Origin of the sequence: Mycobacterium appelbergii (genome assembly GCF_032883035.1) — a bacterium.
In the GTDB taxonomy this organism is placed as follows: Bacteria; Actinomycetota; Actinomycetes; order Mycobacteriales; family Mycobacteriaceae; genus Mycobacterium; species Mycobacterium appelbergii.
Window position 1 is genome coordinate 1 of sequence record NZ_JAMQTH010000011.1, and the last position, 115343, is coordinate 115343.

105 protein-coding genes, 2 tRNA genes and 1 pseudogene (1 of these 108 running past the window's edge) are annotated in these 115343 nt (G+C 65.6%); 60 read left to right on the top strand and 48 right to left on the bottom strand.

The features are described from left to right. Positions 1 to 73: 73 nt before the first annotated feature. A pseudogene (locus M1247_RS23820) lies at positions 74 to 526 on the bottom strand (IS21 family transposase); the annotation flags it as partial. Between the two features lie 501 nt (positions 527 to 1027). Here M1247_RS23820 and M1247_RS23825 point away from each other — a divergent pair. The 3 genes from M1247_RS23825 to M1247_RS23835 all read left to right on the top strand — a co-directional run bounded on the left by M1247_RS23825 (position 1028) and on the right by M1247_RS23835 (position 3812). After that, positions 1028 to 1612, top strand: a complete 585-nt coding sequence (locus M1247_RS23825; protein ID WP_317158874.1) for a TetR/AcrR family transcriptional regulator — start codon at positions 1028 to 1030, stop codon at positions 1610 to 1612. A 60-nt stretch (positions 1613 to 1672) separates the two neighbouring features. Further along, a complete protein-coding gene (locus tag M1247_RS23830; RefSeq protein WP_317158875.1) occupies positions 1673 to 2812 on the top strand; it encodes an acyl-CoA dehydrogenase family protein in 1140 nt (379 codons plus the stop codon). A gap of 229 nt (positions 2813 to 3041) precedes the next feature. Next, a complete protein-coding gene (locus tag M1247_RS23835) occupies positions 3042 to 3812 on the top strand; it encodes a cutinase family protein (protein WP_317158876.1) in 771 nt (256 codons plus the stop codon). 35 nt (positions 3813 to 3847) lie between these two features. On the opposite strand, the gene M1247_RS23840 is transcribed toward M1247_RS23835, so the two are convergent. Beyond that, entirely contained in the window at positions 3848 to 5515 is a 1668-nt protein-coding gene (locus tag M1247_RS23840) for a sulfatase-like hydrolase/transferase (RefSeq protein WP_317158877.1), read from the bottom strand. A gap of 49 nt (positions 5516 to 5564) precedes the next feature. Here M1247_RS23840 and M1247_RS23845 point away from each other — a divergent pair, with 49 nt between their 5' ends. Continuing rightward, positions 5565 to 7082 carry a TldD/PmbA family protein gene (locus M1247_RS23845; RefSeq protein ID WP_317158878.1) on the top strand — a complete coding sequence of 506 codons (1518 nt, stop codon included), beginning with the start codon at positions 5565 to 5567 and terminating at the stop codon, positions 7080 to 7082. Beyond that, positions 7079 to 8440 (top strand): metallopeptidase TldD-related protein, encoded by a 1362-nt coding sequence (locus M1247_RS23850; protein WP_317158879.1) that lies wholly within the window; start codon positions 7079 to 7081, stop codon positions 8438 to 8440. The genes M1247_RS23845 and M1247_RS23850 overlap by 4 nt, the downstream gene beginning before the upstream one ends. Positions 8441 to 8463: 23 nt before the next feature. Here M1247_RS23850 and M1247_RS23855 read toward each other — a convergent pair whose 3' ends face one another. Beyond that, entirely contained in the window at positions 8464 to 9801 is a 1338-nt protein-coding gene (locus M1247_RS23855) for an MFS transporter (protein ID WP_317158880.1), read from the bottom strand. Continuing rightward, positions 9794 to 11083 carry a lyase family protein gene (locus M1247_RS23860; RefSeq protein WP_317158881.1) on the bottom strand — a complete coding sequence of 430 codons (1290 nt, stop codon included), beginning with the start codon at positions 11081 to 11083 and terminating at the stop codon, positions 9794 to 9796. The genes M1247_RS23855 and M1247_RS23860 overlap by 8 nt, the downstream gene beginning before the upstream one ends. Before the next feature lie 167 nt (positions 11084 to 11250). Here M1247_RS23860 and M1247_RS23865 point away from each other — a divergent pair, with 167 nt between their 5' ends. Next, positions 11251 to 12057, top strand: a complete 807-nt coding sequence (locus M1247_RS23865; protein ID WP_317158882.1) for an IclR family transcriptional regulator — start codon at positions 11251 to 11253, stop codon at positions 12055 to 12057. A gap of 3 nt (positions 12058 to 12060) precedes the next feature. Here the strand turns inward: M1247_RS23865 and M1247_RS23870 are convergent, their stop codons facing one another. From M1247_RS23870 to M1247_RS23885, 4 genes are read right to left on the bottom strand one after another with little or no spacing between them, the layout of a single operon-like run. After that, entirely contained in the window at positions 12061 to 13527 is a 1467-nt protein-coding gene (locus M1247_RS23870; RefSeq protein ID WP_317158883.1) for a sodium:solute symporter family protein, read from the bottom strand. Positions 13528 to 13531: 4 nt separating this feature from the next. Beyond that, the gene (locus tag M1247_RS23875) at positions 13532 to 15145 is read right to left on the bottom strand and encodes a thiamine pyrophosphate-binding protein (RefSeq protein ID WP_317158884.1); all 1614 of its coding nucleotides are present in this window, start codon (positions 15143 to 15145) and stop codon (positions 13532 to 13534) included. Beyond that, positions 15138 to 16097, bottom strand: coding sequence for an agmatinase (gene speB / locus M1247_RS23880; protein WP_317158885.1), 960 nt, complete (start codon positions 16095 to 16097; stop codon positions 15138 to 15140). The genes M1247_RS23875 and speB (M1247_RS23880) overlap by 8 nt, the downstream gene beginning before the upstream one ends. Then, positions 16094 to 17650: a purine-cytosine permease family protein gene (locus M1247_RS23885; RefSeq protein ID WP_317158886.1), complete on the bottom strand. Its 1557-nt coding sequence runs from the start codon at positions 17648 to 17650 to the stop codon at positions 16094 to 16096. The genes speB (M1247_RS23880) and M1247_RS23885 overlap by 4 nt, the downstream gene beginning before the upstream one ends. Positions 17651 to 17872: 222 nt before the next feature. Between M1247_RS23885 and M1247_RS23890 the strand changes: the two genes are divergently transcribed. Further along, positions 17873 to 18781 carry an Lrp/AsnC family transcriptional regulator gene (locus M1247_RS23890; protein WP_317159109.1) on the top strand — a complete coding sequence of 303 codons (909 nt, stop codon included), beginning with the start codon at positions 17873 to 17875 and terminating at the stop codon, positions 18779 to 18781. 24 nt (positions 18782 to 18805) lie between these two features. Continuing rightward, the gene (locus M1247_RS23895; protein WP_317158887.1) at positions 18806 to 19621 is read left to right on the top strand and encodes a carboxymuconolactone decarboxylase family protein; all 816 of its coding nucleotides are present in this window, start codon (positions 18806 to 18808) and stop codon (positions 19619 to 19621) included. 1 nt (position 19622) lies between these two features. On the opposite strand, the gene M1247_RS23900 is transcribed toward M1247_RS23895, so the two are convergent. Then, positions 19623 to 19997: a phage holin family protein gene (locus M1247_RS23900; RefSeq protein WP_317158888.1), complete on the bottom strand. Its 375-nt coding sequence runs from the start codon at positions 19995 to 19997 to the stop codon at positions 19623 to 19625. 110 nt (positions 19998 to 20107) lie between these two features. On the opposite strand from M1247_RS23900, the gene M1247_RS23905 reads away from it, so the two are divergent. Continuing rightward, positions 20108 to 20181 (top strand) — tRNA-Ile (locus M1247_RS23905). A gap of 345 nt (positions 20182 to 20526) precedes the next feature. After that, on the top strand, positions 20527 to 21516 hold the full coding sequence (speB, locus tag M1247_RS23910; protein ID WP_317158889.1) for an agmatinase: 990 nt from the start codon (positions 20527 to 20529) through the stop codon (positions 21514 to 21516). Positions 21517 to 21573: 57 nt separating this feature from the next. On the opposite strand, the gene M1247_RS23915 is transcribed toward speB (M1247_RS23910), so the two are convergent. Further along, positions 21574 to 22353 (bottom strand): nitrilase-related carbon-nitrogen hydrolase, encoded by a 780-nt coding sequence (locus M1247_RS23915; RefSeq protein WP_317158890.1) that lies wholly within the window; start codon positions 22351 to 22353, stop codon positions 21574 to 21576. A 158-nt stretch (positions 22354 to 22511) separates the two neighbouring features. On the opposite strand from M1247_RS23915, the gene M1247_RS23920 reads away from it, so the two are divergent. Further along, positions 22512 to 24029, top strand: a complete 1518-nt coding sequence (locus tag M1247_RS23920) for an APC family permease (protein WP_317158891.1) — start codon at positions 22512 to 22514, stop codon at positions 24027 to 24029. Here M1247_RS23920 and M1247_RS23925 read toward each other — a convergent pair. Beyond that, positions 23998 to 25014, bottom strand: coding sequence for a LacI family DNA-binding transcriptional regulator (locus M1247_RS23925; RefSeq protein ID WP_317158892.1), 1017 nt, complete (start codon positions 25012 to 25014; stop codon positions 23998 to 24000). The genes M1247_RS23920 and M1247_RS23925 overlap by 32 nt on opposite strands. Next, positions 25011 to 26033, bottom strand: a complete 1023-nt coding sequence (locus M1247_RS23930) for a polyprenyl synthetase family protein (RefSeq protein WP_317158893.1) — start codon at positions 26031 to 26033, stop codon at positions 25011 to 25013. The genes M1247_RS23925 and M1247_RS23930 overlap by 4 nt, the downstream gene beginning before the upstream one ends. Positions 26034 to 26274: 241 nt before the next feature. Here M1247_RS23930 and M1247_RS23935 point away from each other — a divergent pair, with 241 nt between their 5' ends. Next, the gene (locus M1247_RS23935) at positions 26275 to 27174 is read left to right on the top strand and encodes a LysR family transcriptional regulator (RefSeq protein ID WP_317158894.1); all 900 of its coding nucleotides are present in this window, start codon (positions 26275 to 26277) and stop codon (positions 27172 to 27174) included. 64 nt (positions 27175 to 27238) lie between these two features. On the opposite strand, the gene M1247_RS23940 is transcribed toward M1247_RS23935, so the two are convergent. Then, positions 27239 to 27703, bottom strand: a complete 465-nt coding sequence (locus tag M1247_RS23940) for a hypothetical protein (protein WP_317158895.1) — start codon at positions 27701 to 27703, stop codon at positions 27239 to 27241. A gap of 308 nt (positions 27704 to 28011) precedes the next feature. On the opposite strand from M1247_RS23940, the gene M1247_RS23945 reads away from it, so the two are divergent. Continuing rightward, positions 28012 to 28728 carry a sensor domain-containing protein gene (locus M1247_RS23945; protein WP_317158896.1) on the top strand — a complete coding sequence of 239 codons (717 nt, stop codon included), beginning with the start codon at positions 28012 to 28014 and terminating at the stop codon, positions 28726 to 28728. Between the two features lie 9 nt (positions 28729 to 28737). Here M1247_RS23945 and M1247_RS23950 read toward each other — a convergent pair whose 3' ends face one another. The 8 genes from M1247_RS23950 to M1247_RS23985 all read right to left on the bottom strand — a co-directional run bounded on the left by M1247_RS23950 (position 28738) and on the right by M1247_RS23985 (position 41217). Continuing rightward, on the bottom strand, positions 28738 to 29652 hold the full coding sequence (locus M1247_RS23950) for a lytic transglycosylase domain-containing protein (RefSeq protein ID WP_317158897.1): 915 nt from the start codon (positions 29650 to 29652) through the stop codon (positions 28738 to 28740). An 8-nt stretch (positions 29653 to 29660) separates the two neighbouring features. Next, entirely contained in the window at positions 29661 to 32141 is a 2481-nt protein-coding gene (gene ponA2 / locus M1247_RS23955; RefSeq protein ID WP_317158898.1) for a transglycosylase/D,D-transpeptidase PonA2, read from the bottom strand. 215 nt (positions 32142 to 32356) lie between these two features. Next, positions 32357 to 33184 (bottom strand): MOSC domain-containing protein, encoded by an 828-nt coding sequence (locus M1247_RS23960; RefSeq protein WP_317158899.1) that lies wholly within the window; start codon positions 33182 to 33184, stop codon positions 32357 to 32359. 58 nt (positions 33185 to 33242) lie between these two features. Next, on the bottom strand, positions 33243 to 34427 hold the full coding sequence (locus tag M1247_RS23965) for a N(5)-(carboxyethyl)ornithine synthase (RefSeq protein ID WP_317158900.1): 1185 nt from the start codon (positions 34425 to 34427) through the stop codon (positions 33243 to 33245). A gap of 72 nt (positions 34428 to 34499) precedes the next feature. Continuing rightward, the gene (locus tag M1247_RS23970) at positions 34500 to 37367 is read right to left on the bottom strand and encodes an MMPL/RND family transporter (RefSeq protein ID WP_317158901.1); all 2868 of its coding nucleotides are present in this window, start codon (positions 37365 to 37367) and stop codon (positions 34500 to 34502) included. A gap of 121 nt (positions 37368 to 37488) precedes the next feature. Further along, a complete protein-coding gene (locus M1247_RS23975) occupies positions 37489 to 38250 on the bottom strand; it encodes an SDR family NAD(P)-dependent oxidoreductase (RefSeq protein ID WP_317158902.1) in 762 nt (253 codons plus the stop codon). A 15-nt stretch (positions 38251 to 38265) separates the two neighbouring features. Continuing rightward, positions 38266 to 39279, bottom strand: a complete 1014-nt coding sequence (locus M1247_RS23980; RefSeq protein ID WP_317158903.1) for an acetamidase/formamidase family protein — start codon at positions 39277 to 39279, stop codon at positions 38266 to 38268. 15 nt (positions 39280 to 39294) lie between these two features. Beyond that, entirely contained in the window at positions 39295 to 41217 is a 1923-nt protein-coding gene (locus tag M1247_RS23985) for an ABC transporter ATP-binding protein/permease (protein WP_317158904.1), read from the bottom strand. Positions 41218 to 41427: 210 nt separating this feature from the next. Here M1247_RS23985 and M1247_RS23990 point away from each other — a divergent pair, with 210 nt between their 5' ends. From M1247_RS23990 to M1247_RS24040, 11 genes are all read left to right on the top strand, one after another. Continuing rightward, positions 41428 to 42885 (top strand): APC family permease, encoded by a 1458-nt coding sequence (locus M1247_RS23990; protein ID WP_317158905.1) that lies wholly within the window; start codon positions 41428 to 41430, stop codon positions 42883 to 42885. Continuing rightward, complete coding sequence (locus M1247_RS23995; RefSeq protein ID WP_317158906.1) at positions 42882 to 43583, top strand: SDR family NAD(P)-dependent oxidoreductase; 702 nt, start codon at positions 42882 to 42884, stop codon at positions 43581 to 43583. The genes M1247_RS23990 and M1247_RS23995 overlap by 4 nt, the downstream gene beginning before the upstream one ends. A 1-nt stretch (position 43584) precedes the next feature. Then, positions 43585 to 44283 carry an SDR family NAD(P)-dependent oxidoreductase gene (locus M1247_RS24000; protein WP_317158907.1) on the top strand — a complete coding sequence of 233 codons (699 nt, stop codon included), beginning with the start codon at positions 43585 to 43587 and terminating at the stop codon, positions 44281 to 44283. Positions 44284 to 44295: 12 nt separating this feature from the next. Further along, positions 44296 to 45258, top strand: coding sequence for an agmatinase (speB, locus tag M1247_RS24005; RefSeq protein ID WP_317158908.1), 963 nt, complete (start codon positions 44296 to 44298; stop codon positions 45256 to 45258). Further along, complete coding sequence (locus M1247_RS24010; protein WP_317158909.1) at positions 45255 to 46142, top strand: polysaccharide deacetylase family protein; 888 nt, start codon at positions 45255 to 45257, stop codon at positions 46140 to 46142. The genes speB (M1247_RS24005) and M1247_RS24010 overlap by 4 nt, the downstream gene beginning before the upstream one ends. A 13-nt stretch (positions 46143 to 46155) precedes the next feature. Beyond that, a complete protein-coding gene (locus tag M1247_RS24015; RefSeq protein ID WP_317158910.1) occupies positions 46156 to 47202 on the top strand; it encodes a Rieske 2Fe-2S domain-containing protein in 1047 nt (348 codons plus the stop codon). A 4-nt stretch (positions 47203 to 47206) separates the two neighbouring features. Then, positions 47207 to 48148 carry a PDR/VanB family oxidoreductase gene (locus tag M1247_RS24020; protein WP_317158911.1) on the top strand — a complete coding sequence of 314 codons (942 nt, stop codon included), beginning with the start codon at positions 47207 to 47209 and terminating at the stop codon, positions 48146 to 48148. Positions 48149 to 48205: 57 nt separating this feature from the next. Then, positions 48206 to 49408, top strand: coding sequence for a PucR family transcriptional regulator (locus tag M1247_RS24025; protein WP_317158912.1), 1203 nt, complete (start codon positions 48206 to 48208; stop codon positions 49406 to 49408). Between the two features lie 218 nt (positions 49409 to 49626). Then, positions 49627 to 49860, top strand: coding sequence for a zinc ribbon domain-containing protein (locus M1247_RS24030; protein WP_317158913.1), 234 nt, complete (start codon positions 49627 to 49629; stop codon positions 49858 to 49860). A gap of 12 nt (positions 49861 to 49872) precedes the next feature. Continuing rightward, entirely contained in the window at positions 49873 to 51129 is a 1257-nt protein-coding gene (gene fmdA / locus M1247_RS24035) for a formamidase (protein WP_317158914.1), read from the top strand. 93 nt (positions 51130 to 51222) lie between these two features. Then, complete coding sequence (locus M1247_RS24040; RefSeq protein WP_317158915.1) at positions 51223 to 52758, top strand: serine/threonine-protein kinase; 1536 nt, start codon at positions 51223 to 51225, stop codon at positions 52756 to 52758. 33 nt (positions 52759 to 52791) lie between these two features. Here M1247_RS24040 and M1247_RS24045 read toward each other — a convergent pair whose 3' ends face one another. Both M1247_RS24045 and M1247_RS24050 read right to left on the bottom strand, forming a co-directional pair. Then, positions 52792 to 53493 (bottom strand): IclR family transcriptional regulator, encoded by a 702-nt coding sequence (locus M1247_RS24045; RefSeq protein ID WP_317158916.1) that lies wholly within the window; start codon positions 53491 to 53493, stop codon positions 52792 to 52794. Next, positions 53484 to 54602 carry a substrate-binding domain-containing protein gene (locus M1247_RS24050; RefSeq protein ID WP_317158917.1) on the bottom strand — a complete coding sequence of 373 codons (1119 nt, stop codon included), beginning with the start codon at positions 54600 to 54602 and terminating at the stop codon, positions 53484 to 53486. The genes M1247_RS24045 and M1247_RS24050 overlap by 10 nt, the downstream gene beginning before the upstream one ends. Before the next feature lie 223 nt (positions 54603 to 54825). On the opposite strand from M1247_RS24050, the gene M1247_RS24055 reads away from it, so the two are divergent. From M1247_RS24055 to M1247_RS24080, 6 genes are all read left to right on the top strand, one after another. Continuing rightward, on the top strand, positions 54826 to 55884 hold the full coding sequence (locus M1247_RS24055) for an autoinducer 2 ABC transporter substrate-binding protein (RefSeq protein ID WP_317158918.1): 1059 nt from the start codon (positions 54826 to 54828) through the stop codon (positions 55882 to 55884). 3 nt (positions 55885 to 55887) lie between these two features. Next, positions 55888 to 57399, top strand: coding sequence for a sugar ABC transporter ATP-binding protein (locus tag M1247_RS24060; RefSeq protein WP_317158919.1), 1512 nt, complete (start codon positions 55888 to 55890; stop codon positions 57397 to 57399). After that, complete coding sequence (locus M1247_RS24065; RefSeq protein WP_317158920.1) at positions 57396 to 58418, top strand: ABC transporter permease; 1023 nt, start codon at positions 57396 to 57398, stop codon at positions 58416 to 58418. Before M1247_RS24060 ends, M1247_RS24065 begins: the two co-directional genes overlap by 4 nt. Continuing rightward, positions 58415 to 59497: an ABC transporter permease gene (locus M1247_RS24070; RefSeq protein WP_317158921.1), complete on the top strand. Its 1083-nt coding sequence runs from the start codon at positions 58415 to 58417 to the stop codon at positions 59495 to 59497. Before M1247_RS24065 ends, M1247_RS24070 begins: the two co-directional genes overlap by 4 nt. Positions 59498 to 59512: 15 nt before the next feature. Beyond that, positions 59513 to 60280 carry an SDR family NAD(P)-dependent oxidoreductase gene (locus M1247_RS24075; RefSeq protein WP_317158922.1) on the top strand — a complete coding sequence of 256 codons (768 nt, stop codon included), beginning with the start codon at positions 59513 to 59515 and terminating at the stop codon, positions 60278 to 60280. Positions 60281 to 60396: 116 nt separating this feature from the next. Continuing rightward, positions 60397 to 61215: a universal stress protein gene (locus M1247_RS24080; protein WP_317158923.1), complete on the top strand. Its 819-nt coding sequence runs from the start codon at positions 60397 to 60399 to the stop codon at positions 61213 to 61215. Here M1247_RS24080 and M1247_RS24085 read toward each other — a convergent pair whose 3' ends face one another. The 8 genes from M1247_RS24085 to M1247_RS24120 form a co-directional block, all read right to left on the bottom strand. Beyond that, the gene (locus M1247_RS24085) at positions 61216 to 61902 is read right to left on the bottom strand and encodes a flavodoxin family protein (RefSeq protein WP_317158924.1); all 687 of its coding nucleotides are present in this window, start codon (positions 61900 to 61902) and stop codon (positions 61216 to 61218) included. 123 nt (positions 61903 to 62025) lie between these two features. Continuing rightward, positions 62026 to 62274, bottom strand: coding sequence for a DUF1918 domain-containing protein (locus M1247_RS24090; RefSeq protein WP_317158925.1), 249 nt, complete (start codon positions 62272 to 62274; stop codon positions 62026 to 62028). Between the two features lie 68 nt (positions 62275 to 62342). After that, a complete protein-coding gene (locus tag M1247_RS24095; protein WP_317158926.1) occupies positions 62343 to 63083 on the bottom strand; it encodes an SDR family NAD(P)-dependent oxidoreductase in 741 nt (246 codons plus the stop codon). A 3-nt stretch (positions 63084 to 63086) separates the two neighbouring features. Beyond that, positions 63087 to 64649: a dipeptide ABC transporter ATP-binding protein gene (locus tag M1247_RS24100; protein WP_317158927.1), complete on the bottom strand. Its 1563-nt coding sequence runs from the start codon at positions 64647 to 64649 to the stop codon at positions 63087 to 63089. Continuing rightward, complete coding sequence (locus tag M1247_RS24105) at positions 64646 to 65518, bottom strand: ABC transporter permease (RefSeq protein ID WP_317158928.1); 873 nt, start codon at positions 65516 to 65518, stop codon at positions 64646 to 64648. Before M1247_RS24105 ends, M1247_RS24100 begins: the two co-directional genes overlap by 4 nt. Further along, a complete protein-coding gene (locus M1247_RS24110) occupies positions 65515 to 66480 on the bottom strand; it encodes an ABC transporter permease (RefSeq protein ID WP_317158929.1) in 966 nt (321 codons plus the stop codon). The genes M1247_RS24105 and M1247_RS24110 overlap by 4 nt, the downstream gene beginning before the upstream one ends. Next, positions 66477 to 68015, bottom strand: coding sequence for an ABC transporter substrate-binding protein (locus M1247_RS24115; protein WP_317158930.1), 1539 nt, complete (start codon positions 68013 to 68015; stop codon positions 66477 to 66479). The genes M1247_RS24110 and M1247_RS24115 overlap by 4 nt, the downstream gene beginning before the upstream one ends. Continuing rightward, positions 68012 to 68140 (bottom strand): hypothetical protein, encoded by a 129-nt coding sequence (locus M1247_RS24120; protein WP_317158931.1) that lies wholly within the window; start codon positions 68138 to 68140, stop codon positions 68012 to 68014. Before M1247_RS24120 ends, M1247_RS24115 begins: the two co-directional genes overlap by 4 nt. A gap of 20 nt (positions 68141 to 68160) precedes the next feature. On the opposite strand from M1247_RS24120, the gene M1247_RS24125 reads away from it, so the two are divergent. Then, positions 68161 to 68679 (top strand): hypothetical protein, encoded by a 519-nt coding sequence (locus M1247_RS24125; RefSeq protein ID WP_317158932.1) that lies wholly within the window; start codon positions 68161 to 68163, stop codon positions 68677 to 68679. After that, positions 68670 to 69755: a glycoside hydrolase family 183 protein gene (locus M1247_RS24130; RefSeq protein WP_317158933.1), complete on the top strand. Its 1086-nt coding sequence runs from the start codon at positions 68670 to 68672 to the stop codon at positions 69753 to 69755. Before M1247_RS24125 ends, M1247_RS24130 begins: the two co-directional genes overlap by 10 nt. A 3-nt stretch (positions 69756 to 69758) precedes the next feature. On the opposite strand, the gene M1247_RS24135 is transcribed toward M1247_RS24130, so the two are convergent. Continuing rightward, positions 69759 to 70505, bottom strand: a complete 747-nt coding sequence (locus tag M1247_RS24135; protein WP_317158934.1) for a 3-oxoacyl-ACP reductase family protein — start codon at positions 70503 to 70505, stop codon at positions 69759 to 69761. A 112-nt stretch (positions 70506 to 70617) separates the two neighbouring features. Here M1247_RS24135 and M1247_RS24140 point away from each other — a divergent pair, with 112 nt between their 5' ends. From M1247_RS24140 to M1247_RS24150, 3 genes are all read left to right on the top strand, one after another. Continuing rightward, positions 70618 to 71166: a TetR/AcrR family transcriptional regulator gene (locus tag M1247_RS24140; protein WP_317158935.1), complete on the top strand. Its 549-nt coding sequence runs from the start codon at positions 70618 to 70620 to the stop codon at positions 71164 to 71166. A 55-nt stretch (positions 71167 to 71221) separates the two neighbouring features. Further along, positions 71222 to 72250, top strand: coding sequence for an NAD(P)H-dependent amine dehydrogenase family protein (locus M1247_RS24145; protein WP_410506933.1), 1029 nt, complete (start codon positions 71222 to 71224; stop codon positions 72248 to 72250). Between the two features lie 64 nt (positions 72251 to 72314). After that, on the top strand, positions 72315 to 74063 hold the full coding sequence (locus tag M1247_RS24150) for an Hsp70 family protein (RefSeq protein WP_317158937.1): 1749 nt from the start codon (positions 72315 to 72317) through the stop codon (positions 74061 to 74063). Between the two features lie 34 nt (positions 74064 to 74097). Here the strand turns inward: M1247_RS24150 and M1247_RS24155 are convergent, their stop codons facing one another. Then, positions 74098 to 74913: an alpha/beta fold hydrolase gene (locus M1247_RS24155; RefSeq protein ID WP_317158938.1), complete on the bottom strand. Its 816-nt coding sequence runs from the start codon at positions 74911 to 74913 to the stop codon at positions 74098 to 74100. Positions 74914 to 74942: 29 nt separating this feature from the next. On the opposite strand from M1247_RS24155, the gene M1247_RS24160 reads away from it, so the two are divergent. Together M1247_RS24160 and M1247_RS24165 are read left to right on the top strand one after the other, a co-directional pair. Beyond that, positions 74943 to 75566: a TetR/AcrR family transcriptional regulator gene (locus M1247_RS24160; protein ID WP_317158939.1), complete on the top strand. Its 624-nt coding sequence runs from the start codon at positions 74943 to 74945 to the stop codon at positions 75564 to 75566. Between the two features lie 178 nt (positions 75567 to 75744). Continuing rightward, positions 75745 to 77301, top strand: coding sequence for an acetolactate synthase large subunit (locus tag M1247_RS24165; RefSeq protein ID WP_317158940.1), 1557 nt, complete (start codon positions 75745 to 75747; stop codon positions 77299 to 77301). Positions 77302 to 77305: 4 nt separating this feature from the next. Here the strand turns inward: M1247_RS24165 and M1247_RS24170 are convergent, their stop codons facing one another. Together M1247_RS24170 and M1247_RS24175 are read right to left on the bottom strand one after the other, a co-directional pair. Then, positions 77306 to 78379: a class I SAM-dependent methyltransferase gene (locus tag M1247_RS24170; protein WP_317158941.1), complete on the bottom strand. Its 1074-nt coding sequence runs from the start codon at positions 78377 to 78379 to the stop codon at positions 77306 to 77308. 2 nt (positions 78380 to 78381) lie between these two features. After that, a complete protein-coding gene (locus tag M1247_RS24175; RefSeq protein ID WP_317158942.1) occupies positions 78382 to 78600 on the bottom strand; it encodes a DUF1049 domain-containing protein in 219 nt (72 codons plus the stop codon). Between the two features lie 15 nt (positions 78601 to 78615). Between M1247_RS24175 and M1247_RS24180 the strand changes: the two genes are divergently transcribed. Continuing rightward, a complete protein-coding gene (locus M1247_RS24180; protein ID WP_317158943.1) occupies positions 78616 to 79344 on the top strand; it encodes an SHOCT domain-containing protein in 729 nt (242 codons plus the stop codon). On the opposite strand, the gene M1247_RS24185 is transcribed toward M1247_RS24180, so the two are convergent. Continuing rightward, entirely contained in the window at positions 79341 to 79973 is a 633-nt protein-coding gene (locus tag M1247_RS24185; protein WP_410506930.1) for an MBL fold metallo-hydrolase, read from the bottom strand. The genes M1247_RS24180 and M1247_RS24185 overlap by 4 nt on opposite strands. After that, the gene (locus tag M1247_RS24190; RefSeq protein WP_317158944.1) at positions 79970 to 81055 is read right to left on the bottom strand and encodes an S-(hydroxymethyl)mycothiol dehydrogenase; all 1086 of its coding nucleotides are present in this window, start codon (positions 81053 to 81055) and stop codon (positions 79970 to 79972) included. Before M1247_RS24190 ends, M1247_RS24185 begins: the two co-directional genes overlap by 4 nt. Positions 81056 to 81149: 94 nt before the next feature. On the opposite strand from M1247_RS24190, the gene M1247_RS24195 reads away from it, so the two are divergent. The 3 genes from M1247_RS24195 to M1247_RS24205 all read left to right on the top strand — a co-directional run bounded on the left by M1247_RS24195 (position 81150) and on the right by M1247_RS24205 (position 83503). Continuing rightward, positions 81150 to 82031, top strand: coding sequence for a chemotaxis protein CheY (locus M1247_RS24195; protein ID WP_317158945.1), 882 nt, complete (start codon positions 81150 to 81152; stop codon positions 82029 to 82031). Between the two features lie 11 nt (positions 82032 to 82042). Next, positions 82043 to 82876: a serine hydrolase domain-containing protein gene (locus M1247_RS24200; RefSeq protein ID WP_317158946.1), complete on the top strand. Its 834-nt coding sequence runs from the start codon at positions 82043 to 82045 to the stop codon at positions 82874 to 82876. A gap of 114 nt (positions 82877 to 82990) precedes the next feature. Beyond that, on the top strand, positions 82991 to 83503 hold the full coding sequence (locus tag M1247_RS24205) for a DUF3145 domain-containing protein (RefSeq protein WP_317158947.1): 513 nt from the start codon (positions 82991 to 82993) through the stop codon (positions 83501 to 83503). A 62-nt stretch (positions 83504 to 83565) separates the two neighbouring features. Here the strand turns inward: M1247_RS24205 and M1247_RS24210 are convergent, their stop codons facing one another. Together M1247_RS24210 and M1247_RS24215 are read right to left on the bottom strand one after the other, a co-directional pair. Then, entirely contained in the window at positions 83566 to 84459 is an 894-nt protein-coding gene (locus tag M1247_RS24210) for a diacylglycerol kinase (RefSeq protein WP_317159111.1), read from the bottom strand. A 2-nt stretch (positions 84460 to 84461) separates the two neighbouring features. Beyond that, positions 84462 to 86042 carry an FAD-binding oxidoreductase gene (locus M1247_RS24215; protein WP_317159112.1) on the bottom strand — a complete coding sequence of 527 codons (1581 nt, stop codon included), beginning with the start codon at positions 86040 to 86042 and terminating at the stop codon, positions 84462 to 84464. 50 nt (positions 86043 to 86092) lie between these two features. Between M1247_RS24215 and M1247_RS24220 the strand changes: the two genes are divergently transcribed. Together M1247_RS24220 and M1247_RS24225 are read left to right on the top strand one after the other, a co-directional pair. After that, entirely contained in the window at positions 86093 to 86668 is a 576-nt protein-coding gene (locus M1247_RS24220; RefSeq protein ID WP_317158948.1) for a TetR/AcrR family transcriptional regulator, read from the top strand. Continuing rightward, the gene (locus tag M1247_RS24225) at positions 86665 to 88230 is read left to right on the top strand and encodes a glycerol-3-phosphate dehydrogenase/oxidase (protein WP_317158949.1); all 1566 of its coding nucleotides are present in this window, start codon (positions 86665 to 86667) and stop codon (positions 88228 to 88230) included. The genes M1247_RS24220 and M1247_RS24225 overlap by 4 nt, the downstream gene beginning before the upstream one ends. Here M1247_RS24225 and M1247_RS24230 read toward each other — a convergent pair. After that, the gene (locus tag M1247_RS24230) at positions 88227 to 89105 is read right to left on the bottom strand and encodes a LysR family transcriptional regulator (protein WP_317158950.1); all 879 of its coding nucleotides are present in this window, start codon (positions 89103 to 89105) and stop codon (positions 88227 to 88229) included. The genes M1247_RS24225 and M1247_RS24230 overlap by 4 nt on opposite strands. Before the next feature lie 87 nt (positions 89106 to 89192). Here M1247_RS24230 and M1247_RS24235 point away from each other — a divergent pair, with 87 nt between their 5' ends. Next, the gene (locus M1247_RS24235) at positions 89193 to 89942 is read left to right on the top strand and encodes an SDR family oxidoreductase (protein WP_317158951.1); all 750 of its coding nucleotides are present in this window, start codon (positions 89193 to 89195) and stop codon (positions 89940 to 89942) included. Positions 89943 to 90049: 107 nt separating this feature from the next. On the opposite strand, the gene M1247_RS24240 is transcribed toward M1247_RS24235, so the two are convergent. The 7 genes from M1247_RS24240 to aceE all read right to left on the bottom strand — a co-directional run bounded on the left by M1247_RS24240 (position 90050) and on the right by aceE (position 99680). Beyond that, positions 90050 to 91474: an acyl-CoA carboxylase subunit beta gene (locus tag M1247_RS24240; RefSeq protein ID WP_317158952.1), complete on the bottom strand. Its 1425-nt coding sequence runs from the start codon at positions 91472 to 91474 to the stop codon at positions 90050 to 90052. Positions 91475 to 91531: 57 nt separating this feature from the next. Beyond that, positions 91532 to 92785 carry a 3-oxoacyl-ACP synthase KasB gene (kasB, locus tag M1247_RS24245; RefSeq protein WP_317158953.1) on the bottom strand — a complete coding sequence of 418 codons (1254 nt, stop codon included), beginning with the start codon at positions 92783 to 92785 and terminating at the stop codon, positions 91532 to 91534. A 27-nt stretch (positions 92786 to 92812) separates the two neighbouring features. Next, the gene (gene kasA / locus M1247_RS24250; RefSeq protein ID WP_317158954.1) at positions 92813 to 94063 is read right to left on the bottom strand and encodes a 3-oxoacyl-ACP synthase KasA; all 1251 of its coding nucleotides are present in this window, start codon (positions 94061 to 94063) and stop codon (positions 92813 to 92815) included. Continuing rightward, positions 94060 to 94359 carry a meromycolate extension acyl carrier protein AcpM gene (gene acpM, locus M1247_RS24255; protein ID WP_317158955.1) on the bottom strand — a complete coding sequence of 100 codons (300 nt, stop codon included), beginning with the start codon at positions 94357 to 94359 and terminating at the stop codon, positions 94060 to 94062. Before acpM ends, kasA begins: the two co-directional genes overlap by 4 nt. A gap of 87 nt (positions 94360 to 94446) precedes the next feature. Next, positions 94447 to 95367 carry an ACP S-malonyltransferase gene (locus M1247_RS24260; protein WP_317159113.1) on the bottom strand — a complete coding sequence of 307 codons (921 nt, stop codon included), beginning with the start codon at positions 95365 to 95367 and terminating at the stop codon, positions 94447 to 94449. Positions 95368 to 95530: 163 nt separating this feature from the next. Then, positions 95531 to 96817, bottom strand: a complete 1287-nt coding sequence (locus M1247_RS24265) for a PucR family transcriptional regulator (RefSeq protein WP_317158956.1) — start codon at positions 96815 to 96817, stop codon at positions 95531 to 95533. Between the two features lie 73 nt (positions 96818 to 96890). Then, complete coding sequence (gene aceE / locus M1247_RS24270) at positions 96891 to 99680, bottom strand: pyruvate dehydrogenase (acetyl-transferring), homodimeric type (protein WP_317158957.1); 2790 nt, start codon at positions 99678 to 99680, stop codon at positions 96891 to 96893. A 145-nt stretch (positions 99681 to 99825) separates the two neighbouring features. On the opposite strand from aceE, the gene M1247_RS24275 reads away from it, so the two are divergent. The 9 genes from M1247_RS24275 to M1247_RS24315 all read left to right on the top strand — a co-directional run bounded on the left by M1247_RS24275 (position 99826) and on the right by M1247_RS24315 (position 107007). Next, positions 99826 to 100401 carry an Rv2240c family protein gene (locus M1247_RS24275; RefSeq protein ID WP_410506931.1) on the top strand — a complete coding sequence of 192 codons (576 nt, stop codon included), beginning with the start codon at positions 99826 to 99828 and terminating at the stop codon, positions 100399 to 100401. 126 nt (positions 100402 to 100527) lie between these two features. Beyond that, the gene (locus tag M1247_RS24280) at positions 100528 to 100962 is read left to right on the top strand and encodes a DUF3052 domain-containing protein (protein WP_317158958.1); all 435 of its coding nucleotides are present in this window, start codon (positions 100528 to 100530) and stop codon (positions 100960 to 100962) included. Between the two features lie 3 nt (positions 100963 to 100965). Next, positions 100966 to 101427 carry a peroxiredoxin gene (locus M1247_RS24285; protein WP_317159115.1) on the top strand — a complete coding sequence of 154 codons (462 nt, stop codon included), beginning with the start codon at positions 100966 to 100968 and terminating at the stop codon, positions 101425 to 101427. 59 nt (positions 101428 to 101486) lie between these two features. Further along, positions 101487 to 101561 (top strand) — tRNA-Val (locus M1247_RS24290). A gap of 824 nt (positions 101562 to 102385) precedes the next feature. After that, the gene (locus M1247_RS24295; protein ID WP_317158959.1) at positions 102386 to 103108 is read left to right on the top strand and encodes a FadR/GntR family transcriptional regulator; all 723 of its coding nucleotides are present in this window, start codon (positions 102386 to 102388) and stop codon (positions 103106 to 103108) included. Between the two features lies 1 nt (position 103109). Beyond that, on the top strand, positions 103110 to 104324 hold the full coding sequence (uxuA, locus tag M1247_RS24300; RefSeq protein ID WP_317158960.1) for a mannonate dehydratase: 1215 nt from the start codon (positions 103110 to 103112) through the stop codon (positions 104322 to 104324). After that, positions 104324 to 105301, top strand: coding sequence for a DUF6772 family protein (locus M1247_RS24305; protein WP_317159116.1), 978 nt, complete (start codon positions 104324 to 104326; stop codon positions 105299 to 105301). Before uxuA ends, M1247_RS24305 begins: the two co-directional genes overlap by 1 nt. After that, positions 105298 to 105639 carry a hypothetical protein gene (locus tag M1247_RS24310; RefSeq protein WP_317158961.1) on the top strand — a complete coding sequence of 114 codons (342 nt, stop codon included), beginning with the start codon at positions 105298 to 105300 and terminating at the stop codon, positions 105637 to 105639. The genes M1247_RS24305 and M1247_RS24310 overlap by 4 nt, the downstream gene beginning before the upstream one ends. A 48-nt stretch (positions 105640 to 105687) precedes the next feature. Next, positions 105688 to 107007 (top strand): MFS transporter, encoded by a 1320-nt coding sequence (locus tag M1247_RS24315; protein WP_317158962.1) that lies wholly within the window; start codon positions 105688 to 105690, stop codon positions 107005 to 107007. Positions 107008 to 107121: 114 nt separating this feature from the next. On the opposite strand, the gene M1247_RS24320 is transcribed toward M1247_RS24315, so the two are convergent. After that, entirely contained in the window at positions 107122 to 108018 is an 897-nt protein-coding gene (locus M1247_RS24320; protein ID WP_317158963.1) for an AraC family transcriptional regulator, read from the bottom strand. Positions 108019 to 108121: 103 nt separating this feature from the next. Between M1247_RS24320 and M1247_RS24325 the strand changes: the two genes are divergently transcribed. From M1247_RS24325 to M1247_RS24355, 7 genes are all read left to right on the top strand, one after another. Beyond that, entirely contained in the window at positions 108122 to 109111 is a 990-nt protein-coding gene (locus tag M1247_RS24325; protein ID WP_317158964.1) for a substrate-binding domain-containing protein, read from the top strand. 62 nt (positions 109112 to 109173) lie between these two features. After that, positions 109174 to 110682 (top strand): sugar ABC transporter ATP-binding protein, encoded by a 1509-nt coding sequence (locus M1247_RS24330; protein WP_317158965.1) that lies wholly within the window; start codon positions 109174 to 109176, stop codon positions 110680 to 110682. A 22-nt stretch (positions 110683 to 110704) separates the two neighbouring features. Further along, positions 110705 to 111709, top strand: coding sequence for an ABC transporter permease (locus M1247_RS24335; RefSeq protein WP_317158966.1), 1005 nt, complete (start codon positions 110705 to 110707; stop codon positions 111707 to 111709). Between the two features lie 48 nt (positions 111710 to 111757). Beyond that, positions 111758 to 112840, top strand: coding sequence for a zinc-dependent alcohol dehydrogenase family protein (locus M1247_RS24340; RefSeq protein WP_317158967.1), 1083 nt, complete (start codon positions 111758 to 111760; stop codon positions 112838 to 112840). Beyond that, positions 112837 to 113799 carry a DUF4380 domain-containing protein gene (locus M1247_RS24345; RefSeq protein ID WP_317158968.1) on the top strand — a complete coding sequence of 321 codons (963 nt, stop codon included), beginning with the start codon at positions 112837 to 112839 and terminating at the stop codon, positions 113797 to 113799. The genes M1247_RS24340 and M1247_RS24345 overlap by 4 nt, the downstream gene beginning before the upstream one ends. Then, on the top strand, positions 113799 to 114572 hold the full coding sequence (locus M1247_RS24350) for an SDR family NAD(P)-dependent oxidoreductase (protein ID WP_317158969.1): 774 nt from the start codon (positions 113799 to 113801) through the stop codon (positions 114570 to 114572). The genes M1247_RS24345 and M1247_RS24350 overlap by 1 nt, the downstream gene beginning before the upstream one ends. A gap of 28 nt (positions 114573 to 114600) precedes the next feature. Continuing rightward, on the top strand, positions 114601 to 115343 hold the 5' portion of the coding sequence (locus tag M1247_RS24355; protein WP_317158970.1) for an SMP-30/gluconolactonase/LRE family protein. The gene runs 133 nt beyond the window's last position; the window shows 743 of its 876 coding nt (coding positions 1-743); its start codon is at positions 114601 to 114603; its stop codon lies off the right edge, out of view.

Sequence of the window (115343 nt, forward strand, 5' to 3'; positions counted from 1 at the left end):
GGACCAAGACTGCCGACCAAATCTTCACCAGCATCGGCAACTACTGCATCAGAATTAATGACTCAGGACACTAGCCCAGCACCATCGTCAGCACCGGCAACTGCGTCGGCGTGCGGGTCTGGCCATAGCCCACGGGGATCGTCGTGGGTGGAAACCACAGATCACACTGGGCGATATCACCAGCGTCATAGCTGGTGCGCCCAGACGGGTCCGGCGGCAGATACGCCGGGCGCAACTCGCGGACCCGTTCACTGAACACCGTCATCCCGTGCGTCCAGCCGACCCGCTCGGCGATCACCGTCGCCGGCATCGTCGGGGTCTTCTTCAGCTCGGCACGGATCGCGTCCTCGAACGCGTCCACCGCCGACCCAGCCGGCTTGCGCTCACACGTCGGCGGCGCGTCAGAGGCTAGCGCCGCCCGCACCGTGTTCCTCGAGATCCCCAACGTCCTGGCGATCATCTTGATCGGCAAACCCTGCGCTCGATGCAATCTGCGGATCTCAGCCCAATCCTCCACAGCTAACAACTCCCTTCTCTTCTCGGCTCGTAAGCCGAGAATTGGACGAAGGGGGTCAAAATTCGGGCGTTGACACAGGGTCAGTTTCAGACGACGCCGACAATCGACCGGATCCCCGAAAGCAGACTGGCTCGTAGGGCAACCCGCCTTGAGGTTGGTCTGCCGCGATGCCCATGCGTGTGAGCGAGATGCTCATCGGCGTGCGCTTGGTGCGAAGAACCGGTCGCCGACTCTCAATCTGAGGACACAACCGCTGTGAGTCGATGAGGTGCACGGCTGCGAGCTGTCCGTGCAGCGGATTGGCAAGTGCTGAGCAGCTCACAGGCCCGGTGGCACTGCTCTTTTCGCATTGGTGGGTGCGTGTTCGTTCAGCGCATTGTCAGGTCTTGTGGGGCTGGCCGCGATTCACATATAGCGTTAGGCTGCGGGGGATCGCAGAGGCTGCGCGCACGGTTGCGAGTGCCGCCGGCAAAGTTGTCAATCTACCTACCGGAAGGTAGGGTTGCTGGCATGGTCACTGCCCCCTCGACTGCTGAGGCGATTCTCCAATGTGCACGGTCTGCGATCGTGGCTGGGGGTTACAACGGTTTCAGTTATGCCGATATCGCTGCGGTGGTGGGCATTCGTAAGGCCAGTATTCATCATCATTTCCCGACCAAGGTTGATCTGGTGCGGACGTTGGTGAAGCAGTACCGGGCCGAGGCTGAGGCGGGGATCGCTGCAATCGAGCGTCATGTTGCGGATCCGGTCGAGCAATTGCGCAGTTATACCGCGTATTGGGAGTCGTGCATCGGTAATCCCGAAACCAGTTATTGCGTGTGCGCGTTGCTGGCAACGCAGATCCCCGTTCTTCCTGACGAGGTCGTGCTGGAAGTGCGGGCGTATTTTCGGTCGTTGTCGGCGTGGCTGGCATCGGTGTTGGAACGTGGCGCGCGCGGAGGTGCCATCACGTTGGCTGGTGATGCCCATAGCGAGGCGGAGGCATTGATGGCCGCGGTGCACGGTGCGATGTTGTCGGCGCGGGCCTATGGCGATCCGCAGGCGTTTGCCGCGATCACCCGCCCGGTGATCGACAGGCTTCGATCGGAATCTTGACCGCAGAAGCATTCGGGAGCGCGGCGCGTTTCGTACGGTATGACAATCGATGCTCAACTGATGAATGTTATGGATCTGCCGGAGATGCTGCGCGCTCCGATTGAGGCCGGCGCAGCGGACGCAGATCGACTCGGCGACATTCCCGCCAGCCTGCACGAGGCTTTACGTGAGGCCGGCGCCTTTCGGCTCCTAACCCCGCGTGAATACGGGGGAACCGAGACCCCCCTTCCGACGACGCTGTCGGTCTACGAACGCTTCGGTCGCATCGACGGCTCGGTGGGACTCCTGGTGTGGAACGCCAACTTCGGATTCATCGGCGCGATGCTCGCGGAGACAGGCGCGGACCGCATCTGGAAGTCGGGGGCCGAGCCGGTCTTCGCCAATTCGGGTGTCCCCAGCACCGCAGTGCGCGTCGACGGCGGCTACCACGTAACCGGGCATTGGAAGATTGTCACCGGGGTACAGAGAGCCGATTGGCTCATTGCTCTCGGGGCGGTCAGTGCCGACGGACACCCCCAGTTGACGTCATCTGGAGCGCCGGACGTTCGCCTCTTCGCGATCCCGACGTCAGAGATCGACATTCACGACACATGGGACGTTACGGGCATGCGAGCGACCGGAAGTCGAGATGCCGTCGGTGATGCCATCTTCGTGCCAGCCGAACTCACCGCGTCACTGGAAGCTCCCGCTCGCATCGACCGCTCGCTCTATCGCGGTTTTATCCCGGGTTTGGTCTTCGCGGGTTGCAGCGCTGTCACATTGGGCGTGGCGGCTCATGTCATCGAGGAGACAGCCACGTTGGTGCAGAGTAAATCAGCGGTCGTCGGAGGTGTCGTGGCCGATGCGGCGCGGACGCAATACCTGATTGCAAAAGCCCAAGCCAGCGTCGAGGCCGCACGGCTGTTGCTCCTGTCGGCCGCCGGCGATTTAGAGGAGGCAGGGGAGCGCGGTGCGAATGTCACCATGGAGCAGCGAGCGGCGTTCCGCGCGGCGATGACTCACGCCGCGGACGTGAGCCGCGAATCACTGGTGAACATGTATCAACTTGCCGGGTCCGCGGCGCTCTACCGGACCAACACGATTGATCGGCTGTTCCGTGACGGTATGACGGCCGCGCAGCATGCCAACCAATCGGCGGTATTCATGGAGGCGGCCGGACGTGTCCGGCTTGGCATGGATCCAGGCACGCCCATCTTCTGAATCCTCGCCGCCCCGCATCAGCAGCTTGGAGTTCAGGGCGTCGTCGGTTCCGGCCATTCTCCAACGCTGTGAACGCCCCCAGCCATCCCGGCGATCGGCATTTGCTCGCGTGGGGTACATCACTTGACCGGACGGAATCGTTCCGCCCTTCGTTCCACTTGTTGCAAGCAGTTGCCACAACCACATCGAGGCGATGGCAGACGGGAACGAAAGACGGGGAACGGCAGCCATGAGTACATCGCAGATAGCCCGGATGGGCACCGTGATCACCAAGGTCGCACGGTCCACGGTTTTCACGGCCCTTGCCTCGGCCGCGATCGTCGGCGGTTCGCTGGCGGGCCCGATCGCATCGGCCGGTGCGGCCGCCGACAGCTGCGCCGATGTCGAGGTCGTGTTCGCCCGCGGCACCAATGAGGCGCCGGGTGTCGGTGCCACCGGCCAGGCGTTCGTCGACGCGCTCACCGCGCAACTGCCGGGAAAGTCGGTCGACGTGTACGCGGTGAACTACCCGGCATCGCTGAACTTCGGTCAAGCTGTCGATGGAATCACCGACGCGAGCAACAGGATCCAGTCGATCGCGACGAGTTGCCCGGCCACGAAGATCGTGCTGGGTGGTTACTCGCAGGGTGCCGCAGTTGCCGGCTACACCACCTCCAGCTCTGTGCCCGCCGGATACGTCCTGCCCGCGGGCCTTTCCGGTCCGATGCCGGCGTCGGTCGCGTCCCACGTCGCGGCGGTGGCCCTGTTCGGCACACCCGACAGTTGGTTTCTGAACCTGGTGGACCGTGACGCGCCGCCCATTGCCATCGGCATGCCGTACACGGCCAAGACCATTCAGCTGTGTGCCGCGGGTGACCCGGTGTGTTTCCCCGGCGGCCTGAATCGTGCAGCCCACAGCTCATACAAGGACAACGGGATGGCCGTCCAGGCAGCTGATTTTGCGGCCCGCCAGTTGGGCGTCAGTGCTCCGGCAGCGCCAGTGGTGCAGACCGCAGGGTAGGCCCGCGGCTCAGCCTCCGTGCCTGATTGGTCGGCTCAGCCTCCGCGCAACGTCGCGAGCTCGGCCATATCGGCCAGGCCCTGCTCCTGCGCCTCGTCGAGAAACCCCGGCAGGGGAGCCCGCAGTTCGGGCAGCACCTCGTGATCGAGAAGCGCCTGCAGCTCAGCCTGTTTGGCGCTGCGACCCGCCTGGTTGTCGAGCTCGGTGACCCCGGACGAGGTCGCATAGTCGTACAACTCGAATTCCATCGGCCGCGTGGTGTCGGTGTCCATGCTGCCGGGCTTCCAGTACGAGTACCTGCCGAACTTGGCGTTGGGGGTGCGCACGGCGACGATGTGCCCCGGGGCGGAGGTGGGAATGTTGGTGGGTGGGCCGGTGAGGCCGAATACGCGTTGCGCGACCGGAGAATTCAGGAGCGTCGCGATGTCTTCCACCGACATGTCGTCGGTGGCGTGGGCAACCCAGGGCCGACCGGACGCCCGAGGGTCGGCGGCGATGCCCGCGATGTCGGCGCGGGTGGCCAGGTAGGAGTACCGCGAATCCGACCGCCAGTCTCGGCCGCCGTGGGCAATGGTGAGCAGCAGCGGTGCCAGGTCGGCGCTGGAGGTGAGCTGGGTTCGGGAGCTGCCGGGCGACGGCGTCAGGTGACCGGACGGATCCCTGATATAGAGCGGCACCCGGATGCTCTCCTCGTAGATCGCGGCGCCCTTACCGCGCAGTCCGTGCGAGCCGGCGTACTCGCCGTGGTCGGAGGTGAAGACGATGACCGTATTGCGATCGATCTCGGGCCGGGCGGCCAATGTATCGAGCACCCGGCCGATCTGGACGTCCACCTGCTGTTGCAGCCACAGGTACATGTCGAGGCACCGCGCCCACTGCGCGGAGGCGTCGGGCCCGGTGTAGGCCATCGGGCCGGTCATGAACGGGGACATGAAATCCATGTAGTCGATCTGCAGCTGCGGTTTGCCGCGTCGCCGCAGATCGTCGGCCGTCTCGAAATTGGCCGGCTTTCCGCTGAACCGGTGCGGGACGTCGTCGGGCAGCGGATTCTTCGGCCACCAGCAGATGTCGTGCGGGTTGACCAGCGATACCGTCGTGCACCACGGACCAGTCCCGGCGTGGGCGTCGAACCATCCGGCGAACTGATCGACGATGGACGGATCCTGCTGCAGTCCCTGATTGGGCGCCCCGTTCGGGGACGGGTAGGTGCCACCGGAGAACCCGTGGGCTTCCAGCCCGTCCGGGGTGTTGTCGGCCTCGTGGCCCAGATGCCACTTGCCCCACCACCAGGTGCGGTAGCCGGCGTCGCGCAGCATGGTGCCCCAGGTGGGGAACCGGGGCGCCAGCGTCGACTCGGTGGGGCCCTCGCCGGTGAACAGGCATCCCGTCTGGTGCGAGTACAGGCCGGTGGTCAGCACGCCGCGGGACGGCGTGCACATGTTCGACGCACTGTAGTGCGACGTGAACGAGACGCTGCGCTGCTCGAGTCCGCTCAGCCGCGGAAGCAGCCCGCCGAGTTGCTGCGCGTCCGGAAACCACTGCGGGGCACGCATCTGATCGACGACGATGACCAGGATGTTGGGCTTGGCCCCGCTGTCCTGCCCGGGCCTGCGCAACAGTTCGTAGCCACCAAAACCCACTGCTGCAGCCCCTGCGACCGCCGCTGCACTGCCCAGAACCGCCCGCCGACTGACCGCTGCCATGGCGTCAGCCTATGAGGTCATCCTGAGGAACCCTTTAGTGTGGGAAACCGTGACAGCTCAGCGACATGTGGACGCCGACTTTCTGCAGCTGCCCCGGTTGGCATTGGCCGAGGCGGCGTTGTCCGCGGCGGTGGCGGCCGGCGCCAGCTACGCCGATCTGCGGATTCACCGCATCACCACCGAGATCATCCAGCTGCGGGACGGTGAGTTGGAGACCTCGGTGATCGACCGGGAGGTCGGGCTCGCGGTGCGCGTGATCGTCGACGGCACCTGGGGGTTCGCGTCGAACGCCGAACTGGCTCCCGCGGTGGCCGCCCAGACCGCGCGGCGTGCCGTGCAGGTGGCGACGACGCTGGCGCCGCTGAACGCCGAACGGATCGAGCTGGCCCCCGAACCTGTCTACACCGATGTCACCTGGGTGTCCGACTACGGCATAGATCCGTTCGAGGTGACCGCGGCCGACAAGATCGCGGTCCTCGACGAATACTCCGGACGGCTGCTGGCGGCCGACGGTGTGGACCACGTGTCGGCGGGAATGCACGCGGTCAAGGAGCAGACGTTCTACGCCGACACCTTCGGGTCGTCGATCACCCAGCAGCGGGTGCGGGTGCTGCCGACGTTGGAGGCCGTCGCCGTCGATTCGGCCGCAGGCACCTTCGAGGCCATGCGTAGCCTGGCGCCGCCGACGGCAAGGGGCTGGGAGGCGGTGGCCGGCGACGACGTGTGGGACTGGACCGCAGAACTGGCCGAACTGCCGACGCTGCTGGCCGAGAAGCTCAAGGCACCATCGGTGGTGGCAGGCCCGACCGATCTGGTGATCGATCCATCGAATCTGTGGTTGACCATCCATGAATCGATCGGGCACGCCACCGAGTACGACCGGGCGATCGGTTACGAGGCGGCCTATGCCGGGACCTCGTTCGCGACTCCCGACAAGCTCGGCGCCATGCGGTACGGCACCGAGGTGATGAACGTGACCGCCGACCGCACCGTCGACTTCGGTTTGGCCACTGTCGGATTCGATGACGAAGGGGTGCACGCGCAGAGCTGGGACCTGGTGCGTGACGGCATTTTCGTCGGCTACCAGCTGGACCGCGTGTTCGCGCCCCGGCTGGGGGAGGCCCGCTCGAACGGCTGCTCGTATGCCGACTCGCCCCACCACGTGCCGATTCAACGCATGGCCAACGTTTCCCTGCAACCCGCGCGCGAGGATCTGTCCACCGACGACCTCATTTCGCGGGTGTCCGACGGTCTCTACGTCGTCGGAGACAAATCCTGGTCAATCGATATGCAGCGCTACAACTTCCAGTTCACCGGCCAGCGGTTCTACCGGATCCGCGATGGCCGAGTGGACGGGCAGGTGCGCGATGTCGCCTACCAGGCCACCACCACCGACTTCTGGGGTTCGATGGAAGCGGTCGGTGGCCGGTCAACGTGGCGTCTCGGTGGGGCGTTCAACTGCGGTAAGGCGCAACCCGGTCAGGTGGCCCCGGTCAGCCACGGCTGCCCGAGTGCCCTGTTCCGCGGCATCAACGTGCTCAACACCCGAACGGAGGGAGGCCGATGATCGGCGCACAACAGGTCGTCGACATCGCGTTGGACGCGGCGGGGCCCGGCAGCGAAACCACCGTGCTGGTCACCGACCGGGCCGATGCATCGCTGCGCTGGGCAGGCGACTCGATGACCACCAACGGCGAGACGGTGAGCCGCACGACCACCGTGATTTCCATTGTGCGGCATGGCGACAAGGCGCACGTCGGATCGGTGCGGTCCAGCGAGGTCGATGCCGCGGTGATCCCGGAACTGGTCGCGGCCGCCCAGCGGGCCGCCCTCGGCGCTCCGGAAGCGCGTGACGCGGCACCGCCGTTGCCGCCCACGGGGGCGCCGGCGGACTGGGATGCCCCGGTCCCGGGCACCGGCGCGCAGGTGTTCTCCGGAATCGCCGACGACCTGGCCAAAGGGTTCCGCGGCTCCGATCAGCTGTACGGCTATGCCCGGCACGTGCTGGAGACGACGTTCGTGGCGACCTCGGGTGGGCTGCGGCGCCGCTACACCCAGCCGACCGGGTCGGTCGAGGTCAACGCCAAACGCGACGAGGCCAGCGCCTGGGTTGGTGTCAGCACACCGGATTTCCGTGATGTGCAGGTGGATTCGTTGCTCGACGATTTGTCGTTGCGGCTCGGCTGGGCCCAGCGGTCAGTTGAGCTGCCTGCCGGACGGTACGAGACCATCATGCCGCCCTCGACCGTCGCGGACATGATGATCTACCTGACCTGGACCATGGACGGCCGGGGGGCGCAGGAGGGCCGGACGGCGTTGTCGGCACCGGGCGGGACGCGGGTGGGGGAGAAGCTCACCGATCTCGGGCTGACCCTGTACTCGGACCCGTTCGCGGAAGCGTTGGCTTGCCAACCGTTTGTGGCGGTGCCGAGTTCCTCGGAACGGGAGTCGATATTCGACAACGGTATGAACATCGACCGCGTGGACTGGATCCGCGACGGTGCGGTCAACGCATTGGCGTATCCGCGCGCGGTGGCCGCCGAGTACGGCACGCCGGTCACCGCGGCCGCGGACAACCTGTTGATGACGGGCGGATCGGTCGAGTTGGCAGACATGATCGCCGGCACCGAGCGCGGACTGCTGTTGTCCACGTTGTGGTACATCCGGGAGGTTGACCCGACGGTGCTGCTGTTGACCGGGCTGACCCGCGATGGTGTGTACCTGATCGAGGACGGTGAAGTGACCGCGGCCGTCAACAACTTCCGGTTCAACGAGAGCCCGCTCGACCTGCTGCGCCGCGCCACCGAAGCCGGCCTCAGCGAGGTCACGTTGCCGCGCGAATGGGGCGACTGGGCGACGCGGGCTTCGATGCCGACGCTTCGGATTCCCGACTTCCACATGTCCTCGGTGAGCCAGGCGCAATGATCTGAGGCGGGACGGCACGGGCATCAACCGCGTTGGACGTCTTCGGCGATGTCGACCAGGGATTCGGTACCGGTCTCGGGTGCCCATGCCCAGCAGATCAATCCGCCCGCGGTCAGCACGGCGACACAGGCGAGGAGCGCAGTGTTGACGCCGAAGCCGGCCACCACCAGCGGCAGCAGAAAGGTGCTGATTGCCGAACCGAGACGGCTTGCCGCGGTCGCGATCCCGACACCGGATGCGCGTAGGTCCGTCGGGAAGAGCTCTGGTGGGTACGCAAATTCAAGGTTCACCGCGGCAGCGAGGACCAGGGCGAAGAGGGCGAACAGGGCGATGGCGACGATCGGTCCTGCGCCGGCGAAGACCACCAGTGCCGCCAGCAGCGCCGCTCCGAGGAAGAACGACCCGATGAGAAAGCTCCTGCGCGAGATGCGGTCGATCAGGAGCAGGCCGACGACGGCACCGACGAGCAGGAACGCGTTGTAGGTAGCGCCCGCGCCGAGCTTGCTGGTGACACCGAGCGATTCCATGATCTGTGGGGAGAACGTCCCGAGCGCGAAGAACGGGATGACCTGGCAGACGTAGAAGAGGGCGCCAACCGCGGTGCGCTTGCGGAACTTCGGGGTGAACAGGACACGCACACCGCGGCGCGCGATCCGCGGCTCTGCCGGAGGGGGCAGCACATTGGGTCCGAGGTGCGTACGCACCACCATTGCCGCCTCTTCATACCGCCCGTGCTGGGTCAGCCACAGCGGTGATTCGGGCACGCCGAGCCGGAACGCGAAGATCAAGAGTGCCGGAATTGCACTGGCCACCAACATGTAGCGCCAAGACTCGCCGCCCATGTGGGTCAGCAGGTAACCGACCAGATAAGCCGCGACATAACCGCCGGCCCAGGCGACGGCCAGCAGACTCATGAGACGACCCCGAAAACTCCGCGGAGCGTGCTCGGTGACCAGAGACTTGCTGACCACATAGTCGGCACCGAGAACGATGCCGATGAGCAACCGCAGGATCAGCAGATGCCATGGTGATTCCACGAAAAACTGCAGAGCGGACAGGATGGCGAAAACCAGCATGTCCCACGCGAAGATGCCGCGCCGGCCGATGCGATCGGCGATCGGGCCGGTGATGATGGCACCCAGAAAGAGGCCTGCGAGCGTGGCGGCGCCGAGCAGGCCGATCCAGAGCGGAGTCAGTCCAAGGGCGCTCGTCGATGCCGTGATGACAATGCCGATGATGCCAAGGATGAACCCGTCACTGAACTGACCACCAGTGCCGGCGATGGTCACCCGGATCTGGAACCTGGTGAGTGGGGCGTCCTCGTATGCCACGGGTGTGTTGTGCTGGATGACACTAGACATTGGCCGAACCGTTCGAGGTAGCGGTGCTCTCGGTCTGGGCGCGGTATCTGGTGGTGGTGGCTTCATAGCCGCTTGTGGCTGACAGGGTGACCCAGGAGTCCAAGGCGCCGCGCAGATTCTCCTCGCGGCGAGGGCCGTCCCAGGTGATGCCGGCCACGCAAAGACGGCCGAAAGTGGTTGCTGCGGCTTCGATGTCGGTGAGGATCGTGACAATCGAGTCGACGATCACCGGCTCCATGACGTTGAGTTCGAGGTCTCCGGCAGCGACTGCGCATTCGACGGTGTGCGCACACCCACGGACTCGGTAACTGAGCTGCATCACGTATTCGGGGATGGCAGGGTTGACCTTGGCGGGCATGATCGACGAGCCGGCTTGCACCGCGGGGATGGTGAGATCCCCGACGCCGCCGGCGGGGCCGGAGGAGAGCAGTCGGATGTCTGCGGCCACCTTCGCCATTGTCATCGCCACCCGCGCCCCGGCGTGTGCGACGTTGGCGTACGGGTCGAGGTTGGCCAGCGCGTCGAACAGGTCTGCGGCAGGACGGATGTCGCGACCCGCCAGTGCGGCGAGTTCGCGGACCGCGATCTCACGGTAGCCCTCTGGTGCGCCGAGCCCGGTGCCCAGCACTGTGGCACCAAGCGCGACGGCGGTCATCGCGGCCACCGCGGAATTCAGGTCCTCCGCAGTGCGACGGATCGCGACGGCCTGCGACCGGTGCGTCTGGCCCGCTGTGACCGAGACGGCATCGCGTAGGCAGGTGCGACCGAGGTGCTCGGTGCCGTCGTACTCATCGGCCTTCGCAGCCAACGCGCAGGCGAGCTCCTCGAGCGCCGTGAGCGGTCCCTCGGCGAGGTCCAGCACTGTCACCGCCATCGCCGTCGGATAGGTGTCGTTCGTCGACTGAGAGGCGTTGACGTGGTCGTTGGGGTGCACCTCGATCCCCAGCAGTTCCGTGGCACGAGCGGCCACGACCTCGTTGATGTTCATGTTGGTGGTCGTCCCGCCACCGCCCACGAGCAGTGCAGACGGGAACTGCGAGGAATGCTCGCCTGCGGCGATCTCCCCGCACGCCGCGATGATGGCGTTCGCACGCTGCTCGTCGAGCACGCCGAGCTGGGCGTTCGCGCGCGCCGCGGCCAACTTGACCAACGCATAGTTGCGCACGAACGTCGAAACATCGCCGAACGTCCGCCCCGGACCCGGGAAGTTGCCGAGAGCCAGCATCGTCTGTTTTCCGTACAGCGCGGCGGGCTGCCCGGCTTCTGTCTGCGTGGTGACCATGGATGGTCCTTTCATGTGATGCGGAGCACTAGTTCGAGAACTCTAGGGAGACCGCACCCCACGCCAAACAGATGTTGTGTTCCCGACAACATATTTTTGGGTTTACTGGGATGATCTGCAGAGTTATCGTGAGATATGTTGTTGACATAGCAACAGAGGAGCGCTACGTGACTGATACGTCCGCCGAAAGGGTTGCCGCGCTGGTCCTGGCATTTGCCCACGGAGGCAACTCCGCGGGCGAGCATTCCGTCAGTGACCTCGCTCGCGCAGTCGGCCGCGAGCGCAGCCAGGTGTCTCGGATGCTGAAGGCGCTGGAGCGAGGCGGGCTCGTCGAACAGAACCGCGGAACAAAGCTCTACCGGTTGGGCTGGCCCCTACTCGTCCTCGCCTCGGGCGCAGGCAACACACCACTTCTGCGGGCGGCCCGCCCCGCACTGCAGAGCCTTGTATCACGGTTGGGCGAGGTGGCCCTGTTGTCAGTGCAACAGGGAAACCGATCGTTGACGGTGCTGAGGGAGGAGTCCCATCAATCGTTACGCGCAGGCGGATGGGTGGGCCGTAGCTCGCCGATGCATTGCTCGGCGTCGGGTCGGGCGTTGCTGTTCGACAGCGATGACGAGCTCGTCGAGGCGCTGACTTCAGAGGCTTTACTGGCCCCGATATCCACGCTTGCCGCACCTGCCACCTTTAATGAGCTCCTCACGCGTCTCAATGCTGAACGTGCCCAGGGTTATTCGGTGGCGAGCGAGGAAATCGAGATCGGACTGACCTCGGTGAGTGCCCCGGTACGCGACAGAAACAACGAAATCGTCGCGGTGATCAACGTCTCGGGGCCGACGTCGCGGCTCATCTCGCGCGTCAACGACATCGCCAAACTCGTGCTGTCGGCGGCGGCGGCCGTCCAGCAGAACTTATCCAGCCCGACGCAGAGCCCTATCGCCAGGCAACGGAACAGCCGGGCGCAGTTGCGCTAGGACCTACGTGCGGGCCACTTCCGCGGTGTCGCGTCCGGCCAGCCGGTTGTCCCACACCTTCAGCACAGCCGCCGGCGTACGGGCCGTCGCGAGGCTGACCGCGACGTAGGCGATCAAGCTGGTGGCCAGCCCGTAGTAGATCGGCTCATTGGCCAGCACATCGCCGACGATCGCCATGGTGCCCAGCGTCACCACGGTGCCGACAGCCATCGCGACGAGCGCACCGGCACCGGTCGCGCGCTTCCACAGGAATCCGCCGAGGATCGGCACCAGCAGCCCGCCGACGAGAATGTCGTAGGCGATGGTCAGCGCGCCGACCACATCGTTGAGCAGTGCGGCGATGACGATCACGAGGATGCCGAGCACCGCGACGTAGCGGCGGTCGGAATGCACTTCCACCTCAGCGTTTTCGACCTTCTCAGCTTTGCGCCCGACCAGGCGCAACAGCAGTGGTTTGATGTCGGTGCGGGCCACGGTGGCGGTGGCGATCAGAGCTCCCGAGGCGGTCGACATCATCGCGGCCACGGCGGCGGCCAGCACCAGACCGCTGATGCCAACGGGCAGAATCGCTTCGGCGATCTGGGCGTACACGTCGTCCTTGGCTTCGACATCGGTCAGGAAGGTCGATGCGGCCATGCCGATCAAGGCCCCGGCGATGCCGTACAGCACGCAGTACAGTGCGGCCGTGGTGCCACCCCACTTGGCGACCTGTGGGGAGCGGGCGGTGAATACCCGCTGCCAGATGTCCTGTCCGATCAGCATTCCGAAGCTGTAGACCACAAAGAACGTGATGATGGTGTCGGTGCCGATCGCGCTGAAACTGAACACCGCGTCACCGGCACGCTCACGGATGCCGTCCAAACCGCCGGCCCTGTTCCAGGTGAACGGCAGCAGCAGGAAGAACACACCGATGGTCTTGAGGACGAACTGCACCATGTCGGTCAGAGTGATGGACCACATGCCGCCGATCGACGAGTACAACATCACCACGGCCCCACCGATGACCACCGAAACCGTTCGGCCGGTACCGAACAGGACGTTGAACACCGTCGCGTAGGCGATTGTCGAGGTGACCGACAGCATCAGTGTGTAGGCGGCCATCACCACACCGGAGGCCGAGGTCGCATCGACGCCGTAACGCAGGCTCAGCATCTGGGCGACGGTGTAAACCCGAAGGCGCTGAATGGGTCCGGCGAACAGCAGGCTCAGCGCCAGCAGGCCGACGGCGATCGCGACCACCAGCCACATGCCGGAGATGCCCCACTTGTAACCCAGGCCGACGCCGCCGACCGTGGAGGCGCCACCGAGCACCACGGCCGCCATCGTGCCGGTGTAGAGCGCCGGGCCGAGCCGACGGCCTGCGACCAGGAAATCGGCGGAGTCCTTGGTGCGCGTCTTGCCCCAGAATCCGAAGGCGAGCATGGCGACGAGATAGATGACGACGATCGCGATATCGAGTGGTTTACCCACGGATTCAATCCTTCGTTAGGTGGGTTGGCGCAAACATCTGCAGGACTGCGGGCAGCACGACGACGGCAGGTCCGTCGGTGGCCAAGGTGGCGGCTACGACGTCACCGATGTTCTCGACAGTGGCGGGGTGCGCAGGGATCCCGAAACTGGTGGCCAGCGCGGCGAAGTCGGGTCGGGCCAGTTCGGTGGCAGTGGCGGTGCCGAACTCGGCGGTCATGTACTCCCGCAGAATCCCGTATCCGCCGTCATCGACGATCAGCCACGTGACATTCGCGTCGTGTTGACGGGCGGTGGCGAGTTCGGCGATCGAGTACATGGCACCACCGTCGCCGGACACCGCGAAGGTGCGCTCGCCGGTGGCGATCGCCGCGGCCAGCGCCGCCGGGAAGGCGAACCCCAAACCCCCAGCGCCCTGGGCGGAATGGAAACCGCCGTCCTGTGGGTCCCATACCGACCAGGCCCAGTACCCGGCGATCGTCATGTCCCAGAAGGTGTGTGCGCTCGACGGTACGGCGGCGCGCAGATCGGCCATGAGCGTCAGCTCGGTGGCAACATCCTGTGCGGCCAGCCGGTCTTCCACGGCTTTGCGTAAGTCGGCAGCCTGCGTGACGCCCGCACGGTCGTCACGGGCGTGCACCTGGTGTGTCAATGCACTCATCGCCTGCGCGGCGTCGGCGTGGATGGCCAGCGCGGGATGGTTGGCCTCCAGCACCCGGGCTTCGGCGTCGATGTGGATCAGCCGGCCGCGCGGTGCGAATGTGAAGTAGTTGCTGGTGACCTCACCCATGGCGGTCCCGACGGCCAGCAGTACGTCGGCGTCTTCGAGCAGCTCGGTGGTGTAACGGTCCTCGATCCACGAGGCGGCTGACAGCGGATGGTCGAACGGAAAAGCACCTTTACCGCCCACGGTCGATACCACCGGCGCACCGAGTCGTTCGGCCAGGGCGACGAGTGCGGCCGGACCGCCTGCGGAGCGGCGTATCCCGCCGCCGGCCAGAATGACCGGTCGGGCAGCGGAATTCAGCAGCGCTGTGGCGGCCTCGACGAGTTCGGGACGTGGCGCGCGCCGGACAATATCGACCGGCAGAGACGGTACCGGTGGCACCGATACCGGTTCCAGCAGCACATCTTGCGGAATTTCGACCCACGTCGGGCCGGCCGGCGCGGACAACGCCAGCGCGTAGGCATCGGCGATCAGGCTCGGAATCTCGGCGGCCTGTCGCACGGTGGCAGCACTCTTGGTGACGTTGACCGCACTGGCCTTCTGGTCGTCGAGCTGATGCAGCATCCCGCGCCGCAGGCCCATACCGGACCGCGGTACCTGGCTGGCGATCACCAGCACGGGCACCCCGGTGGCATAGGCCTCTTGCAACGCGCCGAGCGCGGTCAGCGCGCCCGGACCGGTCGACAGGAACAACACTCCGACCTCGCCGGTCACGCGGCTGTAGCCGTCGGCGCCGAACGCGGAGTTGTTCTCCACCCGCGAGCTGATGAACCTCAGGTCGCTGCGCCGGATGGCGTCGAACAGGCCCAGCGCGTTCTGGCCCGGGATGCCGAAGACATGCGAGACACCCAGTGCGGTCAGGGTTTCGACGACGAGGTCGCCGCCGTTACGCATCAGGACCCAGTGCCAGTAGCGAGACGAGGTCGTAGGCGACGTGGGCGGCGGCCACCCCGGTCATCTCAGCGTGGTCGTAGGCCGGGGCGACCTCGACGACGTCGGCGCCCACCAGGTTCAGCCCGCGGAAGCCACGCAGAATCTCCAGCAGCTCGCGGCTGGTCATGCCCCCGGCCTCGGGAGTGCCGGTGCCGGGTGCATGAGCGGGATCGAGCACATCGATGTCGATGGACAGGTAGACCGGGCGGTTCCCGACGCGTTGGCGCAGTTTGTCGACCACCTCGCGCACGCCCTGGTAATACACGTCGGACGAGGTGACGATGCCGAACCCGAAGCGGCGGTCGTCCTCGAGGTCCTTCTTGCCGTACAGCGGGCCGCGGGTGCCGACGTGCGACAGCGCCTCGGTGTCGACGATGCCCTCTTCGACTGCCCGGCGAAACGGGGTGCCGTGGGTGTACTCGGCGCCGAAGTAGGTGTCCCAGGTGTCCAGGTGCGCGTCGAAGTGCACGAGTGCGACCGGGCCGTGCTTGGCGGCCGCGGCCCGCAGCAGCGGCAGCGCAATGGTGTGGTCACCGCCGATGGTCACCAGTTTCGTTCCGTCGGAGGTGAGTTCACCGGCGGCGCCCTCGATGGTTTCGATCGCCTCGTGAATGTTGAACGGGTTTACCGCGATATCGCCTGCGTCGGCGACCTGGATGAGGTCGAACGGTGACACGTCCAGCCCGGGGTTGTAGGGCCGTAGCAGCCGGGAGGACTCCCGCACATGGGTGGGACCGAACCGGGCGCCGGGTCGGTAGGAGACTCCGGAGTCGAAGGGCACGCCTGCGACGACCACATCGGCTTTGGTCACCTGGTCCAGACGGGGCAACCGGGCGAAGGTGGCGGGTCCGGCGAAGCGGGGAATCTTCGACGCGTCGACGGGACCGATTGGGGTCGAAGATGTTGCGGTCATGCTGTCACTTCCTCTGTGGTAGCGGTGGTTTGGGTCTGGTCGTCACTGACGATCGGGATGTTGGCGGGATTTCCGGCAGGCACCGCGCGGGGGCCGTCGGGACCGAAGGCGTCGCGCGGTTCGGGGAACGCCCACAGCAGTGCGGGGTAGAGCACCGCGGCCAGGCCCAGGCCGAGGGGAATCGACAGGTCGATGCCGCCGGCCAGGTTGCCCAGGGGGCCGACGAATTGGTCGGGCAGGTTGACGAAGCAGATCGACAGCGCTGCCGAGATCAGCCATGCCGCCAGGCCACGCCAGTTCCAGCCGTGGGTGAACCAGTACCGGCCACCGCGCTGGCGGCGGTTGAACACCTGCAGCGCGTCCGAGTCGTACCAGCCGCGGCGGGTGAACCAGCCGATCATCATCACCACCATCCACGGCGCCGTGCAGGTGACGATCAGCACGGCGAACGTCGAGATACTCTGCACCACATTGAAAGCGAAGCGGCCGATGAAGATGAACACGATGGCGATGGAGCCGATGAATATGGTCGCCTGCACGCGGCTGAAGCGGGGGAACACGCTGGCGAAATCCAGGCCGGTGCCGTAGAGCGCAGTGGTACCGGTCGACATCCCCCCGATCAACGCGATCAGGCACACCGGGACGAAGTACCAGCCGGGTGAGACAGTGAGCAGCCCACCGACGTAGTCGCCGTCGGCGAAGTTGTCCGGTGCGTGGGTGGCGATCACCGTCGCGGTGACCAGGCCGAACAGGAACGGCACCAGGGTCGACAACTGTGCCGCGATGGTGGCCGTCATGCACTTCCAACCCGGGGTGCCGCGTGGGATATAGCGAGCCCAATCACCGAGGAAGGCGCCGAACGACACGGGGTTGGACATCACGATCAGCGCCGCTCCGACGAACGACGGCCAGTACAGGGGATCACCCATCGGCAGCGTCCCCGCATAGCCCGCGTCGAACATGCCGCCGAACGCGACGATGCCCGCCAGGAACAGCAGGGTGGCGGCGATGACGGCAACCTTGTTGACCAGCAACATGAATCGGAAGCCGTAAATGCACACCACCAGAACCAACAGCGCGAATATGCCGTACGCGACGCCGACCGCTACGTCATTCTGCGGCAACCCGATGGCGCGATTCGCACCGCCGACCAGTACGTCGCCGGAGGTCCACACCGAGATCGAGAAGAAGGCGACGGCGGTCAGCAGGGACAGGAATGAGCCGACCACGCGGCCGTGCACACCCAGATGCGCCGAGGAGGACACCGCGTTGTTGGTGCCGTTGCGGGGACCGAACAGCGACATCGGCGCGAGGATCAACGAACCGAGGACGAGACCGGTCAGCGTCGCCAGCAATCCGTCGCGGAACGACAGTCCGAAGATGATGGGGAAAGTGCCCAGCACCACCGTGGCGATGGTGTTGGCACCCCCGAAGATCAGCCGGAAAAGGTCCAGCGGACCGGCGCTACGCTCGGCGTCAGGGATCGGTTCGACACCGTGCGTCTCCACCTCGGTGACTTTGGGTGGGATGGTGCGATGTTCAGTGGCGGCCATGACGGTCCTTGCGCGAGGGCGGCGGGTGTGATGTGCGTTACGCTAAACCCGCAGGTGAGACGGCGCAATCGATTCGATCGTTACATCCACGTTGCCGCTGTCGATATGCCGGAGTCATACGTCATTCAGGTCAGAAATCGCCGTCGTGGCGCTGTCATATGATCGATACGCGTGCAGATGTGCGAGAAAAAATCTTCGGCCGAATTTGAGGTGACTACCCAGATGGACGAGGTCGACGAGGCGATCGTCAGTCTGCTTGAGGGTGACGGGAGGTTGACCCACCGTGACATCGCGCAGCGGGTCGGGTTGTCGAGGTCGGCGGCTGCCAGCCGGATACAGCGACTGATCTCCAGTGGGCAGGTAGTGGTGCGCGGCGTCGTGCACCCCGCCGTGCTCGGCCGTGGAGCCCTGGCGCATGTCAGTGTGATGGTGGACGGTCCGGCGGCTCGGATCGCCGCCGGCCTGGCGCAACGCGACGATGTCGCGTTCCTGTCGCTGACCAGCGGTGCGTACGGATTGATCGCCGAGGTGCGGGTCGGATCGATCCGCGATATCGACGGCGTGATCGCCGAACTACGGGTGCTGTCCGGCGTCGTCGGGGTCGACACGCTCACCTACGTCGAGGTGTTGCGTGATGTGATAGGCCCGGTCGGGGATGTCAGCGTCGAGATCGATGAGGTGGATCTGGCGCTGCTGCGGGCACTGCAGGATGACGGACGGGCGTCGTATGTGGATCTCGCTGAAAGGGTGGGACTTTCACCCGCCGGTGCGCGACGGCGCGTCGTGCGTCTGGTCGAATCGCAAGTGGTGCGCATCGGTGCGGTGGTGCGGCATTCCGGGCAGGACCGGCAGAGTGCGCTCGGGCTCGGGATCCGGCTGACCGGGGCCGCCGACGAGGTGGTGGCCACGCTATTGGGAATGCGATCGGTGATTTTCGCGGCCCGCACCCTGGGCCGGTTCGACCTGTTGGCGACGGTGCGGGCGTTTTCGGCTGCGCAGCTGATCGAGATCCTCGACGCGGTACGTGCGCTGGACGGCGTCGGTGTCGTCGACAGTTGGGTGCATCTGGACGTGATCAAGGAGACCTACGCGTCGGGACTGGACGCGATGGCGGCAGGGGGCACGCGCTAAACCGCCCCGGCAGTGCCGCAGGTGATGGATACTGCCGGGGTGCTGAGTGAACTGACGCACCTGGTCAGCTTGTCGCCGCCAGGACTGACCGACATCAACGCCGCGGTCCGCGAGGTATGCGCCTCGGCGCTCGGACTGCCGCCGGTGGCCGCAGAACGTTCAGGCGGCGCCGTCGACCCGATGGTGACCGAGTTCGCCGAGCAATTCAGCATGGACGTGGCCGCGATCAGCCCCGCGCAGCGTGCTGCGTTCCTAGACCTGTTGGGCGCCGACGTATTCGGGGTCACCGCACTGATATTCGTCGCTGACTTCGCGCCGCGGATGCGCACCGGGCTGTCCTCGATCGGCGTGGACTGGCCGGCGGAGCCCGATGGTTGGGACCGCGACACCGAACCGGGCGGCTACGTGCTGGATGTTTTCGTGCCCACCGTGGGACGGATGCGGACGCTGGACCCGGTGACCTCCGAGATCGTCCGTCTGCGCGGGGCCCGCCAGCACAACTGCCGACTGTGCAAGTCGCTGCGCGAAGGCGCCGCGCTCGACGCCGGAGCCACGGAGTCGGTGTACGCCGAAATCGATGACTACGAGAATTCGACACTGTCCGAACGGCACAAGGCTGCGCTGCGCTACGTCGACGCGCTGATCTGGACACCGTCGCAGGTGGCAGGCGCCGAGCTTCGCCAACATTTCACGCAGGACGAGGCGGTCGAGTTGACACTCGACGTCATGCGCAACGCGTGCAACAAAATTGCCGTCGCCTTGGGCGTGGACGCGCCCCGGGTCGAGTCCGGGACCGAACGGTATCTGCTCGGCGACGACGGCCAGCCGGTCTACAGCTGACTCACGCCGCCTTCTTCTTGAGCACCAGCATGGGCAGCAGGAGGGTGGCCAGCGCGGTGACCAGCCAGACCACCACGGTCGCGGCGATCCACGAGCCGATGCCACGGATGCTCAACCCGTGGGTGAGCACCGAGGCCAGAATCAACGCCGCCAGCGTCGAGACCAGGCCGATGCCGCCGAGGAACGCCGAGGCGTAGCGGCTGGCCATCTTGAGGAAGAACGGCGAAAGGATCCCCTGCGCGACGGTGAAGATCACGACCGCGGTGACGAACCCGAACACCGACACCGAGACACCGGGCACCAACCATGCCGCCGCCAACAGGCCGATCGCCGAGGACGCCAGGAAGATCGCCACACGCAGGAGGAACCGGATCACGCGGTGAGCGTATCCGGCGGGCCGTATGTACCGCCGGGCTTCGCTCCCAACCGTGGCGGTGCGAGGTCCTGCCGAGGGTGTGGGAACATAGTTGCCGCATAGTTGCGCCTGGGGCGGTAGCTCAGTCGGTTAGAGCCGCGGACTCATAATCCGTAGGTCGCGGGTTCGAGCCCCGCCCGCCCCACTTCAGTGGGTGTATTCAAGATCACTCACGTTGTGTCATCGTTTTTTCATCGTTTATGCGGGCCGGGGCCCCCTGGCCGAACCAGGCATGACCTGTGCCCAAGCGTGCTGCACGGCGGTCAGGGCATCCTTGGCAAACCCTGTGCACGAGGCGAACTCGACTCATACGTCGGATGCCGCGCAGACCGCACGCGGTCTCGGCACGGTCCCTGGACGCCGCTAGAGACCGATGTTACGCTCATGCCGAATCGTTTCGGCAACGACGTTGCCCTTGGAGCTACGCGGTCTCCTAAACGGTTTATCAATGGTGCGGGTGTCTGCTCGCGTGAAAGGAAGTGAGGCAACGATGACTGACGTGACGGCCGGTTCATTCGACGAGACGATGTGGAGCGGGCTCCTGCACGGAGGCCTCGGCGGAACCTTCATGGGTGTGCCGAGCATTGATCTCGACCGCGAGGCGATCAAGGCGTCGGGAACGAAGGCGGTGGTGTACGGATTTCCGTTCGACGCGACGACGATCAGTCGCAGCGGTGCCAATTACGGTCCTCGCGCGATCCGCGAAACATCGGTGCAGTTCACGAACTTCCAGGCAACCTACGACTTCGACCTCTTCGAACGGCTTCCACTTGCCGATGGCGGGGACTGCAATGTCGCGCTCGGCAATACTGTGAAGACCTTCGAGCGGGTAGAAGCGGACATCGCCGAGATCGTCGCCGGCGGAGCGATTCCGGTGGTCTTCGGCGGCGACCACTCTGTGAGCATCCCGGTCGGCAAGGCGGCGAAGCGGCCGGGGACGAGTCCGGGATGGGTGCAGTTCGACACACACCTCGACGCTGCGCCGGATGTCGGGGGCGAGGAGCTGAATCACTGCTGCACTATCACGCGCGCGGTCGACAACGGGTACGACCCGTCAAAGATGGTGCTCGTCGGCATCAGCGGATGGCTGAACCCGAAGACGGAGTTGAAGTACTGCCGGGACCACGGCATCCGGGTGATCTGGTTGGAGGACATCTGGGAGCACGGTGCGGCGTGGGTCGTCGAGCAGATTCTCGAACGCGTCGGCGAGGAAGGGTTCTATCTGACGTTTGACGTCGATGCTCTCGACGCCGCCTATGCGCCGGGAACCTGCGCTCCGACGCCAGGTGGAATGACCATGCGCGAGGCGCTGGAGATCATTCGGGGCATCTCACCTGCGGGGTTGATCGGCGTCGATGTCGCGGAGCCGGCTCCGTCGCTCGACCACACGACCCGGACCCAGCTGGTCGCTGCTCGGATAGCGCTGGAGGCGCTGGCTTTCCATGCGGGCTCGCCCCGCACTCCGGTGCGAGTCGGCTGACACGACAGGAAGGTGCAGGCCCGGGCCGAACGGCCCGGGCCCGCACGCCCGCCACCGCTACGATTCGTAGAGTTCTGGACGGCGCTGACCGAGCATGTCGGTCGCGTCCTCGCCGCGGGCGCCGACCTCGACGTCAGCGGTCGCACCGTCGATCTCAACGTCGTCCAGTGCAGTGAGCACTGAGCCGTCGCGGTCGACGATCCGGCTCGATCCACAGAAGTGGTGCCCCGATTCGCTGCCGACCCGGTTCGCGTATGCCAGTGGGACGCGGTTCTCCATCGCTCGGGAGCTGGCCGCGATGCGATGGTCACGTTCGTAGGGGTGCATGTTGGCCGACCCGGCGACGAGAAGCACTGCTCCGCGGAGCACGAGCGTGCGGGCCACCTCGGGAAACTCGAGCTCGAAACAGTTCAGGACGCCGACCGCGGTGTCGCAGAGGGTAACCGGTTCGAGCGCATCGCCGCTGAGGAATGCCTCGCGCTCGCTCCCGAACAGGTGTGTCTTGCGAATGGGCTTGCGCACGGTCCCGTCTCGGTCGATGGCGAGGTAGGTGTCGAAATAGCCGCCGGAAGCGGGCTCGACATATCCGGTCAGCAGAGCTGTGCCTGCAGACCGGCAGGCGTCTGCGAGTTCCGCGATTCGCGGGTCGTCGAGTGGCAGTGCGATCTCGCCGAGACCGGTCGTCTGGTAACCCGAGAGAAAGAGTTCGGGGAACACGATCACATCGGCTCCGCCGGTGGTGACGCCGTCTCGTACGCGGGCGAGGTTGTGGTCGAGGTCCCTGGGGCGCGGCGCGTCCTGAACGACGGTGAGGCGCAGGGTATACGGCGGCGTCATGGTGCTCCCGTGTGCGGTGTGGTCATGGTGGGCGGGGCAAAGTTAAACCGTTTCGAGCAAGGATATCAACCGCGGATCCACTGCTTGTTAAAACGTTTCGGCTGACGTAGCGTGATCGCCGTTACATACCTTCGCCGTATCGAAGCAAGGGAGTTTCTATGGCCGAGGCACCGATGGTGATGAGGCGAGAGTTCACCATGTTTTCCGCTTTATCCGTCGCTTTCGCGTTCGTCTCACCGATCGTTGCCCTCTACAGCGTGCTCGGTGTCGGGCTGGCCACCTCGGGGCCTGCGTTCATCTGGGGCGGCCTCATCCTCTATGCCGGCCAGTTCGTTGTGGTGCTCACGTTGGGTGTGCTCGCTTCGAAATGGGCCGATTCAGGCGGCATCTATCAGTGGTCTCGCCGTCTGCTGGGGCATCGCTACGGCTGGTTCGCCTCATGGACCTACATCTGGACACTCCTGATCACCCTGCCCGCGGTGGCATACGCCGGGGCGGTGCTGATACCGCCCATCTTCGACATCCAGGGAGCCGGTCACGGCCTGGTCACGTGGTTGGCGGTCGGGATCCTCGCGTTCAGCACGCTGGTGAATCTCGCCGGGCGGGTGTTCATCAAGATCCTCATGGTCGGCGTGATCTTCGCCGAGGCGGTGGGGTCGGTCGGGGTCGCGATCTGGCTGCTCCTGTTCGAACGCCATCAGGGCCTTGAGTACCTGTCACCGGCCGCGCTCGGCGACTACCGTGGGGCGCTCTTCTCGGCTCCGCTGGTGATGGCCATCGCATTCTCGAGTTACTTCGCGATCGGCTTCGAGAGCGCCAGCTCGATCGCCGAGGAGGTCAAGCGCCCGAAGTGGGCAGTGCCGCGGGCGATGGTGGTGTCGTTCTTCGCGATCATGACCATCGTGGTGCTCAGCACGCTGGCGTTCACGCTCGCGGTGCCGAACGAGGCGTTCCTCCAAAACCCGGAGAATGCCGCGGATCCGGCCGTCGCCATCATGGCTACCGCGCTTCCCGAGCCGGTTTTCCGTGGCGTCCTCGCCCTCTTCGTCATCGCGTTCGCCGCGAGTCTCATGACCATTCAGATCACGGTTTCCCGAATCGTCTGGGCGACAGCGCGAAACGGAGAGCTGCCGTTCGCCCGGATCCTCACCAGCCTGTCCGGAGAGACGGGCCTGCCGCGGCGGGCGGTCATCGTCACAGCGATCATCGCGGTGCTGCTTTTCCTGCCGTTTCAGAGCGAGGGCATCCAGATGGCGCTGATCTCCTTCTCCTCGGTGGGCTTCTTCATCTCCTTCCTGTTTCCGATCCTTGGCCTGGCCATCGCGCGCGTTCGCGGCCGGTGGAATGACGAGCCCGACCTGTTCCTCGGACCTGCGGGACGCGTGGTGGGGTGGATTGCGCTCGCGTGGTTGGTATTCCAGATAGTCAACGTCGCGTGGCCACGGGAGACCGGCGGTGGATGGGCCAGCGACTGGTCGACGATCCTCGGAGCCCTGGCGGTGGGCCTGCTCGGGGTGGTGGTGGAGGCCTGGGTGCATCGAAGGAGGCGGCAGGCGGCGTTGACGGGTCAGACGCTCGTGATCTTCGAACGTGACGAATCGGCCGACGACGAAGGGGAGCCCGAGTCGGCGGACAGCAACCGCCTCAGTCGGCGAGCGTTGACTCCCGGACGGTGAGCGATGCGTCCACCAGTTCGCGTCGTCGATCGGATTCGCCGTCGAGCTTGGCGAGAAGGAGGTCGACCGCGACTTCGCCCAGCCGCACCGGGTGCAGATCGAGCGCGGTGATCGGCTTCTGCAGGCCGTAGTCGAGGTAGCGGCTGTCCGTGAGACTGACAACCTGAAGATCCTCTGGCACGGCCAGTCCCAGCATGTGTGCGCTGCGCTCCGTGGCGAATGCGAGCGTGTCGAGTGTGGTGAGCACGGCATCGAAACGGCGGTCGGGGGAGGCGAGCGCGGCCCGGATCACCGGCTCCGCCTCATCCACGCGCGGCCCCGACGAGCGGATGATGATCGGCTCCAACGAGACCGTCGAGCACCAGTCGAGATACGCCGAAAGTTCGTCTCTGACATAGAAGGAGCTGGTTTCGCTGAGGAACAACGCCGTTCGTGAACGTCGGGTCGCATCCAGATGGGCCAGAGCCATCGTTGTACCCGTGGAGAAGTCGTTGTCCACCCAACTGAGCTCGCCGGAGTTCCGGCCGATGGTGACGCAGGCCAAGCCGGCGTGCGCGGCATCAGCGAGCAGCTCATCATCGTCGCTCGGGTCGACGACGATGAGGCCGTCGGCCGCCGAGAGGTACGCCTGTGAGGACGAGTGGGAGGGGAGCATGGACAGCAGGTACCCCCGCCGGAAGGCTTCGGCGCTCGCTCCGTTCAGGACTCTGAAGTAGTACTCGATGTCCCATTCGGGCTGCAGATCGGAGCCTGAGGACTGTACCGCCATGGGGGAGACGGTCAGCACGAGCGAGCCGGTCCTGCCCGCATTGAGATTCTTGGCGATCCGATTCGCGGTGTACCCCAGGCGATTCGCGATATCGACCACATTCTGACGGGTGGCCGCAGCGACGCGCCCCTTACCGTTCAGCGACTCTGACGCCGTGGCGATCGAGACGCCGGCCTCGCGTGCGACGTCCTTGATGGTGATACGGCTGTGTTTCACGAAACCTCGGACTTGCAGTTGTCGTCGGAGAAATGATCGAGATCGGCCAGGACCGTGCGGACGGCGAGGTCGAGTGACGGAGGCTGTTTCGCCGGGGGCAGCGACGCGCGTGCCTCCGCGACCAGCGCAGAGATCCGCTCCTTCGTCGAATGCAGTATGCGACTCGAACCAGCTTCCTCGGCCAGACGGTCGCGCAGTGATGGTGCCGAGGCCGGCCGGGTCTCTCCGAGCTGAATGAGACGCCGGTAGGCGCTCCAGAGCGGAAATGTGGGAACTCCGTTGCGGAGATCGGCCCCGTGGTCCTTACCGAGGTTGAGAGCGTCATCCCTGACGTCGAGCAGGTCGTCGGAGAGCTGAAAGGCGAGACCGAGCCGTCGGCCTGCGTTGCGGAAAGCGTCCTGGAACGCGGTGTCGCAGTGGGCTGCCATGGCGCCGAGTTCGAAAGCGGCTCCGAAGAGAGCACCGGTCTTGAGAGTCGCGTAGTCTTCGATTCCCCGTTGAGCGTCGGCGCCCCATTCGAGCGCCGGTTCCAGCAGCTGTCCCCTGCAGAGCTCCCCGAAGGCGCGGGCGAGCACGGCCACGGCACGCTCTCCCAGAGCTGCCGCAGTCTCGAACGAAAGGGCGATGAGCAGATCTGCGATGAGGATCGCGGTGGCCTCGTCGGCGTCGACGTGCAGCGACGGGTACCCGCGGCGGGATTGGGACTCGTCGATGATGTCGTCGTGCACGAGTGATGCGGTATGGAGCAACTCAAGTGCGACGGCCGCATCCGCGGCAGATCGTGGAGCAGGTGTGCCGAACGCGTGCGCTATGAGGAACAGCGTCCGTGCGCGCAGGTACTTGCCGCCCGAGAGGGCATCGATGGTCGCCAATGGATCATCAACCGGGAGTGGGATATTCGCGATGCGCTCGGATACATGAGCCCTGAGGCTGCCGGCGACGGAGGCCACGTATGCGTCGATCGTCTCCGGTGCGAACGGCTCCGCGTCGCTCGGAAGAGCAATGGGCGTCGTCGTCACACGGCTCCCTTCTCCGGTCAATATGACGGTGCGAGGATTCCCATAGGATACGGTCACGGGTGACCAGTGCCAAATCGGTTCAGCAACTGCCGCCACAGCCGCCAGTGCCGCGCCGCAGCCGCGAGATCAGCGCAATGGTCGACGCTCGGCGGGCGAATCGACCATTGCGCTGATCTGGGCTCGAACCGGGCGGAATATCCCACGTCGTCGGCCAGGTTGACCCCTTCATGAGGACTGGCCGGTGAACGATCTGGGAACCGATATCGAGTTGCGGTTGGTGCGATATTTCACGGTGGTGGCGGAGCAGCTGAACTTCAGCCGGGCGGCCGCCGAGCTTCATCTCGCGCAGCCCGCGTTGAGCCGCCAGATACAGCGCCTGGAAGGCCGTCTCGGGGTACGCCTGCTGGATCGGACACCGCAGGGCAGCTTGCTCACCGAGGCCGGCAAGGCGTTTCTGCCGGAGGCACATGCGCTCTTACGCGCCGCTCGCCAGGCGGCGCTCACCGCCAGGGCCTATGCGCCTGCCGGCAAGGTCATCATCGGGTACGTCGAAGACCTGGTCATCACACCGGCCGTCCGCGAGCTGCGGCACCGCCACCCGCAGGCCGAGATCGGCACCCGGCACCTGGAGTGTTACGACGAATGGGCCTTCGCCGACGGCCAGGTGGACGTGCTGGTTGCCCGGGACCCGCTGTCCTCGCCGGCTGATGCGGCCCGGATGACCGTGCTCTACGAGGAACCTCGGATGCTGGTCGTGCCGGTCGACCACCACCTCGCCGGGCGCGCGTCGGTGTCACCGGACGATTTCGCAGGAGACGGCTCGGTCGTCTGCCCCCACGGCGGTACCCGCTCGATCTACCCGACCGAGGCCTACCAACGCAGCGACCCGGGCCCGATTTCGGCAGGCCCGATCACCGAGAGTTTCGAGGACAGACTCGAACTCGTGGCGAGCGGCCAGGCGATCGCGGTCCTGCCGGTCGGCGACCGGCGCAGCTCCCTGCGGTCCGACCTGGCCACCGTGCCCGTTGAGGGCCTGCCCGCCAGCAGGGTCGTGGTCGCGACCCGGGTCGGAGACCCGAATCCGCTGGTGGCCGACTTTGTCCATGCCGCTCGTGCCCACCTCACCGGCGTAGCGGCGTGATCAATTCACGAGTCACCGAAATGTGCCGCGTATTTCGCCGGCCCATAAAATAGAGGCGGGATATTCAGCGCTCGCCCCGGCTGCAGTTGGGGTCCGCGGGCTTGGTGGGCCAGGCACAGACATCGATGAATGTGGTGCTGGCAAATCCACCGCCGTCGAACACGCCGTACGCCTCACCGTGGGTTCCGGTGAAGGTTGCGCCGCCGCCTCCTTCACCGCCACCTGAGCTCACAATGGTGGTCACCGCCCAGCCTTTGTCCGTCAGCGCTGCCTTATAGGCCTGCATCGCATCGTTGGGCGCGGCGTTGACCTTGTAATGCAGGTGGACACCGTTGTTCGGAATGGTGTCGGGCCCAGTTGCCTCACTGTTGGCGGGCGTGGGGATCAGCGACTGCAGTTGTCCGCTGTCGACGGGCGCTGCCGCGGCCTGCGAGGTGGTGCTCGGGGCGGTTGTTGTCGTGGTGGCCTCGGTGGTCTCTGCCGCCGAGTTGGTACTGCCACATGCCGCAGCAACCAGGCTTACGGTCACCGCAATACCAGCTAAAATGTGGGAATTTCGCGTCATCATGGTGACCTTTCCGTCTCGGCGCACCGTATATCAGTGGGGTCGACAGCCGTCGGGAAATGCGAAACTCGCGAATAGCCCTTTCCGCAGCTCAGTGGCGGGATCTGTAGTTGCCAGATCACACAAGCCCGGAATGCGGCTCGTGGCGTCGACGTAACGATTCCGCAAAGTCTTCGAACTGTGTGCACGATGTTCTGCGGAATACTCGAATGCGCTGCTTCCCTGGATTTACCAGACTGCGACGTGTCTTCAGCAGAGACGGGGGTAAACGCATGCGTCGTCTGAAATTTGTGATCGCCATTTCCGCTGTGTGTGTGGCCGGCTGCGGTGGTGGCGGTGGCGACGGCACCGACCAGGACCTTGCTGAGCAGACACCGAGCAAGCCGATGATCACGTCATTCGCCCCGGTGCCTCTGGCGAACGACGTCCTGCCTGAATTATTGCTTCCGCCCGAACGGATCGATGCGGCGGTGGGCGCAGCGGGCATGATCGTCTCGAGTACCCACACGGAAATGTCGGATGACAGCGCGACCATGGAACCGCGTGAGTGCTTGGCCGTCGACGGCGCCGCACAGGCAGCGGTCTATGCCGACAGCGGTTTCACCGCCATGCATGATGAGACCCTCGCGAATGGCGACGACTTCACCCATTTCGCCCAGCAGGCCGTGGTGTTGTTCCCCGACGCCGACAGGGCCAAGGGGTTTTTCGACGCGTCGGCGCAACAGTGGCCGGCGTGCAAGCATTACACCCACCTGCAGTCCGGCTCGCTGTGGGATGTCGGTCCCATCGCGAACAAGGACGGCATGCTGAGCGCGACCACCACCCAATCGAACGCCCAAGAAGGCGGATGGGCGTGCGGGCGGGCCTTGACCGTCAACAACAACGTCATCGTCGACGTCAACACCTGCAGTGCCAACCCGGCCGGCTCGGCCGTCGCGATAGCGGCGGAGATCGCCTCGAGAGTGGATTCGCCGTCGTCTCAACGGTAGGCGCGGCGCCTATCGGACCGGGCCGACCACCCCTGACGCGGGGACGGGGATCGGTGTGGTCGCGGAGTACCCGACCGGGAGGAGCACGTCACCGGCAGTGGTCCGGTACATGACCTCCCACCGGTAGTAACCGGTGAAGGCGGCGGGGTCGGTTGCGAGGACCTCCGCGTAGTCTTTGACCGCCTGCACATATCGGTTCGAGTTGTTGTACCGGTACAGGGCGTGATCCGGGTCGTCGGTGAAACCGTTGGCGGCCAGATGGCGGCCTGCGGCCACGATGCTGTCCCGGGGCGAGTGGATGTCGCCGCCCTCGCCGTAGGCGGCGAATGTGGACGGCATGAACTGCATGGGCCCTTGCGCGCCGGCCTCGCTGACGCCCGAGATACGGCCGAATCCGGTTTCGATCAGATTGATCGCCGCCAGATAGTTCCACCCGACACCGGACGCGGCTTCGGCTTCGCGGTAGTAACCCAGCAGTTCGTCCGGTGGCGGCGGGGGAATGATCCGCCACGCAGGCAGGGTGTCCTTCACGCGGTTGCTCATCGCGGCGAGTTGCCGACGTGCGTCGACGTTGCGGTCGTAGATGCCGCGCAGCGGCGGCGGGATTCGGGGACGCGCGATCGGGTCCCACTCGGGGTGCCGGCCGAAGGCACGGTACGCCGCTTGCTGGCGGTGTGCCGCCGCCAGCAACACGGTATCTGACGACGACGGGTCCCTCAGTGCGCGCTCGTCGGCGACGAGATCGTCGGCGAGTTGCGCGGGGTCGGTTGCGAGCCGTCGGTTCTGGGGTTCGTGCGGCTGGATGCGTGGGGCGGAGTGCGCAGCGGATGCCGTCGACGTGGGCGACGACCCGTTCGATGGTGAGCAGCCGACAAGCCCGCACATCAACGTGACGACAAACGTGATCGTGACGGTTCGGCGCATCAATGTTCCTAGAACGGCGCGCCGGGAGGTGGCGGCGGGGGCGGAGGCGGAGCCGGCGGCGGTGGCGGTGGGGCCGGGGCCGGCAGGGTTATCGGCGGCAATCCGGGGATCAGGATGACGTTTTCAGGTGGGGGAGGCGGCGGCGCCCCGGGCGGCGGCGGAGCGTCCGGGCGGGGGACATAGACGGGTGGAGGCACGTACCCGGTGCTGGTGTTGATCGTGATGATCGAGCCGGGAATGGTCCTGCCGCTCGGGGTCGTCCCGACCACCGAACCTTTCGTGGCATGGCTGTTGACCGGTGTGGGCTTGTCGGCCACTTGGAAACCGGAGTCCAGCAGGCGCTTACGCGCCTCGTCGAATTTCATGTCGGTCACCTCGGGCACCTGGCTGCCCGGGCCGCCCTCGACGTACCGTGGATCGGTCGGAGGCAGCGCCAACGGGCCGAAGTATTCCGCGATCGGATTCATTGCCGCATACCAGGTCAAGGCCGGCTCGATGCCGCCGAACAGGGTGCCGTCGCTGCATTCACGCAACGGGTACGAGCACAGACCCCCTGGTGACGACGAGTCGTCGAAGATGTAGTTCGCAGCGGCGTACCGGTTGGTGAAGCCCAGGAAACCCGATGACCGGTGCGCCTCGGTCGTGCCGGTCTTGCCGGACATCGGCAATGTCCAGCCGACCGAACTTGCCGCGCCTGCGGCGGTTCCGCTGGAGTGATCTTTGCTCAGGGCGTTGGACAGCGTATTGGCCAGCCCCTCCGGTACAGCTTGATCACAAGGCACGGTCTCGACACCCACCTCGCGGCCGCGGCGGTCGAAGATCTTGTCGATCGGGCTCGGCGGGCACCACGTGCCACCGGACGCCAGCGTCGCTCCCACATTCGACAGTTCGAGCGCATTCAGCTCGAGCGGGCCGAGCGTGAAGGATCCGATGTTCTGCCGCTTGACGTAATCGGCGAGGCTCTCGTCGGAGTCGGGGTTGTAGGCCCGGGCGCTATTGGGTTCGGCGTACGACCTCAGCCCCAGCCGCACCGCCATGTCCACTGCGCGTGCCACCCCGATCTGTGAGATGAGTTTGGCGAACGCGGTGTTGGGTGACTGGGCGAGGGCATCGGTGATATTCAGCGAGCCGGGGAAGGACCTCGCGTTGCGCACACACCACGTTTCCTTCGGACAACCGGGAGTATCGCTGCTGCCCAGGCCCTTGCCCTGAAACGCTGACGGCACATCGAGTTTGGCATTGATTCCCATACCCATGTCGAGGGCGGCCGCGGTGGTGAAAATCTTGAATATCGATCCGGCGCCGTCACCGGCGAGAGAGAACGGCTGCGGTTGCACCGTCTCGTTGGCATCGATGTCGAGTCCATAGGTGCGGCTGTCGGCCATCGCGACAACCCGGTGGGCGTCTTTGCCCGGCGTGATCACACTCATCACGCTGGCGACACCGTCGGTGTCCGGGTCTGCAAATTTGTCGACTGCGGACTTCACGCTGTCCTGCACCTTGGGGTCGAGCGTGGTGCGGATCAGGTAACCGTTGCGTGCGACGTCTTCGATGGTGAGTCCCGCGTGCGCCAGGTACTGCAGCACGTACTCGCAGAAGAAGGCGCGGTCTCCGGCGGCGATACAACCCTGCGGCAGCGGCTCGGCTTGGCGCAGCACTCCCAGTGGCTCGGCTTTGGCAGCCCTGAGTTCGTCGGCGCGGTCCGGCAGATAGTCGATCAAGGTGTCGAGCACGGTGTTGCGTCGCGCGAGGGCGCCGTCGGGGTTGGTGTAGGGATTGAGTGCGCTGGTGGACCGCACCACGCCGGCCAACAAGGCGGCCTGTGACCAGGTGAGGTCGGCAGCGTCGACGCCGAAGTAGGTACGTGCCGCGTCCTGAACGCCGAATGCGCCGTTGCCGAAGGACACGAGGTTCAGGTAGCGGGCCAGGATCTCGCCTTTGGGCAGTGCCTTGTCCAATGCCAGGGCTATCCGCATCTCACGCAACTTGCGGGCGGGCGTCACTTCGACCGCGGCTCGGCGCTCGGCCTGTGTTTTGGCATTGACCAGCAGGTTGTAGTTCTTGACGTACTGCTGCTCGATGGTCGAACCGCCGCGCACCTGCTCGACGCCCCGCAGGTATCCGATGAGGCCGTTCAGTGTCCCCTGGATGTCCACACCGTTGTGTTCGACGAAGCGTTTGTCTTCGACCGACACGATCGCCAGCTTCATGGTGTCGGCGATCCGATCGCTTGGCACCTCCCATCGACGTTGCTCGTAGAGCCAGGCGATCGGATGGCCCGAGGTGTCGACCATGGTGGTGACGAGCGGCGCGTCGCCCTGCAGCACCTGCGCCGAGTCCTGGGCGACCGTATCGGACAACCGCGCCGTCAACATCCCGACGCCGCCGATGACGGGGAACATCAGTGCGGCCGTGAGCAATCCGGCCAGCACACAATGCATGGCCAGCTTGGCAACCGTAGCCCCCGACCGCGGGCGCGGGTCGGACATGTCCTCAAGCGTAGGGCCTTGCGGGTCTCCTGGTGAGCTGATTGCGCGCGAGACGTTAGGTGCGTTGGTATTTCGATGAGACGTTCATTAGACTCCGCTGCCGCCCCGACCGGCCGCGGTCCGGGTCCAATCGTTGCGCATGGCAACTATGTTCACAGCATCGAAGCAACTGATGACGTGATCGATCCGTCCATGGGCAGCACCGGCGACGGCGATCAGCGCAGGGAGATCGCCTCGCCGGTGCGTATCGTGCCATCAGCGATCACCTCGAAATAGGCTCCGGCGCACGGCAGGACGCCGAAGTCGAAGGACTGCACCCGGTTTTCCTTCGCCGGCGTGCGTAGCGCGTGGGGTGCGCGAGCGAGCCGGCCATGTTCGAGGGTGGGTATCACACACCGCGGCGTGGGCCCCATACCCCTGATCTGCACCTGGCCGATCGCCAGCGTCCGCCCGACCCAGTCGTTCTCCGCGTACGCGGGGTAGCCGGGTGGCGTTGCGATCACCAGGTTCGGTCGGTAGCGCTCGGCTTCCGTGCCGATGCGTTCCAGGGTCGCCGTGGTGATGACGTGCATCGGCGCGAAATCGACGAACGAGTCACCCGGAGTGCCCTGGGCCAGCTCGAGCAGGGGAGCTTCGACCTCGGCGTCCACGCCCTGTTCGAGCACCTGGTCAGGATCGGCTCGCTCTATCGTCGCACCCTGCTGCCGACCGTCGACCAAACGCACGGGTCTCGACAGCAGTCGGGAAAGCTGTTCGTCGGTGCCGTCGTCGTCGGCCGGCACCATTGTCCCGTCGGGCAGCCGGATCTGCACACGGCCGTCGTGCACACCGGCATTGCACTGGAGGAGGTCACGCCAGAGCCGAGCCTGCTTTGCGCTTGCGATTCGTCCGGTCTGTGTGTCGACCAACGCCAACCGCCGGTCGCCCTGCACGCCCCGCTCGTCGACGAACAACTCCTCGACGGTCTCGCCCAGCATCGACTTCACCGGATACCGGCGCAAAGTCGCCACGTGCATCTGCTGTTCGGGGGCCGCGAGATTCATGCAAAGAACCATAGTTCGAATCGCATCGGCGGAGCGGCCGACCGGCCCGCGAGTGTGTTCAGATCTTGGTGTGCGTCCGCGTCACCGTGGGATGCGGATCGGCGTCCTCGCGGTGCTGGAATCGGAGAATGTCGGGGTTGCGCACGGTGCCGTCCCCGATCTCGATGGCGCGCGAGATCGTGGTGCTCGTATCCCACGCCGCCTGCCCGCCGAGCACCGTTTCGATGTGCGGCATCAGCGCTTCGCTGATCTCCCAGGTCGCGGAGTTCCACAGATAGGACGGACTGTGGTCGACGGCGTAGTACTGGACACCGTTGGTCAGCTCGCGAACCGGAGCGGTGAACGACGTCGGATGCGCCCAGCTGAATCCCATGCCCTCATCGCAAGACACGTCGACCAGCAGGCTACCCGCGTTGAACACGGTCAGATCATCCTCGGTGACGAAGATCAGGGGAGCGTTGGGATCCTGCAGCACGCAGTTGACGACGATGTCGTTCTCGGCGAGGAACCGGGCCACCGGTATGACGCCGTCTTCCGGTGTATCGGCCCACGTCCGCCCGGGTGCGTCGGCGTCCTGCCCCATCTGGACGATCTGCGTGGAGTGGATCGGTGACCCGACGGCGGCCACCTCACGGTTGGTCAGGACCCGGACGTCGTCGACGCCGTGGGCGTTCAGCGCGGTGACCGCACCGCGAGCCGTCGCACCGAATCCGATGACCGCGGCGCGGAGCCGACGGCCGTAGCTGCCGGTGACCCCGGCCAGTTGCATGGCATGCAAGACCGAGCAGTAGCCCGCGAGCTCATTGTTCTTGTGGAAGACGTGGAGGCCGAAGCCGCCATCGGCCTGCCAGTGGTTCATCGCCTCGAAAGCGATCAGCGTCAACCGCCGGTCGATGGCGATCTGCGTCAGTTCGGGATCCTGCACGCAGTGCGGCCATCCCCAGACGATCTGACCGGTCCGCATCCCCGCCAGGTCGTCGGCGCGCACCTTGGGCAGCAAGATGACATCGCAGTCCGCGACGAGTTGGTCCCGCGTCCTGATGCCGCCCACGAGCGGAGCCAACGCAGCGTCGGTAGCGCCGAACTCCGCGCCGTAGCCGTGCTCGAGGAAGATCCGTTGCCGCACCGGTGGATCGATCCGGCTGAGGTGTGCAGGGTGAATCGGCAGTCGGCGTTCGTTGGGTTTACCGCAGCGGGCCAGTACACCCAATGAAAGCTGTTTTTCCTCAGCGATCTTCGTCAAACCCCTTGATTGTGAGGGCCTGAGTGGTCCCGATGCCTTCGACACTACGCGTAGGGAGTCCCCGGCCGGACATCACCGCCCTGCGCGCGCTGCCACCTCTGCCACCACGCCGCGCGCCGGTCTGGTCCGCACGAACTGCGGCCACCAGAACCAGCGTCCCATCAATGCTGCGATCGAGGGGGTCATGAATGACCGGATCACCAGGGTGTCGAACAGCAGGCCGAGCCCGATCGTCGAGCCGACCTGGGCCACCACGGTCATCTCGCTGACCACCATCGACATCATGGTGAACGCGAACACCAGCCCGGCGGCGGTCACCACCGATCCACTACCGCCCATGGCGCGGATGATGCCGGTGTTGATGCCTGCGGGCAGCTCTTCTTTGAGCCGGGCGACCAAGAGCAGGTTGTAGTCAGCGCCCACCGCCAACAGCACGATGACGGCCATCGCCATCACCATGAAATGCAGTTCGATCCCTAACAGGTGCTGCCACACCAGGATTGACAAGCCGAAGGACGCGCCGAGCGATACCAGCACGGTGCCCACGATCACGGCTGCGGCCACCACACTTCGGGTGATGAGCAGCATGATGATGAAGATCAGGCACAGTGCCGAGATGCCTGCGATGATCAGGTCGTAATTGTTGCCTTCCTGCATGTCTTTGAATGTGGCCGCGGTTCCGGCGAGATAGATCTTTGAGCCTTGCCAGGGTGTGCCTTTCATGGCTTCCTTGGCGGCCAGCTTGATCCCGTCGATCAGCTTGATGCCATCGGGTGTCAGCGGATCTCCCTCATGGGAAATGATGAACCGCACCGCTTTTCCGTCCGGCGAGATGAAGCTCTTCATGCCGCGTTTGAAGTCGGCGTTGTTGAAGATCTCCGGCGGCAGGTAGAACGTGTCGTCGTTCTTGGCGTCGTTGAACGCCTCGCCCATGGCCGTCTGGCCGTCCTGCATCTCGGCCATCTGATCCTGCAGACCCTTCTGGGTCTGGTACATGGTCAGCATCATCGTCTTCATTTTCTTCATGGTCTCGATCTGCGGCTTCATCATCGACGCCATCTGGGGCATCAGCGCATCGAGTCGATCCATGTCGGGCAGCAGCTGCTGGATGCTCTCGGTCATGGTGTCGACGCCGTCGAGCCCGTCGAACACCGACCGCATCGTCGAGCACACCGGAATGTCGTAGCAGTGGGGTTCCCAGTACAGGTAGTTGCGCAGCGGCCGCAGGAAGTCGTCGAAGTCGGAGATGTGGTCCCGCAGTTCGGCGACGTCGTCGACCATGTCGTGGGTCTTGCCGACCATGCTGTGCATGATCGTGCTCATCTCGCCCATGAGCGCGATCATCTGATCCATCGTGTCGACGGTCTTCTGCATCTCATCGGCCTGCAGCAGCATGTCGTCGGCGCGGTCCATCAGATACTTGCGGTTCATGGTCTGCATGACCCCGCCCATGCTCATCTGCGCGGGGATGGTGCTGAACTCGAGCGGTTCGCCCTGAGGGCGCGTGATCGCCTGGACGCTGCCGATTCCGGGCACCTCGAAGACCGCCTTGGCGATCCTGTCGATCACCAGGAAGTCCGCTGAGTTGCGGATGTCGTGATCGGTTTCGATGAGCAGCAGCTCGGGGTTCATCTTGGCTGGTGAGAAATGCCGTTCGGCCGCGGCGAACCCCTGCTGGGCAGGCAGATCGGGAGGCAGATAGTTGCGGTCGTTGTAGTTGGTCCGATAACCCGGCAGCGTCAGCAGCCCGACCAAAGACAGCAGGATGGTGCCCAGCAGGACCGCGCCGGGCCAGCGGACGACGAACGCGCCGAGCTTGCGCCAACCCCGAATGCGCATCGCCCGCCTGGGTTCCAGCAGTTTGCCGAACCGGCTGGCCACAGTGATCACCGCAGGCCCCAGTGTCAGCGCCGCCACCACCGCCACGACCATCCCGACCGCCATCGGAATGCCCAGCGTCTGGAAATAGGGCAGCCGGGTGAAATGCAGGCACAGCGTCGCCCCGGCGATCGTCATGCCCGAACCCAGCACCACATGGGCGGTGCCGTGGAACATCGTGTAATACGCCTGCTCGCGGTCCTCGCCTATCGTCCGGGCTTCCTGATAGCGCCCGATCAGGAAGATCGCATAGTCGGTCGAGGCCGCGATGGCCAGCGTCACCAGAAGCTGAGTGGCGAACGTCGAGAGCCCGATCAGATCGTGATAGCCGAGGAAGGCCACCACTCCGCGCGCCGAGGACAGACAGACCACCACCATGAACAGCGTGATGAGCACGGTGATGATCGACCGGTACACCAGCAGCAACATCGTGATGATCACCGCGAACGTGACCATCTCGATGATCTGGACACTGCGGTCACCGGCGAGTTGCTGGTCGTTGGCCAGCGCCGAGCCGCCGGTCACATAGACCTTGACCCCCGGCGGCGGCTCCAAGCCTTTGATGAGGTCCTGGACTGCCTGCACCGACTCGTTGGCCAGGGCTTCACCCATGTTGCCTGCGAGGTAGACCTGCACATAGGTGGCTTTGTTGTCGTTACTCTGGGCGCCGGCCTCGGTCAGCGGATCGCCCCAGAAGTCTTGGACGTGCTCGACGTGTTTCTTGTCGGCCTCGAGCTTGTCGACCATGTCGTTGTAGAAAAAGTGCGCGTCGTCGCCGAGCGGCTGCTCGCCCTCCAGCACGATCATCGCCGAACTGTCGGAGTGGAACTCGTCGAACACCTTGCCGACGCGTTTCATCGCAATCACCGACGGCGCATCGTTGGGGCTCATCGAGACCGATCGCATCTGCCCGACGACTTCGAGCTGCGGCACGGTGACGCTGAGCACCGCGACCAGCAGTATCCAGCCGATGATGATCGGGATGGCGAGTCGGCGGATCCATCGAGCGATCCCGGTGTGCTTGCTGGTGGACGCAGCGGGAACGTCGGTGGAAGCGGCCATCAGGAACCCTTGGTGGTCGGTCGGAGGTATCGCCGCGGCAGCCAGGAGGGGCCGCGTGTTGTGCTCCCGTCTTACCAGACCGCGGCGCGGATTGGGCCGCCAGCCTCCCGCTACCGGCGCGTCAGAACTGCACGCCCCGGGTCAGCGCGCCGTCGACCAACAGGTTCGTCCCGGTGATGAAGCTGGCCGCCGAGCTGCTCAGGAATACGACGGCGTTGGCCACCTCCTGCGGTGTGGCCATCCGGCCGGTGGGATTGAGCGCGAGCGCGGACGCGAACAGTTCGGGGTCGTCCTGTTCGATCGTCGGCCACACCCCACCGGGAAAGTAGGTGTTGCCCGGGCTCACCGTGTTGGCTCGCACGCCCTTCGCGGCATAGTTGTAGGCCAGACCCTGGATGTAGTGGATGATCGCGGCCTTGAAGGTGCCGTACGGGCCGGAGGCGAAGTCGATCTCACGCCCGGACACGCTCGAGATGGCGACGATCGAGCCGGCGCCGCCGGCCAGCAGATGCGGCATCGCGGCGTCGACGAGGGAGACCGTTCCCATCAGGTCCACCTCGAAGCTGCTGCGCCAGTTATCCGGGCTCTCGGGAATGGCCAGTGCACTGACATTCGCGACGACCCCGTCGAGCCCACCGAACGCGTCGGCGGTGCTCGATACCCATTGCGCCACCGCCGCGGCATCACCCACGTCGACGGCGCTGCCGACCGCGGTGGCCCCGTCGGCGGTCAGCTCCGCCTGCGCCTCGGCGACCGCCTCCGGGGTACGTGCGCAGTAGGCGACGACAGCACCCTCGGTCAGCAGTCCTTCGACGACCGCGCGGCCGATGCCGCGGGTGCCACCGGTGACCGCGAAACGCTTGCCCGACAATCCGAGTTCCATGTACAGCCCCTTGTATCAGTAGGAAATGACGCCGAGGTTTTTTGCGGCACCGCGTAATTCGTGGTGAACCCCACCGTAGGCCGGGGCCACGGGCAGCAACCGCTTGTCGATCTTGGTCACGGCGCTGTAGTTGGCGTCGACGACGTTGGCGATCGGGACCTGCGAGATCTGGGTCAACAGCTGGTAGGCGTCGAGGCGGTCCAGCCCGTACAGCTCGCCCAGCCAATGGATCATCTCGACCTGGCCGGCGCGCCAGGCCTCTTCCAAGGGGCGTCCCGAGCCGATCGTCATCAAATGGGTGTCGGTCTCCAGCCGTGGCCAGGCCGGTCCGCCACCCTTGATCAGCTCGACGATCGCGGTGACGTTCATGGCACCCTCCACCGCGGTGCCGCAGGCTTCGCCTTCACCCTGGCGGTAGTGCCCGTCGCCCAGCGAGAACAACGCTCCTTCGACGTTGACCCGCAGATAACAGGTGGCGCCTGCGGTCATCTCAGGGGTGTCCATGTTGCCGCCGAAAGCGTCGGGCACCAGTGAACTGCGTACCTCCCGGCGTGCGGGCGCCACCCCGACCGTGCCGAGCATCGGGTTGGCAGGCAGGGCCAGTTCGAAGTTACTGCCCTGCGCGGAGAAGCCGACAGTGCCTGCGGCGGAGTCGTATTCGTAGATCCAGGTTCGTTCGGGCAGTGGATCCTGCAGCGTCGGGCTGACCGGAATGCTGGTGAGGCCGCCGAAGAACGGAATCAAGGTCGACGCGCCCCAACTGCGCGCCGGGGTGAGGTCGACCAGATGGATCGCCAGGGTGTCGCCCGGCTCGGCGCCCTCGATCCAGAACGGGCCGGTCTGCGGGTTGAGGTCCTCGGTGTCGAGTGCGGTGCTCGCCACGCTGTCGCGGCTGGTGATGCGTCCGCCGTAGGCGTCCTCGGTCCACAACGTCAGCACGGTCCCGGGCTTGATGTGCATGACGGGTTCGGCGCCGCCGAAGGTGTAGTTGAGCTGATCTACCGTCGGCACGAAGGTGATGTGGTCCATGGCAGCCATCTTGACCTACGCCGGGACCTCTGGCATGTCGATGGGCTCCAGCCGCCACCTGCCGTCGCCGAGCAGTTCCAGGCGTTGCTCATGATGACGGTTGACGGTGGTGCGATGGGTGACGCTGACAAACACGGTATCGGGCAGTTCGCGACGCACCAGCGCATAGATCATGAATTCCAGCGGCTCGTCGAGCGCCGAGGTGGCTTCGTCGAGGAACACCGCCCTGGGTTTGGTCAGCAGGACCCGCGCGAACGCAATGCGCTGTTGCTCACCGGGGGAGAGCACCTTGGCCCAGTCGGCCACCTCTGACAACCGGTCGACGTAGCGCGGCAGGGCGACCGCCAGCAGCGCGTCCCGCAGGGCCTGGTCGCCGATATCGCCGGATTGCCGGGGGTAGGACACCACGGTCCGCAGATCCCCGAGCGGAACGTACGGCAGCTGCGACAGGAACAACGTTTCATTCTCGCCGAGTGGGCAGCGCAGTGTGCCGGAGGTGTAGGGCCACAGTTGGGCCAGGCTGCGCAGCAATGTCGTCTTGCCTGTGCCGGACTCGCCGGTGACGATCATCGCGTTGCCTGCGGTAAGGCTCAGGTTCAAGCCGCTGACCAGCTGTTCGCCAGCGGGGTTGCGCACCTCGACACCGTCGAGTTCGACGATGCTGTCCCGGTTTTCGGCGACTGTCAGCGTGGGCAGTTCACGGCTTTGCCGGTCGGCGGTGACAAGCCCGTGCAGGCGGATGATCGAGGCCCGGTAACCGGCGAAGGTGTCATAGGAGTTGCGGAAGAACGACAGCGCGTCCTGGATGGCGCCGAACGCCGTCACCGATTGGGTGACGGCGCCGAGCTGAATCTGGCCGGCGAACAACCGCGGCGCCTGCAGCACCCAGGGCAGCGGGATGATGATGTGGTTCATCGACAGGTTCCACCCGGTGAACCCGATGGTCCGGTTGACGAAGCGCTTGTAGTTGGCGACGACGGGTGCGAACCGCTCACGGAGTTGGCGACGTTCGGCTTTCTCCCCGCGGTAGAGCGCAACGGATTCGGCGGCGTCACGCAGCCGGACCAGCGCGTACCGGAAAACGGCGTTGAACTTTTCGTTGTTGAACGACAGCCGGATGAGCGGCCGGCCGAGCCAGAAGGCGATGACGGTCGCGAACGCCACATAGACGAACACCGACCAGAACATCGCCCGGGGAACCTCGACCCCGAACACAACCAGATCACCGGAGAGATTCCACAGTATGGAGGTGAACGAGATGACCGAGACGATCGACGAGATCGCGCCGAAGGGCAGGGTGCCGTTACTCGTCTGGTGCGGAGTGTTGGGCTGGGGTCCCGACAGCGCGGTGAAGACGTCGATGTCGGACTGGATGCGCTGATCGGGGTTGTCGATCGTCTTGTCGATGAACCGGGTGCGGTAGTACGCACGGCCGTCGAGCCAATCACCGGTGAGCCGGTCGGTCAGCCACGTCCGCCAGGCCAGCATGAACCGTTGCGTCATGAACAGGTCGACCAGCACGCGAGTGACGAGGATCGCGGCCAGCAGTGAAAAAGTCAGCAGGGATGTCCAAAACCCCTGCACACCTGAGTCTTTCACCACCTGATCGCCGGTGGCGAAGCCCTGCACGGCGATCTGGGCAGCGGAGTACAGGTCGTTGCTCTGGTAGCTGAACAGCACTGACAGCCGCACGCCGATGATCACCGACATCAACATCGCGCTCAGCACCAACCACACTTTGAGGCTGCGCCGGCCGCTGAAGTACGCACCGGTGACCGTCCAGAACTGTCGGCCCCAGGTGGTGTATCTCGCGAGCAATGTCAGCGTTGCCACCGTGCAGATCGCCGCGATGGCCCAGGCCTCGGCGAGCCAGATCAGCGTATGGAGTAGCTCCTCGCCCCAGTCGATCGAGGGTGAGAACGGCTTGAGTTCGTTCACGAGAACCGACTCCTCGGTTTGCCGACTGGTCAGCGCGAAGCTACCGCAGACAATCGCTCTTGGCCGGGAAATGCATCGGCGGGGCTGTAGATCCCTACAGTCCGGGGCGGTGTGCCTGTGCTCGCAACCCGGTATTGGCCATCGGCGGTGTCCGCCGACACGTTTTGTGCCCATACTTCGGTGTCCTTGCGGCAGCGAAAGGTTGGTCAGATGGCCTCAGATAGTCAGACAGACTCCGCACCAGCAGAATTGAAGCGAGAGTTCTCGCTGTGGTCGGCGTTTGCGTTTGCGTTCGCGTTCATTTCACCGATCGTCGCGATGTACGGGATCTACGGCCTATCGCTGTCGACCGCTGGTCCCGGCTTCTGGTGGACGTTCGTCATTGTCGGTGCAGGACAGTTCATTGTGGCGCTGGCCTTTTCCGAACTGGTGTCCCGCTGGCCGTTCGAAGGTTCGATCTACCAGTGGACCAAGCGGCTGGCGGGCGAGATCGCCGGCTGGCTGGCCGGCTGGGTCTACATGTGGGCGCTCGTGATCATCATGGCCACCGTCGCTTACGGCGGTGCCGGATTCCTTGCCCAGCTGGTCGGCGTCGAGGCACCCACACCCGTGCAGCAGAGCATCATTGCGCTGTTGATCCTGCTGGCAGGGACCGGCGCGAACGTCCTGGGCCGCGGATTGTTGAAAGCACTGATGGCTGCCAGCATCATCGCGGAGATCGTCGCGTCGTTGGGGCTGGGCACCTACCTGTTGATCTTCCACCGCCACCACGGTCTCGACGTGATTCTGCAGGGCGCCGATGTCGGCAGCGGATGGTCGTGGGCGTATCTGTCGGGGCCATTCCTCGCGGCGCTGGCGTTCACCAGCTGGTCGATCCTGGGGTTCGAAAGCGCGGGCGCGATCGCCGAAGAAGTCAAGGAGCCGCAACGCAACGTTCCCAAGGCAATGCTGTTCTCGGTCTCCTTCATCGCCCTGGTCATCGCCTACGCGTCACTGGCCGTGACACTGGCCGTGCCGGACTTCAGCCGCATCAGCTCCGGCGAAGAAGCCGACCCGGTGACGTATGTGCTTCGCAGTGCGCTGGGCGATGCGGCGGTCAAACCCATCCTGCTCGCGTTTGTGATCGGCTTCCTGGCCAGCTTCCTGGCGCTGCAAGCCTCGGCGTCCCGCGTCATCTGGTCGTTCGCCCGCGACAAGGTGCTGCCGGGATCGCGGATCTTGTCCAAGCTGTCCAAGTCAGAGGCTCAGCCGGTCAGCGCGATTCTGGTCACCACCGTCATCGGCGCCGTCGTCTATCTGATCTCGGCCACTGACGTCTACTCGGTTCTGGTGACCTTCACCGCCGGTGGCTATTACCTGGCGTTCTTGTTTCCCTTGGTGACCGGGTTGGTGGCACGGCTCCGGGGCAAATGGGTTCCGGGACCGTGGAATCTGGGTAGGTTCGGTACGCCGGTGGCGATGCTGGCGGTGCTGTGGGCCGGCTTCGCATTCGTCAACATCGTCTGGCCGCGCACGGTTTCGACCTCGTGGTACATCAACTGGGCGTTCTTTGTCGCGATGGGCGCGATCCTCGCCGTCGGCGCGGTGATCCTGAAAGTGCGTAAGGTCGGCAGGCCCCAGCCAGAGGCGTCCGTGGAAACGACTCCCGCAGTCACGGAGTCGGTATGAACGCGACCTCGGCGACCGCGGTGGTGACCGGGGCGGGAAGCGGCATCGGCGCCGCGATCGCACACCGGCTGCGCGCCAACGGCTGGAATGTCGCCTCGATCTCGCGCGAGCCCGCACCGGACACCGATATGTGGTTGGTTGCCGACGTGGCCGACGAGAATGCAGTGGCGAACGCAATTGCCGCCGTGCAGAACAGCTTCGGGTCGATCGATGCTGCTGTCATCTGCGCCGGACACTATGAGGAGACCACTGCTCTCGACATCACGCAAGAATCGTGGGACCGGATGCTGCGCGTACATGTGGGTGGATTGGCACACGTGTGCCGCAGCGTGCTGCCCGATATGCGTCGGCGCGGCACCGGACGCATCGTCGGTATCGCCTCCGAACGAGCCATCGGAGGCGGCAGCAATGATGCCCACTACGCCGCCGCGAAAGCTGCCGCACTGAGCCTGCTTCGCAGCGTCGCGGTCGAAGTCGCGGGCGACGGGATCCAGGTCAACGCCGTGGCTCCCGGCCCGTGTGACACCCCGCTGCTGCCACCCGATTCCTGGGAGCGGGCCGAAGGATTCGTCCAGACCTTGCCCGCGCGGCGCATCGCGCTGCCAGGCGAGGTCGCCGAGCTGGTCCGCGCATTGCTCGAAGACGACCTGTTTCTGTGCGGGGAAGTGCTGTCCGTCAACAGCGGGACGGTGATCTGATATGCCGCAGAGTTCCAGGATTCTCGTAACTGGCGTGGACACCATGTTGGGCGCTGCGGTGCGCGCGCATTTCACCACCTGTGGCGCCACGACCGTAGGCACGTCGATCCGCGCAACGGATTCGGTCGGCGAACAACTCACGCTGCCTGCCGATCCCGCTGACGGCGTCCAGGTGGGATCCGCCGTCCGTCGGGCCGCGGAGGCGATGGGCGGAATCGACGCACTGGTGGTTGCCCATGGCCTGCCCTACGTTGCCGGACTGGGCGAGCAGACGATGACGGATTTCTGGAATCACGTCAATGCCACCTTGACCGGAAGCTTTCTCTACGCCCAGGCAGCAGCGGAGTGTATGCGGCGCAACGGTATCGGTGGACGCATTGTGCTCACCACCTCACGATGGCACATCGGTGGTGCCGACCTGTCTGCCGTGGCCGCCGCGGCCGGCGGGATCGTCGCGCTGACCAAAACGTTGACCCGTGACTTCGGCCCGTTCGGTGTGGGCGTGAACGCCGTCGCGGTCGGCGCTGTCGAGTCGGAGTGGTCGCTATGTGATGCCGGCGGTGGTGTACCGCCGGCCGGACACCTCGGAAGCGTCGAGCAAGTGGCAGGCGTCATCGGCCTGTTGTGTCAGCGGCAGCTCGGCGCAGCTGTCGGTCAGATCATCAACGCCGACGGCGGACTATCCCGAAATCGTGTCTAGGAAAGGTAATCAATGAACAACGAAAGCGGCGGCAACTCCATTGTGGGGCCGGTCGATCCGCAGGTGCAGCCACGCTACGCGGGATGGACGACGTATGCGAGACTGCCGCGGCTCGAAGACGTGCCCAGTGCCGACGTCGTCGTGGTGGGTGTCCCGTTCGACAGCGCTGTCACCTACCGTCCCGGTGCGCGGTTCGGACCCAATGCAATTCGCCAGGCCTCTCGGCTCATCCGGGGCTACAACCCCGCGCTGGACATCAAGCCTTTCGAGGTCTGTCAGTTCGCAGATGCCGGCGACCTCGCGTGCAATCCGTTCGACATCGGCGAGGCGGTCGACCAGATCGCCGCTCAGTTGACTGGGCTACTGGCCACCGGCACACGCGCGGTCGTCCTGGGCGGTGATCACTCGGTAGCTCTCCCGTCGCTGCGGGCGGCGCATTCCGTACACGGTGCGATGGCGCTCGTGCACTTCGACGCCCATCTCGACACCTGGGATTCGTACTACGGCGCCGACATCACCCACGGGTCGCCGTTCCGGCGGGCTTTCGAGGAGGGGCTGCTGCTCGACCGCAACATGCACGTCGGTGTCCGGGGGTCGATCTACGATCGCAAGGACCTTGTCGAGGACGCCGGCTTCGGATTCTCTGTCATCACCTGTCGGGATATCGACGCTCTGGGTACCGCAGGCATCATCGAACGCATCCGCGAACGTGTCGGCGATGCTCCGGTGTACGTCTCGGTCGACATCGACGTCCTCGACCCGGCTCATGCACCGGGGACCGGCACACCCGAGGCCGGCGGGATGTCCAGCAGGGAATTACTCGAAGTCGTCCGTGGGCTGGACAGCGTGAATCTCGTCGCTGTCGACGTCGTCGAGGTGTCGCCGGCTTACGATCACGCCGAGATCACTGCCGTCGCCGCTGCCAATGTCACCTGGGAGTTCTTGTCCGTCTTCGGAAGAAAGGTTCAGCAATGAGCACTCTGACACCTGCGGGACCGGTACCGTGGCCGCACGGCAAGACCTGTGCCGTCGCGTTCACCTTCGACGTGGACGCCGAATCCCCTCTGCTCACCACGGACCCCGCCTTTGCCGACCGGATGGGCGCGATGTCACACCAGGCATACGGCCCGCTCGTCGGCATCCCGCGGCTGCTCGGTATCCTCGATGAATTCGAGGTGCCCGGAACCTTTTTCGTTCCCGGATACACCGCTCACCGACATCCGGGGCCGATCCGCTCCATCGCTGCTGCCGGGCATGAGATCGCCCACCACGGATATCTTCACGAGTCACTTGTCGGAGTCGATGAGGACACCGAACGTGACATTCTCGATCGCGGCCTGCGCGCCCTGGAGGAGGTGGCCGGTGTCCGGCCGGTGGGCTACCGCGCGCCGATGTGGGAGATGAACTGGCACACACCGAAGTTGCTCGCGGAGTTCGGGTTTGTGTACGACTCCACGCTGATGGACTCCGACCATCCGTATGAGTTGGCAGTGGGCGACGGATCATCACTGGTGGAATTGCCGGTGAGCTGGGCGCTCGACGACTGGCAGCAGTACTGCTTCGTCCCCGACTTCTCCGGCACGGGACTGATCGAGACGCCCGCCAAGGCGATCGAACTGTGGCGAGCCGAACTCAACGCCATGCGCGACATCGGCGGGGTCTGGATCCTCACCAACCACCCATTCCTGAGCGGCCGACCCGGTCGTGCCGCTGCGCTGCGTGACTTCATCGCCGAGGTCCGCGCCATGGACGACGTCTGGCTGGCCGGCATGTCGGAGATCGCCACCCATGTCCGCGAGCAGCAGATCGCGCCCCGTACTTTTACTCGGCCAGTCCTGCGCCCGACAGCCCAACACTAAGGAGAACCGAAAGATGAAACACGAAGCGCTCACACCGGATAGGCTTCGGGAGGCTTACCAGCATGTGTGGTTCGTGGTGGCCCGTTCCGAGGACATCGGCACCCCGCAACCCGCCCAACTGCTCGATCACAAACTTGTGGTGTTCCGCGATGCCTCCGGTGCGGCGCGGGTGACTGACCGACGCTGTATTCATCGGGGTGGCAACCTCGCGGATGGCGTCGTCGACGGTGCCAACATTGCCTGTCCCTATCACGGCTGGCAGTTCGACGGCGGCACCGGTCAGTGCCGACACATCCCCTCGCTGGCCGAGGGGGGACGGATCCCGCCGAAGGCGGCCATCAAGTCCTATCCGGTCATCGAACGGTTCGCGCACGTCTGGACCTGCCTGGGTGACCCGGTCTTCGACCTGCCGAACCCGCCCGAAATCGAGGATCTGGAGCTCGAGTGGCGGGCGGCCGAGCCGATTCACGCCGACTGTGGGTTCATGGCCGCGACAGAGAACTTCCGTGATATGGCGCATTTTCCGTTCGTGCACGAGCATTCGATGGGGGAGGTCGACCCTGTTGTTGGCGATCTCGACGTCAAACGCGAAGGGCGTGAGGTCTGGGCGTCCTACTTCTACGGAAAGGTCCCGGACTCGGACTTTTCCGATATCGGGGACGCCTGGATGAATTACCACTCGTATGCGCCGGGCATCGCGACCATCCTGTACGACTTCGGAGAACTCGGGAAGCGTTACCTCGTCGACTTTCCCTCGCCGGTGAGCTATGACAAGTGCATCATCTTCTGGGGAGTGGCCACGGACAAGGACTTCCGGGGCGGAAGTGTCGACGAAATCCTGCGGATCGAGACCAAGGTCTTCAACGAGGACACCCCGATCTTGGGAGGCCTTGACCCGAAAGAAGTTCCGCTGGCCGGCCAGGCATTCGAGGCGTCGGCACCGGCCGACATCTACACGTTGAACTATCGGCGCGCGACCCAGCACGCGGTTCAGACCATTCAGGAAACTCGCGGGTTGATCGAGGTTGCCGAAACGGAGAACGGGCGCGTCCACGCATGAGCGCATGAAGCTGCAGGTCACCCAGTTGCGGCTCGAAGCCGCAGATGTCATATCGGTGATGTTGCGAAGCCCCGCAGGCGACCGGTTGCCCGAGTGGGCAGCCGGCGCCCACGTCACCGTCACCCTCCCGTCGGGCCTGATGCGTCAGTACTCCTTGTGTGGCCGACACGATGATCCGTACTCCTACACGATTGCGGTGTTACTGGTCGGCGACGGTCGCGGTGGTTCCCGCGAAATCCACCAGGGGCTGCGCATCGGCGATTTCATCGAGGTCGGCACACCGCGGAACAACTTCTCGCTCACGCCGGCGCACCACTATCTGTTCGTCGCGGGCGGCATCGGGGTCACTCCGATCCTGGCGATGATCGAGGCGCTACGGGGTGAACCCGACCCACCCCGGCTCAGGCTGCTGTATGGCGGTCGCAGTCGAGCAGCGATGGCCTTCCTGGACCGCCTCGACTCTCTCGACGGTGTCGAAGTGGTCCCGCAGGACGAAGCCGGCCTGCCCGATCTGGCCGGTGCCTTCGAGAACAGTCCGGCGGGCACCCACGTCTACTGCTGCGGACCGCCCGCCATGCTTGCGGCGGCCCAACGCCTCAGCGCACTCCATCCGGAACTGCACCTGCACTTCGAACGGTTCACCGCGGGTACGGAGGAAGTGGCCAGAGTCGATGACGGGGCGTTCGAAGTAGAGTTGGCGCGCAGCGGGATCACCATCACTGTGCCCAAGGACAAGAGCGTCCTCGACGCGGTGCTGGAAGTGGCCCCGGGGACAGAGTTCTCCTGTACCAGCGGTTTTTGCGGCACGTGTGAAACGAAGGTGCTGTCCGGTCAAGTCGATCATCGCGACGGTCTACTCACCGACGACGAGCGGCGGGCGGGCGCATCAATGATGATCTGCGTGTCACGGTCGCTCGGTGGCGACAAGCTCACGCTCGACCTGTAAGGACCAAACAATCGTCCTATACTGCGCAGGCATGAACGCACTGGCATCGAAGTGCCCATGATCACGAGCAAGCCGGTGGCGGAAGGCAGAACTGAGCCCGCTTTGGCGCCACCGCACGATGGCATCGTTCGGCTGCGTGAATTGCTCGCCGAGCCGGACCTTCACGTCGAGACGGTCACGCAGATCCACGACGGAGATCGGGCGATCCGCTACGTGTATCCGACCGAACTGGTGGACCCTTCACGGTATCTGTCGGGAGACGAGCTGATCCTCAGCGTCGGTGTGCCCGTCGCCGACCAGTCCGATGAAGCGATCCGCCGCTACGTCGGCACGTTGACCGGTCAGGGCGTCACGGCACTGCTCGTAGGTCTCGGCGACTTGTTCGACGAACCTCCCGCCGCTCTCGTGAAGGCGTGCCAGGACCTGGACCTGCCATTGCTCGCCCAGCGTGCGGCGGTGCCGTTTCGTCGGATCGTTGACTGGGCCGAATCCACTCGTGCCGCGGACCGCGAGATAGGAACGCGTGAACGGGATCTCGGATCGATCCTGCGCTGGTTCGTGGCCGGCACGCTGGGTGTCGGGCCCGTAGAGAATGCCCTCGCCAGAGCTGGATTGGCTGAGGCACCGGTGATGGTGTGTGCGTTCACCTCCGATGCCCACGCCCGAGTGCACGAAGTGGTGGACCGGCATTCCGGAACGGTTGCGCTGCTCGAAGATCGAATCGTGGCGCTGTGTGCGCACACCGAGGAGTTCACCACCGAATTGGCGGCATCGACACTTGTCTGCGGTTTGGCGGTCGCCTCGGATGCGCAATCGATGGCCCACGCGATCCCGGAGGCTCTTGAGGCCTTGCACGAAGCGATCCGCTGGCGGCGTAGCGTCCACATCGACGAGATCGCCACGCTCGAAGGCTTGTTGGCCGCTGTCCCGAAAGTGCGACTGGTGCCGTTCGTGCAGCGCCTGATCGTGCCGTTGGTGGACCACGACAAGGTCAACAGCTCCTACCTCGTCGCCTCCCTGGAGTCGTTCCTGTCTCCGCGCAATGACATCTCTACAGCCGCCAACGAGGTGTACGTGCATGTCAACACGTTGCGTAACCGGCTTGCCAAGATCGCCGAGCTCACCGGTGCCAATCCACTTGAGGAGACTGACCGGATCAATTTCCGCATCGCCCTGTGGGCTGCGCACAACATGGGTATGCGCGACGGGGTGGGGGAGAACCGGCCTGCCTCGTTGCCGCGACGCGGCGGGACGCGTTAGACCGCTGCACTGCAACGTGATCAGGTTCCAGCACCAGCAGGTATCCCGCAATAAGTTCCAGATGGAAGTATTTTTCTCGAAGTTCAGCGCGCACCGGCAGCCGCCGGTAATGTCGCGTTCGTCGCCAGTGCAACTTCGCCGGAGAGTGAGGAAACCTCTTGGTTCTCTACGATTTTCGGTGCGATTCCGGCTGCGGTACGACAAAACAGCTGTATTCGATGCAGTCACGTCCCGACGTGATCGAATGCCCGGGCTGTACGGGGTCCGCGCGCAGGACGATCGCCGCCCCGCATCTCGGCCGCTCCGGCGGCACCGCCATGGCATTACAGGATGCGACGCGTGCGACGGCAGATCGCCCCGCCGTGGTGACCGGGTCACCACCGTCGACGCGGCGGCAGCAGGTCCAGAAGGTCACCACCAATCCGCTTCATCAGAAACTTCCCCGAGCCTGAAGGAGTTCCGCAATGCCCGATGTCGTATTTCCGCTCGATTCGACCAAGAAGTTCACCGACCAGGAGAAGCTGGGCCACAACCGGTGGCATCCCGACATCCCTGCCGCGGTGACCGTCAAGAAGGGTGACTCGTTTCGCGTGCACTGTCGCGAGTGGTTCGACGGTGCGATCCTCAACGACGACTCCGCCGACGACATTCTGAACGCGCCGTTGACCACTGTGCACGTCCTGTCCGGTCCGATCGCCGTCGAAGGTGCCAAGCCCGGCGACCTCCTCATCGTGGACATCCTCGATGTCGGGCCGATTCCGCAGGAGGATTCCGGGCCGCTGGCCGGTCAGGGCTGGGGCTACACCGGCATCTTCCCCAAACTCAATGGTGGCGGCTTCCTCACCGAACAGTTCCCCGATGCCTACAAGGCGATCTGGGATTTCTCGGGTCAGAAGGCGACTTCGCGCCACGTCCCGAACGTGGAGTTCACCGGCATCGTCCATCCCGGGTTGATGGGGACCGCGCCGTCGACGAAGTTGCTGTCGACCTGGAACACCCGTGAGGCCGCGCTGATCGCCACGGATCCGGACCGGGTGCCGCCGCTGGCGCTGCCGCCCGAACCCAACGACGCGATCCTCGGCGGATTGACCGGCGATGCCTTCAGCAAGGCGGCCGCCGAAGCCGCCCGCACCGCGCCGCCGCGGGAGAACGGTGGTAACCAGGACATCAAGAACCTGACCAAGGGCAGCCGCATCTTCTATCCGGTGTTCGTCGACGGGGCCAACCTCTCGGTCGGTGACCTGCACTTCTCGCAGGGGGACGGTGAGATCACCTTCTGCGGTGCCATCGAGATGGGTGGCTTCATCGATTTGCGGGTCGATGTCATCCCCGGCGGGATGGACACCTACGGGGTGAGCGAGAACGCGATCTTCATGCCGGGCAACACCGACCCGCAGTACTCCGAATGGTTGGCGTTCTCCGGCACCTCGGTGACCCTCGAGGGCGAGCAGCGTTATCTGGATTCGCATTTGGCTTATCAACGGGCCTGCCTGCACGCGATCGATTACCTCACGAAGTTCGGCTACGCCCCCGAACAGGCCTATCTCCTGCTCGGCGCGGCACCCATCGAAGGACGCCTGTCGGGTGTGGTGGACATTCCCAACGCGTGCGCGACGGTGTACCTGCCGACGGCCATCTTCGACTTCCCGGTGGCACCGTCGGCCGCGGGGCCGGTCCGGATCGATCCGGGCATCGGCGCCCCGCACTCGGCGTTCGACTGACGGAAGGGCAGGCAGCAGCGGTTTCAGCGGGCCGGGACGAAACGAATCTATCCTCGTCACCGATAACTCCCGGTCGGCTGAAAGGATCGTGGCATGGCTTCCCCCCACGGCGCCCCGCGTCTCGGAACCCGGTTCGGGCCCTACGAGCTGAGGTCGCTCATCGGTGTGGGCGGAATGGGTGAGGTCTACCGCGCCTACGACACGGTCAGAGAGCGGATGGTCGCGGTCAAACTGCTTCGTCCGGAGATGGCCGCCGATCCGAGCTTCCAGGCGCGGTTCCGGCGGGAGTCCCGCGTGGCGGCGCGGCTGCAGGAACCGCACGTGATCCCGGTGCACGACTTCGGTGACATCGGGGGCGTGCTCTTCATCGACATGCGTCTGGTGGAAGGTGCGAGCGTCAAGGACCTCTTGCAGACCAGCGGACCGCTCGAGCTGGGACGTGCCACGTCGATCGTCACCCAGGTGGCCTCCGCGCTGGATGCCGCGCACGCCGACGGCCTGGTGCATCGTGACATCAAGCCCGAGAATGTTCTGCTGACCGGTGACGACTTCGCCTATCTGGTCGATTTCGGTATCGCTCACGTCGGCGGTGAGGCCAGCGTGACGATGACCGGGATGGTGATCGGATCGAGTGCGTACATGGCCCCGGAGCGGTTCTCGGGCGAACCGGTCGGACCGCCTGCGGACATCTACGCGCTGACGTGCCTGCTGTACGAGTCGCTGACCGGTCGGCCACCGTACGAGTCGGGTGATCTGCGGGCGCTGATGAGCGCCCACATGTTCTCGCCGCCGCCCCGGCCGAGCATCATGCGACGAGGAATCCCGCGTGCATTCGACGACGTCATCGCGCGGGGCATGGCCAAGGACCCCTCCGACCGGTTCGGAACGGCCGGCGAACTGGCCAAGACCGCCAGGCAGGCCGCCACGGGCGCCGCGTCGTCGTCGGCCCCGCCGCTGGTGGCGACGGCACCGCACCCCAACCCACCGCCTCCCAGCACCCGCGAGTTCTCGTCGGTGTACCCGAACCCGGAGCACACCGGCTACACCCCGTACCCGCCGTCACCACCGCCGCCACCACCGCCGGTCCGAGCCCCCGAGCCGCCGCCACGGAAGCGGCGGTTCAGTCGAACCCAGCTGATGTTGGCGGTGGCGACGGTCGCGCTGTTCGGCATCGCCGCGGTGCTGGCGTCGATTCTGGCCAGCGGCGGCGACAACGACGGTTCGACCCGCGACACCCCGTTGGCGGTGCCTCCGGACGCCAGCAGCACGAGTGAACCGTCCACGGAGTCGACGACCACGCCCACCACGACGGTGGAAGCGCCGAGCGGGACCGACGCGCAGGGCTTCGTCGGGCATACCGCGCGGTGTGAGTCCGGCAGTTCGCCTGCGGTGATGATCCGGACGGCGACGTCGCTTGCGGTGATCTGCCAGTCGGGGCCGAACAGTTTCTCTTACCGCGGCGAGCGGCTCAGCGACGGCGCGAATCTCCAGATCGCCGAGGCGGTGCGCTCAGGCGACGGATTCGTGGCCGTCAACCCGGCCGACGGTGCACGCTACGAGGTGAGCCCGGACAATCTGACCATCATGAGCAACGGGCACGTCGACTCGTCGGAGCCGGCGTTGCCGTAGTGCCTGAGTAGCGCGCGCGCCGGGCCCGAAACCTCAACTGTCGTTTGCGGCCGCATTCAGTGCGCGTCCGGCTCTGCGGACCAGTGCCGGATCCGACCAGCTGTTGGGCAGGTGCAGAGTGAGTGCCAACCGGGTACCGGCTACAGCACAGGCGATTTGGCGTCCGGCCTGCGTGGAGTGTGATGCGTAGACGCTTCTGCGCCGGGTGAGTCGCAGGGCGAGGGTACGTGCTACCTGCTCCTCGGTGAGGCCGAGGTGATCGGCCCACACCCGGATCATCTCCGTAGCGGCGGTGACCGGCACGGACGACAGGATCGCGATGGCTCCCGCGGTGTCGGCGGCCCGCATGCGCTGACCGGCGCGTGGGGTCAGCGGCAGGGGATGGCGACCTGGATGCACGTCGACGCAGACGACCAGATTGCCCAGCAGCTGGCCGACTGAGGTGGTGTGACCGTCGAGTTCGGGCGTCCGCGCGCAGGCCCGGAAAAGGCGGTCGACGGCGGCATCCGGGTCGGACAGCGCGGCCCAACGCCCGCCGATGTGCAGGTGGCCGTCCGGGCTGCGGGATGTGAGGTGCTCGATCTCCATGGCGCCCAGCAGATCGGTGAGTGAACTCTTGGCCAGCCCGAGGCACTCGCTCAGCGCGGCGGGGGTGTCGGCTGCGCCGGTCGCGATGGCGTCCAGGATGGCTGCGCCGCGATGCACGGCGGGCGTGCGTGGTCGCGCTACCCCCATGGCTCGTACTCCTGGGCGTTCTGCGCGTCGATCAGCCGGGGCGTGATGTAGTGCGATCGACGAATCACATCGGCACCGCTGTGTAGGGCACTTCCGATCTCGATTGCGGCTCGTACCAACGCCACTGGATCCTGAGTGGCCGATGCGACGATAGGTCCGCCCGCGCGGATCTGGTCGACGGCGCCCCGTGCACCGTCGACGGCGACGATCGGCACGAACAGGTTCCGGCGGGCAAGCACGCGCGAGATGCCGATGGCGATCTGGTCGTTGCTGGCGAAGAACCCTGCCACGGTGGGGTGGTCGGCCAGGATCTCCTCGGCTGCCCTCTCCCCGGAAGCAGCGTCCAATTCTCCTCGGCTGGTTGCCACTATCGACAGTTCGGGGTGGGTCGCGACCGCTCCGAGGAACCCGGCCACCCGGTCAGAGTTGGCAGTGATGGGTATACCGCCGACCACCGCGACATGACCCCGCCCCGACAGCGCTCTCGCCAGTGCGGCTCCGGCTAACGCGCCGGCTTTTGTGTTATCTGTCGCCACGACCGCATCGGCGCCGCTGAGCGCGGAACCGATTGCCACGACCGGAATCCGGGCCGCACGCGCCTGCTCACACGCGGCTTCCAAGCCTTCCGACGCCACCGGTTCGACCAGAATCAGCTCGACGCCGTCCAGCACGAAATCGCAAATCTGTTGGGCCTGAAGGCGTTTGTCCTCATTAGCGGACAACACCCGAAGGTGCGCGGCGATCGTGGTCGCCTCGGCGTGCAGGGCCCCGATCTCGGCCAGGAAGAAGCTCTCGTCGAGCGGGTAGGTGAATCCGATGTCGTGCAGTGACTTGTTTCCGGCGCGAACGGCCGAACCGAATTCGAACACCCGTGGGCCCAGCGCGTAGGTGCCGTCCACGCCGCGGGTCACCAGATTCTCGTCGGTGAGTGCGTGGCAGATGCCCATCACGCTGCTTTTCGGGAACCCGGTCAGCTGGGTAAGTTCTGCCAGGCCCAGTGGTCGTCGGGCATCGCAAATATGCTGCAGCACAATGGCAGTACGGGATAACGCAGGCACTCTCGGGCGGCTCTCGAGCAAGCGCTCGGAGTCCTGCCTGGGGACCTGCATCTGCATCAGAGTAATCGATGTGCGTTTCATTGCTCGTCTCTCGGTACGAAACAAGAAATAGATCAGGGCGCGCCTCGGTGCGCCCCCGGTTCTGTTGACAAGGTCACAACACCTACATAATGTGTGTTGCGTCACCCGGCTATGTGTTCGAAATTTGAAACGTTTTGATCTCGGGTGTGTTCGCCTCTCACGCGGTCACCGGTTCAGCTCGAAGGAGAAGTCGATGAGGATTTCCCGGCGTTTCGTCGGCGCAGTCAGCGTTGTTCTGGCGCTCGCGATGGTCACCGGAGGGTGCACCAAGAAGGACACGAGCGCGCCGGCGACAACCGGTGGCGCAGGCGCCTCCGAGGAATCCGGTTCCTCCGCGGGCAACGTCAAGGTTGCATTCGTGCCGAAATTGCAGGGGTCCCCGTACTTTGAGGCGATGGACACCGGGGCCAAGCAGGCCGCGGCCGACCTCGGTGACGTCGAATGGCTCTACCAGGGGCCGACATCGGCCGATGCCGCGGCGCAGGCGCAGATTGTCCGTTCCTTCATCCAGCAGAAGGTCGACGTGCTGGTCATCGCGCCCAACGATCCCGACTCGATGGCACCGCTCATGAAGCAGGCGCAGGACGCCGGCATCAAGGTGCTCACGGCGGACACCGACGCACCGAACTCGGTTCGTGAGGCATTCGTCAACCAGGCCACCGCGGAAGGGATCGGAAACACCACAGCCGAAACGCTCATGCAGGCGATGGGCGGAAAAGGCAAGTGGGCCATCGTGTCCTGTGGTGAGACCGCCGAGAACCTGAACTCCTGGATCGCCGCGGAGAAGGCATATGTGTCGCAGAAATACCCGGAGGCTGAGCTCGTCGACGTGGTGTACTCGGGCGAGGATCAGGCCAGGGGAACGCAGATGTCAATCGATCTGATGAGCGCGCATCCCGATCTGAAAGGTCTGATCGGACAGTGCACCACCTCGGCGGTCGGTGTCGCACAGGCGGTCAAAGACGCAGGCAAGATCGGACAGGTTTTCACCGTCGGGATCGGGACCCCGAAGTCGATGAAGCCGTACCTGGCCGACGGATCCTCGTCCGGATCGATCCTGTGGAATGTCCAGAACCTGGGTTATCTCACTGCGTGGGCCGGTGAGCAGCTCGCGAAGGGCAAGACATTCGAGGCCACCAACAAGGTCAACGATGACATGCCCGACGTCAAATGGGACGAGGCCGCCAAGACGCTGGTGCTCGGCGACCCGCTGCTCATCACGACCGAGAACGTGGACCAGTTCAATTACTGATCCATGTCCAACGACACACGACTGACGCTCTCCGGGGTCGCCAAGAGCTACGCCGCGGTCAGGGCAATCAGGCACGCCGACTTCGAACTCCAGCCCGGCAGTGTGCATGCCCTGGTCGGGGAGAACGGCGCCGGAAAATCCACGCTGATCAAAATCATCTCCGGAGCCGTCACCCCGGACACCGGCAGCATCACCTACGACGGCCGGCCGGTCTCGATCGCTTCGACCGTCGATGCGATCGAGCTGGGCATCGCGACGGTCTACCAGGAGCCGCAGCTGTTCGCCGAACTCACCGTCGCCGAGAACATCTTTCTGGGCCGTGAAATCGTCAAGCGGAGGCGCGTGGACTGGGCCGCGCAGAATGAGCGCGTTGTCGGCCTGCTCGACATGCTCGGTCTCCCGGAGAAACTCGCCACCGTCCCGGTCGGGAATCTGTCGGTCGCCACTCAACAGCAGGTATCGATCGCCAAGGCACTTGCCGGCAAGTGCGGTGTCCTGATCCTGGACGAGCCGTCCGCGATCCTGACCGACACCGAAATCGAGGTCCTGTTCGGCATCATCCGTAGGCTCGCGGCCGAAGGCGTTGCGGTCGTGTACATCTCTCACCGGCTCGACGAGGTCATCAAGATCGCCGACCAGGTGACCGTCATGCGTGACGGCAGCACCATCGGGACGTACCCGGTCGGGGAGTTGTCGGTCCGCCGGATGGCCGAACTCATGGTGGGAGAGGCCCTCTCGGATGACCGGTCCGTGCGCGTGGTACCGGACGGGCCGCCGGTGCTGGAGCTCAAGTCACTCGCGCGCGCGGGCCACTTCGAGGATGTGAGCCTGCAACTGCGATCCGGGGAGATCCTGGGTCTGTACGGACTGGTGGGTTCCGGGGTCGCGGAGATTGCAGAATGCATTCACGGCCTGGCGCGGCCCAGCGGCGGCCAAATCGTGCTTGAGGGCCAGTCAGTCGCGCCGCGCACGCCGCGGCAGGCCCAGGATGCGGGGATCGCGCTGCTTCCGGCCAACCGCAAGACCGAGGGCATGTTCTCGTTCCAATCCATCGCCTTCAACATCTCGATCGCTCATCTGCCGCGCCTCGCTCTCGGCCGCATGTTCGTCGATCGCGGCAAAGAGCGGACCGTGGCCAGAGACCTGATGAAAAGGCTGGCGGTACGGGCACCGGACGAAAACTACGCCATCGGCAATCTTTCCGGTGGAAATGCACAGAAGGTGGTTCTCGCCAGACAACTTGTCGAGCGGCCCAAACTGCTCCTGCTCGCCGAACCCACGCAAGGCGTGGATGTCGGCGCCAAAGAGGAGATCCACCGCATCATCACCGATCTCGCCGACAACGGCACAGCAGTTCTCGTTGTGACCTCTGACCTCCAGGAGGCGTTGCGTATCGCCGATCGGCTCCTGGTGATCCGTGCCGGCACCGTCGTCGCGGAGTTCGGACCGGATGCCCGCCAAGTGGACGTCCTGGCCGCGGCTGCGGGCGATCGGGGAGAGGCGGCCAGCGCGTGAGCGTCACCGTCGACCCCAATGCCGCGCCCACCGCACCACCCGTGCGCGCCCGTGGACGAGTCCTGCCGTCACCGGTGACCCCCGCAGAGATCGTGCTGATCGCGGTCATCGCGGTGCTCTGGGTGGTATTGGCTTTCGCGACCCCGGCATTCCTGAGCTCGGGCTCACTCATCCCGCTGCTGGTTGAAGTGGCGCCCGTGGCCCTGATCGGCATCGGCATGACGTTCGTCATCATCACCGGCGGAATCGATGTGTCCGTCGGCGCTGCGATCATGGTGTGCTCGGTGGTGACCGCCAAGCTGATGCGCGACCAAGGTCTCCCGCTCATCGGCTGCCTTGCCGTGGCCCTCGGGACCGGCGCGGTGCTCGGCCTGGTGAACGGCCTGCTCATCGCCTACGGCCGGGTACACGCCATCATCATCACGTTCGGCACGGCGAATCTCTTCCTGTTCGTCGGCCTTCAGATCTTCGCCTCTCAGCCCGTCAGCGGCATGCCGCCGACACTGGCCTGGTTCGGCCGCGGTGAGGACGGCGGAACCCTCGGCGTGCCACACAGTTTCGCGATCACCGTGGTGGTCGCCGCGATCGCCTGGTGGTATCTGCGGCATACTCCCGGTGGACGCCACCTCTTCGGCATCGGTGGCGACGCGGTCGCGGCCCGACTGGCCGGGATCAGAGTCCAACGGCGGATTTTGATCGCCTATGTCAGCACCGGCCTCCTGATCGGACTCGCATCCATCTTCACCCTGGCCAAGGGCACCTCGAGCCTCGATCAATCGGTCGGGACCGGTCAGGAGCTGGCTGTCATCGCAGCCGTGGTGATCGGCGGGACGTCGATCATGGGTGGCCGTGGGTCGGTGTTGGGTACCGTTCTGGGCGCGCTTCTCGTCCAGACCGTGAAATCGGGTGTGACACAACTCGGCTGGCCGTCACAACTGTCGGACCTCTTCGTCGGGATATTCATCATCGTCGCGGTCGGGACCGATCTGCTGCGGCAACGGTCCAGGAGACGGCCATGAGTGTCGACGCCGCCGCACCAGCTACTGACGAGCCGGGTACCCGCAATTGGGCCAACCGGGTCGCCGAAGCAGTTCTGACGCAGCGGATCGTGCTGCTCGGTGCACTGATCGTCATCGTCGTCGTCATCCTGATGTATCTGAGTGCCAACGGATACCTCACCGGCGCATACGACTTCGACTACATGTCGGCAACGCTGATCGACGCGGTCCCGCTGGCGCTGCTGGGATTCGCCGAACTCATCGTCATCGTCTCCGGCCGTGGTGGTATCGACCTGTCGGTGGGTGCCATGGTGTCGCTGGTCGGAATGATCTTCGGATTCGCCTACGGACAGTGGGGTTGGCCGCTGTGGGCCGCGGTGCCGCTCGCACTGATCTGCGGTGGCGCCCTCGGGGCCGTCAACGGATTCCTGGTCGCCCGCATCGGCTTTCCCGCCCTGATCGCCACCCTGGCGACCTATTACGCCTACAAGTCCATCGCCCTGGTCATCAATGGTCAGAAGCCGATCAACAGCACGCAGATCCAGGACCTCTATTCGCTGACCGGTTCCATCCGCATTCCCCTCATCGGCGACTACGTCCCGGACGTTCCCCTGGGAATATTCACATTCCTGATCCCCGTCGTGGTGATCCTCTGGCTGGCCCTCGACCGCGGCACCTTTGGGCGCAGGCTCTACGCTGTCGGCACCAACGACACTGCCGCCCGATGGGCGGGTGTCGGCGTCGCGGGCACCCGCATGCGGGCCTACGTCCTGTCCGGCGTGCTGTCGGGTCTGGTCGCGGTGTACATCGTTGCGGAGTTCGCCTCAGCCCGGCCCGACGCCGGGACGTCCGGCAACGGGCTGGCCCTTCCCGCGATCACCATCGCGGTACTCGGCGGTGTCGCGATCACCGGTGGCATCGGCCGGGTGGTCGGTGTGTTGGCGGCCACGGTGCTGATTGTCTGGCTCAATGCCGGGATCATCCTCTACTTCGAGGGCAACTCGGGCACGCAGTTCCAACTGCTCGCCCTCGGCGCCGTCCTGATCCTCGCCGCCCTGCTCAACGGCTTGACCACCGAACGATTTCGCGGAAATCACTGACAAACGGGGGAGATCATGGCGGTACTCGAGACGTTCGCACTGACCGGCAAGCGTGCACTGGTGACGGGCGGCAACCGTGGCCTCGGACTGGCATTCGTGCGGGGGCTCGCCGAAGCCGGCGCAGAGGTCGTCTTCGTCTCCCGAGACGCCGAGCGCAACGACGCCGCGGTGGCAACGCTGGCTCGGGAGGGGCTCAAAGTCCAGGCGTTCGACGTGGACATCACCGCGCAGGACGGTCCTGCAGCTGCCGTCGACGGAGCGGTGGCCCGCCTCGGCGGCCTCGACCTGTTGGTCAACAACGCGGGTATCGCGGTCCACCGCCCCGCGCTCGAGATCAGCGACGACGAATGGGATCGTGTTTTCGACGTGAACACGCGATCTCTGTGGCGGCTCAGCAGAGTCGCCGGTGGATACCTGAAAGACCATGGCGGCGGCAACATCATCAATGTCGGCTCGATCAGCTCCATCATCGTCAACCGCCCACAGTGGCAGCCGTCGTACAACGCGTCCAAGGCGGCGGTACACCAGCTCACCAAATCACTCGCGGCAGAGTGGGCCCCGTACAACATCCGGGTCAACGCCATCGCACCCGGTTACGTCAAGACCGAGATGGCACCTGTCGACGATCCGGCCTTCCGGAGACACTGGATCGAGGACGCTCCCATGAAGCGCTTCGCGCTACCCGAGGAGATCGCCCCCACCGTGGTGTACATGGCATCTGACGCGTCGGCGTTCATGACCGGGTCGGTCGTCGTAATCGACGGCGGTTACACCCTTTTCTGAGCTTTCTGAGCCGGATCGGCACACCGCTTCGCGCCTGGTCGTCGACCCGCTTCGGCGAGACCAGTCGATTCAGCGGCCGGCGGACCTATCCTGAGGTCGACGAAAGGTGACGGCTGATGAAGGTAGTGGTCGGATACGACGGGTCTCTGGCAGCGAACGCCGCGATCAGCACCGGCAGCGTCCTGTTCCCGGCGGCGCAGGCTGTGATGGTCTACCTGTGTACGCCACCGTTCGGCAGCAAGGGGTTGCGGTCGCGGTTGCGGCACTCCGCGCGAAACGTCAATGAGTTGATCGACCTGGTCGACAGCGAAAGCGAGGGCGAGGCCGCGCGGATGGTCGACACCGGCGTCACGCTGGCGCGCGCGGTCGGCTGGGAGGCCGAGGCGCTGGTTAAACGCACCTGGGCCGGCGAGGGTCTCGGACTGGCGCAGGTAGCGCAGGAGTTGTCCCCGGATGTGCTGATCATGGGTGCGCGCGGGATCGGCGCCGCCGACTCGAAGATGGGCAGTGTCTCAGACCTCGTCGTGCACCATGCGCCGCGTCCGGTTCTCGTTGTCTCACAACATATGCTGACGGTCGAACACGATGCCCTGGCGGACGGCCCCGTCGTCGTCGGTGTCGACGGCTCGGCCGGCGCCAACGCAGCGGCCGCGACCGCACGCCAACTCTTTCCCGACCGGAACGTGATTACCGTGGTCGTGGACGACGGGGACACCGGTGAGTCCCAGGCGACCAACCGGGTGCCCCGTTTCCGGGGGTCCGGCGCGGGTGCCACGGCAGATGCGCTGGCCGCCTTTGCCACCGAACAGCGTGCCGCCGTGCTGGTTGTCGGCTCGCGCGGGCGGTCGGCCTTGAAGAAGGTTCTGCTGGGAAGCGTCGCCGCAGCTACGCTGCAGCGCACCTACCGACCCGTACTGGTCGTACCCGAGGCGTAGTCAGCCGTAGCTCACCGGGTCCCACACCTTGTTCGAGCGGACGGTCGTCAATCGGTAGTCGGTCACCCGGATATCGAAGAGCCGGGCACCGAGATCGCGTGCGCGTGTCAACGGATCAGCTGGGTCGCAGGCAATCTCGCCCCTGCTGTTGCCGTTACCCACGACAACGCCCGCCAGGTCCTGCTCCAGATACCGGGTCAGTTCCTGAAACTGTGAGACGACGCCTGCAGTGGCTCCGACATAACTTTCCTCGCACGAGATCAGTACACCGACAGCCTTACGGGTAATGCCGTCAACGACCTGATCTTGTTGCGGGGCGCTGTTGGCGGTGTAGCAGAACAACCGGTCGAAGACCGATTTGAGCCGTGCCGGCATGCCGTAGAAGTACAGCGGCATCGCGTAGATGATGCCGTCCGCAGGAAGCATCTTGTCCAGTAACAGCGTTGCGTAACGGTCATCGAGTGAGCACAGCCCGTTGGACAAACGGCAGCGTCGGCAGTTGTCCAGCATGCGCTCCACGTACTCGTCGAGGAACACGTGCTCCACCTCATGGCCGGCGGCCTCCGCACCGGCACAGGCCGATTCGGCCAGCAGGTGTGAGTTTCCGTCCTCTCGTGGACTGGAGCTGATCACCAGAACTTTCATCGCACCGCCTCCCGGGTTGTCGATGCGCGCAATCTGGATCATCTCCGTGTCGGTCGTGTCGGCCGGTATGAACAGTGCCAACCGAGCCGCAGACAGAATATATTCCTGCGCGCCGGTGACGGCTGGAATCCTCGACGGTACAGCCAGATACGTGTGGTCGCCGGGCTAGTGCCGGTCGCCGGGTCGGCCGGACCGTGCTCCCGGGTGTTCGGCTGCCCGGGAATGCTCGGCGGCGGAGACGACCACCGCGTCGGTGCCGGGGTACACCGTCGCCTCGTGCCCATCGCCAAGCCAGCGCACCACGTACGGGGGAGAGCCGTCCTCGGCGCGCACCGCGATGATCTCGGCATGCTGTTCGTGTTGGTCGGTGGTGGTGCCTTTCACCACCAGAAAGTCGCCGACGTGGGCTTTCATCGTCTGCTCCTCTCGTCGTACTCGGTGGACACTTCCATCGTGCGCGCACCGGTGGCGATGGGGAAGGCTTATCCGGCTGTCTTCCCGGCATCGACGTTGTACACCGCGCCGTGCACGGCGGCGGCGTCGTCGCTGGCCAGGAACGCGATGGTTTTCGCGACGTCGGCGACGTCCATCATTCCGCGCGGCGCAGCGATCCGCATGATCAGATTCCAGTCTGCATTCTCCGGTGCGGCGAACTCGGTGGTCTGCGGCGTCAGCATCCCGCCGGGACAGACAGCGTTGACGCGCAGGCGCTCGGAGGTGAACTCGATCGCCAGCGCCCGGGTGAGTCCGACCAGTCCGTGCTTGGCGGCGCAGTAGCCCGCGGAGTAGACCTCGCCCTCGATGCCGGCGATGGAAGCCACGTTGACGATGTTGCCGCCGGCTTCCAGTAGGTGCGGCAGAGCCGCCCGGCACAGGTAGAACGGACCGTTGAGGTTGACTGCGAGATCCTTGTCCCAGTCCGCGTCGGTCACCGAGAGGGTATGCCGCATCTGGTGGAATCCCGCGACGTTGATCAGCGCGTCGAGCCGGCCGAACTCCTCGACGCACCGGGCCACGGCCTGCCCGCACCCCTCCGACGAGGAGATGTCGACCGACGCGTACTTACCGCCGGGAACGTCGCTGAACACTTCTGCCATGCGGTCGGCATCTCGGGCGATCCCGAACACCGTGGCGCCGCGCTGCGCGAACAGCTTGGCAACTGCCGCACCTAAACCCGAGGATGCACCCGTGACCAACGCGACCTTGCCGCTCAGTTGACTCATGCCCTAGACCTTCTCACGTGGCCTGGCAGGCGGAACGGCGGCCAGCAGGGTGCGGGTGTACTCGTGCTCGGGCGCGGCGAACAGTTCCGCGGCCGGCCGGTACTCCACGGCCTCACCGGCGCGCATGACCAGCACGTCATGGGACATCCGGCGCACCACGGCCAGATCGTGGGCGATGAACAGGTAGGTCAATCCCAGCTCGCATTGCAGGTCGGTCAGCAGATCAAGAACCCGCGCCTGCACCGACACATCGAGTGATGCCGTGGATTCGTCCAGGATCAACAGGTCCGGTTCGGTGGCCAGTGCCCTGGCGATGCTCACCCGCTGCCGCTGACCACCGGAAAGCTCATGCGGGTAACGCGACGCGAAAGACGGTTCCAGGCCGACGAGTTCGAGCAGCTGAGCCACCCGCTCAGCGCGAGCCCGCCTGCCCTTGGCCAGCCGATGGACATACAGCGGCTCACCGATCGCCGCCTCCACCCGGGCGCGCGGATTCAGCGACGAGAACGGGTCCTGGAACACCAGGCTGATCCGCCGGCGCAGGTCGCGGCCGGCGTCGAAAATACCCGTGCCGTCCAGCGTTGCGGTGCCCGCGGCCGGCTCGGCGAGACCGGTCAGCGCGGCAGCCACCGTCGACTTGCCCGAACCCGACTCACCGACCAGACCCAACGTCGTTCCCTGCTTGATGTGAAACGACAGTTCCCTGACTGCATGCACACCGGCGTAGCGCACATCAAGTCCCTTGACCTCCAAAAGAACCGGGGCATCGGCTGGTGTGGCATCCGGCCCGGATACCTCCAGCACCGGGCGGGCGTCGAGCAACTCCCGCGTGTAGGGATGCTGCGGCCGGTCGTAGATGTCCAGGATCGGCGCCTGCTCGACGGCCTCACCGTCACGCAGCACCGTCACCTCGTCGGCCACCTGTCCGATGACACCGAGATCGTGGCTGATCCACACGACCGCGGTGCCGAAATCCCGTTGCAGGTCGGCGACCAGCTCGATGATCTGTGCCTGTGTGGTGACATCCAGTGCGGTGGTCGGCTCGTCGGCGATGAGCAGCTCCGGGTCACAGGCCAGGGCGATCGCGATCATCACCCGCTGCCGCTGACCGCCCGACAACTGGTGGGGGTAGGAATCCAGCCGATCCGGTGACAGGCCCACCGCCTCGAGCAGCTCGCCGGCCCGGGTCCGGGCCTGCCGCCGGGTCACCTTGCGGTGTGTTTCAAGGGTTTCGGTGATCTGCCGGGACAAGGACAGCAGCGGATTGAGCGACGTTCCCGGATCCTGGAACACAAACCCGATGCGCCCACCGTGGACCGAGCGCAGCAGGCGCGCCGATGCGCCGACCAGCTGGGATTCGCCGGTGAGCGTGCTGCTGCCGGTGACGACGGCTCCCGGTGCATCCAGCAGACCGGTCGCGGCCAGCACCGTCATCGACTTCCCGGAACCGGACTCACCGACGATGCCCACCGTCTGTTCCCGCTGTACCTCGAAGGCGACTCCGCGCACGATTTTCCTGGCACCGATCGCCACCTGCAGATCAGCCACGCTCAATACCGGGTTCACTGCTTCCTCCTGGCCTCGATCAGCGTGCGTTGTTTCGGGTCGAGCACATCGCGCAGCCCGTCGCCGAACAGATTGAACGCCAGCACGCTGACGAAGATGGCCACGCCGGGGAACACCGCCATCCACCAGGCGAGTGTGACGAAGCCCTGCGCATCGAAGATCATCCGGCCGAGCGACGGCTGCGGCGGCTGAATTCCCAGCCCCAGGAACGACAATGCGGCCTCGGCGAGAATCGCGAAGGCCAGCGACAGCGAGAGCTGGACGATCAGCGGTCCGGAGATATTCGGCAGAATGTGCCGACGCAGGATGTAGGCGTCGCCGGTGCCCATGCTTCGTGACACCGCCACGAAGGGCTCCACCCGCACACCCAGCGTGCTGGCGCGTGCCACCCGCGCGAAGATCGGCACGTACACGATGCCGATGGCCAGCATGGTGGTGGTCACGCCCGGTCCCAGCACAGCCACGATGGCCAGCGCGAGCAGCAGCACCGGGAACGCGAACATGACGTCGACGATCCGCATCACGACCGTGTCCAGCCAGCCGCCGCGGTACCCCGCGACCACGCCGACCGTCACTCCGACCACCGCGGCCAGTGCGACACTGACGACCGCGACCCGCAGCGACGCCTGGACGGCGACCAGGGCACGGGAGAACACGTCACGGCCAAGCTCATCGGTGCCGAACCAGTGGGACCAGCTCGGGCTCTGCAGGGCATTGGGCACGTCGATGTCGTTGATGCCGTACGGCGTGATCCACTGCGCCGTCAGCGCCACCAACACAATGACCAGCAGCACCACGGCGCTGATCGTGGTGACCGGATTGGACAGCAGCAGCCGCCACGACGCCACGCGGCTCTCGGTAACGGTCATGACAGCCGGATCCTCGGGTCGACGACGGCGTAGAGCATGTCCACGATCAGGTTGATGAGCAGGAACAGCACGGCGATGAGCAGGACCGCACCCTGAATCACCGGATAGTCTCGGGCCGCAACGGAGTTGAATACCAGCCGGCCCAGCCCCGGCCAGGCGAACACCACCTCGACAACGATGACACCGCCCAGGATCGTGGCGAGCTGGATACCGGTGATGGTCAGTACCGGCAGCAGTGCGTTGCGCACGATGTGGCGGAACGTGACCACCGGCGGCGGTAGCCCTTTCGACCGGGCGGTCCGCACATAGCCCATGGCCGCGACCTCCAGGACCGCCGAACGGACATACCGGGTCATGATTGCGCCTGCGACCAGACCCACGGTCAGCCCGGGCAGGATGATGTGGCGCAGCCAGCCACCCGGATCGTCCAGCAGCGGCCGGTATCCGGAGGTCGGCAGCCACCCCAGCGTCGATGCGAAGACACCGATCAGCAGGATGCCCAGCCAGAAATCGGGGATGGACACTCCGAATTGGCTCGCGACCCGGACGACCGCGTCGCCGGCCCGGCCCTCGCGCAGCGCCGAGAAGATCCCCGCGGGCAGCGCGATCAGCAGGGCGATGAGTATGCCGACCACGCCCAGGGACAGTGTTGCGGGCAGCCGCTCCAGCAGGGTCACGGCGACCGGGTCACCGTTGCGGAAGCTGACCCCGAGGTCGCCGGTCAGCGCTGAACCGAGGTAGCCGAAGAACTGCTCCACGATCGGCCGGTCCATGCCGCTGGCCGCGCGCAGCGCGTCGTAGGCTTCCGGTGTGTAGCGGGTACCGAGCGCGATACGCACCGGATCGCCCGGGACCAGATGCACCAGCGCGAACACCACGATGAGGACCCCGACCAGCACCACGGCCGAGTACAGCAGCCGGCGCGCCAGGAATCGCAGGATCGGGCTCGTGACGAAATTCATGACGCATCACCCTGACTCAGGTCGGCGGTGCGAAAGCGGACGGCCCCGTCGCGACGCGCGTCGTATCCGGACAGGTTGTTGGCCCACGCCTGGATCACCGACGGGTTGTACAGGTAGATGTAGCTGACCTCATCGGCGATGCGGGTGGCCGCCTCGGCGTAGAGCTGTTTTCGTCGCTCGGTATCGGTCTGCACCCGTCCGGCGTCGAGCAACCGGTCGACCTCGGGGTCGCTGAACTTCTGCGCGTTACTGGTGCCACCCGAATGGTGCTGGGCGTAGTAGAAGTCGTCGGGGTCGATGTTGCCGAGCCAGCCCATCATCAGCATGTCGAAGTTCCCGTTGTTCTGCTCGTCGAGCCAGGTTGCGAAGTCGACGGTGCGGATGTCGACCGTGATGCCAAGCGGTGCAAGGTTGTCGGCGATGATCTGTGCCGCAGTCACCGTCTCGGGATACTCACTCGTCACGAGCATGTCGAGATGCTGAGGTGACGTGCCGGCTTCGGACAGCAGTTTCTCGGCCGCCGAGATGTCGTACCGGTAGCGGTCATAGCCGGTGTACCACGGGTTGCCCTGCGGGATGGCGAGCTGATTGACCGTGGCGGTGCGGTAACTGGTGGCTGCGGCGATGGCATCGCGGTCGATGGCGTAGGCGATGGCCTGGCGCACCCGCACGTCATTCCACGGTGCGCGGGCTTCGTTGAGGGCGAGGTACCAGTAGTCGTTGCTCTGGGTGACCGCGAGTGCGAGGGAGTCGTCGTCGCGCAGCTGTGCGACGCGCTGCGGCGGTATCGAGTCGGTCCAGTCGATCTCGCCGGCCTGCAGCGCCGACAACGCTGTCGACGGTTCGGAGATGAACCGGAACGTCACACCCGATATCTTGGGCGGCCCGGCCCAGTAGTCGGGGTTGGCCTTCAGCGTGATGGAGTCCCCGCTGCGCCGGCTCGCGAACGCGAACGGGCCGGTCCCGATCGGGTGGGTGGCGATCTGACCGCTCTCGACGTTGCGGCGCTGGACGATCGCCATGCCCTTGAACCCGCCGAGATTGGTGAGCAGATTGGGCGTGGGGTGTTTGACGGTGATGCGCACCGTGGCCGGATCCGGCGCGGCCACATCGGTGACCGCGCTGAACTTGTCGACGTTGGTCAGCTGTTCGTCGATGATGCGCCGATACGAGAAGACGACATCGTCAGCGGTCAGCGGGGTGCCGTCGTGCCATTTGACGCCCTCGCGCAGATGGAATGTCCACGTGAGCTGATCGGGACTGACCTCCCACGACTTGGCCAGCGCGGGCCGCATCTGCAGATTCTCGTCCGGTTCGACGAGGGTGTCGAAGACGTTTTCGAGCACCTCAAAGGAGAAGTACGCGCTGGTTCGATGCGGGTCGAGCTGGTCGGGCTCACCCGCGATGGCCGCGATGAGGTTGCCCGACGCCGCGTCCCCGAGGTCCACCCGACTGCCGGTGGAACAGGCCGTGAGCGCGAGCAGCACGATGGCCGCCACCGTGCTCAACGCTTTAAACGCTGGTCGTGTGGTCACGATCTCTCCAGGATCACCGCGGGTGATCCGCCGGTACGCCCACCCGCTGGGGCCGCCACCGGGGCCGGCCCGAAACGTCCGACGGACAAACTGGTGACGACGCTGATGAAGACTGCGATACTCACCCATTGTGACGTTCAAGCGCATGGCTGCTGCGACTGCCCTGGTGTTCTCGCTCGGAATCGGGCTCAACCTGGGGTTTGCGGGCCCAGCACAGGCCGAGCCCGTGATGAACGGTGTATACAACTACGCGCAGGAGGGTTTGGGCGCGGAGACCTGGTCGATATACCCGTCTTGTGTGCCCACCGTCGGAGATCTGCGGGAGCCTCTGGAGTTGGCGGTGGCGTGTCGTCTCCACGTCGAGACGACCCGCGGCACCAAGGGCGGAGACGCCCGGCTGACCGGCGGACAGTGGGTCTACTCGACTTCGGTCCTGGAGGGCATTCAATGCTCCGACGGTAGTTGGGCACCGATCACCGAGACCTACAAGTTCGACGATGTGAAGCTCAGCGGCACTCGGTCGGTGGCCAACAACGCCGATTGCGGATTGGCGCCGGCGATACACACGTTCCCGTTCACCTTGTCCTACAAGCACCCGCTGCCGATTCCGGTCGACACCTATCCGCTGAATTGTCAGTCCGGGGGCCTGCGGTTGTGCATCTGAGCGGTGCCGTCCCGCTGCGCGATGGCAAGGTCGTCGACCTCACCGGCCCCGGCCTGACCGACCGGTTCGGGGTGACCTGCACCGATCTCGGCGCCTCGGTCATCGCACCGAACGGCACGTTGGTATCGGTGTTCGGTGACACATTTTCCGGCCGCCGGGTCGGCCGGGGTGACTGGCGCTCACCGGTGGTGCTGATCGGCACCGGCGACGCCGACCACGAGATCATCTACGAACGGGCCGGCGGTCCGGATCCCGACTACGCCAGGCAGTTGTGGCATTACGTCCACGACGACGCCGCGTCCGGGTGGCGCCGCAGCGGGATCAGTACGGTGATCCCCTCGGACCTGCTGCGCGTCGAGGACTCGATCTATCTGCACGCCATCGTCAATCGTGGATTCGGCAATGTCAGCTGGACCGAGATCTGGCGTTCCGACGACAGCGGGGTCTCCTGGACGCATCTGGGGGAGCAGGCCAGATTCCCTGCCGATCTGCACGGTGGTCACGCTCAATGTTGGTCGTGGGACTTCGATCCCGAAGACGGCTGGGTCTATGTGGCGGCAACGGGATTTCAGCGGGACAAGGGCATCATCCTGATGCGGGTTCGGCCCGATCAGATCGGCAGGCGGTCACGGTATTACAGCTGGGGCTTCACCGGCCGGCGTTGGGAGTGGGGGCAGCGGGCCACGCCGATCACACCGGCCGCCGAGCGTTGGGGTGAGCTGAGTTTTCGCCGGATGGCGCCCGGAAAGTGGGTTCTGGGCGGATTTTTCGCCTCGAAGTACGCCCTGGGTTATCGCGTCGTCGCCTCACCCATCACGAATATGCACACCACACCGGTTCAGAGCCCGATCGCCGGCTCGTCCTGGTCCGGGGAGAATCACGGGAAGAACCGGGTCGCCCAGCTCTACGGCGGATACATCCTGCCCGGATCGCGCTTCGACATCCGGGGTGGTGTCGGTCTGGTCGTGTCCCAGTGGCATACGGACTCCGGATGGCCGTATCGGGCAATGCAATTCAAAGGTCATTTGAAGGACACCGCCTCGACGCGACCGCCGGAGGACCCCGTCAATCTGTGATCGTCACGCGGTATAGCCGCCGTCGACGTTCCAGTTCGCACCGGTCACGTATCCGGCTTCCGGGCCGGCCAGGAAGCTCACCACCGCAGCGGTGTCCCGGGTGTGTCCGTAGTGGTCCAGCGCCATGACTTGCCGCATGGCGTCGGCAAATTCGCCGTCGGCGGGATTCATGTCGGTGTCGATCGGGCCCGGCTGCACGTTGTTGACGGTGATGCCGCGGGGTCCCAGTTCACGTGCGAGCCCGCGGGTCAGGGAGGCCACCGCCCCCTTGGTCATCGCGTACACGGCCAACCCGGCGACCGGTACCCGGTCGGCGTTGATGCTGCCGATGTTGATGATCCTCGAACCCTCGCCGAGATGACCCACTGCACTGCGAATCGCCGAGTACACGCCGCCGATGTTGATCGCCACGAGGCGGTCGAACTGTTCCTGCGGGAAGTCCCCGATTGGCGCAATGTAGGCAGTCCCGGCGTTGTTCACCAGGATGTCGAGCCCACCCAGAGCCGTCACGGTCTCCTCGACCGCGGCCGTGACCTGAGTCGGGTCGGCGCTGTCGGCTTGGACGGCCACCACCTTGGCACCGTCCGCAGTCAGCTCGGCGACCAGTTTGTCGGCCTCGGCGGCTGATGACGCGTAGGTGAACGCGACGGCGGCGCCGTCGGCGGCGAGCCGGCGCACGATGCCCGCGCCGATTCCGCGTGATCCTCCAGTTACCAGTGCGCGCCGTCCGGTCAGGGGTGCTGTGCTCATGTTGCGTACCTCTCGACAGTGTTTCGAACTGATTGGTTACAAAGTATGATGAGGTCAAGTCCATTGTCGAGCGGAAGATTCCCGGTGTGACCGGCATCACGGAAGGAGGATCATGGCGGTAGGGCGGCCCCGGGGGTTCGACCCCGATCAGGTCGAGGGCATCGCGATGAAGCTGTTCTGGGACCGTGGGTTCGAGGGTGTGTCGGTCAGTGACCTGAGCGAGGCAACCGGGGTGAACCGGCGCGGCATCTACGCCGAGTTCGGCTCGAAAGAAGGTCTCTTCGAGCGGGCCAAGCAGCGGTACATCGACGGCCCGGGCGGCTACACGGCGGCGGCGCTCACTCGCCCGACTGCGCGCGAGGTTGCCGAGGCGATGGTGCACGGCGCGGCCGAGGCAACCTCGGGTGACACTCACGGTTGCCTCCTGGTCGGAAATGCGGCCGGGCTGGCCGAGTTTCGCGACGCCGCGGCCCACGAGCTGGCACGCCGGTTCGACGAAGCGGTGGCCACGGGCGAACTGTCCGGGGTTGACACATTGTTGCTGGCCCGCTGGATTGCCGCGGTCTGCCAAGGGATTTCGATCCAGGCCCGCAGCGGGGCCTCGCGTGAAGAATTGCACGCAATCGCCGATCTGGCCCTGGCAGGCTGGCCGAAGCCCTAAGGTGAACGCCGTGACGAAACGGGTCGTGGTCTGGGGCACCGGTTTTGTGGGCGGCATGGTGATCGCGGAGATCGTCAAGCACCCACTGTTCGAGCTTGTCGGCGTGGGGGTCAGCAACCCGGAGAAAGTCGGCCGCGACGCCGGCGAAATCTGCGGTCTCCCTGGGTCGGTAGGCGTGATCGCCACCGATGACATCGACGCCCTGATCGCCTTGAAGCCCGACGCCGTGGTGCACTACGGGCCCACCGCGGCGCACGCCGAGGTGAACATCGAGGTGATCACCCGTTTCCTGCGGGCCGGTATCGACGTCTGTTCGACCGCGATGACCCCGTGGGTGTGGCCGAAGATGCACCTCAATCCGCCGAACTGGATCGAACCCATCACCGAAGCCTGCGAGGTCGGGCAGTCGTCGTGTTTCACCACCGGCATCGACCCCGGCTTCGCCAACGATCTGTTTCCGATGACCCTGATGGGCCTGTGTTCGGAGGTGCGGCGGGTACGCGCCTCGGAGTTGCTGGACTACACGAACTACACCGGTGACTACGAGTTCGAGATGGGGATCGGCAAGCCGCCCGAACACCGGCCGCTACTGGAATCCCCGGACATCCTGATCTTCGCCTGGGGCGCAACGGTTCCGATGATCGCGCATGCCGCAGGCATCGAACTGGACGAGATCACCACCACCTGGGACAAATGGGTCACGCCCGACGAACGCAAGACGGCCAAGGGCGTCATCGCGCCGGGAAACGTCGCCGCGGTGCGGTTCACCATCAACGGCATCTACCGGGGTGAGACCCGCATCCAACTGGAACACGTCAACCGCATCGGCCTGGACGCTGCACCGGACTGGCCCGCGGGCAACGACAACGACGTCTACCGCGTCGACATCGAGGGAACCCCGAGCATTTCACAGGAGACGGCGTTCCGGTTCACCGACGGCTCTGGTCGCGATGCGGCGGCAGCGGGCTGCCTGGCCACCGGCCTGCGTGCGCTCAACGCCGTCCCCGCAGTCAATCAACATTTGCCAGGATGGGTCACCGCCCTGGATCTACCACTGATTCCAGGAGCGGGCACCATTCGCTAAGTAACATTCGCCGCGTTAACCGAGATGGACTACCGGATAGGGTTCTCTCTCGAAACGGGGTGACATGACTGACGGGATCGGGCTGTCGGTTGGGGCGACCAACCTGACGGCAGTGATAGTGGGCCGGGCTGCGGTGACGCGGTCGCCGGTGCTCACGCTCTACCCTCATCGCCCGTCCGAGGTGGGTCTACCCAGCGAGAACCCCAATCTGAACGAACGCGGCCTGATCATCACCGACTTCGTCGAACGGACGGGGGATCCGGTCGCCATCCTGGCCTCCGATGGATCCTCGCACCGCGGCGAAGCGCTGGTCGCCGACGCGCTCGGCGCGCTCCTACACACCTTGACCCGGGGTCGCCCGGCCGGTGATCCGATCACCATCACCCACCCCGCGCACTGGCGGCCCAACCAGGTCGACGCGCTGCGACGCGCACTGGCTTCGGTGCCGGAGTTCGCTGACCCGGCAGCGCTCACCGTCGTCTCCGATGCGACGGCGGCGTTGACCGCGCTACAGGACGATCCCGGCGTGCCGACCCGCGGAGCGATCGCGCTGTGCGATTTCGGCGGCAGCGGGACCAGCATCACGGTGGTGGACGCGGCCGGTGGCTATGCGCCCATCGGGCCCACGGTCCGTCACCCCGACCTGTCCGGCGATCTCATCGACCAGGCAGTGCTCACCCACGTGGTCAACGATCTGGCGGCCGCGGGAACCATCGACCTCGCCGGCACCTCGGCGATCGGATCGTTGGGCCGGCTGCGTGCCGAATGCCGCCGCGCCAAGGAGCGGCTGTCGGTGGAGTCCGTCACCGCACTGGTCGCCGAACTGCCGGGCCATCGAATCGATGTGCGGTTGAACCGCAACGAACTTGACGACACCATCCGCGAACCCCTCGGCGAGTTCGTCGCGGTGCTTCAGGACACGCTGGATCGCAGCGGGCTTCGCCCCGGCGATCTGGTGGCGGTGGCGTCGGTCGGCGGCGGCGCGCGACTCCCCGCCGTCACCACCACGCTGTCGGAGCATTTCCGGGTGCCGGTGATCACCGGGGCGTCCCCGGAACTGACGGCGGCGATCGGCGCGGGTCTGACCGCGGCCAGGGGAACGACAGTAGAGGGCGTGACCGCGTTGGCCTCGGCGGCCCCGGCCACCGCGGCGGCGCTCGTGGCGCCCGAGCCGCCCGCCGCCCCTCAGGCGCTCGCCTGGTCGGACGCCCAGGACATTCCCGACGTCGCGCCCGCGGCATTTCCCGGTGAGTACGACGACATGGCGCGTGGCGGGCTCACTGCCGCGCGCCCACAAGTGCAGTTCGGTGAACCCGAGCCGACCGAGTACGACCAGCAGGCGGCCCGGCCGTGGTATCGCCGTCGGGCGGTCGCGCTGGGTGTGGGCGGCGTTGCGGCACTGGTGATTGCGGGCGCGGTGGTGCTGCTCGTCAACCAGGACAGCGGCGAGGGGCCGGTCCCGGCGTCGACGACAGCACCCGTCACCACCACCGTGGCCCTGCCCGAGCCACCGGCTTCTGCCGCGCCTGCCGAACAGCCCGCCCCGGCACCGGAGCCGGTTCAGACCGTCACCGAGGAAGTAGCACCGCCGGTGACGGTCACCCAGACCGCTCCGCCGCCCCCACCGCCCGAGACCCAGGCCCCGCCGCCGCCGGAGACGACGGAGCCCCCACCGCCGACGACGACCGAGGCGCCGCCACCGACCACGGAGGCGCCCACGTCGACGCAGCCGCCGTGGAGCCCGACCGCGCCGTACCCGACGATCCCCGGTCTGCCGTGGGTCCCCGCCCCTGGCGCGGGCCAGAGCGGTTAACTTTTCACCGCGAGCGGATGCCTCCCCGCCGCGTTTATTGCGCGGTCCGCGCGGTGCATGGCCGGGCCAGTAGTTGCAGCAGAGCGGTGCTCACCTCATCGGGCCGCTCCTCCATGACGTAGTGGTCGGCACCGTGCAGCCGCGTCAAGGTGGCGGCCGGGATGCGCTCGGCGAGTTCGGTGGCCGTGCTCCACGGGATGTAGCGGTCGCGGTCGCCCCAGATGATCGCTACCGGGCACTCGATATTGCCCAGCCCCTCGGCGAGCCAAGGCACTTCGGGTAGGTGGTAGTGCGTGAAGAAGTCGACGAAGGTGCGTCGCCCCCGCGCCGAATCCATCCAGCCGAGGTACTCGGCCTCGATAGCGCTGTCCCAGCAGCCGAGTTGACGGTAGGGCTGCAGGAACAGTTGGTGCACCTTGCCCAGTGGCAGCCGGCGCGCCACGGCAGGTGTCCTGGTTACCGCCCATCGTTGGCCAAGGGAGAATCGGTAGAACCAGGGCCGGAATACCCTGTGCGCCCGTGTATTCAGCAGCGCCAGCCGCTTCACGCGCTCGGGGTGGCGCAAAGTGTAGCCGAGCCCGAGGAATCCGCCGTAGTCATGCGCGACGAGGTTGAAGCGGTCCAGTCCGAAGGAATCGGCGAGCTGACCGATCCGTTCCACCTCGGCGTCATAGTCAGCGGGCGTGTCGGGCGGGGAGGAGCGACCGAAACCCGGCCAGTCGGGGGCGATGACGCGGTGGCCGGCGGCCAGTTCAGGGATCTGGTGGCGCCAGCATGACGCGCTCTGGGGGTATCCGTGCAGCAGCAGGACCGGCTCGCCCTCGCCGGCCTCGACGTGGAAGACGCTCATTTTGTGCAAACTAGTATAAAATTCTGCAGATGACCAGTGCTCAGCCCAGGCGACGTGGCCGTCCGCGCGCCTACAACCCTGAGGTGGCGTTGCGCGACGCCCGCGACGTGTTCTGGCGCAACGGATATGCCGCCACATCGCTGGATGACCTGGCCACGGGGATGGGGATGAACCGGCCCAGCATCTACGCGGCATTCGGAGACAAACGAGCGCTGTACCTGCGGGCGGTGGCCGAGTACGCAGGCGTCGGTCAGAAGACCCTGACCGACGCACTGGCCGCGCCGTCGCCGCTGCGCAACGGGCTGTACGACCTCTTTCGCGGTGCGCGCGACTTTTACCTGGCCGACGATGCGCGTGGCTGTTTTCTGCTCGGCACCGCGGTGACGGAGGCCAACCGGGACCCGGAGGTCGCCGCCATCATCGAAGCCACGTTCGCCGCGTTCACCGCGGCGTTCACCGCACGCTTCGAACGCGCCGCGCACCAGGGAGAACTGGCTGACCACCCGCCTGCGGTGCTGGCCCAGATCGCCACCGCCGCGCTGAACAACCTGGCGGTCCGGACGCGTAGCGGCGCGTCATCGGAGGTGCTCGATGCCCTGATCGACGCTGCCGTTGAGGTCATCTGCACCGACACGTCCGGCCATCAAGAGTAGGACTCCAGTGCGTCGGCGACGTCGGGGGAGTACTCGACCAGGGCCTCCACATCGATATCGCGGACGCACTGGCGCAGCACAGCATGGCCGACCACTATGGACGCGTGCATGACGGGTGTGATCAATGTGAGACCGGGACCTGCAACGCAACTGGGCTGCTCCTGATGCGCAGGCGCTCATGAGCACCGGCGCGCAGGTGGTGGTGCAGCGATTGCTGGCCGAGGGAGTCGAGGTGTGTTTCGCCAATCCCGGCACCTCGGAGATGCACTTCGTCGCCGCCCTGGACGCCGTGGGGGAATCGGGCCGTTCGATGCGTCCGGTGCTGTGCCTGTTCGAGGGCGTCGCGACCGGAGCGGCCGACGGTTATGCCCGCATCGCAGGAACACCCGCGGCGACACTGCTGCATCTCGGGCCCGGGATGGCCAACGGACTGGCGAATCTGCACAACGCCCGCCGCGCACACAGTCCGGTGGTCAACATCGTCGGCGACCATGCGACCTATCACAAATCGCTCGACGCACCACTGGAATCCGACATCGACGCACTGGGAGGGTGGCTCTGCGGTTCGGTACACCGGCCGGCCGGTGCGGCCGATCTCGACGCTGTGGTACGCGACGCGGTGCGCAGTGCGGCCGGCCCGCCGGGGCAGGTGGCCACGGTGATTTTGCCTGCCGACTTCTCCTGGGGCACTACTGCGCAGCGCGCGCTGCCGCAGGCTCGGACTGGGTCGGCACCCGCCGGTGACATCGACGTCACCGGCGCCGCCGAAATGCTGCGCAGTCACGGTGACAAGGCTCTGTTCCTGCTCGGCGGCGCATCGACCACCCCGGCCGGCCTCGGTGCCGTCGCACGGATCTGTGCGGCAACCGGTGCCCGCGCACTCATCGAAACGTTCCCGGCCCGCTTGGCGCGCGGTCGAGGTGTTCCCGCCATCGAAAGACTTGCGTATCTGGCCGAGCAAGCCACCCAACAACTTTCGGGTATCACGCAGCTCATACTCGTCGGTGCCTCGGCGCCGGTGTCGTTCTTCGCCTATCCGGGCAAGCCGAGCGAGCTGGTTCCGGAGGGAGCACAGGTGCACACGCTGGCTGTCACCGATCTGCACGCACTTGACGACGAAGTCGGCGGCGCCCTGCCACCGACAACCGACCCAGGCCCCGCCGACTTGCCGAAAGGGCCGCTCACTCCACAGAACTGGGCCATGGTCGTCGGTGCGCTACTGCCTGAGAATGCCATTATCTCCGACGAGGCCAACACCAGCGGAGTCTTCCTGCCGACAGCAACGGCAACCGCCCCGCCCCACGATGTGCTCACCCTGACCGGAGGTGCGATCGGTCAGGGCCTACCGGTGGCAGTCGGTGCCGCGGTCGCCGCGCCGCATCGTCCCGTCATCGCGTTGCAGTCCGACGGCAGTGCCGCCTACACCATCTCGGCGCTGTGGACGATGGCTCGCGAACACCTCGACATCACCGTGGTGATCCTCAACAACCACGCCTACGCCATCCTGCAGATGGAGCTGCAGCGTGTCGGCACCGCGGCCACCGGGGACCGGTCCCGTTCTCTGCTGGACCTGAGCCATCCCGACATCGATTTCGCCGCCATCGCACAGGGGTTCGGGGTGCCTGCCACGCGGGCGTTCACCGCCGAGGAACTCGCCGAACAGTTCCGCGCCGCGGTGTCCGAACCCGGGCCGCATCTGATCGACGCCGCGGTGCCGGCCTGGTCGGTCGGGTAGCTGATCAGCGACGCTTCTCCAGTACGAGCTGAGCCAGCGGAATCCGTATCCGCTCGGGACGCGCTGCCAGTCGCGCCGCGATGCCTGCTTCCAGTCGCTCGAAGAAGGACGTGCGTCGTGCCGGGTCTCCCTGCAGCGCGGCACCGAACACGTCGAAGACCGCGAACCGGCAGAACGCCGCCCACTGTGCGCCGAAAACCTTTGCGTCGTTGTGGGTCCGGTACTGATTGAAGAATCTGTCCTCGGCGTCGAAAACCTCGAGCTGGTCGATCGATAGCCGCTCGAACCGCCCGGACGGTGCGAAGGGGGCGGTGAAGTCTGCAGCGCGGCGGGCCACGATCGGCAACGACATTCGTTCGACCTCGTCGGTGTGGACCAAGCGATCGGTGGTCAGCTCGTGCAACGTGTCGCTGATGGCGGCCAGCAGCGGCTGATAGCCGAAATCGCCGTCATCGGCCAATGCCATCGTCGTCACCACCAGACGGCCGCCCGGACACAGCTCGCGGCCGCGGAAGGCGATGAACTCATGCCAATCGTGGGCCGCCTGCCTGGCATACGCGTCACGCACCCCTGCGTCGCTGCTGTAGGTCACGGCAATGTGGTCTCCGACAGGTCGTGGCGCCTTACCGAGCCACAGGATCGCCCACGCCGACCAGCCGAGGTGCACGCTGTTCGACGGCAGGATCTGGTCGTAGAAGGATCTGCCGATCGCGGAGGTGAAGATCGCCGAGCCCTTGTGCAGGTAGGTGCCCGGGTCCTCGGAGAGGGTGCGGAACAGCGCGGTGAAGTCGTTGTCAGGCGTATCGGTGTGGGTCACCAGCACCGAGTGCTCGGGTCTGGTGCGCTTGCGCAGCTCGGTGATCGCCGCGCCGATCGGCACCAGGGCATTGTGCCCGGTACCGGCGCCGTAGTCGGCGATGACAATCGGCTGCGGCGCGGAGGGCAGTGGAACTGTCCGGGCCGCCTGTTCGAAAAGCCTGATCGCCGAATTCAGCCCGGCCGCCTGCAGTCGGGTACTCGGCGTCTGGGGCGTGCCGTCGGACGGGTCCGGCCGCACCACGATGCTGGATTGTGGCATTGCTAGCTCCGTCGCAGCCGCAGCAGCCCGATGAGAAGTCCCATGACGAAAATGATGACCAAGATGAACCACATCGGCGACTCGAGCGTCACCCAATAGCGCAATGCCGACCGGCGCGCAGGAGGGCTGGTCTGCGTCCTGACATCGTCATCGCGGGCCATGGTGACCTCCAGAGGCTGAAGTACGTCAACCTCGACGGTAGTCGCTGGTGGCGGGGTCATGACAGACTTCCGGCCATGAGCAGCGGACGGGGCGCCCCGCGGATTGCAGTCGTGATGTCCATCCTGGTCTTCACCGCCGCCGGCATCGGATTCTTCGTCATGCTCATGCTCAACGCGTTTGTCCTCGACAAGTTCGATGCCTACGGCGAAGTCGAGATACCGGGCACCGGCAGCGTGGAGTTGCCCGCAGGCGAGGTCACGATCAGCTTTCACACCTACACCACCGGCTCGGGTGGCGGGCTGCCCGTGCCACGCCTCGGGCTGCGCATCAGCGCACCCGCTGGGGTCGCCGATCCGGTGGTCACCGAAAGTATGGGCGGTACTACGACTGTCAACAATGACGCCCGGGTGCGGGTGTGGGTGGCGCACGTCGCCGAGGAGGCGACCTATGAGATTGTCACCGACGGCGAGGTCAACGGATACATCAGTCCCCGGCTCGCGTTCGGGCATGGCAGCGCCTACGGCTGGACGGTGTGGGCGCTCGGCGGCCTGACGGCGGCCGGTGCGCTCATGCTGGTGACGAGCCTGATGTGGTCGGCCCGGGCCGGCAAGCGAGCGCGTCCACTCGGGCCGGTGGCCGAGGTGCCCACGCCCGCCTACGGGAATACTGTCGCCGCGAGTCACGAGCCGACGGACCAGGGGGTCAGGCTCGAGCAACTCAAAACGATTGCCGCACTCCGTGATTCCGGAGCACTCACCGAAGCTGAGTTCGAAGCGGAGAAGCGCCGGATTCTGAACGGCTAATGCCCGCGGGCGACCCAGTCGTCGTAGTTGACGATTTCGTCGCCGATGGTGGTGGTGTCGCCGTGTCCGGTGTAGACCACGGTGTCTGCGGGCAGGGTGCCCAGCCGCTTGGAGATCGAGTCCAGGATCGTCGGGAAATCGGAGAACGACCGCCCGGTGGCGCCGGGGCCGCCCTGGAACAGGGTGTCTCCGGAGAACACCGCGCCGAGTTCGGGAGCTGACCAGCAGACTGAACCCGGGGAGTGCCCGGGGGTGTGCAGGGCGTGCAGCTCGATGCCGCCGGCGCGCAGCACGAAATCGTCGGTGACGCTGCGGAAATCCTTGTCGGGGTGGGTCGTCCGCCACAACATCTCATCGGCGGGGTGCAGCAGCACCGGCGCGTCGAGGGCGGCGCCGAGCTCGGGAGCGACGGTGATGTGGTCGTTGTGTCCGTGGGTGCATACCACCGCGACCACGTTGCGGCCGGCCACGGCCTCGATGATCGGGGCGGCGGTGTGGGCGGCGTCGAAGACCACCACGTCTGAGTCGTCACCGACGACCCAGATGTTGTTGTCGACTTCCCAACTGCCACCGTCGAGTTCGAAGGTGCCGTGGGTGACGACGCGTTGAATCTGCGCGGGCCCGGTCACAGGATCACCACCGAGCGCAGGACTTCACCGGCGTGCATTTTGTGGAACGCGTCTTCGATACCGTCCAGCCCGATGCGTTCGGAGACGAACTTGTCCAGCGGCAAACGGCCCTGCAGGTAGAGGGAGATGAGGGTGGGGAAGTCGCGTTCGGGCAGGCAGTCGCCATACCAGGAGGACTTCAATGATCCGCCGCGGGAGAAGAAGTCGACCAGCGGCATTTCCAGGGTCATGTCCGGTGTGGGTACCCCGACCAGGACCACGGTGCCGGCCAGGTCGCGCGCGTAGAACGCCTGTTTCCAGGTTTCGGGGCGCCCGACCGCGTCGATGACCACGTCGGCGCCGAAACCACCGGTCAAGTCCTGGATGGTGGTGACCGGGTCCAGTTCGCGGGCGTTGATGGTGTGGGTGGCGCCGAATTCACGGGCCCAGTCCAGTTTTTTGTTGTCGGTGTCCACGGCGATGATCTTCTTCGCACCGACCAGGGCGGCACCGGCGATCGCGGCATCACCGACACCGCCGCAGCCGATCACGGCCACGGTGTCGTCACGGTTGACCGCGCCGGTGTTGATGGCCGCGCCAATGCCGGCCATCACCCCGCAGCCCAACAAGCCCGCGACCGCCGGATCGGCGTCGGGATCGACCTTGGTGCACTGGCCCTCGTGCACGAGGGTCTTGTCGGCGAACGCGCCGATGCCCAAGGCTGGGGTGAGTTCGGTGCCGTCGGTCAGGGTCATCTTCTGGGTGGCGTTGAACGTGTCGAAACACAGCTGCGGGCGACCGCGCTTGCAGGCCCGGCACTGTCCGCACACCGCGCGCCAGTTGAGGATCACGAAGTCACCGGGTGCGACGTTGGTGACCCCGTCGCCGACGGCTTCGACCGTGCCTGCGGCCTCATGCCCCAGCAGGAACGGGTATTCGTCGTTGATCCCACCCTCGCGGTAGGTCAGGTCGGTATGGCATACCCCGCAGGCGATCACATCGACCACCACCTCACCCGGGCCCGGGTCGGGAATGACAATGTCGACCAACCCGACGGGCTGCTTCTTGGACCGGGAAATCACACCGCGCACTGTCTGAGCCATGGTTACAACCTAATACGTACCCATTTCGCGGTCGGGTGGTGCGGTCCGCCGAACCGGCTGTTCTGCGCGCGGCTTCGCGTTACCGTTGGTTGTGGTGGACGATCGATCCGAACTTCTCGCTGTCGCGCGGTCGGCGTATCAGCGAAAAGAGTGGCTGACCAGTTACGAATCCTTCAGCCGTGTCGATGCGGTGCAACCTCTCGACACCGAAGATCTCGCGGTATTTGCCGCGGCCGCATGGCGTCAGGGCCACGGCTCGGAATCCGTACGGATCAACGAGCAGGTACACACCCGCCTCCTGCGCACCGATCCGGTACTCGCGGCCATGAAGGCCACCGAACTCGGGCTGGCCTGGCTTGCTCGGGGACATGTCAGCCTGGCACGGAACTGGGCGCAGCGCGCCGCAGTCCTCCTGCAGGGTGTTCCCGAGGCGAGCGCACATGGTTATCTCACCTACCTCACCGCGGTGACGACCGCGGACGACGGCGTTGATTCTGCGCTGCCCGCGGCCGCGGCGGAGGTGGCCCGGATCGCTGAGCATGTCGACGACGTGGCGCTTGCGATTCTGGCGCGGGTCCTCGACGGTGTGGCCGCGGTATCCGCCGATGACGCCGCCGGCTACCGAACACTTGACGACGTCCTGCTCCCGATGCTCGACGAGCGAGTGCCAGTCGAATGGGCCGGCGATGTCTACCGGCGGGTGCTGACCCTGCCCCAGCCTCGCACCGACGGTGCACGGCTGCGGTCCTGGACGCAGTCCATGCAGCAATGGTGCGAAACCACCCAGCCGGAGACGCCGCACGCGGCCTATCGTGCGATCTGTGATGTGCATCGACTCGCGGCCCAGCAGATGGTCGACCGCGCGGAGTTGATGCGTCGTGGGGTCGATCTGCGTCGTCTGGTTGCGGAGGTCGATGCGGTGGCAACGGCCATGGCCGAGGGTTTGCTTGCGCGCGGTATGGGACGAACCGGCTAGATTTGCGCCCGATGAGCGCTACGGATGTTCTCAATGTTCTAGATGACTGGCCGGTGTCAACCGCTGCGGCGGCGGTGATCGGGCCGTCAGGGGTGCTGGCGACCCACGGTGACACCGCCAAGCCCTTCCCGCTGGCCTCGGTCACCAAGCCGCTGGTGGCACGGGCCGCGCAGGTGGCCATCGAGGAAGGGGTGGTCGACCTCGACACCCCCGCCGGGCCGCCCGGGTCGACGATCCGGCACCTGCTGGCCCACGCATCGGGGGTCTCGATGCGTTCGGCCGACGTGATCGCCCGTCCGGGGCAGCGCCGCGTCTACTCCAATTACGGGTTCGAGTTGCTCGCGCGGGCGATTGAGGACGCTGCCGGCATCGAGTTCGGCGCGTACCTGACTGAGGCGGTCTTCGCGCCGCTCGCGATGGCGTCGACGGAGTTGTTGGGCGGGTCCGAGGCTGCCGGGTTCGGTGTGGTGTCGACGGTGGCCGATCTGGCGGCGTTCGCCGGCGAGTTGTTGCGGCCGGTTTTGGTCTCACCTGACATGCACGCCGACGCGGTCTCGGTGCAGTTTGCCGGTCTCGACGGCGTGTTGCCCGGGTTCGGGCAACAGCGGCCCAACGATTGGGGACTCGGCTTCGAGATTCGCGACAACAAGGCGCCGCACTGGACCGGGGCGACGAACTCACCGCGCACATTCGGGCATTTTGGCCAGTCAGGGACGTTTTTGTGGGTTGATCCGATTGCCGAGCTGGCGTTGGTGACGCTCACGGACCGCGATTTCGGGGACTGGACGTATCCGTTGTGGCCGGCGATATCTGATGGAGTGCTGAGAGAAATCGGCACAGACTAGCGCAACATAGACCTCACAGGGCACAATAGACACGCGCGACACAACTGCATTGCTCGAATCGGAATCACCAGGTCGTTGGGGAAGACGTCCCTCGTGAAGCCGAAGGAGTAGCAAATGCGTGCGTCGAACCAGTTCGCCGACGCGGCGACGGGCGTGGTGTACGTCCATGCCTCACCCGCGGCGGTTTGCCCACATGTCGAGTGGGCGTTGTCGTCGACCCTGTCGGCGCGCGCCAACCTGAAGTGGACCCCGCAGCCGGCCATGCCCGGTCAGCTGCGCGCGGTCACCAATTGGGTTGGGCCGGTCGGCACCGGGGCGCAGTTGGCCAATGCCCTGCGCTCGTGGTCGGTGTTGCGGTTCGAGGTGACCGAGGACCCGAGCGCCGGCGTCGACGGCCACCGCTGGTGCCACACCCCACAGCTCGGTTTGTGGAGCGGTGTCATGAGCGCCAACGGTGACGTGATGGTCGGCGAGATGCGACTGCGCAGCCTGATGGCCGGTGGCGCCGACGCCCTGGCCGCCGATCTCGACTCTGTGCTCGGCACCGCATGGGACGAATCGCTGGAGCCCTACCGCGATGGTGGGGACACTGGTGAGGTCAGCTGGCTGAACCGCGGAGTCGGGTAGCCGACGACATTGGGCTGCGGTCGGGTAGCCGACGACATTGGGCTGCGGTCGGGTAGCGCGGCCTATCTCGGCACCAGGATCTTCAGTGCGCGGGGCACGGCCGACACTGTCACCGGCAGCGGTGCCGCGAAATCCCCGTCGGCGTAGGCGTTGATCCCTGGGCTGTCGACGCTGACGGTCGTCGCCCGCCGGGTGCTGACTTCGTCGAGGTGGGTGTGCGTGCCCTTGAACACTGTCGGGAACAGCCGGATGAGCTTGGCGCGAGAGGCCGACGTCACCATCGTGACGTCGAGCAGCCCGTCGGAATGGTCGGCGTCCGGACAGATGCGCATGCCGCCGCCGTAGCTGCGGGTGTTGCCGAATGCGGCCAGGGTCAGTTCGGTGTCGATCTCGGGCCCGCCGTCGAAGGACAGTTGGAACGGCAGCAGTCGCAGTTTCGACAGTTCGGCCACCATCGCCAGGTTGTAGCGCATCCGACCGTGTGGCCACCGCATGCGGTTGGTCCGGTCGCTGACCAGTGAATCGAATCCGGCAGCCATCACCGTGCCGAACCACTTGACTGCGCCGGAGCGGTCCTCGATGCGTCCCAGGTCGACGGTCTCGATGTGGCCGTCCGCCACGATGTCGGCAGCGGCCGCGGGATCACCGGTAGGTAACCGGTACTCGCGGGCGTGGTCATTGCCGGTGCCGGCAGGCACGATCCCCAACGGGACATCCCCGGTGGCCAGCGCCTGCAGCGCAAGTGAGATCACCCCATCGCCACCGACCACCACCAGAGCATCGGTGCCCGCCTCGAGTGCCTTATCGACCAGCCGGCTGGCATGCTCGGCATCGGTGCCGACGATCGCGCACACGTCGATGCCCCGCTGCTGGAATCGGGTGATGGCCCGCTCCGCGGCATGGGGTGCGTTACCGTGCCCGGACAGCGGGTTGGTCAGCACGGTGACCCGGGCGATGGTCACGGAATCAGCTTGCCGGGGTTGAGAATTCCGGCCGGATCCACGGTTGCCTTGACCGCCCGCAGGATCTCGACACCGAGGTCTCCGACCTCGTCGCGCATCCACGGGCGGTGATCGGCGCCGACGGCATGATGGTGGGTGATGGTGCCACCGTTGTGCACCATTGCTTCGGAGGCGGCTGTCTTGGCCTTGCGCCACTGCTCGAGCGGGTTGCCGCGCTGTGCGGCCACGACGGTGAAGTACAGCGATGCGCCGGTCGGGTACACGTGCGAAATGTGGCACAGCACCAGCGCGGGTGTGCCGGTTTCGGCGAGTGTGGTGGTCAGCGCCTCGGTGACAGCGGCTTTCAACGTCGCGAGGTTCGACCAGTTGGTGGCGGTCTCCAGCGTCTCGCACAACGCGCCTGCCGAAAGCAGCGAATCGCGCAGATACGGCGCACCGAACCGACCCTTTTCCCAGGCGCGGGCCGCGCCGTCACCCAGCGAGGTTCCGCCGTGCTCCTGCAGCACCGCACGGGTCTCGGCGTGCCGGCTTTCGGCATGCGCGGCAGTGCCCTCGAAGACCGTGACGGCCAGGCAGCCGCCGGTGATGCTCTGCTGCCCAATGCTTTCCGTGGTAGCCAGGTTCACCCCGGTCTCGGCTTCATCGGACAACCGGATCACCGTCGGGCCGGCGCCGGTCTGCGTGACCGCGCGCAGTGCCGCGGCTCCGGTGGGGAAGTCGGGGAACGACCAGGCCTCATAGCGGGTCGATTCGGGGACCGGATGCACCCGCACCCGCACGCGGGTGATGATGCCGAATACGCCCTCCGAGCCGACGATGAGCTGCCGGAGATCGGGTCCGGCGGCCGAGGCGGGGGCGCGGCCGAGGTCGAGTATCCCGGCAGGGGTCACCGCGCGCAGGCCCCGGACCATGTCGTCGAACCGGCCGTAGCCGGCCGAATCCTGGCCGGAGGATCGGGTGGCGGCGAACCCGCCGATGGTGGCGAACTGGAAGCTTTGCGGGAAGTGCCCGAGCGAAAACCCGTGCGCACCTAGTAATTCCTCGGCCTGCGGCCCGGTGACGCCGGCGCCGAGTTCCGCCTCGCCGGACACCTCATCGATCGCATGCAAGGCGTCGAGCCGGCGCAGGTCCAACGACACTACCGCGGAGAACTCGCCGCGCAGCGGATCGACTCCGCCGACCACGCTGGTGCCGCCACCGAACGGGACAACCGCGATCCGGTGTTCGGTGCAGTGGGCCAGGATTGCGGCCACCTCGATTTCGTCGGCGGGTAGGAGCACCGCGTCGGGTACATCCTGGATGCCGGTGTCTTTGCGGCGCAGTAGATCCAGCGTGGACTTGCCGCCCGCGTGAAGTAACCGCGAGGTGTCGTCGGTGCCGCAGTACTGCGCGCCGACAATCGCGATCAGTCCGTCGCGGCCCTGCGCAGTCAGCGCCGAGGGGCGCAGCTGGACCTGGTCGGGGGTCAGTTCGGCACCGGGGGCAGCTTCGATGCCGAGCGCCTCCTCCAACAGGGTCCGGATGCCGTCGGACAGCGGCTTGGCCGCCTGCGGGTCACCCCAGGCATTCCATTTCATCGGGGGCAGGTATTGCTCAACCGGGCGCGTCATGCGTTACAGTATTACACATGATGTCAATCAGTAACGGTGAATCGCGCGCCGACCAGATTCTGGACGCCGCTGCGAGCTGTGTGCTGGCCTTCGGCGTCGAGCGGGTGACACTCGCGGAGATCGCGCGACGCGCCGGGGTCAGCAGGCCCACGGTCTACCGGCGTTTCCCGGACACCCGCTCGATCCTCGCGGCGCTGCTCACCGCGCGGATCGTCCGTGTGCTCGACGACGTCGAAAACACCGGCTCCGGCCGGGAAGCGTTGGTCACCCGGATCGTCACGGTGTCGCAGCGGTTGCGCCGCGACGAGGTCATCATGGCCGTGCTGCTCAGCGCGCCGGAACTTGCGATGGTCTACATCGCCGAGCGATTGGGCACCAGTCAGCAGATCCTCATCGACGCCGTCGCCGGCGAGCTGAAACTTGCCCAGGAACACGGCAGCGTACGCGAAGGTGATCCGCGTCAACTGGCCACGATGTGTCTGCTGATCACCCAATCCGCCGTCCAGTCCGCGCAAATGGTCGCGCCGATCCTCGACACCGACGCGCTGGCCACCGAACTGACCCACTCCTTGAACGGATACCTCAAACCATGACCGACGTGACTGCGCTCAACGGCGCGCGACGCACCGCCGAACTCACCGCGCTCGCCGACGGTGAGCGCCTCGACGTCATCGTGATCGGCGGTGGCATCACCGGTGCGGGCATCGCGCTGGATGCGGCCACCCGCGGGCTGAGTGTGGCGCTGGTGGAGAAACACGACCTGGCGTTCGGCACCAGCCGGTGGAGCTCCAAGCTGGTGCACGGCGGGCTGCGCTACCTGGCCACAGGCAACGTCGGAATCGCCCGGCGCAGCGCCATCGAGCGCGGAATACTGATGACCCGCAACGCCCCTCATCTCGTCAAAGCCATGCCGCAGCTGGTGCCCTTGCTCCCGTCGATGAGTCGGTCCTCGCGTGCCCTGGTACGGGTCGGCTTCGTGGCGGGCGACGGGTTGCGCAGGCTGGCAGGGACTCCGGCCGCGACGCTGCCCCGCTCTCGACGCGTCGATGCCGCGCGTGCGGTCGAATTGGCGCCGACAGTTCGTCGCGACGGCCTCGACGGCGCATTCCTGGCCTATGACGGCCAGCTCATCGACGACGCCCGTCTGGTGACGGCCGTCGCGCGCACCGCCGCCCAGCACGGAGCCCGGATCTTCACGCGCGTCTCCGCCACCGACGCCCGGGGCGACTCGGTGCGCCTCACTGATGAGCTCACCGGGGAATCGTTCGATGTGGCGGCCCGCGCTGTCATCAATGCTGCCGGGGTGTGGGCGGGGGAGGTGGACCCGTCGATCACATTGCGCCCCAGCAGGGGTACACATGTGGTGTTCGACGCCGCGGCATTCGGCAACCTCACTGCCGCACTGACGATCCCGATACCGGGGGAGTTGAACCGGTTCGTGTTCGCCATGCCCGAACAGCTGGGTCGCGTCTATCTGGGTCTCACCGACGAGGACGCGCCGGGCCCGGTTCCCGATGTGCCGCAACCGAGCCCGGCCGAGATTGCGTTCCTGCTGGACACCGTCAACACCGCATTGGCCACCGCACTGACCACGGGCGACGTGATCGGGTCCTACGCCGGGTTGCGACCGCTCATCGAGGTGGGTGCCGCGGACGCGGGGAGCAAGGGAGGTAAAAGCCGTACCGCCGATGTGTCCCGCGATCACGCGGTGGTGGAATCGGCGAACGGCATGATCAGCGTGATCGGCGGGAAACTCACCGAATACCGCTACATGGCGCAGGATGTGCTGGACCGGGCGGTGCGGACACGCGGGCTCTCCGCAGGCGACTGCCGCACCCGCAACCTGCCGTTGGTCGGCGCGCCCGCCAATCCGGTGGCCGCCCTGCGTTCTTCGTATGAGCTGCCGTCATCGTTGGTGGCACGGTACGGCGCCGAAGCGCCCAACGTCATCGCCAGCGCGTCGTGCGAACGGCCGACCGAGCAGGTGGCCGATGGCATCGACGTCACGCGGGCGGAATTCGAGTACGCGGTGACCCACGAAGGCGCCCTGCGCGTCGACGATATCCTCGACCGCCGCACCAGGATCGGCCTCGTCGAGGCTGACCGCGAGCGCGCCACCGATACCGCGATGGAGATGCTGGCCCAGACCCGTTAATGGTCCGCCAGGATGAGGTCGCGGATTGCCGACGCAGTGTGCCGTTGCCACAACGCCTGCACCGGAACCACCAGGGGTGGCCGCACGTCGACAACCGTCACCCGCCCGTCCATCGCGGGCCCGGCCGGGGCGGTGACGAACGCGATCGCGCCGGTGGTCAGCGGCGCAGCCACCGTGGCCGCACCCTGGACCCGGCTGACGACATAATCGGGCTCGAAGCCTGCGCGTCGACACGCGCCCAGCAGAAAGTCGCTGTAGTAGGAGGACCCTGGCGGCGCCCACAGCGCGATCGTCTGCCCGGCCAGGTCCGCGATGTCCACGGCATCGCGGGTCGCCAACGGGTGCTCGGTGAGCAGGGCCAATCGCACCGGGTGGTATCCGAGAACTGCGGCCGCCAGATCGCCCACGGGCACCACGCCACGCCGCAAGCCCAGGTGAACGGAACCGTCGAGGATGCCGGCCACCAGCTGGCCAGGAAACATCTGACGAAAGGTGAATGAGGCGTCAGCGAACGCTTCGACGGCCGGTTCCAGCAGTTCGTAGACCTCGGTGCCGCTGAGGGCGGGAGTGTGCCCGACGACGTACACCTCCCTCGCCGTGGCTGCGGTGCGATGTACGTGATCGGCAACGGTATGCGCGGCAGCTAACAGGGGGCGGCCCTCATCGGCCAGCAACTGACCGGCAGGCGTGAGCGTCACGCGGCGCCCCTCGCGGACAAAAAGCACAGCATCGAGCTCTTTCTCAAGTTGGCGCACCGAGCTGCTCAGTGCCTGCTGGCTCAGGTGCAGGTCTTCGGCGGCCCGGGTGAAGCTACCTTTTTCAGCGACCGTGATGAAGTGCCGAAGTCTGCGCAGGTCGGGAAAGGGTCGCGTCATGTCGTCAACCTAACCACAAATAAAACTTGTCGTTACTGCGGGCAATTGTGTTTTTCAGTTGTGAATTGATCGACTATCTTCGAAGCCATGAGCAAACTTCAAGGGAAGTCGGCAATCGTCGCCGCCGGAGCCAAGAACCTGGGCGGACTGATCAGCACGTCGTTAGCCGGTCAAGGCGTCAATGTTGCGGTGCACTACAACAGCGCCTCGACCGAGGCCGAGGCAGACAAGACCGTCGCGCAGGTCGAGGGGTCCGGCGTGAAGGCCATCAAGGTGCAGGGCGATCTGACAGTTCCGGCCAATGTCGAGAAACTGTTCGACGCCGCCGTCGACGCCTTCGGTGGCGTCGATATCGCAATCAACACGGTCGGCAAGGTGCTCCGCAAGCCGTTCGTGGAAACCACTGAGGCCGAATATGATTCGATGTTCGACATCAACTCGAAGGCGGCCTACTTCTTTTTGCAGCAGGCCGGCAAACGGCTCAATGACAATGGGTCGGTCGTGACGATCGTGACGGCCCTGCTGGCCGCCTATACCGACGGCTACTCGACCTACGCGGGTTCCAAGAGTCCCGTCGAACACTTCACCCGGGCGGCATCCAAAGAGTTCGGAGCGCGTGGGATCAACGTCAACAACGTTGCACCGGGGCCGATGGACACCCCATTCTTCTATCCGCAGGAAACCCCGGAGCGCGTCGAGTTCCACAAATCACAGGCGATGGGCAACCGGCTGACCGAGATCACCGATATCGCCCCGCTGGTCGTGTTCCTCGCCGGCGAAGGGCACTGGATCAACGGACAGACGATCTTCGCCAACGGCGGTTACACCACCCGCTGACCCGGCGAGCAGACAGTTCGGTCCCCGAAACCATTGGTTTTCGGGGACCGAACTGTCTGCTCGCGCAGGGAAGGTGCTCCGCGCGGAATTACCCGCGCGGGGAAGGGTTACAGCGGGATGTTCTTGTGGCGACCGCGACGTGCGGGCGCCTCGGCCAGCGCCTGGGTCAGCTTGCTGCGGGTGTGGGCCGGGTCGATCTTTTCGTCGACCACACCGATCTCGATCGCCGAGTCCACACCGCCTGCGATGCGCTCGTGCTCTTCGGCGAGCTGCTCGTGCAGCGCCTCGCGGTCTTCCGGTGCGGCGGCGGCCAGCTTCTTCTTGTGCAGGATGCCGACCGCGGCCTTGGCGCCCATCACCGCGACCTCGGCGTCCGGCCAGGCGAACACCTTGGTGGCGTTCAGGGACCGCGAGTTCATCGCGATGTAGGCGCCGCCGTAGATCTTCCGGGTCACCAGCGTGACGCGCGGGACCGACGATTCGCCGAACGCGTGCAGCAGTTTCGCGCCGCGACGGACCACGCCGCCCCATTCCTGATCGACACCCGGCAGGTAGCCGGGCACGTCGACCACGACCACCAGTGGAATCCCGAAGGCGTCGCACAGCCGCACGAAACGTGCTGCCTTCTCGGCGCTTTCGGAGTTCAGGCAACCGCCCAGACGGAGCGGATTGTTGGCCAACACACCGACCGACCGCCCGGCCAGCCGGCCTAGGCCGACCACCATCGACGGTGCCCACTTGCCCTGGAATTCCTCGAACGGGACACCCTCGTCGAGCAGGGCGGTCAGCAGCGGATGCACGTCATACGCACGGCGGGGGGACGGCGGCAGCAGTGCGGCCAGATCGGTGTCCCCAGCCTCGGCCTTGCTGCGATCGAAATGGCCCTGCTGGCAGAACAATCCAACCAGCCGGCGACCGCGCTCGTACGCGTCGAGTTCGTTGTCGGCGACGATGTGGCACACGCCGGACTTCTTGTGGTGGGCTTCGGGACCCCCGAGCGACACCATGTCGACGTCCTCGCCGGTGACGCTGCGCACCACGTCGGGACCGGTGACGAACACCTTGCTGTCCGGCGCCATCACGATCACGTCGGTCAGGGCAGGCCCATAGGCCGCACCACCGGCGGCGAAGCCGACGACCACCGAGATCTGCGGGATGTAGCCCGACGCCCGGATCATCGCCTCGAACACCAGGCCGACCGCGTGCAGGGCCTTGACGCCCTCGGCCAGCCGGGCACCACCGGAATGCCAGATTCCCACGATCGGGCTCTGATCCTCGATGGCGGTGTCATAGGCGTTGACGATGTGGGCGCAGCCTTCGACGCCCATGGCCCCGCCCATGACGGTGCCGTCGGTGCAGAACGCAACGGTGCGAACACCATTGACGGTGCCCGCGGCGGCCAGCACGCCCGAGCGGTCCCGCTCGTGCAGCAACTCGACAGCACTGCCGTCGTCGAAGAACATCTTCAGGCGCAGCAGTGGATCGCGCGGGTCGAGCGTCTCACCGACGGCTTGGGGAGCCATGATCGTCATAAAAAACCTCCTGTAGCCCGTCGGATGATCGGCCGTTGCCGTCCCGAAAGTGCTCTTTTAGTACTTCCCGAAGGCGAGCGCGACGTTGTGCCCACCGAATCCGAACGAATTGTTGATCGCGTACTCGTAGTTGCCCTGCCGCGGTTCCCCGGCAACGACGTCCAGATCGATCTCCGGATCGAGGTTGTTCAGGTTCAGTGTCGGGGGTATGACGCCGTCCCGCAGCGCGAGCACCGTCAGGATGGACTCCACCGCACCGACCGCGCCGACCGAATGGCCCAGCGCAGATTTCGGTGCGTAGACCGCGGGCTTGTGACCACCCATCGCGTTGTTGATCGCTTTACCCTCGGCCACATCGCCAACGCTGGTGCCGGTGGCATGCGCGTTGACGTGGTCGATGTCGGTGGGCTGCAGGCCTGCCAGCTGGATGGCGCGAGTCATGGCGTGACCCGCCTGCTCGCCGTTGGGGTCCGGGGCCACGATGTGGTAGCCGTCGGAGGTGACGCTGGCGCCCATCAACCGGCCGTAGATGGTGGCTCCGCGTGCCTTGGCGTGCTCCTCGGTCTCGATGACCATCAGGGCACCGGCTTCACCGAACACAAAGCCGTTGCGGTCCTTGTCGAACGGCTTGCACGCGCCCTGCGGATCGTCATTGCTGTTGGACAACACGATGCGCATCTGCGCGAAGCCGGCGATCGGCACCGCCTCGATCTTGGTCTCCACGCCGCCGCAGATGGCGATATCGGCTTCCCCGAGCACGATATTGCGCCACGCATTGGCGATGGCCTCCGAACCCGACGCGCAGGCGGAGATCGAGGTGGAGACCCCGGCCTTGGCCTTGCGGTCGAGGCCCACGGCCGCGGCTGCCCCGTTCGGCATGTACATCTGGACGACCAGCGGCGACACGCCACGGAGGCCCTTGTTCCGCATGTTGTCGTAGGCGAACACGAGCTCCTCGGAGGAACCCATGCCGGTGCCGATCGACACGGCCAACCGACGGGTGTCGACCTCCGGGGAGCCTGCATTGGCCCAAACCCGGCGGCCGATCACCGTCGCCATCTTCTGCAGATATGACAACCGGCGTAGTTCGACCCGCGTCAACTCATGGTCGAACTCCTCGAGGAGGTGACCGCCGATGCGAACCGGTAGGTCGTACTGATCGACGAACGGATCAGTGAGCAACCGGATGCCACTCTGGCCGTCCAGCAGCTTCTTCCAGGTACTGTCGGCATCGGTTGCCAGCGCCGTTGACATGGCTACGCCGGTGACAACCACATTGGGCAGACCCGTGCCCGTGGACAATCCCGCCATAATTTGCTGAGTCTTTCCTTTCGTGCCTCAGTACCGTCCGAAGGCCAGGGCCACATTGTGACCACCGAACCCGAACGAGTTGTTGATGGCGTACTGGTAGTCGCCATACCGAGGCTCACCTGCAACAACATCGAGATCGATCTCAGGATCGGGCGTCTCGTAGTTCAGCGTCGGAGGGATCACGCCGTCCCGCAGTGCGAGCACCGTCAGGATCGACTCCAACGCGCCCACCGCTCCGATGGAGTGGCCCAGCGCCGACTTCGGTGCGTACACCGCGGCGTGCTCCACACCGGCAACCCGGATGGCATTCGCCTCGGCGACATCGCCGATCGAGGTGGACGTGGCGTGGGCGTTGACGTGGTTGATGTCTGACGGCGACAGGCCTGCCGTCTCCATCGCCCGCTTCATCGCGTGCCCGGCCCGCAGGCCGTCGGCGGCCGGAGCCACCATGTGGAACGCGTCCGACGAAATGCCGGCACCCAACAGGCGGGCCAGTGGTTTGGCGCCACGGGCCAAGGCATGCTCCTCGGTCTCGATGACCATGAGCGCGCCTGCCTCACCGAAGACGAACCCGTCGCGATCCTTGTCGAAGGGCCGCGAAGCGGCTTCCGGATCGTCATTGCGGGTCGACATCGCACGCATCATCGAGAACGCCGCGATCGGCAGCGCTTCGATGGCACCTTCGACGCCACCACAGACGGCGATGTCGGCGTCACCCATGACGATCTGACGCCATGCATGGGCGATGCCCTCCGAACCCGACGAGCACGCCGACACCGGAGTGATAACCCCAGCCCTGGCCCCGAGTTCGAGGCCGACGACTGCGGCTGCACCGTTGGGCATGATCATCTGAACGGCCAGCGGGGACACCTTGCGGGGCCCGCCCTCGTTCATCGCGTCGTAGGTTTCGACGATCTTCTCGCCGCCACCGAGTCCGGTGCCGATCACGACCGAGAAGCGATCGGGATCGACCTCAGGGCTGCCTGCGGACTCCCACAGCTGCTTGCCGAGGTACTTCGCCATGCGCTGCACGTATGACATACGACGCATGTCCAGGCGTGACATCAGCGGGTCGAGCGGTTCCTTGAGGTGACCACCGATTTTCGCCGCCAGATCCCACTTCTCGACAAACTCGTCTTCGAGAACGCGGATACCGCTTTCGCCTGCGAGCAGGCCCTTCCACGTGCTCTCGATGTCCGGTGCGATGGACGTCGTCGCCGTAACGGCGGTTACCACAACATTGGGGTAACCGCCGTTAGCAGTGGAAGGCCTGGTCACTGGTCTGCCGAGAACTTTTCGCGCAGGGCTGCGGCAGCCTCGGGGTTCTCTTCCTCAAGCTTCTGGATGTAGGAGACGACGTCGCCGACGGTGCGCAGGCCTGCGAGATCCTCGTCGGGGATCTTCACGCCGTACTTGTCCTCGGTCTGCACGGCGATCTCGACCATCGACAGCGAGTCGATGTCCAGGTCGTCGACGAACGACTTCTCGGGGGTCACCTCAGACGGCTCGATGCCGGTGACCTCTTCGATGATCTCGGCGAGACCGGCGATGATTTCTTGCTGACTGGCGGCCACGATGGCTCCTTCTTATTGGTGGTGATAGATGTCCTCCGGGTGCGGAGGACTTTTGGGGACGTTCTCGGTATGCGGTTGTCGCGGGGCCTACAGCTCGCCCAGCCCGTCCAGGTCTGCCGGGGACTTGATGGCGCGGTTCGGGGTGCCCTTCAGTTCGCGCTTGGCGATGCCTGCCAGCGTTCCCGCGGGGGGAAATTCGAAAACCCCTGCCACGTTGCGCTGACGCAGTGTCTCGGTGCACAGATCCCAGCGCACCGGCTTGGTCAGCTGTGACACCAGTTTCTCCATGGCGTCGGCCGCCGAGGAAACCGGCTGCCCGTCCGCATTCGACAGGAGTGTCGTGGTCGGCTCTGACGTCGTTACAGATTGTGCCGCGGCCGCGTAACCGTCCAGCGCGGACGCCATGTACCGGGTGTGGAAGGCACCTGCGGTGGCCAATTGCCGGACCCGGGCCTTGGCCGGCGGATCCTCGGCCAGCTTCTCCAGTGCCGCGAGCGCGCCGGCAGCCACGATCTGGCCGGCGGCGTTGCGGTTGGCCGGTACCAGGTCCAGTGAGTCGAGGCGGCTGAGCACCTCGGCCTCGTCGCCACCGAGCACGGCCGACATTCCGGTCGGCTCCAGTGCGCAGGCCTTCGCCATTTCCGCGCCGCGGGTGGCGGCCAGCTTGACGGCATCGTCGGCAGAGATGACGCCGGCGATGGCGTAGGCGGCGATCTCGCCCACCGAATGGCCGGCGACGATGGTGTCCTGATCGGACAGCAGCCCGGTGTCACCCAGACGCTTGGTCAGTTCCTCATGGGCCAGCAGGGTGGCGGCCACGACCAGCGGCTGCGTCACCGCGGTGTCGGTGATCTCTTCCGCGGTTGCGGTGGTGCCCAGGCGGGTCAAATCGAGTCCGCTGATCTGCGACCAGGTGGCGAGACGATCGGCGGCGCCGGCGAGCTCAAGCCATGGGGCGAGCATGCCGGGTGTCTGCGAGCCCTGTCCTGGGGCAAGCAAGGCGAGCACGGGTCGTTGAGGCACATCATTAAGAGAACACTGTGAAGATGGTTTTGCACGGTGTAAGAGATTATGAACCTTGTCTTATGTTTTTGTAGGTTGTCCACAAAACCGCATGTGATGCGACGTGGCTGATACCTCCGCGCTACCTGTGAGTTCGGATTCGGTCGGTTTACCGGGGTTCGAGCCCGTCCCCAGCGGCCGGGCGAATCGCCGGTGTCGCGGTAATTCCACTGTTCGGCGTGCTCGAATGGTACGGCTGTTTGCTCAGCCGGCCCACGGTGGTCGCCACCCGCAGGACGTAGGCATCCCGTGGCACGGCGGGATCGCGGCCAGTGAAGTCGGCGATACGTTTGAGCCGGTAACGAACGGTATTTGGATGAACGAACAATTTGCGAGCGCACGCTTCGATCGCGCCGCCGGCATCCAGATAGGCGTCCAGGGTCTCGGTGAGAGCCGGTCCGGCGTCGGCAAGTGGTCGCATCACCTCTGCCTCCAGCGCAGCGACCGCCGTGGGATCGCCCAGCAACGCCCGCTCGGGCAATAGCTCGCGCGCCGAGACCGGCCGCGGCGCGCCCATCCAGCCGGCGACCGCGTTCATCCCGGAGATCGCCTCAGTCGCGCTGCGGTACGTCGCGGTCAACGTCGGGGCCGTCGGGCCGATCACCACGGGCCCGTCGCCGAACACCGTCAGTAGATCACTCAGGAACCGGTCGGTCGGGGAGAGCGGGCCGGAGATGATCGCCACCAGCCAGGTGCCGTGCACATCGGACAAGGCCGCGCGGTCATTGCGCCGCGCCACCTCGTGCACGTCGTCACTGGCCTGCTCGAGCCGGTCGGGACGCGGCAGACCGACGATCACCGTCGCGGGTGCGGTGGCATCCCAGTTCAGCGCCGCGGCCTGGGACTGCAGTTCAGGGCCGATATCGCCCCGCACCACCGCGTCGACGACGTTGGCCTCCATCCTGGTGTCCCAGGCGCCGCGGGCCTCCGCCTGATCGGCGTAGGCGCTGGCCGCGGCGAACGCCAGGTCGCGGCTGTACCGCAAGATGCCCGCGGTCAGCGCGGTCAGGTGCTCCTCCGACCGGGCGAGCAGCGGCACCACCTCTTCGAAGTACTCCATGGTGGTGCGCACCATCTCCACGGACTGCCGCAGCGCGATGCGCCGCCGCAGATCCTGTGGAACCACCTCGAAGGCCTGTGCGGTGTAGCCGACATCGCTCTGCGGGTTGCGCATCCACTCGACGAAGTTGACGACAGCGGTCTGCACCACCAATTGCACGCTGGCCCGCTGCGAGGCGTCGAGGTCGGCAAAGAACGGCAGCCGTTCTTCCATCGCGTGGACCGCCTCGGTGGCAAGCCGTCCGGAGTACTGCTTCATCCCGCGCAGCACCGAATCGGGCACGCTTTCGAGTACCTCGACGGTGGACTTCGGTGGAACGAACCGATTGTCGGTCATCCCTAAAAGCTACGCCACAGTTCTGGTGGGTTCCTCCAATTGCCCTTGGGTGTAAGGACCGCGGCGGGGGACGCTAGGCGCTGCCGGTGTCCACGTAGGAGACGGCGGCGGCGAACACATCGTCGATCTGGTACTTGCGTGCCGCCTCGATCGCCACCGACTGGTCGATATTGCCGTCGCGGGCCAGCCCCTCCAGCACTGCGACCACCACGGACTCGGCGTCGGTGTTGAAGTACCGCCGCGCGGCCGGCCGGGTGTCGGAGAAGCCGAAGCCGTCGGTGCCCAGAGTGATGTAGGTGCCGGGCACCCACGGCCGGATCTGCTCGGCGACCGCACGCATCCAGTCCGAGACCGCCACCACCGGGCCGGCCGCGTCGGCCAGCGAGTTGGTGACGTGCGACGTGGGTGCCTGTTGATCGGGATGGCGCAGCCGCTGTTTCTCGATCTCGACGCCCTCCCGGTTGAGCTCACCCCAGCTGGTCACCGACCACACGTCGGCGGCGACGTCCCACTGCTCGGCGAGCAGATCGGCGGCCCGCAGCGCCTCGGGCATCGCGACACCGGAGGCCAGGATCTGCGCGGTGTTGGCGCGGGCCTCCGGAGCCCGGCGGTAGCGGTACATCCCGCGCAGCAGCGCTTCGGCGTCGAGGTCGTCGGGTTCGGCGGGTTGGACGTAGGGCTCGTTGTAGATGGTGATGTAGAAGTACACGTTCTCCGGATGTTCGCCGTACATGCGGTGCAGGCCGCTTTCGATGATGTGGGCGATTTCGTAGGCGAACGCCGGATCGTAGGTCACCGCCGCCGGATTGGTCGACGCCAACAACAGTGAATGCCCGTCGGCGTGCTGCAGGCCCTCACCGGTCAGGGTGGTGCGGCCTGCCGTGGCGCCCAGCACGAAGCCTTTCGCCATCTGGTCGGCGGCGGCCCACAGGCCGTCGCCGGTGCGCTGGAACCCGAACATCGAGTAGAAGATGTAGATCGGGATCATCGGCTCGTTGTGCGTGGAGTACGAGGTACCCACCGCGGTGAACGACGCGGTCGAACCGGCCTCGTTGATGCCCTCGTGCAGGATCTGGCCGACTTCGCTCTCCTTGTAGGCGAGCATCAGCTGCGAGTCCACCGAGGTGTACAACTGTCCGTTGCGGTTGTAGATCTTGAGGTTCGGGAACCAGGAGTCCATCCCGAAGGTCCGCGCCTCGTCGGGGATGATCGGCACCAGGCGCGGCCCGATGTTCTTGTCCCGCAACAATTCCTTGAACGTCCGCACGGTCGCCATGGTGGTGGCCACCGACTGGTTGCCCGAGCCCTTTTTGAGGGCCTTGTAGGTATCGGCGCCGGGCAGCGCCAGCGGCGTGCTCTTGGTGCGACGCTCGGGCACGAATCCGCCCAGCGCGCGGCGCCGTTCGAGCAGATAGCGAATTTCCGGGGTCTCCGGGCCGGGGTGGTAATACGGCGGCAGGTAGGGATCTTCCTCCAGCTGGGCATCGGAAACCGGAACCCGCGTGACGTCCCGGAAATCCTTGAGATCCTGCAGCGCAAGCTTTTTCATCTGGTGGGTGGCATTGCGGCCCTCGAAATGCGAGCCCAGCGTGTAGCCCTTGATGGTCTTGGCCAGGATGATCGTCGGCTGGCCCTTGTGCTCCATCGCGGCGCGGTAGGCCGCGTACACCTTGCGGTAGTCGTGCCCGCCGCGCTTGAGGTTCCAGATCTCCTGATCGGTCATCGGCTCGACCAGCGCCTTGGTGCGCGGATCGCGCCCGAAGAAGTGGTCGCGCACGTAGGCGCCGTCATTGGCCTTGTAGGTCTGGTAATCGCCGTCCGGCGTGGTGTTCATCAGGTTCACCAGCGCACCGTCACGGTCGGCATGCAGCAGCGCGTCCCACTCGCGACCCCACACCACCTTGATGACGTTCCAGCCGGCGCCGCGGAAGAACGACTCCAGCTCCTGGATGATCTTGCCGTTGCCGCGCACCGGGCCGTCCAGGCGCTGCAAGTTGCAGTTGACGACGAAGGTCAGGTTGTCCAGCGCCTCGTTGGCCGCCACCTGGATCAGGCCGCGGCTCTCCGGTTCGTCCATCTCGCCGTCGCCGAGGAACGCCCAGACGTGCTGATCGGAGGTGTCCTTGAGTCCGCGGTCATGCAGATAGTGGTTGAACCGCGCCTGATAGATCGCGTTCATCGGGCCAAGGCCCATCGACACCGTCGGGAATTCCCAGAAATCGGGCATCAGCCGGGGGTGCGGATAGGACGGCAGGCCGCCGCCCTTGTGGCTGTGCTCCTGACGGAAACCATCCAGTTGGTCGGTGCTGAGCCGGCCTTCGAGGAAGGCGCGCGCGTAGATGCCCGGCGAGGCGTGGCCCTGGATGAAAATCTGGTCACCGCCACCGGGGTGGGACTTGCCGCGGAAGAAGTGGTTGAACCCGACCTCATACAGCGACGCCGACGACGCGTACGTCGAAATATGGCCGCCCACACCGACTCCCGGACGCTGCGCGCGGTGCACCATGATCGCGGCGTTCCAGCGGATCCAGGCGCGGTAGCGGCGTTCGACATCCTCGTCACCGGGGAACCACGGCTCCAGCTCGGTCGGGATGGTGTTGACATAATCGGTCGACGTCAGTGCGGGAATGGCCACCCGCTTTTCCCGGGAGCGCTCGAGCAGTCGCAGCATCAGGTACCGCGCCCGGGCCGGACCGGACCGTTCGAGCAATTCATCGAACGATTCGAGCCATTCTGAGGTCTCGTCCGTGTCGATATCGGGCAGATATGAGGCGACTCCCTCCCGGATCACTCGTACCCGGTCGGGTTCGGCTGCGGTAGAGGAGTTTTGGGCCAGGTCCTGGCGCACGAACTCGGTGGTCAACTTCCGCTCCTTGTTAGGCGGTGAACAACTGCTTGCGCTTGTGGCGCCTTCTATCGTCCCCCCATCGTGCCGTACTTGCGCAGGTGGGGGTGTCGAGCGCAATGAATGGGTCCGAACCGCTCAGAACCGGTAACGTCTGCAGATCGTGCCGATCGGTTGGCAGTGCGAAAGGAAGCTGCGGTTCGCCGCCCAGACACTGGGCAGTGCGGCGACGCTGGCGATGGTCATCGTCGGTTGTTCGACCGTGACCGGCGGTACCGCGCAGGTTGATCCGGAAGCGGCGCCCGATTACCGGGCATCGGTATCGGCCTCGATCGACCTGTCGAAATCGAGTTCGGCGGCCCGCGAGACCGAACGGCAGGCATCGCTGACGACGCGGGCGGTGCACACCGTGTGCGAGGACCTGAGTACCTCGACCGTGGACGCGGTCACCGCGGTGAACGCCTACGTCGAAGCCGTCAACAACAGCGCCGACGATGTGCAGGTCAAGGCGGGTCCTGCGGTTGACGCCCTCAATCGCAGCGCTGATCTGGTCAATTCCGGCATCGCCGACTCGCTGTCCACCGAATTGCGCGACGCGTTGACCGAATGGGTGAACGCCGCGCGTGCGGTTGCGACCGCCATTTCGAGCAATTCCGGGCCGGATCAGTTCAACGCGGCGTCCTCGCGGTCCAACACCGCGAGGGACAACGCACTGGCACGATGCGACGCCGCCTATTGAGGGGGTATCGACATAAGTGTGCCCGCCGGGCACCCGGACTTGGGTACCGGCGTGCGACGATAGGTCACACAACGCATGAGCAGCGTAACGAGACGGCTTCAGGCCAAGGTTTAAGGAGGATCGACGGTGGTCGCGGCGGGGACGGACTCTGACCCCAACTATGCCCAAAGGCTGGGCATCCAGAAGAGCCAGGTTGTCCAGGAATTGGGCTGGGATGAGGACACGGACGACGACATCCGGGCGGATATCGAGGATGCCTGCGGGGGCGAAATGCTCGACGAGGACTCGGACGAGGTCATCGATGTCGTGTTGCTCTGGTGGCGCGACGATGACGGGGACCTGGTCGACCGATTGATGGACGCCATCACCCCGCTCGCCGAGGACGGCGTGATCTGGGTGGTGACGCCCAAGACGGGCAAGCCAGGACATGTGCTGCCCGCCGAGATCGCCGAGGCGGCACCGACTGCGGGGTTGATGCAGACGTCATCGGCCAAGCTGGGGGACTGGACGGCGAGTCGACTGGTGCAGCCGAAGTCGAAGGCTGCCGGAAAGCGCACCTGAGTGCTGCTGTCGGTGGGCACCCCTGCGCCAGATTTCGCGCTCAGGGACCAGAACAACAGGTTGGTCACCCTCGGTGGCTACCGCGGTGCGCGAGACGTGCTGCTGGTCTTTTTCCCGTTGGCCTTCACCGGTGTGTGTCAGGGGGAACTCGACGACATCCGGGACAACCTGCCTGCGTTCGAGAACGACGACACGGCGACCCTGGCCGTATCGGTCGGGCCGCCGCCCACCCACAAGATCTGGTCCATCCAGAGCGGGTTCACCTTCCCGGTGCTCTCCGATTTCTGGCCGCACGGCGCGGTGGCCCAGTCCTACGGGGTGTTCAACGACGAGGCGGGTTACCCGAATCGCGGCACATTCGTTATCGACCGGACCGGGATCATCCGATTCGCGGAGGTCATGGAGCCCGGTCAGGTGCGGGATCAGAGCGTGTGGACCGAGGCGCTGGGGGCACTGCGGCGCTGAGGGCGGATTCCGGTCGGGATTTCCGGTCACGCCGCACAGGCGTGTAAGTTGCTGCGACGGGGCGCGTAGCTCAGTGGTAGAGCTCTGGTTTTACACACCAGCGGTCGGCGGTTCGATACCGTCCGCGCCCACCATCAAACTCGTCGAAGTTCGATTCCCGCTGCCACGATTTCGAACTGGTTGGTGCCGTCAACACGGCCTCGTCGCGGTTGGAGAGGCCGAGGTGTATCTGGTGGGCCGACGGTCTGCCGGTGGATTGAGGGAAACGCCGGGCCGGCGCTCGTGGAGGGCGGACTCCACCGATTCTTGGGTTCTGTGAGCCCGCGACGTAATCGACCGTGGTGAGTTCGACGTCGGCAAGGTTGCGCAGTGGGCCGCGCGGAAACGGTCAATCGGCGCGGACGTCTTCGTTCTTGTAGTTGCGTAGAACGCCTTGCCGGACTTGACGTGACAGTCCGGGATGAGCGTTCCCATTGTGTAGGTCACGGCCTCAAAGGGCCGCGGCGGCAACGCCTCCCGCTCCACCGCTGTGCACATCGAATCCGGTGTCGCATCGTCGAGGCCGCGATGGCCCTCGCCCTGCATCCGCGAGCCCGTCGTGGGGCACCTAAACGAAGCGAACCTGAAGCGCCGCGGATTCCATGAACCGGGTCTGCTTGGCGCCGGCGGCTTCCGGGCCGATGCTGGTGTCAGCGGAGACGTCGATGTCGAATGCCATGTAGGCGAATGTGCCGGTCGGCCGCCGAGTCGGCAACCATGGTGCGCAACGATTATCGCCCGGGATGGAAAACAAACAAAGAGGTACTACCTCTCTTGGAGAGGTTTTAGTGCCAAAGCGCGTACATTTCGATCGGACGGGTGATTCTCCCCGCACGCCACAGAATGAACTGTGATTGAATGCCCTAGGCGATCTCTTGTTGACAAAAGAGGTTCTACCTATTTATGGGGGTGCTTTAGAGTGGGCGCAAGTCGCATCGCAATTGAGGAGATTCGTAACCGGATTAGTTCCGGCCTCTACGCCCGGCACAGCAAGCTGCCGCGTGAGACCGAACTTGCTGCTGAGATCGGCGTATCGCGCGGTGCGTTGCGCGAGGCAATTCGGGCTCTTGAACTGACCGGAGTACTTCGGACTAAACATGGTTCGGGCACCTACGTGACCGCGCTCAATCCAAGCGACCTGCTAGGGCAGTTGACCCATGGTGACGGGTTTCTCGGGGTGGAGTCGGCGGTTGAGCTGGCCGAATTCCGCCGGATCGTCGAGCCCGCAGGCACAGCACTGGCCGCCGAGCGTGCCACAGCGGAGGAGGCGGCCGTAGTTCGACAACTCTATGAGGAAATGGAGATGGTCGACGATCCGGTCAAGTACGCCCATCTCGACTCACGATTTCATCAGGCGATCCTTGCGGCGAGCGGCAACTCGTTCATCGTGGGTGTGTCGGCCGGCCTCACCAACGGCCGCGCTTGGCAATCGATGTGGGATGCGGTTACGCGAGACTCAGTGCCGGATCGCACGCGGCGAGAGCACGAGAACCTCGTTCGTGCACTGGAGTCCCGTGACCGCGAACTAGCCCTGGCAACCGCGCACGCTCACATCAGTGAGGCGCAGGCGCACATTGTCGAGCTAGTTCGCACGGCGCAGCAGAATCCTGAAATGCCAGTGTCACAAGGAGAACAGGAATAACGTGCAGCACACCTGGCGTTGGTTCGGCCCGGAAGATCCCGTCACCCTGACTCAGATTCGGCAAACCGGTGCAACGGGGATCGTTACGGCGTTGCATGACATACCGAACGGGCAAGTCTGGTCGATCGAAGCAATTCTCGAGCGTCGCCGCTTGGTCGAGAGCGCGGGCTTGAAGTGGTCGATCGTCGAGTCGATCCCGGTTCCCGACGCGATCAAGCTCGGAAGTTTCGGGGCCGAGAAGGCGATAGCGGCGTGGGCACAGACCCTGCGCAATCTTGCGGCCTGCGGCCTCACCACCGTCTGCTACAACTTCATGCCGGTCCTGGACTGGACCCGCACCGATCTGGCGTACCCGCTGGACGACGGAACCTGGGCGTTGCGGTTCGATGCCGACGCGTTCGCGGCGTTCGACCTTTTCGTGTTGTGCCGCCAAGGTGCCCACTCTGACTACACGACCGAGGAGATCACCCGCGCCCGCCTGTACGCGGATTGTCTGGACGATGCCGGCAGTGCCGCATTGGTACAAACGATCATCGCGGGATTGCCTGGCGCTGAAGATCGCTATGGACTGAGCGAGCTCAGGGATCGGCTTGCCTTGTACCGCGATATCGATGCCGCTGCCCTGCGGGAGAACCTCTGTGTGTTTCTGCGTGAGGTTGTGCCAGTGGCCGAGGAGGTCGGCCTTCGGCTGGCAATCCATCCAGACGATCCGCCGAGGCCCTTGCTCGGGCTGCCGCGCATCGTATCGACTGCGGAGGATGTCGAGTGGGTTCTCGGTGCCGTGCCCTCACCAGCCAACGGATTAACCCTCTGCACCGGTTCCTACGGAGTGCACCCTGACAACGATCTCCCGGCGATGATTGAGCGATTCGCTGAGAGAATCTATTTCGTCCACCTGCGCTCGACCCGCCGTGAAACCAATCCGAAGTCTTTCTACGAGGCCGTCCATATCGATGGCGATGTCGACATGGTTGCAGTGGTAGCCGCCATCGTCCGGGAAGAAAGGCGCCGCGCGAAATACGGAGGACTGCCCATCCCCATGCGCCCGGACCACGGTCATCAGATGCTCGATGACCAGCACCGTGTAACCAATCCGGGCTACTCGCTCATCGGCAGGATGAAAGGTCTGGCCGAGTTGCGCGGCGTCGAACTCGCCGTCAGCCGACTGCTCGCACCTGCGCTCCAGGGCGCCACACCCTCTACCAACGGAACGTGATGGATATGATCATCTCGCTGCCAACAACTTTCGCGGCCTACCGACCACTGCCCACTGTTATCGCGGCTGACGATTTCGACACAGGAATGAACGGATGGTTGGACTTACGGCCCAACTTCGTCGGGCCGGACTTCCGTGCTCACTCCGACGAGGTCGACCTGATTCACTGGGGTCCTGTCATGCTCAGCTCGGCGACGTTCGCTTTCGGCGGCACCCACGGTTCGGCGCACGGCACGTACTCGCTGAAGATCTCCAGCCGCGCTGCGGCAGGCCCCGCCGACCAACCTCCCGCGCCAGGAAGCATGGGTCTGGGCATCAAACGGCTGACCATCCCCGCTGATGCGCGTTTTGTTCGAGTCGAGAGCACTCTCGCCTACAAGGCCGAGCAGGACCGTCCCGGGCTCGGGGTGAACGACGTGCGTGCGTTCGGTCTTTTCGTCGATCTGCAAGACGGCCAGCACCGGTATATGCCGGGTGTGCGGTACGTCAACTCCACTGGTGGACAACCAGTCCGGCGCTGGCAGTACTACAGCGAAGCGTCCGAGACCCACGAGGAGTGGAACTACGGAAACGTCGGTTGGCATCAGGTGGGGGTCGATCCACAGTGGTTCGGCTCGCGGTACCCGGACGGATCCACCTCTGCCACATCCTGGTTTCCCGATGGAGACCAACACTTGGTCTACAACGAATCTGACGACAAGATCAACTGGATGCGCCTGTCCATGACGGTGGACATCGAGAAACGGGCGTACGTGGATTTTACTGCGCACAATCGCCGTCTGACCTTCCCGCCGGGTGCCCATCCCACCTGGGCACCCCCTTACGCGAACATCCAGGGTCTACTCAACCCGGTCTTTTTCGTCGAAAGTGACACCGACCGCCGGGTCAGTCTGTTTCTCGACTCCGTACTGATCTCTACAGCGACCACAGACGAGGCCCAGACCGCGGGGTTCCTCGCAGACAGGCGGGGGCGATGAAATCGTTCAATACGTCCGTCGTCGAACTCTGCCAGACCTTTACTGCCACCGTGGAAACCCACCCATTCGAGACGGGCTGGGCGGACGAAGCAATCTTCTTCGTTCTCACCGATGCTGAAACATCCGCCACCACCCGGGTTGACCTGCGAGTGCAAATCAGTCCAGACGGCATTCGATGGATCGACGAAGGCACCGTCGCGAGTCTGACCGGAGCCACCCACGATTTCATCCGTGTTCGCCATTTCGGCGGCTTCTTACGACTCGCGGGCACCATTCACGACCCAGCCGCTGAACCTGGCAGTTCGACAATTACCGTCCGCCTCGCTCTCAAGGGCTAGTACGGCTGCGTCGGGAATCTCAAATCCCTGTCCTTCGAAAGGATGCGTATGAAATTACGAATCAACCATCCAACCGTCGCGTCGACGGTCGGTACCTCGCTGGAATGGTATGACTTCTCCATCTACAGCACTGCAAGTGCCCTGGTTTTCCCGGCGGTGTTCTTCTCATCCCAAGATCCACTAGTGGCAACGCTGGCATCGTTCGGTACCTTCGCGGTGGGCTTTTTTGCCCGACCCGTTGGTGGAATCGCAATAGGCATGCTGGGAGACCGCGTCGGTCGTCGCCAAATGCTCTTTCTGACCCTGCTTCTCATGGGCATGGCCTCCACCCTGATAGGTGTCCTGCCTAGCTTCGACGCGATCGGAATGTGGGCGCCGATACTCCTCGTCGTCCTCCGCATCCTGCAGGGACTCGGAGCCGGCGGGGAATACGCGGGCGCCACTCTATTGGCCGCCGAGCACTCCCCGAACAAGTCCAGGGGCTTGAACGCCAGCATCCCCGGAGCGGGAAACGCGGTCGGCGCGCTTCTGGCCACCGGCACGTTCATGTTGATCACCGCCGTCACCACCCGCGAAGAACTCATCGCGTGGGCATGGCGTATCCCGTTTCTCCTGAGCTTCGTCCTCAGCATCGTTGCAGTGCTGATCAGGCTCAAGGTCCGCGAAACCCCGGAATTCGAGGCCGCCAAGCTTTCGGCCGAGCCAAAGCGTGCAACGCTGCGCGACCTCTTCAGCACCGCCCGCAGCAAGGTTCCGTTCGCGATGCTGGCGAGCATCGGTCCAAACGTCGCCAGCTATCTTCCGTCGGTCTACGCGCTCTCCTACCTGACCACGGTAGTGGGCGCGCCCGCATGGATCGGTCTCACCGGTGTATTGATCGGCAACGCCTTGAAACTCGTGACGATCCCACTGGCAGGCCGTCTCTCCGATATCTACGGCAGACGCCCCATCTTTCTCGCGGGAGCGACCGGCGCCGCAGTACTCATTTACCCATTCTTCTTCGTCCTCGGCACCGGGTCGCCAATCCTCATATGGCTGGGCTTCGTTTTCCTGTTCTCGGTGTGCAACGGCTTCATGCTTTCCGCCCAGTCGGCCTTCATGTCCGAGTTGTTCGACGTCCGGCTTCGCTACACCGGCGTCACCTTCAGCCGAGAAATCACCGGTGCCCTCATCGGAGGTACTTTGCCGTTCGTCGCAGCGGCGCTAACCGACAGAGCGGGCGGAGGGCCGGCCCTCGTGTCGATCTACCTGATAGTGCTCTGCCTCCTCGCAGCGTTCGGAATGTATCGCCTCCCCGAGACGCGATCTACGGACAAACCAGCCACGACGGATGCAGTTGGGTCTACTACGCGAGTAGGTGGCATCTGAGTTGGCTTGCCCGTGGCAATTGAGTCGGGAAGGCGTCAGGGTGCCGTGAATGATGGTCAAGGCATTTACACACCAGCGGTCGGCGGTTCGATACCGTCCGCGCCCACTCTTGATTCAGTCGTGGTGTCGCTGGCGATAGGCCTTGGGGGACTGCCCGTGCACCTTGGTGAACTGTCGCGAAAAGTACAGCGGATCGGTGTATCCCGTCGCGCGGGCCACCGCCGCGACGGTGAGCGCGGTGGTGTCCAGTAGTTCTCGTGCCCGCGACATCCGGAGTTGCAACTGGAACTCCAGTGGCCCGGTGCCGATCCGTTGACGGAACACCGCGTTGAGGTGTGAGGCGCTCAGGCCGACCATGGCCGCCAGGGCCGCGACGTTGGTCCGCCGCGGGCTCGTGGAGCGTAGATGCTCCAAGGCCCGGTCCACCGGGTCTGCCTCGCCTGTCGCACGTTGGCGGCCGGTAGCGGCGATGACGGTCATGGCGTGCCAGGCGGCTCCGGCGGCGCCGACGAGGCTCGCGCTGGTGCTGCCGTCGGCGAGCATGTCGATGACCCTGGAAATCAGGCTCGTGGCGGGCGCCGGATCCGCCAGGTGCACCACCGGGCTGGTTGCCGACGCCGAGGCCGCGGCGATGAGTTCATCACTGTCGGTCCCCACGACGTGCATCCACCAGAGAGTCCACGGGTCCTGCTCGGCTGCGCCGTATGTGTGCGCGCGTCCTTTCGGCAACAGCACCGCGTCCGCTGCGCCGACGTCGAATTGTCCCTCGTCGGTGCGACACCATCCGGCTCCGGCAGTACACACCATGATCACGTGCTCGCTGGCTCCGCGCAGTCGAGACCGCCCATGCAGGGTGGCCCGCGGAAAGAAGCCGGCGTCGGTAACCAGGAGACGGCGGGTGACCGGCATCCGCAACGCATCGTCGACGACGGGGCGCGGCACGCCGAGCATCCGCTGACCGGCAAATCCGTCAGCGATCCAGGCCGCCGTTGATTCGTCCATGGAACCCATAGCTCTGACTATGCTCTACAGCGCAAACGCGGGCTACCGTTCGACTCGTGTTCATCGAAGAATCACAACTCGGGCCTCAAGTCGAGCGTGGATCGAGGTCAGCGTGACGAGATCCCTACGGCGACGGGTGATCCAGTCCGCGGCGGTGTTGATGATCGCTGTCCTCGCGGTATCCGGGTGCTCCCGCATCGGGGAGAACGGGCGAATCGCGGTGGTGTACTTGAACGCTGAAGGTTTCTACGCCGGCGTGAAGGCCGGGGTGCAGAAGACCTTCGACGACACCGGCGACGCTCCGCAACTGATCGAGATCAATGCGCAGTCCGATCCGTCGCAGGAAAGCGCCTTCATCGACACCGTCAGCTCGGTGCAGGTCGATGCGCTGATCCTGTCACCGACTTCTGCGGAGGCCTCGATACCGGCCATCCGACTCGCGCATGCCAGCGGCATTCCCGTGATCTGCTACAACACCTGCATCACCGAGGCCGATGCCCGCAAGTATGTCGATTCGTGGATCCTCGGTTCGCCGAAGGAGTTCGGCCGCATCGGTGGCGAACAGATGGGCAAATACTTCCGCGACCAGGGCATCGTCGATCCCAAGGTCGCGGTCGTCAACTGCGAACAGTTCGAGGTGTGCATTCAGCGCCGTCAGGGATTCGAGGAAGCCCTGCTGGCCCTCGTACCGGGCGCGCAGGTCGTCGCCAATCAGCAGGGGCTGCTGGTGGACGAAGCTGTCCGGGCTGCTGAGCGCATCCTGACGGCCCACCCGGACCTGAATGCGTTCTACGGTGAAGCCGGATCGATGACGGTGGGCGCGGTACGGGCCGTACAGGCCAGGGGCCTCGCCGGTCAGGTGGTGGTCTTCGGCGGCGATATGTCCACACAGATCGCGCAGATGCTGCAGGAGGGGTCGGTTCTCAAAGGAATTGCCGACATCTCAGGCATCACTGTCGGGGAGATGGCGGCCGAGTCGGCACTGCACATCCTCAACGGAGAGCGCCCGGAGACACTCATCGTCGATGCTCCGGTCGACGCGCATCAAGGTCCTGGAGACGGTGCCCGGTGGCTACAGGAACACCCCGATGGAATCCCGTGACGGGTAACTCCGATGCCGTTCGGGCACAGCCGTTTTCGCACTCGACCGACGAAAGGACCCGGATGTCCGCCAGCGCCTCGGCACCGTCACTGCTCAAAGTCGACGGGGTCACCAAACGCTATGTCGGTGTGGCCGCGCTCATCGATGTCGGCCTGGAGATTGCCGCGGGCGAGGTGCGTGCGCTCCTCGGCCGCAACGGCGCAGGGAAGTCCACCCTGATCCGGATCCTGTCCGGCGTAGAGCACGCCGACGCCGGAACGGTGAGGATCGACGGCAGGATGCTCGACGGCACCGGGGTACGCCGGGCCAACGAGCTGGGCGTGCAGACGGTGCACCAGGAACTGAGCCTGGTTTCGGAGATGACAGTCGCGGAGAACATGTTCATCGGTGGCTGGCCCCGCAAGGCAGGCAAGGTCGACTACGCCGGGATGCGCAGTGAGGCAGTCGCGGTCATCGACCGCCTCGGATTGGACATCGACCCGGATACCACGGTCGCGTCCCTGTCGCTCGCCGCGCAGCAACTGGTCGAGATCTGTCGCGCTGTCCGCCGAAACCCGAGGGTGCTCATCCTCGACGAACCCACCAGTGCGCTGGCTGCCGCTGAGGTGTCCATCGTGCTCGACGCGGTGACCCGCATCGCCGATACCGGCGTCGCGGTGATCTACGTCAGCCACCGGCTCGATGAGATACGCCGAATCGCCTCCAGCGCAACCATTCTGCGGGACGGTCGGGTCGTCGGCACGGTCGACGTCGAGTCCGTTGATACCGACGCGATGGTCAGCATGATGGTCGGCCCGAACTATGAGGCCCAGGAGCGGCCACCGCTACGCGCCGTCGACCGCGACCGTGAGCCGCTGCTGTCCGTGCGCAAACTGTGTGTACCGCCCAAGGTCGAGGAGGTCTCCTTCGACCTCTCCGCCGGTGAAGTGCTCGGTATCGCCGGGCTGATGGGGTCGGGTCGTAGCGAGGTACTGCGTGCCATCGCCGGATTCGATGACCGCGCGTCGGGCGAGGTGATCCTCGACGGGGAGCCGATGCCCTCGGGTTCGCCGGCACTGATGAAACGCCGCGGTGTGGGCCTGACACCCGAAGACCGCAAGCGCGAAGCAATCGTGCCGTTGTTGGGCGTCGATGAGAACATGGTGTTGTCGGACTACGACCGGGTGCGGGACAAGGGTTCGATCTCGCTGCGCCGGATGCGCACGCTGGCCCGGTCGTTGATCGACCGCCTCCGAATCGAAACCGCGTCACCGTCCACCCCCATCGTCAATCTGTCCGGTGGCAACCAACAGAAGGCCGTCATCGGGCGCTGGCTGCATGCAGACGCCTCGATCCTGTTGCTGGATGAACCCACCCGCGGGGTGGACGTGACCGCGAAGGCCGGGATCTACGACCTGGTCCGCGCATTGGCGGATGCGGGCAAGGCGGTCATCTTCGTCTCCGGAGAACTGGAGGAGCTACCACTGGTGTGCGACCGCGTCATCACAGTCCGAGGCGGCCGCGTCGCCGCCCAGTTCATCGGCGCTGACGTGACCGTCGACGCTGTCCTGTCCGCCGCGATGGCGGCCTGAGAATTCGAGGGGACCACACCGTATGAGCACACTGCAGTCCGAAGCCCGCCCCGCGGACAAACCGCGGGCCGCTTCAGCGCATATCTACCGGCTCAATGAGATCGGGCTCCTGGTCGCGATCATCGCGCTGTACATCGGCCTCACAGCCTCGGCCGCGGGTTTCCTGAGTGCAGGTAACCAGCTGGGCATTCTGCGTGATGCGGCCACTATCGGCATCGCCGCGTGGGGAGTCACGCTCGTCATCATCGCCGGCGACATCGACATCAGCATCGGACCGGCAGTCGCCTTCTCGTCGGTACTGATAGCCAAGGGCAGCGCCGAATGGGGCCTCGGCACCGTAGGGGCCATCGTCATGACGCTGGTGCTCGGCACGCTGTGGGGAGCGTTGGCCGGTTACCTCCGTGCACAATTCAACGTTCCGTCCTTCATCACCACGCTCGGGCTGTGGAGCATCCTCGGCGGTCTCGCGCTCTACATGACCGATGCCCTGCCGGTGGTGCTGCCGCCGAGCGGCCTGATGGATGTGCTGGGCGGTGACATTCTGGGTATCCCCACGTCGGCGATCATCATGATCGTGCTCTTCGGAGTGTTCGCCTATGTCGCCAAGTTCACCGCGTACGGCCGCTCGGTGTACGCGATCGGCGGCAACGCGGGCGCCGCCTTGCTGGCGGGCATCAATCTCAAACGCACCAGGGTGATTCTGTTCGCCACCACGGGCCTGCTCTCGGCGATCACCGGCGTTCTGGTTGCGGCACGTCTCGGCTCCGGTAACGGTGGCGCCGCAGGCGGACTCGAGTTCGACGTGATCGCCGCCGTGGTCATCGGCGGCACCTTGCTTGCGGGCGGCCGGGGCAGCATGCTCGGCACCCTGCTCGGCGTCGTCTTCATCACGGTGATCGCCAACGGGCTGGTGTTGCTCGGCATCGATTCCTTCCTGCAGGAAGTCGTGCGCGGCGTCATCATCGTCGGCGCGGTCCTGATCAACGTCGTGATCGGTCGACGGGGCAATGCCACTCGTACCACCTGAACGCCGGCCGCACAGTTGTGCCGCATTGACATGTAGAGAGGATCAGCCATGAGCACCGCCGCCATCCCGACCACGATGGAGGGTGTCTACCTGCCCGGCGACTCCACTGCCGTGCTGCGGCAATTCGAGGTCGATCGACCAGGCCCAGGCCAGGTACTTCTCGAGGTGGGGGCATCCGGAATCTGCGGCAGCGACATCGGTTACATCTACCGGGGATACAAGGGCTACCGCGGTGTCGACGGGCCGGCCTATCAAGGGGTCGTCGCAGGCCACGAACCTGCCGGCCGCATCGTGGCCACCGGTGACGACGTGTCCCGGTTCAGCGTCGGTGACCGGGTTCTGCTCTACCACATCGTCGGTTGCGGATTGTGCGACAACTGCCGCCGTGGCTATTACATCAGCTGCAGTCGTCACCGCGCCGCGTACGGCTGGCAACGCAACGGGGGGCATGCGCGTTATCTCCTCGCGGAGGAACGCACCTGCATCCCGCTGCCCGACGAGCTGTCGTTCATCGACGGCGCCCTGATCGCGTGTGGATTCGGCACCGCCTATGAAGGCCTGCGGCGTGCGGGCCTCAGCGGCGACCACGATCTGTTGGTGGTCGGGCTCGGGCCCGTCGGTCTGGCCGCGGGGATGATCGGCCGTGGCATGGGTGCCGGGAAGGTGATCGGCGTTGAACCTGCCGCTGCTCGACGCGAATGGGCAGAAAGCCTGGGGGTTTTCGACGCCACCATCCCAACAGGCCCCGAGGCGCTGGATGCGGTGTGGGGACTGACGGGCGGAACCGGAGCCGGCGTCACCATCGACTGCTCCGGCAGCCTCCCGGGACGCTCGCTGGCGTTGGAGGCGGCCGCAGAATGGGGTCACATCTCACTGGTGGGGGAGGGCGGTGATCTCCACACCGAGGTCTCGGACACCCTGTTGCACAAGCAATTGACCATCCACACCTCCTGGGTCACCTCGCTGACCGCCATGAGCGAGCTGGCGACAAATCTGGTCCGCTGGGGCCTGCGACCCGAAACCGTTGTCAGTGACGTCTTTCCGTTCTCGCAGGCTGCGCAGGCCTACGAGTTGGCGGCCGGTACGAGCCGCGGCAAGGTCTGCCTGGTTCCCGGCGAGGCCGGAGCGTGACCGGGGCCGTACCGCGAACCTGGGTCACGCACGGCCATCACGACGTGCACTGGATCCAAACCGGTGTCCTCACTGTGGGTGTGGTGCCCGACCTCGGCGGCAGGTTGCTCAGCCTGCGCATCGGCGGCCGAGAGTTGCTCTGGCGCAATCCCGCTCTCCTCGACGACGACCTGCAGCCGGTGCACGGACACGTCCCTGGGCCGATGAGTGGGACACTCGGCGACTGGCGTAACTACGGCGGTGACAAGACGTGGCCGGCGCCGCAGGGCTGGTCCTCGCCGCGGGAGTGGGCAGGCCCACCTGATCCGGTCCTCGACTCCGGCCGGTACGCAGTCGAGGTGCGCCCCGGCGGCGATGCCACGACGGAGCTTTCGATGACCAGTCGACCCGATCCGCGCACCGGCTTGCAGATCACCCGTGCGTTCGCGGTCAGCGATGACACCGGCTTCACTCTGCGACTCTCGGCGGTCAACACCACCGATCGCGAAGTGACCTGGGCGTTGTGGAATGTGACGCAGCTGGCAGGCGGAGGGACCGTCGAAGTCGGTGTCGGACAACGATTCACCGAACCTGCCGAACTCGTCATCGGCACCGGCGTCCCGTCGTGGCAGCGGACGGACACCGCCACGGTCACGATCGGTCCACAGGACGTGGTCGGCAAGCTGGGCTTTCCGCACGCCTCGGGCACGGTTCGGTACCGGCACCGTGGAGCGAGCCTCACCTGGAACTTTCCCGTCGACGATGAGGCGCGCTACCCGGATGGCGGCTCCCGCGCAGAAGTGTGGCTGGAACATCCGCAACCCGAACCGCTTGCCGGTCTCGATGGACTCGATCCCCCCGATCGGATAGTGGAGTGCGAAGTGCTGTCCCCGTCCCGCACGTTGGCTCCCGGCGCCACCATGACCCTTGAGGTGAAGCTGACTGTCCAGCTGAGTGCTGACCTCGATGAGGAGCTGTGATGCCGGGCCTGAACAGTGATACCGGCACCGGCCACGACCGGGTAGCGGTCGCGGTGGTCACTGGCGCCGCCCGCGGAATCGGGGAGGCCACCGCACGGCAGCTGCACGCCGACGGATTCGCGGTGGCACTACTCGATGTCGCACCCGAGGTCGACGAACTCGCCCACGAACTCTCGCCCGACGCCCGCACCGCAATCGGGATCCGTTGCGACGTGACCGATCCCGAGGCATGGATGGCGGCGGCCGGGGCGGCCCGCGCCCTGGGCAACGTCAAAGTGCTTGTCTCCAACGCGGTGACCGTCGAGCTGGCTGCCCTGGACCACACATCGACCGCCAGCTGGCACCGACAGCTCGATGTGATGCTCACCGGCACGTTCCACGGCGTGAAGACCTTCCTGCCCGACCTACGCGACTCTCGCGGTTCCGTGGTGCTGGTCTCCTCGGTACACGCACTGTTCGGCCTGCCCGGCAGGCCGGCCTACGCGGCGGCCAAGGCGGGTCTGACGGGCCTGGGGCGCCAACTGGCCGCCGAGTACGGTGCACAACTGCGGGTCAACACGGTGCTGCCCGGCCCGATCCTGACCGCATCGTGGGACGACATCGGTGAGGACGACCGGCGCACCAGCGCAGAGGCAACCGCGCTCGGCCGGCTCGGTACGCCCGAGGAGGTGGCCTCGGTCATTTCGTTCCTGGCGTCTGAGGCAAGCTCGTACGTCACGGGGGCGAGCATCCCCGTCGACGGTGGCTGGAGCGTCACGAAAGACTCCTCATGACACCGCACCTACGAGGAACGGGATTGCGATGAAACACGCTGTCACATCGGAATGGCGGGCGTTCGGCCCGGCCATGGAACTGGGCGAGGGTGCCCGCCTGATCGACGGCAGGCTACTGCTGGTCGACATCCTCGAAGGGCGCCTGCACAGCACGGAATTGCAGAACCACAAGGTCGGGCTGCTCGGCTCGCTCGAGGTTCCGTTGGGCGCGGTAGCACCCGTGGCCGGACGGCCGGGTGAGTTCATCGCCGCTGCCGGCACCGGAGTCGGTTTTCTGTCAAGCGAGTTCACATTCCACGAAATCGCGGACCTCGGCTCTGCAGCAGAAATCCCGCTGCGGGTGAATGACGGCGTGTGTGATCCGTCGGGCAGATTCTGGGCGGGGGTGATGGCCTACGAACCTTCACCGACCGTCGGGGCGCTGTACCGGGTGGACGACGATCTGACGGTGACCTGTGTGGTCGACGGACTGTCCATCCCCAACGGCCCGGCGTTCGATTCGGCGGGGACCGTGATGTATCTGGCCGACAGCACCGCCGGGGTGATCTACCGGTTCGACGTCGACGACGCCGGAGAGCTCCACAGTCGGACGGAATTCGCCAGGGTGGCCGGGTCGCCCGACGGAATGGTTGTCGACGCCGAAGGGCATGTGTGGTCGGCGATCTGGGGCGCGGGAGAAATCCACCGCTACGCGCCATCGGGTGAACTCGTGGAGGTCGTCCCGGTACCGGCGCGGCAACCGACCAGCATCGCCGTCGGCGGCGGCCGGGT

What these genes read in the sequence shown, in the direction of transcription:
- M1247_RS24205 (WP_317158947.1), top strand. Translation starts at nt 82,991, where the DNA reads ATGCGTGCGTCGAACCAGTTCGCCGACGCGGCGACGGGCGTGGTGTAC.
- speB (WP_317158889.1), top strand. Translation starts at nt 20,527, where the DNA reads ATGACTGACGTGACGGCCGGTTCATTCGACGAGACGATGTGGAGCGGG.
- M1247_RS24200 (WP_317158946.1), top strand. Translation starts at nt 82,043, where the DNA reads ATGAGCGCTACGGATGTTCTCAATGTTCTAGATGACTGGCCGGTGTCA.
- M1247_RS24020 (WP_317158911.1), top strand. Translation starts at nt 47,207, where the DNA reads ATGAAGCTGCAGGTCACCCAGTTGCGGCTCGAAGCCGCAGATGTCATA.
- M1247_RS24150 (WP_317158937.1), top strand. Translation starts at nt 72,315, where the DNA reads ATGACTGACGGGATCGGGCTGTCGGTTGGGGCGACCAACCTGACGGCA.
- M1247_RS24040 (WP_317158915.1), top strand. Translation starts at nt 51,223, where the DNA reads ATGGCTTCCCCCCACGGCGCCCCGCGTCTCGGAACCCGGTTCGGGCCC.
- M1247_RS23895 (WP_317158887.1), top strand. Translation starts at nt 18,806, where the DNA reads ATGGATACTGCCGGGGTGCTGAGTGAACTGACGCACCTGGTCAGCTTG.
- M1247_RS23995 (WP_317158906.1), top strand. Translation starts at nt 42,882, where the DNA reads ATGAACGCGACCTCGGCGACCGCGGTGGTGACCGGGGCGGGAAGCGGC.
- M1247_RS23835 (WP_317158876.1), top strand. Translation starts at nt 3,042, where the DNA reads ATGAGTACATCGCAGATAGCCCGGATGGGCACCGTGATCACCAAGGTC.
- M1247_RS24335 (WP_317158966.1), top strand. Translation starts at nt 110,705, where the DNA reads ATGAGCACACTGCAGTCCGAAGCCCGCCCCGCGGACAAACCGCGGGCC.
- speB (WP_317158908.1), top strand. Translation starts at nt 44,296, where the DNA reads ATGAACAACGAAAGCGGCGGCAACTCCATTGTGGGGCCGGTCGATCCG.
- M1247_RS24050 (WP_317158917.1), bottom strand. Translation starts at nt 54,602, where the DNA reads ATGCAGGTCCCCAGGCAGGACTCCGAGCGCTTGCTCGAGAGCCGCCCG.
- M1247_RS24145 (WP_410506933.1), top strand. Translation starts at nt 71,222, where the DNA reads ATGGTGATCGCGGAGATCGTCAAGCACCCACTGTTCGAGCTTGTCGGC.
- M1247_RS23915 (WP_317158890.1), bottom strand. Translation starts at nt 22,353, where the DNA reads ATGACGCCGCCGTATACCCTGCGCCTCACCGTCGTTCAGGACGCGCCG.
- M1247_RS24320 (WP_317158963.1), bottom strand. Translation starts at nt 108,018, where the DNA reads ATGGGTTCCATGGACGAATCAACGGCGGCCTGGATCGCTGACGGATTT.
- M1247_RS24140 (WP_317158935.1), top strand. Translation starts at nt 70,618, where the DNA reads ATGGCGGTAGGGCGGCCCCGGGGGTTCGACCCCGATCAGGTCGAGGGC.
- M1247_RS24190 (WP_317158944.1), bottom strand. Translation starts at nt 81,055, where the DNA reads ATGGCTCAGACAGTGCGCGGTGTGATTTCCCGGTCCAAGAAGCAGCCC.
- M1247_RS24015 (WP_317158910.1), top strand. Translation starts at nt 46,156, where the DNA reads ATGAAACACGAAGCGCTCACACCGGATAGGCTTCGGGAGGCTTACCAG.
- M1247_RS23920 (WP_317158891.1), top strand. Translation starts at nt 22,512, where the DNA reads ATGGCCGAGGCACCGATGGTGATGAGGCGAGAGTTCACCATGTTTTCC.
- M1247_RS23860 (WP_317158881.1), bottom strand. Translation starts at nt 11,083, where the DNA reads ATGGTCACCACGCAGACAGAAGCCGGGCAGCCCGCCGCGCTGTACGGA.
- M1247_RS24080 (WP_317158923.1), top strand. Translation starts at nt 60,397, where the DNA reads ATGAAGGTAGTGGTCGGATACGACGGGTCTCTGGCAGCGAACGCCGCG.
- kasB (WP_317158953.1), bottom strand. Translation starts at nt 92,785, where the DNA reads ATGGCGGGATTGTCCACGGGCACGGGTCTGCCCAATGTGGTTGTCACC.
- M1247_RS24085 (WP_317158924.1), bottom strand. Translation starts at nt 61,902, where the DNA reads ATGATCCAGATTGCGCGCATCGACAACCCGGGAGGCGGTGCGATGAAA.
- M1247_RS24105 (WP_317158928.1), bottom strand. Translation starts at nt 65,518, where the DNA reads ATGACCGTTACCGAGAGCCGCGTGGCGTCGTGGCGGCTGCTGCTGTCC.
- M1247_RS24240 (WP_317158952.1), bottom strand. Translation starts at nt 91,474, where the DNA reads ATGACGATCATGGCTCCCCAAGCCGTCGGTGAGACGCTCGACCCGCGC.
- M1247_RS23945 (WP_317158896.1), top strand. Translation starts at nt 28,012, where the DNA reads ATGCGTCGTCTGAAATTTGTGATCGCCATTTCCGCTGTGTGTGTGGCC.
- M1247_RS24155 (WP_317158938.1), bottom strand. Translation starts at nt 74,913, where the DNA reads ATGAGCGTCTTCCACGTCGAGGCCGGCGAGGGCGAGCCGGTCCTGCTG.
- M1247_RS24180 (WP_317158943.1), top strand. Translation starts at nt 78,616, where the DNA reads ATGAGCAGCGGACGGGGCGCCCCGCGGATTGCAGTCGTGATGTCCATC.
- M1247_RS24110 (WP_317158929.1), bottom strand. Translation starts at nt 66,480, where the DNA reads ATGAATTTCGTCACGAGCCCGATCCTGCGATTCCTGGCGCGCCGGCTG.
- M1247_RS24090 (WP_317158925.1), bottom strand. Translation starts at nt 62,274, where the DNA reads ATGAAAGCCCACGTCGGCGACTTTCTGGTGGTGAAAGGCACCACCACC.
- M1247_RS24060 (WP_317158919.1), top strand. Translation starts at nt 55,888, where the DNA reads ATGTCCAACGACACACGACTGACGCTCTCCGGGGTCGCCAAGAGCTAC.
- M1247_RS24215 (WP_317159112.1), bottom strand. Translation starts at nt 86,042, where the DNA reads ATGAAATGGAATGCCTGGGGTGACCCGCAGGCGGCCAAGCCGCTGTCC.
- M1247_RS23950 (WP_317158897.1), bottom strand. Translation starts at nt 29,652, where the DNA reads ATGCGCCGAACCGTCACGATCACGTTTGTCGTCACGTTGATGTGCGGG.
- M1247_RS24025 (WP_317158912.1), top strand. Translation starts at nt 48,206, where the DNA reads ATGATCACGAGCAAGCCGGTGGCGGAAGGCAGAACTGAGCCCGCTTTG.
- M1247_RS24310 (WP_317158961.1), top strand. Translation starts at nt 105,298, where the DNA reads ATGAAATCGTTCAATACGTCCGTCGTCGAACTCTGCCAGACCTTTACT.
- M1247_RS23980 (WP_317158903.1), bottom strand. Translation starts at nt 39,279, where the DNA reads ATGGACCACATCACCTTCGTGCCGACGGTAGATCAGCTCAACTACACC.
- M1247_RS24045 (WP_317158916.1), bottom strand. Translation starts at nt 53,493, where the DNA reads ATGGGGGTAGCGCGACCACGCACGCCCGCCGTGCATCGCGGCGCAGCC.
- speB (WP_317158885.1), bottom strand. Translation starts at nt 16,097, where the DNA reads ATGACCGCAACATCTTCGACCCCAATCGGTCCCGTCGACGCGTCGAAG.
- M1247_RS24010 (WP_317158909.1), top strand. Translation starts at nt 45,255, where the DNA reads ATGAGCACTCTGACACCTGCGGGACCGGTACCGTGGCCGCACGGCAAG.
- M1247_RS23875 (WP_317158884.1), bottom strand. Translation starts at nt 15,145, where the DNA reads ATGCGTAACGGCGGCGACCTCGTCGTCGAAACCCTGACCGCACTGGGT.
- M1247_RS24055 (WP_317158918.1), top strand. Translation starts at nt 54,826, where the DNA reads ATGAGGATTTCCCGGCGTTTCGTCGGCGCAGTCAGCGTTGTTCTGGCG.
- M1247_RS23855 (WP_317158880.1), bottom strand. Translation starts at nt 9,801, where the DNA reads ATGTCTAGTGTCATCCAGCACAACACACCCGTGGCATACGAGGACGCC.
- M1247_RS24075 (WP_317158922.1), top strand. Translation starts at nt 59,513, where the DNA reads ATGGCGGTACTCGAGACGTTCGCACTGACCGGCAAGCGTGCACTGGTG.
- M1247_RS24220 (WP_317158948.1), top strand. Translation starts at nt 86,093, where the DNA reads ATGATGTCAATCAGTAACGGTGAATCGCGCGCCGACCAGATTCTGGAC.
- M1247_RS24095 (WP_317158926.1), bottom strand. Translation starts at nt 63,083, where the DNA reads ATGAGTCAACTGAGCGGCAAGGTCGCGTTGGTCACGGGTGCATCCTCG.
- M1247_RS24350 (WP_317158969.1), top strand. Translation starts at nt 113,799, where the DNA reads ATGCCGGGCCTGAACAGTGATACCGGCACCGGCCACGACCGGGTAGCG.
- ponA2 (WP_317158898.1), bottom strand. Translation starts at nt 32,141, where the DNA reads ATGTCCGACCCGCGCCCGCGGTCGGGGGCTACGGTTGCCAAGCTGGCC.
- M1247_RS23960 (WP_317158899.1), bottom strand. Translation starts at nt 33,184, where the DNA reads ATGAATCTCGCGGCCCCCGAACAGCAGATGCACGTGGCGACTTTGCGC.
- M1247_RS23970 (WP_317158901.1), bottom strand. Translation starts at nt 37,367, where the DNA reads ATGGCCGCTTCCACCGACGTTCCCGCTGCGTCCACCAGCAAGCACACC.
- M1247_RS23885 (WP_317158886.1), bottom strand. Translation starts at nt 17,650, where the DNA reads ATGGCCGCCACTGAACATCGCACCATCCCACCCAAAGTCACCGAGGTG.
- M1247_RS24265 (WP_317158956.1), bottom strand. Translation starts at nt 96,817, where the DNA reads ATGACCGACAATCGGTTCGTTCCACCGAAGTCCACCGTCGAGGTACTC.
- M1247_RS24315 (WP_317158962.1), top strand. Translation starts at nt 105,688, where the DNA reads ATGAAATTACGAATCAACCATCCAACCGTCGCGTCGACGGTCGGTACC.
- M1247_RS24330 (WP_317158965.1), top strand. Translation starts at nt 109,174, where the DNA reads ATGTCCGCCAGCGCCTCGGCACCGTCACTGCTCAAAGTCGACGGGGTC.
- M1247_RS24230 (WP_317158950.1), bottom strand. Translation starts at nt 89,105, where the DNA reads ATGACGCGACCCTTTCCCGACCTGCGCAGACTTCGGCACTTCATCACG.
- M1247_RS23990 (WP_317158905.1), top strand. Translation starts at nt 41,428, where the DNA reads ATGGCCTCAGATAGTCAGACAGACTCCGCACCAGCAGAATTGAAGCGA.
- M1247_RS24125 (WP_317158932.1), top strand. Translation starts at nt 68,161, where the DNA reads ATGGCTGCTGCGACTGCCCTGGTGTTCTCGCTCGGAATCGGGCTCAAC.
- M1247_RS24340 (WP_317158967.1), top strand. Translation starts at nt 111,758, where the DNA reads ATGAGCACCGCCGCCATCCCGACCACGATGGAGGGTGTCTACCTGCCC.
- M1247_RS24000 (WP_317158907.1), top strand. Translation starts at nt 43,585, where the DNA reads ATGCCGCAGAGTTCCAGGATTCTCGTAACTGGCGTGGACACCATGTTG.
- M1247_RS23975 (WP_317158902.1), bottom strand. Translation starts at nt 38,250, where the DNA reads ATGGAACTCGGATTGTCGGGCAAGCGTTTCGCGGTCACCGGTGGCACC.
- M1247_RS23830 (WP_317158875.1), top strand. Translation starts at nt 1,673, where the DNA reads ATGAATGTTATGGATCTGCCGGAGATGCTGCGCGCTCCGATTGAGGCC.
- M1247_RS23840 (WP_317158877.1), bottom strand. Translation starts at nt 5,515, where the DNA reads ATGGCAGCGGTCAGTCGGCGGGCGGTTCTGGGCAGTGCAGCGGCGGTC.
- M1247_RS23825 (WP_317158874.1), top strand. Translation starts at nt 1,028, where the DNA reads ATGGTCACTGCCCCCTCGACTGCTGAGGCGATTCTCCAATGTGCACGG.
- fmdA (WP_317158914.1), top strand. Translation starts at nt 49,873, where the DNA reads ATGCCCGATGTCGTATTTCCGCTCGATTCGACCAAGAAGTTCACCGAC.
- M1247_RS24225 (WP_317158949.1), top strand. Translation starts at nt 86,665, where the DNA reads ATGACCGACGTGACTGCGCTCAACGGCGCGCGACGCACCGCCGAACTC.
- M1247_RS24170 (WP_317158941.1), bottom strand. Translation starts at nt 78,379, where the DNA reads ATGCCACAATCCAGCATCGTGGTGCGGCCGGACCCGTCCGACGGCACG.
- M1247_RS23850 (WP_317158879.1), top strand. Translation starts at nt 7,079, where the DNA reads ATGATCGGCGCACAACAGGTCGTCGACATCGCGTTGGACGCGGCGGGG.
- M1247_RS24165 (WP_317158940.1), top strand. Translation starts at nt 75,745, where the DNA reads ATGAGCACCGGCGCGCAGGTGGTGGTGCAGCGATTGCTGGCCGAGGGA.
- M1247_RS24135 (WP_317158934.1), bottom strand. Translation starts at nt 70,505, where the DNA reads ATGAGCACAGCACCCCTGACCGGACGGCGCGCACTGGTAACTGGAGGA.
- M1247_RS24235 (WP_317158951.1), top strand. Translation starts at nt 89,193, where the DNA reads ATGAGCAAACTTCAAGGGAAGTCGGCAATCGTCGCCGCCGGAGCCAAG.
- M1247_RS23890 (WP_317159109.1), top strand. Translation starts at nt 17,873, where the DNA reads ATGGACGAGGTCGACGAGGCGATCGTCAGTCTGCTTGAGGGTGACGGG.
- M1247_RS24175 (WP_317158942.1), bottom strand. Translation starts at nt 78,600, where the DNA reads ATGACCCCGCCACCAGCGACTACCGTCGAGGTTGACGTACTTCAGCCT.
- M1247_RS24305 (WP_317159116.1), top strand. Translation starts at nt 104,324, where the DNA reads ATGGATATGATCATCTCGCTGCCAACAACTTTCGCGGCCTACCGACCA.
- M1247_RS24030 (WP_317158913.1), top strand. Translation starts at nt 49,627, where the DNA reads ATGCAGTCACGTCCCGACGTGATCGAATGCCCGGGCTGTACGGGGTCC.
- M1247_RS24070 (WP_317158921.1), top strand. Translation starts at nt 58,415, where the DNA reads ATGAGTGTCGACGCCGCCGCACCAGCTACTGACGAGCCGGGTACCCGC.
- M1247_RS24160 (WP_317158939.1), top strand. Translation starts at nt 74,943, where the DNA reads ATGACCAGTGCTCAGCCCAGGCGACGTGGCCGTCCGCGCGCCTACAAC.